Below are 115,343 nucleotides of genomic sequence, written 5' to 3'. Positions count from 1 at the left end.
CCGGCGACCCGGTCCGGGTAGCGGCGCTGGGCGCCGGCGAGTTCCTCGTTGAGCAGCGCCGCGATGTCGCGCGCCTCCGCGAGGTCGAACCCGGCGATCTCGGCCACCATGTTCGGGCTCATGACCGCCATGCCGATTCCGGCGGTGTCGAGCGCGGCGATCTGCTCGTCGAGATCGATGAAGTGCGACGCGATCTCGTATCGCCAGGAGCCGGGACTGTCCCCCATTTCGTAGAGGTAGCGTCCGCCGTCGCGCTTCTCGGCGCGCGGATAGTGATCTGCCGGGCGCCCGCTGACCAGGTCGAAATAGGACTGCGGGTACCAGTGAGCCTGATGGTTGACGATCATGAGCGCGTACTGCCTTTCTGCCAGTCGACGGTCTTCACCGGTGCCCGCCCGCCCGGGCCGTCGGTCCGGGCGGTCCGCCCAGTACGAGATGGCGCTCGGCCCATTCCCCTACGACCGCGTCGAGCTGCTCCAGCTGCGAGGTGATGAAGTACAGCCCCCGGGTCGGCACGGACGCGCCGAGCTCGACCAGCAGGGAACGCAGTGTGGTGTCGACTGCCAGCGCATGGTGCGCGGAGCCGCCGGTCATGACCCCGAACGCCGTCACCCCGCTCAGGCCGTCGTTGCCGTAGCGATCCAGGAACGCCTTCAGCAGACCGGTGTAGGTGGCCTTGTAGGTGGGGGAGGCCACGACCAGCAGATCGCTGGCGGCCACGCGCTCCACCAGCGCGTCGAGCCCTTCGTGCTGCCACGCGAACAGATTCTCCGTGTGGTCGCTCAGATCGATCGTGTCGCCAAGGTGCGCGCCCGCCGCGTCCGCGATACGGCGGGCGACGGCGTCGGCGACGGTGCGCGTACGCGACTTCGCCTTCGGATTCCCGACGAGAACCGTCACTTCCATGGCCGGCTCACAGGTTCCGCAGGTTCTCGCGCAGCGTGGTACCGCTGTACGAGGTGCGCACCACGCCGAGCTCCTGCAGCTCGGGCACCAGCTGGTCGACGACCGACGAGATGAACTGCTCGTTGCCGACGTCGTTGGACAGGAGCATGAGGCCGTCGCCACCAACCTCGTCCATCGCCGCGACGATGTTCGAGGCCACCTGCTTGACGTTGCCGACGAGGCCGAGCTCGTCCGAACCGAGCGCGAGCACCGTCAGCCCCTCGCGCAGCGTCATGCCGTCGCGTCCCCACTGCTTGAGCTGGGTCATCATGCTGGTGTGGCCGAGCGCAGAGGCGTCGTCCGGAACCGGCTGGTCGAGGTCGAACTTTGACAGGTCAAGGTCGAAGAACGTCGACCACCAAGCGAGGATCGCCTCGAACTGGGCGTCGGTGAAGCCGCGTTTCGTCGGCGCGGGCTCATCCGTGATGTTCACGAACGCGGCCCAGAAGATCTTCAGCTCGCGCGGGTCGCGTCCGAAGCGACGGGCCCGCGCGTGCATGTCCTCGCGCAGCGCCTTCATCTCCTCGATACCGTTCCCCGTCAGCGCGAAGACGAGGTCCGCGTGCTTGGCGGCGAAGTCGCGGCCCCGGTCCGAGGCGCCGGCCTGTCCGAGCACCGGATACCCCTGGGGCGAGGGGGCCGTGTTGAGCGGTCCGCGGCTTCGGTGGTACTTGCCGACGTAGTTGATCGGCTTGACCTTCGACGGGTCGGTGTACATGCTGGCCGCCTCGTCCCGGACGACAGCCCCCGCTTCCCACGAGCCCCACAGTGCCTTGGCGAGCTCGACGAACTCGTCGGCCCGGTCATAGCGCTCGACGGGGGGCGGCATGCCCTCCATGCCGAAGTTCAGCGCGGCATCGGTCTCGCTCGAGGTCACCATGTTCCAGCCGGCACGGCCGCCGCTGAGCGAGTCGAGTGTGGAGAAGAGCCGGGCGAGCAGGTAGGGCGGGTAGAACGTCGTCGAGGCCGTCCCGATGAGTCCGAGCCGCTCCGTCGACGCGGCCAGGAACGGCAGCAGCTGCAGCGGATCGTGCTTCGGCGAGTAGATCGCGTGGCGCAGATCGCCGTCCATCGAGTTCTTGTACGTGCGTGACACGTTCAGGGAGTCCTCGAGGAACAGGAAGTCGAAGTACCGCGACTCGAGACGCTTGGCGAGGTCGACGAAATAGCGTCCGTCCCACCAGTCGCCGCCGAAGGTGCGGTCGGAATCAGCGCGCCACGCGGGCGGACCGAACTTCGTGAAGTAGCCGAGGTGGAAGCGTGTGTGCGCCATGGACCTTCACTCCTCGCGTAAAGGTGAACGCTAATTAGCGTTCGCGTTTCGCCGCAACGTACAGTGGCCGGAAAGGCGTGTCAACCAGTTCACGCCCACGTAGAATCGGTGTGGTGGGCATGGGATCGCGGGTCAGAGAACCTCAGCAGGAGCGCAGCCGGGAGTCCCTGGAGCGCGTCCTGGACGCCGGGTTCGAGATCCTCGCCGAGGACGGCTGGCACGACTTCACCCTGGCCAGAGTGTGCGAGCGCGCCGGCGTATCCGTGGGGTTGCTCTACCGCCGCTTCCACGGGCGTGAGGAGCTGCTCGCCGCACTGCAGGACCGCTGGCTGAACGCCGTCGACCGGACGCGCGAGGAACTGGCGAGCCGGCCGATCAGCTGGGCCGAGATCGACGCGAGCGAAGCCGTTCGGGTGGCCATCGGCGGGGTCGTCGACAGCTTCCTGCGCCAGGAGCCCGCGACTCACGTACTCGGTCGCCATGGTGCCTTCGACGAGGCCGGCCTCGAGCGTATGGCGAAAATCAGCCAGGACTACGCGACGTGGTACCGCGACGGCCTGATGCACCACGCCGATGTGATCAACCACCCGGATCCAGCACGCGCCATCGACTTCTCGTACCGACTCGTCCTCGACATCGTCATCCGCCGCACCACCCACGGCGACAGCTACGACACCGGTACCACGATCGGTGACTGGGACGCCTTCAGCGCCGAGCTGTGGTCTGTGTGCTGCGCCTACCTCTTCCGGCCCCAGCCCGCCGAGCGCACAGACAACTGATGCGTCTGGCGAGCTGAAATGCCTCCTGTGCCCCCTGTTGTGTCTTTCGTCGGCCTGCGCCCCGTCAAGATCGGGTCGTAGGCGAGGTCGATCTTCGACACTGACCCGATGCGTGGCGGGCTTGCCACGTCGCCGCCGATTCCGTCGGCGCCATGAGCCAGGCACCCCACAAGGCCGGGCACTGGCTTTCCTCAGGTCGGGCCGTGCGGTCGGCCGTCCCAGGCGGCTTCACCCGCGACGACTTCACGATCCCTCTGCTCAGCCGAGTCCGTCGGCTCCGACTTGCACGGCGGACTCGTCGAGCAGGGCGCTGGCGACAGGCTGTGGGCGCCCGTCGAGGTCAAGGACCGGGCTGGCTTCCTTGTACCAGGACTCGATGACGGCGTTGCCCCAGAAGTCGCGGCGGCGGTCGTCGTGGACGTTCCAGCGGTACGTCTCGTGGTCGGGGTCGCCGGTGTAGTAGTCGGAGGTGTAGATCTCGACGCGGTGGCCGTCGGGGTCGCGGAGGTATAGGTAGAAGGCGTTGGAGACGCCGTGCCGTCCCGGCCCGCGTTCGATGTGGTGCTCCTTGCGCAGCGAGCCGAAGATGTCGGCGCAGCGCAGGACTTGGTGCGACTCGTGGGTGGCGACGCCGAGGTGGTGCAGGCGTGGGCCGGCCCCGCCGGTGAAGGCGACGTCGTGGACGGTCTGTTTGCGGTACATCCAGGCGGCGTACAGCTCGTGCTCGTCGCCCTCGATGGTCTCGGAGCAGCCGAAGCCGAGGGACTTGTAGTGGGCGTAGGCGGCCGGGATGTCCGGGGTGCAGATGTTGAAGTGGTCGAGGCGGGCGACCTCTGCTCCGTGGCGCAGGTCGTAGCGCTGGATGAGGCGCTCGGCGCGGTCGATCTCGTGGAAGAACTCGACGGGGAAGCCGAGCGGGTCGACGACGCGGACGGCGTCACCGACGCCGTGGGTGCCTTCGCCTCTCGGGACGCGCCGGATCGGACGGCCGAGTTCGGTGAAGAACTTCTCCGCCTTGTCGACGTCGTCCGGTGTGCGCACGCGGTAGGCGATGTGGTCGAGGGCGGCGAGGTCTCCCCGCCTCAACACCAGGGAGTGGTGGGTGAGTTCGTCGGTGCCGCGCAGGTAGAGGGAGTCGGTGTCCTCGTACTGGACGTGGAAGCCGAGCATGTCGACCCAGAACCAGCGGGCCGCGCCGAGGTCGGTGACGGCGAGCTGGGCGTAGGCGGAGCGGACGACGTCGGGCCCGCGGGTGTCCCGTGTATGGGGGGTGTTCATGAGGCGGCTCCGAAGCGGGGGGTGTGCACCTCGCCGAGGGCGACGTGGACGATCTTCGATTCGGTGTAGAAGTCGATGCTGTGCGCCCCGCCCTCGCGGCCTACCCCGCTGGCCTTGACGCCGCCGAAGGGGGTGCGAAGGTCGCGGACGTTGTGGGAGTTGATCCAGACCATGCCGGATTCGACCGCGTGCGCGATGCGGTGGCCGCGTTTGAGGCTCGAGGTCCAGATGTAGGCGGCGAGACCGAACTGCGTGGCGTTGGCCAGCTCGACGGCCTCGGACTCGTCGTCGAAGGGCGAGACGGCGACGACCGGGCCGAAGATCTCCTCCTGGAAGATACGGGCGTCGCGCTCGACGTCGGCGAAGACCGTGGGCTGAAGGTAGTTGCCGTCGGGCAGGTGGTCGGGGCGGGTGCCGCCGGCGACCAGTCGGGCCTCCTTCTTGCCGATCTCGACGTAGTTCAGTACGCGTGCGTAGTGCTCGGGGTGCACCAGCGCGCCCACCTCGGTCGCCGGGTCGGAGGGGAGGCCGACGCGGACGTTCTCCGCGCGTTCCGCGAGGCGGCGCGTGAACTCCTCGTACAGCGGACGTTCGACGAGCACGCGTGAACCGGCCGTGCAGCGCTCGCCGTTGAGCGAGAACACCCCGAACACCACCGAGTCCAGGGCGGCTTCGAGGTCGGCGTCGGCGAAGACGACGACCGGGGACTTGCCGCCGAGCTCCATGGACGTGGTCTTCAGGTGCTGGGCGGAGGAGCGGATGATGTGGCGGCCCGTGTCGGTCGATCCGGTGAAGGAGATCAGCGGCACGTCCGGGTGGTCGACGATGGCCTGGCCGGCCTCTTCGCCGATGCCGTGCACGATGTTCACCACCCCGGCCGGTACGCCTGCCTCGGTGAAGATCTCCGGCCAGAGGGAGGCCGACAGCGGAGTCCATTCGGCGGGCTTGAGGATCAGGGTGCAGCCGGAGGCAAGGGCGGGGGCCAGCTTCCAGCTTTCCAGCATGAACGGGGTGTTCCAGGGCGTGATCAGCCCGGCGACCCCTACCGGCTGCCGTACGACGTACGAGAACTGCTCCTTGCCCTGTCGGAACGCCTCCTCGCCCAGCGCGACGATGACGTCCGCGAAGTAGCGGAAGTTCTCGGCGGCCCGCAGGGCCTGACCGCGGGCCTGGGTGATCGGCAGCCCGGAGTCGTACGACTCGAAGGCCGCGAGCTGGTCGTGACGCGCTTCGATGGCGTCGGCCATGCGGCAGAGGGTGTTGGCACGGGTCCGGTTGGACAGCCCGGCCCACTCGGGAAATGCGGCGCGGGCCGCCGCCACCGCTCGGTCGACGTCGGCCGCCGCACCGCGTGCGGCCTGTGCGTAGGCCGTGTTGGAGACCGGGTCGCAGACGTCGAAGGTACGGCTGTCGGCGGCGTCGACGAGTTCGCCGCCTATCCAGTGCCGGATGACTGGGGGAAGGTTCTCGGGGGTCACTTGTCGGCTCCGATCTGTACGGTGAGGTCGCCGCCCTCGGTGAGCAGCGCGCGGATCCTCGCCAGGCCTGCGTCGGTCGGTGACACGAGGGGCGGTCGTACGAACTCCGAAGCGATTCGGCCCTGTTGGGCCAGCACCCATTTGACGGGTGCCGGGTTGGTCTCGACGAACAGCAGGTCGACGAGCGGGTGCAGGCGGTAGTGCAGATCGCGGGCCGCTTCGAAGTCGCCCGCCTCCCACAGCTCGTACATCCGTGCCACCGCGCCGGGCGCGAGATTGGCGACGGCCGACACGAACCCGGCACCGCCCAGCGCCAGCAGCGGCAGACACAGCAACTCGATGCCGGACCACACCAGCAGTGAGCGTCCGCAGGCGTGCAGTACGCGGGAGAAGTGCTCGAAGTCCTTCGTCGTCTCCTTGACGCCGACGAAGTTCTCGAAGTCGGTGAACAGCCGCTTCACGGTCTCCGGCGCGATGTCCACCGCCGTGCGTGAGGGCACGTTGTACGCGACGATCGGCAGGTCCGGGAACACCCGGGCCACCGTGGCGTACCACTGATAGAGGGCCTCTTGGGTGGGGCGCGCGTAGTACGGCGTGATGACGAGCGCGGCGTCGGCGCCCAACTCCGCTGCGGCGGCGGTGAGTTCGAGGGTTTCGTCGAGCTTGTGGGATCCGGTGCCGGGCAGGAACGGGACGCGGTCGCCGATCTCCTCGACCGCCGTCCGCATCCCCGCGATCCGCTCGCCGACGCTCTGCGAGCTGGGCTCGCCGGTGGAGCCGCCCAGCGAGATGCCGTGCGAACCGGACTCCAGCTGGAAGCGGATCAGCGCGCGCAGGCTGTCGTGGTCGACGGAGCCGTCCGCGGTGAACGGCGTGACGACCGGGGCGATGGATCCGCGAATGGTGGACGGGTCGCTGCGGAACTTCATACTGGATCTCCTTGCTGAGACTGCTGCTTTCGCCACTGCTCGAACGACTCCAGCCACGAGGGGCCCAGGGGGTAAAGGCCATCGATGGACTGCCCGGCGTGTACCTGTTCGGTGATGAACCGCTCCTGCGACTCCTGCTCCCGGCAGTCGGCGATCAGCTGCTCGGCAAGGTCGGGCGGTATGACGACCACGCCGTCGGCGTCGCCGACGACCAGGTCGCCGGGCTGGACCAGGGCCCCGCCACAGGCGATCGGCACTCCGGTGTCCCAGGGGACGTGGCGGCGGCCGAGGACGGAGGGGTGGGCGCTCGCCGCATACACCGGCAGACCCAGGTCTGCGACGACGGCACTGTCACGAACGGCACCGTCGGTGACGACCCCCGCCGCGCCGCGCTTCGCGGCCCTCAGCGCGAGGATGTCGCCAAGCGTCCCGGCGGTGGGGTCACGCCGGGCGTCCATCACCAGGACGTGACCGGGGCGGATCTCTTCGATCGCCCTCTTCTGGGCGTTCATGCCGGTGCCGTACTGCTTGAACAGGTCCTCGCGCAGCGGCAGATAGCGCAGGGTGTGGGCGACTCCCACCATTGATCCGGTACCGATCGGCCGCACGCCGTCGATCGACATGTGCGGCAGACCGCGCGAGCGCAACTGGGCGCTGAGCGTCGCGACGGCCACCGATCGCAGGCCGTCTCCGATGCGGCTGTCGAGCACGGGCTCGGGGATGTACGCCGCTCCGTAGGCGGCCTCGCGCTCGGCCGGGTCGGTCCTGGGCATGGCGCCGTACGGTGCCAGCTCCTCGCCTGCGGCGACGGGGTTGCTGAGCTGTCCCGTGGACAGTCCGTTGCCGCTGACCTCGACCTCGACCAGGTCGCCGGGCCGGACGACCGAGGCGCCCGCCGGGGTGCCGGTGAGGATCACGTCCCCCGGTTCCAGGGTGACCAGCCGCGACAGGTCGGCGATCAGCTGCCCGAAGGGAAACAGAAGGGTGTCGGTGGTGTCGTCCTGCACCGGCTCGCCGTTCACCCAGGTCCTCAACCGCAGTGCGGTCGGGTCGAGTCGGCGCGCGTCGAGCAGCCGCGGCCCGAGTGGTGTGAAGCCGTCGGCGCCCTTGGAGCGGAGGTTGGAGCCACGGTCGGCGTACCGCAGGTCGTACACGCCCACGTCGTTGGCGGCAGTGACCCAGCGGACGTACGACCATCCGTCCTCCGGCGCCACGTGTTGTGCGCGTGAGCCGATGACGAGCGCGATCTCGCCCTCGAAGCCGAGGAGTTCGCAGCCTGCGGGCCGGACGATCGTGTCCTGGGTGCCCGCCAGCGACGACGGCGGCTTGAGGAAGTAGGAGGGTTGCTTCGGGATGCGGCCGCGCTCTTTTGCCCGGCTGGGGTAGTTGAGGTGGACCGCGATGATCTTTGTGGGCGGGTTTCCGAGCGGGTGCGTCATCAGGCACGCTCCGGGAACGTCTGCGCCTTGCAGATGTCCCACGCCGGCCGGGACAACTGCGCGCGCCCGTGGCCGGCCAGGGGCAGGGACCGGAGGTGGGCGATGAGGCGGGAGTCGGCGCGGTGTTCGAGGTACTCCTTGCCGGTTCGTGTTGCCATGTGCGTCCTTCTGAAAGGGAGTTGAGGGGCAATTGGGCGAGGTGATCGATGCCGCCCGTGGTTTCGGCGACCGATTCGAAGCGGCTGCAGACGTAGGTCAGGACGTCGCCTTCGTGGTGTCCGAGAACGCTGACCCGGCCGACGGCGAGGGTGTGTTCGCCGCCGTCGTACGAGCGCCGGGGCACGCACTCGATCCAGCAAGCGCAATCGGTGACGGGGACACGCTCTCCGGCCACCCAGTGAGGCTCGGATACGCCTTGAACCCCGGCGAACTACCGGGCCGACGGCTCCTGCTGAAGGCCGAGCAAGTCGGCTGCGTCGGCTTGCTCGGCGCACGCGGGAGACGAACTCGGGAGCGTCGACACCCTCACGAGACTCGTATCGCCCCGCTGGAGAAGTTGGTAACCCACTTGCTCAGCGTCCTGTCCTGACAACGCACCTGACCGAAGCGCTTGATGGGCCGTTCGAGGGGAACTGGTACCCCCGGCATGAGCCGGGCGCTCAGTAGACGATGTTGACGAGCCGTTCCTCGGTGTTCGCGAGGAGGCCGGACAGTCCGAGTTCGCGGCCTACACCACTTGTCTTCATGCCGCCCCAGGGCAGGCCGGGGTCCGGGGCTCCCCAGGAATTGACCCACACTGCTCCTACCTTGAGCCCGCGTGCCGCGGACATGGCAGCGTTGATGTCCCGGGTCCAGATCACAGCCGCCAGGCCGTACTCGGTGGCGTTCGCGAGACGGATCGCCTCCTCCGGGTCGTCGAAGGGGATGATGGTTCCGACCGGGCCGAAGATCTCCTGGCGCGCGATGCGGAGTTCGTTGGTCCCGACGAAGAGCGTGGGTTCGACGAAGTAGCCGGCACGCGCCGGTGCCCGTCCACCCGTCACCACTTCCGCACCTTCCGCCAGACCGGACTCGATGTACCCCATGACTCGGTCGCGCTGACCGGCGTTGATGAGGCTGCCCATCGTCGTGGCGGCGTCGAAGGGGTCTCCCAGCCGCTGCCTGCTCGCCTGCTCCGCCAGCGCCGAGGTCACGTCGTCGACGCGGCTACGGTGAACGAGGATCCTGGTTCCGGCCGCACAGGTCTGCCCGCTGTTCGCGAAGACAGACGTGGCGGCCACAGGAGCGAGGGCCTCCACATCGGCGTCGGCGAAGATGATCTGGGGTGACTTTCCCCCCAGCTCCAGCGTCACGGCCTTGAAGCTGTCCGCCGCCGCGCGCGCGATCAGTCGCCCGACCTCCGGCGAACCCGTGAAGGAGAGTTTGTCCACGCCCGGATGTGCGGTCAGCGCGGCTCCCGTGACGTGGCCGGGGCCGTTCACCACGTTGAGCACGCCCGGAGGGAAGCCGGCCGCATCGACGAGTTCGGCCAGCAGCTGCGAAACCAGGGGAGCGTCCTCAGCGGGTTTGAGAACCACGGTGCAGCCCGCGGCGAGGGCGGAGGCGAGCTTCCAACTAGTGATCATGGTCGGGGCGTTCCAGGGCGTTATGGCGCCGACGACGCCGACCGGTACCCGCTCCGTGTAGGAAAGCCTCGGCCGCCCCATGTGGTCCGGCACGGGAATCGTCGCCCCGTGCACCTTGTCGGCCCAGCCCGCGAAGTGACGGAACGTCTTCACAGCGAGATCGACGTCGACCACCAGGGCGTCCAGGTAGGGCTTTCCCACGTCCAGGGCTTCCAGCGCCGCGAAGCGCTCCGCGTGCTGTTCGACGAGATCGGCGAGGCCGTTGAGCAGCCGGCCGCGCTCCAGTCCGGTCAGCCGCGACCACGGACCGGAGTCGAAGGCCTGACGGGCGGCATCGACGGCGCGGTCGACGTCGGAGGCGTCGGCACTCTCCAACGTCGTGATCGTCGACCCGTCTGTCGGGTTCTCGACGTCGAACGTCCCGCCCTTGGCGGGACACCACTCTCCATTGATGAACAGTTCCGTGCGCGGCAGCTCGATGTGCGTCATACCGAAGTCCGCTCCTCGGGGTTCACGGGTTCAACCGGGATCGTCGGTCACTTGAGTATGCCGACCATACCATTTAAAGTGAACGAGCGTGGGTTCGATCACATGCTCTCCGGAGGTGTTCATGACTCTGCAGAACTGGAAGTCGCCGGACGATCTTCCACTGCTGTCTGTCGGAATCAGTCAGCAGACCCAGTACCGTCCTCCGTTCACCGACGACCTCGCCGGACGCACCATCGTGCTGGTGAACCGACAGGGCGCCTCGATCCGGTACCAGTTCGAGACGGCGCATACGCTGTGGCGTTCGGAGTCGGGTACGACCGGCATCCGCTCGTACGACGCGATGCGGGTCCGTGACGGCATCTACCTGGTCGACATGCTCGCCGACGATGTGGCGCTGAAGGGGAACGTCCCGGGACTGCCCGCCGCGGAGACCTGGGCGCTGGACCTGAACTCGGGCCGGGTCACGCTCGTGACGTCGTTCGTGTTCGAACGCAGCGGTGGCGCCCGCTGGGTCAAGAGCGTCGACCGGCACTGGTGGATGGAGGGGCGCGAGACGGCCGGCTGGCATCGGCGCTCCGACGGCATGGTGGGGTCTCGGGTGCTGTGGCGGTACAGCGACACCGATTGCTACGACCACGTGTACCTGAACGCCCACAATTTCGCCTGGCAGTGCGTGTCCGGCATTGAGGCGGGCCTGACCGAACTCGACCGCACCCGAGTCTATGAAGTGGCCGACCGGCTCTACTTCTTCGGCTGGAGCGAGCACGTCCAGCCTGTGGAGTCGATGCTCCTCGTCGACCTGGCGAAGATGCGCACCTACGGCCGGATGTTCGGCTGGGAGGCGCGGACCAGTGAGGTTCTGCACCACCAGTTCGGCGCCCGCGGAACCCTGCTGAACGTCACGACCTACCCGGCGCACGGCGACGAGGCGTGAAGGCCGATGGGCATCACCAGCGGCGGAACAAATTCGGCTCGATCGCCCGATACACCCCGCTTTTCATCTGAGGGGAATCCCATGACTGATGTGCATACCTCCATGAGCGGCCGGCTTGCCGCAGAAGCGACCCGGGACTTGGAATACCTGTCCGGTTTCGGAAACCAGCATGTCACCGAAGCCGTGCCGGGCGCCCTGCCGAAGGGTCGGAACAGTCCGCAACGGGCGCCGCACGGCCTCTACGCCGAGCAGCTGAGTGGCACCGCCTTCACCGCGCCCCGGCGGGACAACCGGCGCACCTGGGTGTACCGGATCCGTCCCTCGGCGAACCACTCGAAATTCCGCCGGGCCGATCCCGGCGCGATCCTGGCCAGCCCGATCGCGAACCAGCTCCCCGAACCCAACCGGCTGCGCTGGGACCCCCTTCCGTTCGGGGCCGGCAGCAAGACGTTCGTCGAGTCGTTGTTCACGATCGGCGGCACGGGTGATGTCCGGACGCAGGAGGGTGTGGCGATCCACGTCTACCTCGCGACGGCCTCGATGGACCGCGAGTACTTCGTGAACAGCGACGGCGAGCTGCTTCTCGTCCCGCAGGAGGGGCACCTGCGCATCCCGACCGAACTCGGAGTCCTGGAGGTCGGTCCGGGGGAGATAGCGGTGCTCCCGCGTGGCATCCGATTCAAGGTGGAGCTCCCGGACGGCCGCGCGCGCGGATACGTCCTCGAGAACTACGGTCACCTGCTGACACTTCCGGAGCTCGGCCCGATCGGAGCCAACGGCCTGGTCAACCACCGTGACGTGCTCACCCCGGTCGCCGCCTTCGAGGACAGGGAGGAGCACGTGGTCGTCCACCAGAAGTATCTGGGCAACATGTGGACGGCCGACTACGACCACTCGCCACTCGATGTGGTCGGCTGGCACGGCAACTACGCGCCCTACAAGTACGACCTACGCAACTTCATGGTCATCGGCACCATTTCGTTCGACCACCCGGACCCGTCGATCTACACCGTGCTGACCTCGCAGAGCGCCGTGTCCGGCACGGCGAACGCGGACTTCGTGATCTTCCCGCCACGATGGCTGGTGGGTGAGAACACCTTCCGCCCGCCGTGGTACCACCGCAACGTCATGAGCGAGTTCATGGGCCTGGTGTACGGGGTCTACGACGCGAAGGCCGAGGGCTTCGTCCCGGGCGGCGCCAGTCTGCACAACTGCTTCACCTCGCACGGGCCGGACCGCACCACGTACGAGCAGGCCAGCACTGCGGAACTGGCGCCTCGCAAGGTCGACGAGACCCTCGCCTTCATGTTCGAGACCCGCCTGCCCCTCATCGTGTCCGAACAGGCGATGGCCGCGGCCCAGCTCCAGCCGGACTACGACGACGTATGGAACGGGATCGAGCGCCACTTCGGCGGCTGATGTCCTCCCCGAACCCGACCAGCAGAAACGAAAGGGCCCGATGACCACTGAAGGTGAAGCCGACACCCGCTCGGCCGACGACCGCGACGCCGTGGCATCCGGCGTCGACTTTGGACAGCGCACGCTTCCCTACGGCGTCTTCCGGGCGCCCGGCCTCGCACCGAGGGTCGGCGTCGCGGTCGGGGACCTGGTGCTCGACCTCTCCCGGCTCATCGACTCCCCGGAGGAGTTCGAGCAGCCCAGCCTCAACGCCTTCATGGCTACGGGCCACCGCCGTTGGCAGGAAGTGCGGGCCGCGGTGGAGTCAAGGGTCGAGGCGGGAGTGTCGCTCGGCCAGGACGGTGTCCATCGGATCGCGGATGTCGACGTACTGATGCCGATCGAGGTCGCGGACTTCGTGGACTTCTTCTCCGGCATCGAGCACGCGACCAACGCCGGACACGTGCTGCGTCCCGGTGAGGACCCCCTCAAGCCGAACTACCGCCACCTCCCCGTGGGTTACCACGGTCGTGCCGGCACCGTGATCCCCTCCGGAGTGGACGTGGTCCGCCCCCGAGGACAGGTCCGGGCCGGAGACGAGGTCGTCCTGCGGGAGAGCGCCCGCCTCGACTTCGAGGCGGAACTGGGCTATGTCGTCGGAGTGCCATCGACCCAGGGCACTCCCGTCTCCGCGGAGAGATTCCGCGATCACGTGTTCGGGGTCGTCGTCCTCGTCGACTGGAGCGCCCGCGACATCCAGGCGTGGGAGTACCAGCCGTTGGGCCCGTTCCTCGGGAAGTCGTTCGCGACGACGATCAGTCCCTGGGTGCTCCCGCTCGACGCCCTGGACGAAGCCTGGGTGGACGGCCCGGTGCAGGAGCCGCCGGTGCTGCCGTACTTGCGTGCGCCGGAGCCCCGAAACCCCTCGATCGCGCTCGAGATCGAAATCCAGGGGCAACTCCTCAGTCGCGTCGAGGCGGCAGGTCTCTACTGGTCGCCGGCGCAGCAGCTGGCGCACATGACCAGGAACGGCGCCTCCCTGAGGACCGGCGACCTGTACGGCACCGGGACCATCTCGTCGTTCGACGAGTCGGCCATGGGATCGCTGCTGGAACTCTCCTGGGGCGGCAGCCGGAAGGTCCAGCTCGGGGACTCGGGCGCCCGCACCTTTCTTGAGGACGGCGACACGGTCGTCCTCAGAGGCTATGTCGCAGGTGACAGGCGACGTGCGTTCGGCGAAGCACGCGCGACCGTCGTCGGTGCCGGGGAAGAGTAACTGTGACGCTACGGAGATGTGCCCGGTGCCGCTGATCACGGTGTTGTACACGCCCGATCTCGACGGCCTCCTCGACGTCGGAAGACTTGTCGACGTGCTGCATGAGACCGCTCTCGGCCTGGACTGCTTCCCTCCGTACGGAATTCGGACCATGGCCTCCCGGGCCGAGGCCTCGCGGATCGGGGACAGCCCGGGCCGCGCCTATGTGCAGGTGAACGTGCGCTCGGCGCCCGGTCGATCGGACGACGCGAAGGAGCACATCGTGGGCAGTCTGTTCGCCGCACTCACGGCAGAGCTGTCCAAGGTGTCGCACCCCGCTCTGCGCTACCAACTGGAGCTGTCGGAGTTCGACACGCGAACCACACGGGCGGGCGGTGCCGAGTGAGGCCCCCTACCGATCGAGCGGCGGCGCCCGGCAGACGCCTGTACGGGTGCGGGAACACGTCGACCCGGCCAGTCCTGTGAAGACGTGGCTCACCGGGCGTCCGGTCGGTGAGCTCGACGGGCTGTGACGCTCCCGGAATCAGCGGCCGCACACCTTGCGGTACGGGGCGTCGGGCACGTAAGTGTGCCACTGGGCCCGGGTCAGGGCGGTGTCGCCGGTGCGGGCGCAGATGCGGGTGACCGCTTGGGCGGGGTCGACGGTGTACCGCTGGAGCGGGACGTGCGTGCCGGACGCGTGGACCGTGGTGCTGTCGGGGCTGAGGGCCAGGGCGGTGATCGCGTCGCCGGGGGTGGTCAGCGGGCCGCCGAGGGGCTGTTGGGTGGCGATGTCCCACAGCTGGAGTGTGCCGGCGTCGCCGCCGACCGCCAGGGTGCGGCCGTCGGGGCTGAAGGCGAGCGCGCTGACTGCCTCGGCGGTGGCGCCGGACGGAGTGGGGAAGATGTTGCGCAGCACGCCCGCGCGGTGTTTCAGGGCGCCGTCCCACAGTGTGACCCGCCCTGTCCGGTCGCCCGCCGCGAGCCGGGAGCCGTCGGGGGCGAAGGCGAGGGCACCGATCTCGTCGTCCTGGACGAGGTCCTGGGCGCGGGCCGTACCGGAGGGCAGGCGCACAGCGCGATCGGTGCCGACGAGCAGCCGTCCGTCGGGGCGGACGGCCAACTCGGGGCCGGGCGCGTCCGGGTACACCGCGATCCGCCGGTGCCGCGCGGTGTCCCACACCTCGTCGCTCAGCTCGCCGATGCCGGATGTGCGCACGGCATACAGGGAGCGGCCACCGGGTCCCAGGGCCAGCGTGGCCACTGCTCCGCCGGACGACGGTGTGGCCAGGTCGAATGTGGTCCGGGCGCGGCTGCGGGCCACGTCCCAGAGGGCGACGCGTTGCGGTACGGCGAGGCGGCCTGGCGCGGAGACGGCGTAGGCGAGCGTGCCGCCCTCGGGGCTGAACGCCATCAGGGCCAGGGTGTCCTGCACGACGACCGGCCGGGCGGAGTCACGCGAGACGGGCAGGGGCACCGGTGGCAGTGTCCGCAGCACGTGTCCGTCGCGGGTGTCCCGCAGTTGGAAGTGATAACTGGCACCGGAGCGTTCGGCGGTGGCGAGGATACGGCCGTCCGGGTTGAGCGCTACCGCCTTCAGGGGGTCGTCGCGCCATGCGGAGGTGACGGAGTCGCCAAGGTCCAGCGTGTGGACGGTGCCGCCTTCGAGGTAGCGCAGCACCGGCCGTTGGGGGTCCCAGGCGAGGCCGCCGCAGAGGCGCTCGTTGTCCAACGGGTGACGGAACACCGGGGCGGGGGTGCTTGTCGTGGCGGACGTGAGGCGCCACGCCCTGATCTCGCGGCCGTCGGCGGTCGCCAGGAAGCTCCCGTCCTCGCTGAAGGCGAGGCTCTGCACGCCCGGGTCCGCGAGGTCGGCGATCAGCCGTCCTGATGCGGCGTCCCAGACGTGGACGCCGTCGGCGGAGACCACGGCGAACCGGTCGGCACCGGCGCCCGGGCCGCCGAACATCAGCATCGAGTTGTCGTCGCAGCGGGCGCCCGCGTTCTCCCAGGCGCCGGGCAGGTGGCGATGGTGGGCGGTGTCCCAGACCTGCGGTGCGCGGTGGGAAGGGCAGACGGTCAGCAGTCGGGCGTCGGCGCTCGGTGCGATATTCGCGAGGCCGGCCGCCCGTGTCTCGAACAGCGGCGTGCCGTCTGCGGCCGAACGCAGTCGCACTCGGTCATCGTCTGGGCTGCTCACCGCGTAACCGCGGCCGTCGGGGCCGAAGTCCACGGTGTCGTCGGCCGGCAGGGCCGCCCCCATCCATTGCCCGGTGGACGTGTCCCACAGCCGTGCGCTGTCGACGGTGACGATCAGGAGCAGTCGCCCGTCGGGGTCGGCCGCGACCACGGTGCCGTCCGGCAGTCGGCCCGAGGAGAGCCGTCGGCGGGTGGCCACGTCCCAGGTACGCCAGATGCCGTGGGCGGCACTGAGCAACGTACGGCCCGAGCGGGTGAGGAAGCGGGCGGGGCTGCTTCCGGGCGCAGGGTCGGTGAAGGTGTCCGTCTCGGGCTGGGCGAGGGCGCCGAGCAGGGCACGACGGGTCTCCGGCAGCTCGGCGACGCGCCAGGCGGCGACGCCCAGCAGTTGGGCGGTGCGCGGGTCGGTGGTGCGCAGGGCGTCCGCGACCTCGGCGACCCGGCGGGCCGCCGCCTCGGTACGCTGCCGCTCGCTGTCCCGATCCAGGTGCCAGGCGGTGAGGCAGGCGAACAGCGCCACGGTCAGTACGGCCGAGAGCGTGGCGAGCAGCGCGCGGGACCGTCGCGCGGAACGGGCGCTCGCGCGAAGCTCCGCATCACGGGCGTCCAGCGCGGCAGTGAGGAAGGCCCGTTCCGCCGCCGTGAGCAGGCCGTCGTCCTCCGCGAACAGTTCCTCCGCGCGGGCCAGCCGGGTGCTGTACAGGGCGCCGGGGTCGTGTTCCAGCCCGGCGCGGGCGGCCTCGGCCAGGGCCCGGTGGTGGCGCAGGCGTTCGCGATTCTCCTCGATCCAGGCGTGCAGCCGGGGCCAGCAGGTGATCAGCGCCTCGTGGGCGAGCTGAACGCCGTCCTCGTCGGTGGTCAGCAGCCGGGCGCGGGTGAACCGGTCGACGACCAACGGCACGTTGGGGTCGGCGCACTCCTCCATTTCGGCCCGGTTGAGCGGGCGCCGGGTGTCGGAGGTGCCTTGGCCGGGCTCGACCATCCGCAGCAGCAGGTTCCGGGCGGTGCGGGCCTGCCCAGGTGACAGCTGTTCGAACACCTCCTCCGCGGTTGCCGCGATCGCGCCCTGCATCTCGCCGGCGGCCTGGTAGGCGGCGAGGGTCAGTATCCGGCCCCGGCGTCGCCGCCAGGTTTCGAGGAGGGCGTGCGAGAGCATCGGCAGGCCGCCCGGCTCGTCGAGCACCTCCTCGACGATCCGCGCGGTCAGTTCCCGCTCGACCAGCAGTCCGACCGCCTGCGCTGGTTTCACGACCGCCTCGCGCAGCTCGTCCGCCGTCATCGGGCCGACCAGGAGGCCCGCGCCGCGCAGGGCGTCCGCGAGATCGCGGTGCTCGGCGCAGCGGGCGTAGAAGTCGGCGCGTACGGCGATCAGCACCCGCACCCGGCTGTCCGGGTCGCGGGCGGCGAGCAGCAGGTCGATGAAGCGGTTCCGCTCCTCCGGGTCCCGGCACAGGGTGAAGACCTCCTCGAACTGGTCCACCACCACCCAGCTGTCCGGCTCGCCCGCGGCCGGGGCCAGCAGGTGACCGTACGCAGTGGCGGGCTGTGGACCAGGGGTGAGGATACGCAGCGCCGCTGGGCAGCCCAAGTCCCGGATTCGCTCCCGCAGTCGGGGGATCAGCCCAGCCCGCAGCAGCGAGGACTTGCCACTGCCGGACGCTCCGAACACGACCGCGAACCGGTGTTCGCACAGCAGCTCCTGCAATTCCTCCGTCAGCCGGTCCCGGCCGAAGAAGAGTTCGCGGTCGCCCGGTTCGAAGCGGGCAAGTCCGCGGTAGGGCGGCGTCGTGTCCTCGGCGCCCTGACGCGCTTCCTCCGACGCGGCGGTCTCGGCCTCCTTCCAACGCGGCTCCCATTCGCCCGGATCGCCTCCGCAGGCGCGTACGTATCCCTGGACGACTGCGAGCGACGGCAGGTGTGTGCCGGACGCTGCCTTGGACAACGTTGCCGTCGAGAAATCCGCAGCGCCCGACATGGTCCGGTACGACGGGCTGCCCGCGGCGCGTCGCAACTCCCGTAGTTCGTGGGCGAGGCGTTGCACCGGGCCGGCCGTCGGATCCAGAGGTCGTTCGGGACGTGCCACGGTCTCGCCCACTTCCGTACAGGTACCGCAGAGCGGTGAAAGCTCTGCCCAAGGCTGACAAACATATGTTTCCTGCCGCTCAGGAGGCACTGTTCTCCTCCGAAATGTGGCGTTGGTGACAGCCGTGGAACGGACCACGCACCGACCCGGCGGCACCGCACGGGATTGTTTCCCCTGATCAAAGGGAGTGAGTAACAACGTGCGCGCTGCCAGCCTCGGTCGCGTCGGCCCGGACCCCCGGAGCCTCGGCACACCAAGTACTTGGAGAACAGCGCATGCTCCCTACCGCCTTCAAGGCGCTCCCCGCAGAGGGGACAGCCCAGCCGCCGCGTCCGCCCGGGCGCCGCACTCGCAGGGTCACCGGCGGATCGATCGTGGCCACGGTCATCCTGTCGATCTTCGCCACCCTGCTCGGCCCGCTGGGCGCACTGCAGAGCGCGAGCGCCGCGACCGGCGCGAACGTCACCTGGCGGATCAGCAGTGAGCCCGCCGACGCCAAGACCGGCTACGTCGGCATGCTCAACGGCATCAGGCAGGCGATCAGCGCCGGCCGGGTCCGCGCAGCGAACGGCGGCCCCGCCGTCGACGTCACCGACGGCAGCGGGGCCAACCAGTTCATCTCCGTCGACCTGCACGCCGAGGACAGGCCCGAGTTCATCCGGGTGTTCTTGCGCCGGTCGGACTCCTACGTCATGGGATGGCGGCCGGGCACCGAGAACGGCCCCGGTGATGTGGACTGGGGCAACTCCCAGTTCTTCACGCTGGACCCCGACGTGAACCTGCCGGATGCCGCCCGGACGGGTGCCGGCGCGAACGTGAACACGCGGTTCGAGGGACTGGCGAACTACAGCGACCTGCAGCAGCAGGGCGCCACCCGCGACGGCATGCAGATCACTCCCGCCAGCCTCAACAACGCCGTGCTGAACCTCTCGGACGCCACCAACGCCGAGACCAGGTCCGCGGCGCAGGCGATCCTCCAGGTGATCGTGGCGGTCGCCGAAGGCTCCCGGTTCCGGAACCAAGCGGGTCAGACCGCGACGGCGTTCGGCAACGGGCAGGCGTTCACCGTCACGCCGCAATTCATGGCGCAGCAGAACAACTGGGCCAACATGAGCAGGGCGCTCCTGGTCGCGGTCTTCGCGGGCGTCGTCGTCCTCGCGGCTCCCATCGAGGTCGGAGCCGTCACCTTCGGGACCGTCGCGGCCCTCGCGGCCGCGCTCATGACGGCCCACCACTCGGACCAGACCAAGGGCAGGCACCTTACCGAGGAGGCCGATGACGAGTCGCTGTACGTCCAGCCCGACGGCCTCGGCGACTACCCGACCATCCAGGCCGCGATCGACGCCGCTCCCACTGACGGGGTCCAGCGCGTCCTCTACCTCGCGGAGGGCACCTACCACGAGACGATCACCGTCCCGGCGAGCAAGCGCAACCTGATGATCAAGGGGGAGACCGGCGACGCCGACGATGTCGTCATCACCGCCGACCGGGCCCACGGGATGCTCAAGCCCGACGGCACGAAGTACGGCACCGAGGGCAGCGCCGTGGCCACCTTCAAGGCGCCCGGCGTCACGGTCGCGAACGTCACGATCCAGAACACGTTCGACCCCAAGGACCACCCGGACATCAGCTCGTTCGAGACCCAGGCCGTCGCGGTGGCCGCCGAGGGCGACCGGCAGGTCTTCACCCAGGACCGGATCATCAGCCGCCAGGACACCGTCCTCGCCAAGTCGCCGGTCCCCACCGCCGAGAACCGGCAGTATTTCGTCGGCAGCTACATCGAGGGCTCGATCGACTTCATCTTCGGCAACGCCACCGCGGTGATCGACCGTTGCGACATAGCCATGGCCAACTGGGTCGGCGGCACGGTGCTGGCGCCGAACACCGACGAGAGCAAGAAGTACGGGATCCTGATCACCGACAGCACGATCTACACCAACGGTGTGCCGGCGAACACGATGTACCTCGGTCGGCCCTGGCACAACACGGCGACCGCCTCGCCCCAGGCGGTGGTCCGCGACACCGTGGTGAACTCGGGCGTCACCGCCGCGCACCCCTGGACCGACATGACCACCGACTACTCCTGGCAGTCCGCCCGGTTCAAGGAGTACAACAACTCCGGTCCCGGAGCCGGGACTGGGGCGAACGCCCCGCAGATGACGGACTCCGAGGCCGCCGACTACACCGCCCAGAAGTACCTGGCCGGCACCGACGACTGGAACCCGGTCTACTGACCGAAGCCGAGGCGACGGGCGCGCTGCCCACCGGCGGTGTCCCCGTCCTCGCGGCGAGGTGAGAAACCGCAGCGGGCCCAGGACGGCACGACCGTCCTGGGCCCGCCTGTCGTCCACCGACAGTTTCCGTACCCCGCAGCTGCCTCTCACCAACGGCACACCATTGGTGAGAGGCGCGCACATTCGGCTCGTGCGCGCCATTCGTGGTCCCGGTGCCGCACCTCCTTGTTTCTTTGAGGTGTACGGTGGTATACGTAAAAGGAACGCCGTCCTGGACGCCTGGGGCTGGGGGTGACTTTTGGCACCGTGGTAGCCCCGAAGGTGGTCGTCCACGCGAGGCGACGCCACTGCGGCCGTACCAGGACGTGCTCGACGACCCGTTGCACGTCTTCGACACCCCGAGCCTTCCACTGCGACAACCGGCAGGCCATGGGGACGGACGACTGCCCCTGCAGCACTCGGACGCGTCTCGGCTGCCGGCTGAACGTGCTCACCGACCTGATCGTTGTCCGAGACACCCGAGCACCGGAGGCCGATGTGTACGTCTTGGTTGAGAACGGGCTGGCGGAACTCCGCCGGCCCGGCGACGTCAGGTCGTTGAAGGTTGTCATTGCCGCTGACGGCGGCCGAAGCGCGCTCGACGATGCGCTTCGCGCGGCCGGGCTGGGGCGTTACGACGCTTCCGCGGGCGTTGCCTGGTTGTCCATCGAGGCGCTTGGAGCGCGTGCCGTCCGGGCGCGGGGCGGCTGCACTGAGACGGACTTCAGAACCATGATCGACTTCGCCGGACAGCACGGATGGGTGGCGGACACCGACGTCCGCGCACACGTCGAGTCCTCTCTCCCCGACAGCGGCGATCCGGCCGCACCAGAACACTGACAGACGCGATACGAAGGAGGTGGCCCATGGTCACCCAGAAAGCCGGTGCTCAAGCGCCGCAGTCCGGACCGGCCGAATTCCTCAAGGCCGATCCCGAGCAGCAGTCGAAGTGGTGGCGCGCGGTTCTGGGGGGATACCCGACCGGTGTCGCGATCATCTCGGCCGTCGATGAAAGCGGACAGCCGCAAGGGATAGTCGTCGGGACCTTCGGCTCGGTCTCGATGGATCCGCCCTTGGTCAGCTTCATGCCGATGCGCACGTCGCGGGCCTACGGGGCTGTGAGGAACGCCACCCGGTTCCGTGTCAGCGTGCTCGGCGCGGGCCACGAGGAACTGTGCCGGTCCTTCTCCAGCGCGCCTCCCGAGAACCGGTTCGAAGTCGGGAACTGGGAGCTCGACGCCAGGGGTATCCCCTTCCTCAAGGACGCGGTGATCTGGTTCGACTGCATCCGGTCGTCCACGATGCCGGCAGGCGATCACGACATCGTCATCGGCGAGGTCCAGGATCTCGGCTTCGGCGAGGGAGCGGCCGGCATGCCGCTGCTGTTCCTGAAGGGTGGGTACGGGTCCTTCACCATCCCCCGGCTGGAGTTCGACGCCCAGCACCTCGGCTTGCACCTGCGCGTCGCCGACCAGATGCGGGAGGCGGTGCAGAGGCTGGCCGAAGAGCTCGACGTGGTCGTCACCCTCTGCACGCTGGCCCAGGACTCGGTGGTGGTGCTGGCGGCGGCCAATCTGCAGGCGCTGCCCGGACTGCCGCCCAGCGTAGGAGCGACCTGTCCGTTCGCCCCGCCTGTGGGGGCGGTCTTCGTCGCCTGGAACGAGGGCGCCCGCGCGGCCGTGTGGCGCCGGGCGGGGCGTGCCATGGGGTGCGTCGATGACGAGATCCTGACCTCGATGCTGACGCGGGTGCGGGAACGCGGCTACGCCATCAGCGTCGGGCCGACCATGGCCGACAGGTTCGAGTACATCGTGGCCGATCCGGCGAAGGAGGACGCGGCGCTTCAGGCGTTGTGGGACGCCGCCGCGCGCGAGTACGCGCAGCTTGGCGAAGCCGCCGACTGGTCGAATCACGTGAGCTCGATCCAGGTTCCGATCTTCGGGCCGAACGGTGAACCGGACCTCGCGCTCGCGGTCAGCGGGATTCCCCTTGGACTCGGTCCCGCCGAGCTGGAGGCGATGGCGGCGCGCTGCAAGGAGGTTGCTCGCGAGCTCATGGCCTTCATCGACGGGCGTGTACCGATCGGTCACTAGTCGCGCGGCGTTCCGCGAGTCGGCTTTCTCGGGCTCCGGCAGCGTGAATCCCGGAGGGATGTCGAAACGGGCGGTGGCGCCTCCGGATGGTGACGCCACCGCCCGTCGTATTCGCGCTGAGCCTCAGCCGTGCTGTGCGCTCGTCCCGGCCCCGGTGAGCCGCCGCTCGCTCCGTTCCCGTGCCTGGCAGGGGTCCAGGGGAGGGCATTTCCGACCAGGGGCGTCTACTTTACAAATACGAGCGTCGTCACATAAGATTACGCTGATGATGGGCTCCGTGTAGCGCCGCTCCTGCCGTGTGTTCCCTCGGCTGCATGGACCCGTTCGAAGGCGGCGGGCTCGTGCTCTGGACGAGCCCGTTTTCTTGATGGTTCGTCAATTTCCCTGCAGCGATTGACCTTTAGGAAGAGGAGCCATGGACAAGTCTGCTCTGTCCCACTGGTGGCGCAAGATGGAGCTCCGCAACGGCGGCCCGATTCTTCCGCGCGCACCGCTGGACGGCGACCGCGAGGCCGACGTAGTGATCGTCGGCGCGGGCTACACCGGTCTGTGGATCGCGCTGGAACTGTTGCGCGAGGCGCCGGAGACGGATGTTGTCGTCCTGGACGCCAAAGTCGCCGGCTACGGTGCGTCCGGCCGCAACGGCGGTGCCGTCATCGCACAGCTGAACGGCTCCCGTGATTACTGGGTACGACGCGGGGGAGGGCCCGACGGGGCCATTCGCATGGAACGCGCCGTGCAGGGCGCGGTCGAGGAGGTCGGAGCCGCGGTCGAACGCGAAGGCATCGACTGCGGATACGGCAAGAACGGCGTCCTGATGGTGGCGCGTACCCCACTTGAGCAGCACCGGTTCCGTCAGGGCATCGAGGAGGACCGCGCGTACGGATTCGGTCCCGAGGACTCCCGCTACCTGGACCGGGACGAGGTCAACGAGCGAATCAACGTTGCCGGCGCGCTGGGGGCCCGCTTCAGCGCGCACTGTGCCAGCGTCGACGGAGGAGCACTGGCCCGGGGCCTGGCCGAGGCCGTGGAGAAGCACGGCGGTGCCGTCTACGAAGGCACCCCGGTGTTCCGTATCAGCCCGCACAAGGCAGTCACCGCCTCCGGGACCGTGCACGCGAAGTACGTGATCCGGGCCACCGAGGCATACACCGAGTCGATGGATGGACAGCACGGGCAGATCGTGCCCGTCCACACATCCATGCTGGCGACCGAGGTCCTGGACGATGCGATCATCGAGCAGCTCCGGTGGAACGGGCACGAAGCGCTACTGGCCGAACACCCGTTCCTGCACCTCCAGTTCACCGCGGACAACCGCATCACGATCGGCGGCGACGACCCGCAGATTCCCTACCGCTGGCGATCGGCCCCGAATCCCGATGCTCCGGCCTCACCGAAGGCGTACGAGCACTACCGCCGCGAACTGGTCAAGCTGTTCCCCTGCCTCGAAGGCGTACAGATCGCCGACTCCTGGCAAGGCGTCTTCGGTACGAACCGTAACTGGGCGCCGAGCGTCGGCCTGAACGTCGCGACCGGAATGGGTCATGCCGGCGGCTACGTCGGTGAGGGCCTGGCCGCAGCCAACCTCGCCGGCCGGACCATGCGTGACCTGATCCTCGGACGGGACAGCGAACTGACCGGGCTGCCGTGGACCAACGTGACCGCGCGCCGCTGGGAACCCGAGCCGTTGCGCTGGATCGGGGCCGGGCTCATCTGGGCGGCTCGGGCCGTCGGCGATCGCAACGAGGTCCGCACGGGCAAGTCCTCGACGCTCGTCGGTCTGGCCAACCGCGCGGCCGGTTTCACCGGGCACCTCGGATGACGGGGTCCGTCCGGCAGGAACCCGGCGCGCAGCCTCAACGGGATTCACCGACTCGGCCGGCAGGTGAAAGAGGTGGACGGCATGGATGACGTACGAAGCGGAGGCCTCGGGGTGCTGCCGCTGCACGGCAAGGTCGCCGTGGTGACCGGTGGCAGCAGCGGGATCGGGGCTGCCACCGTGCGTCGACTGGCTGAGCACGGCGCATCGGTGGTGGTCGGCTTCCACCGTGGGCGCGATCGCGCCGAGGAACTGGTCGAGAAACTGGCCGGCTCAGGGCACAGTTGCGTTTCCCTGCCGATCGATGACTCGGCCCGGCTGGCCGAGGTCGCCCGGCTCGTCGAGCGTGACTACGGCCGGTGCGACGTCCTCGTCAACTCGGCCGGATGGACGCAGAAGGTGCCGCACGCGGATCTCGGCGCTCTTACGGACACGCTGTTCGATTCCTTGATGCGGGTCAACGTCCGCGGCCCCTTCGCCGCCGTCCGTGCCTTCGCCCCTCTCCTCAGGAACACGGGGGACGGAATCGTGGTCAACGTGTCCTCGATCTCCGGCACCACGGCGTCCGGCAGCAACATCGCCTACTGCGCGGCGAAGGCCGCGCTGGACAACCTCACCCAGTCGCTCGCCCGAGTCCTGGCACCCGAGGTCCGGGTCGTCGGGGTGGCGCCGGCCGCCGTCGACACTGGCTTCGTCCCCGGCCGCGACCGGCAAGCGGTGCTCGACCAGGCGAGCGCCACCCCATTGCGGGTCGTCGTCGACCCGGACGACGTGGCCGTGGCCATCGTGGGCGCCGTGACGTACTTCCGCGTCTCCACGGGCACCACCTTCGTCGTGGACGGGGGGAAGCATCTGTGAACTCACCACGGTGTCGGCGGCTTTCCGGGTCCTTGTCCGTGGGGCCCGCGTAGCCGCGATGCCGTCGGCCGGACGAGCGGTAAGAACGCCACTCCACCTTGTGTCGGCCAGACGGCGGTCTTCGGCGGAACTTGCCCAGGCCACGAAGCGGCCGATACTGGCATCAGGCGCCGCACGCACCTGCACACCCGCATTCGGGGCGACGAACAGTTCGCCCAGTAGAGCTTCGCTCGGCTCAGTTCCGCCCCGGGACAGCGAAATGGCGTTCCCACTGAGGCCGGGCCGTCGCGGCCATCGCCTCGTTGGCCATGTCTCTCCCTCGAAGATCACCGCTCCCGCACCGCTGGCCTGGGCCTCTTTCACGGCGGCTGTCAGCCGTGCGGAGCGGGCGAGTTCGTCGGGGCGGGGGAGAACACATCGCTGATCACGGGGATGTGGGAGGGGTGGATCGCCATCATGCCCGTGCAGCCGAGGGAGCGGTTCTGTTCGGCGAAGGTGCGCAGCCTGTCCAGATCGCCGATGTGTGTCCACAGTCCGGCAACCGGATGGGGCATGCCCGCCGCTCGTACGTCGAGCAGGACACGGGAGCGCAGCGGCATGGGTCTCGGTCTGCTGCGGGCTCCAGCGGTAGCCGACGGCACGCTCGACATCGCCCATTACCTTCTTCGTAGAGCCCGACTTGGGCTCGTGGCCTCCGGGGCCGGTGACTCGTTTGCCCCTGTCCCTGATGATCCGGGGGTGCTGTCGCCGGTTCTGACGGCACTGGATGGCGAGCCCGTTCGATCTGGCAGGCGTCCCCCTGGCTGAAGGTGATCCTGCTCGGTGGTCCGCAGGAGCCGGGCCGCGCCGCAGGCTCCACGCTGCTGGGGCTGATCACCTGGTCCGAGCAGCGGGGCTCCTCTGGATTGTGCACCTCGGAGCCCCGTCGCATCGCTCATGGCGGTGGCCTCGCCGGGCCCGGTGATCACCGGCAGGGGCGGTGACGGTGCGTACCGGTGGGAGGGGACGGGCCGGCGGTACTTCCGGACGCGCGAGTCTCCGTGATCCATGCGAGCATCGGTCCAGGTCAGCGGCCGACGTGCCTTGAGGTGCGCGCCCAGTTCTGTGACCGGTCCCCGACTTCCCCCACGCGAAACGGACGGGTGATTCCTATGAGCCGCAGGTTTCGTATGACGCTGCCGGTCGCTGTGGCGGGGCTTGCCCTCGGCAGTGCGGCCGCTCCCTCCGCGACGGCCGCCGTCGAACCCGCTGGGAAAGCGCCGCGCTCGAGCGGGCTCACAGGCCAGGAGAAGAAGAACGAGAAGTCCGCGATCGCGGTACTGGACGTCGCCTTCAACAAGAAGGACCCGAAACGGGCCACCGAGAAGTACATCAGCGCCAAGACCTACATTCAGCACAACCCGGACTTCGCCGATGGCCGTGATGCCTTCGTCGCCGCAGTCACCTCCTACGTCAAGAAGAACCCGGACAGCTCGTCGAAGGTCGTGCGGACTGTCACTCAGGGAGACCTCGTTCTCGTACACGGCCTGTCCAAGGCCAACAAGAAAGATCGCGGCACGGTCGCGGCCGACATTTTCCGCTTCGACAACAAGGGAAAGATCGTCGAGCACTGGGACGTCCTTCAGCCCGTCGCCAAGACCAGTAAGAACGGCAATCCTCAGGTCTGAGCAGTCACGTGCCTGGCGGTGTGCTCCACGAGGGACTGGTGGTAGCCGCCGTCGACCCAGGCCATGTGGACGGCAGTATGAGACGGCCATGGAGCCGATGATGTGGACGCCGCCCTTCTCCCGTTTCGCGAAGTGCGAACCGTGGGCATGCGCCGCCTCATGGTTGCGCTGGCGGCGCCGCCGGCCTCAAGACCGCGTGCGGCGAGGATCGGGGCGGCATCCCACATCTCTGCAAGGCGGAGTCAGTCGCCCAACGCGAGGTTCTCCGTCTCTTCCCCAGCGAGGTCACTCACCTTGACTGGAACCATGTCCCCCAGCCGACGAGATCACCCCCGGCGAGCGGACCGGTACCTTCCGGACCGGGGGCGTCAGAGGAGATTCGGTCGCCTGCTGGACCTGCTCGAACGTCACGCCGGGGGCGAGTTCGCGCAGGACTAGGCCGTCGTCGGTGACGTCGATGACGGCCAGGTCGGTGATGATCCGGTCGACGACCGCGCGGCCGGTGAGCGGCAGGGTGCATGTCTGGACGATTTTGGGGTCGCCGTCCCGGGTGGTGTGCTCCATGACGACGATGACCCGCCGGGCGCCGTGGACGAGGTCCATGGCACCGCCCATCCCTTTGACCATCCTGCCGGGGACCATCCAGTTGGCCAGGTCGCCGTCGGTGGAGACCTGCATGGCTCCCAGGAGCGCGACGTCGATGTGGCCTCCGCGGATCATGCCGAAACTCAGGGCGGAGTCGAAGAACGTGGCGCCAGGACGGACCGTCACCGTTTCCTTGCCGGCGTTGATCAGGTCGGGGTCCTCTTCTCCCTCGTACGGGTAGGGGCCGACGCCGAGGATGCCGTTCTCGGAGTGGAGGACGACCTCCACGTCGTCGGGCAGGTGGCTGGGCACCAGGGTGGGCAGGCCGATGCCGAGGTTGACGTAGTCGCCGGGGCGTAGTTCCCGGGCGGCACGAGCGGCGAGCTGATCGCGGGTGAGGCTCATGCGGGCACCTCTCCGGGTCGGGGGCGGATGGTGCGGCGCTCGACGCTCTTGGCAGCCGGCCCGTGCAGGGGCAGGACGTGGTCGACGAAGATGCCGGGGGTGTGAATGTGGGCGGGGTCCAGTTCTCCCGGCTCGACCAGCTCTTCGACCTGGGCGATGGTGACCCTGGCCGCCATCGCGCACAGGGGGTTGAAGTTCTGCGCCGAGGACGCGTACACGAGGTTGCCGTGCCGGTCGCCCCGTAGGGCGTGCACCAAGGCGACGTCGGCGGTGATGGCCTCTTCCAGGATGTGGTCCCGGCCTCCGAAGGCGCGCACCTCCTTGGGTGGCGAGGCGATGGCGACCGTGCCGTCGGGGTGGTGGCGCCAGGGCAGGCCGCCGTCGGCGAGCGGGGTGCCCACACCGGCGGGGGTGTAGAAGGCGGGGATGCCGCAGCCACCGGCGCGCAGTTTCTCCGCGAGGGTGCCCTGGGGGATGAGTTCGACCTCCAGCTCGCCGGTGAGGTACTGGCGGGCGAACTCCTTGTTCTCGCCGACGTAGGAGGCGGTGACGCGGGAGATCCGGCGGTCGCGCAGCAGGATGCCCAGGCCCCAGTCGTCCACGCCGCAGTTGTTGGACACCACACGCAGGTCGTCCACGCCCGTGGCGTGCAGGGCCTGGATCAGGGACATGGGGGTGCCGCAGAGGCCGAAGCCGCCGACGGCGAGCGTCGCTCCAGGGCGCATCGCGGCCAGCACCTGTGTGGCGCTGTCGATAGTTTTGTCGAGACGCAAGCTTCCTCCAGAAGTGCGCAGGAACGTGTCGGTCATTGGTCCGAGGCCGTCGCGGCGGTCTGGACGGCGGCGCGGATGCGTTCGGCGCTGTCCACCTCGTGGGCCAGCAGCAGGGTGAGGCGGCTCAGGTAGAGCAGCGCCCCCTCTTCGCCTGCCGCGGTCATCCGGTGGCAGATCTCGGAGTAGATCTCGTCCTGCTCTTCGGCGTTCACCGCGCGTCCCTTCCGAGGCCTCGTCCGGCGGTCATGGCGTCCACCCAGGCCCGGATCTCGCCGGGGCGCGGGTGCTGTCGGCGGGCGTACACGTGCCCGTCCGGCCGGATCAGGTAGACGGTGCCCGGCTGGGCCCCGTAGAGAGGGAACATGCGCCCGGTGTGGTCGTGGGCCGCTGTCCGTGTCGGCGCGGCGGAGACCACGGCCGTGGCCAGCGGCACCGGTCCGGTGGACAGCGCGTCCAGTTCTGCCCGCAGGTCCGGAGCGAGTTCACCGTCGGCGGTGAAGGCGAGCACGGTGATCCGGGGGCCCAGCAGGTCTGTGAGATGTCCCGCCTTGCCACCCGTGAGGGTGAGCGGACACTCGGGCAGCACCTCGCCCGCAGCCGGACCCGGACCGCCGACCGAAGGGTCGGCAGGCCCCGTGAACCCGCAGTCCTCGTACGAGATCGGCTGGGTCTGCCGGGGGTTGATCAGGGAGGAGGCCCAGGTGTGCCCTTCGACGGCCAGGCCGAGTACGGCCGTGCGCATCGTGTCGAACGCGAAGGACGGAGGCGCCATGAACTCGGTGCTCTTGGAGGCGTACCGGATGTTCTCCCGGGCCGCGTGCACGCGCTCCACCGAGTAGGTGTCCAGCAGTTCGACCGGCGACCGGCCGGCGGCGACGAACGCCAGTTTCCAGGCGAGGTTGTGGGTGTCGTCGATGGCGGAGTTCATGCCCCGGACCCCGAAGATCGGGACCAGGTGCGCGGCGTCGCCGGCGAACAGGACGCGGCCGTGCCGGTAGGAGTCCAGCGTGAGGGCGTTGGCTTTGTAGAGCGAGATCCACACCGGTTCGACGTCGTCGGGTTCGCCGATCATCCGCAGGTGGCTGCGCACCCGCGGCATCACGTTCTCCGGCCTGACCGCCTCCTCCGGGTCCTCGCCCGGCAGGAGTTGGTAGTCCAGGCGCCAGATGTCGTCGGGCTGACAGTGCATGAGGAGGGTGGAGCCGGGGTTGGACGGCGGGTCGAACCAGGCGTAGCGCAGCGCGGGCCGGTCGGTCTTCAGCTCGACGTCGACGATGACGTACCGGCCCTCGTACGCGGTGCCTGTAAGGCGCAGGCCGAGCTGCTCGCGCACGGTGCTGCGGGCGCCGTCACAGCCCACCAGCCAGTCGGCGGCCATCGTGTAGGTGTCGCCGTCGTCGGTGCGCACCTCCAGCTCGACCCCGTCCGGGTCCTGCCGCAGGGCCTCGACGCGGCTGCCCCAGCGGATCTCGACCAGGCCGTCGCCGTACCGGTCGATGGCGTCGAGCAGGTACTGCTCGGCGTAGCACTGCTGGAGGTTGATCATCGGCGGGAACTTCTGGTTCTCGTCGTGCGGCATCGCGAACCGCAGCACCTCGGTGTCGCCGTAGTAACTGACGCCACCGTTCCAGGCCAGGCCCTTGGCGAGGTAGGTGTCCACTGCGCCGAGCTGGTCCATGATCTCCAGCGTGCGCCGCGACAGGCACGCGGCCCGGCTGCCGGCGCAGACGGTGCGGTCGGACTCCAGCACCACCGACGGCACTCCGTACCGGGCCAGCCCCAGGGCCAGGGCCAGGCCGGTGGGGCCGCCCCCGGCGATGACGGTGCGGCGGCGCACCGGATCCCACCCGCCGGTCAGGTCCGGGGTGGTGACGGGGTGGGTGACGTAGTCGAAGTACACGGGTGTGGGCCTTTCCTGCGTTCGCCTCGGGACATCGTCGACCGTCCCGTTCGCGCCCGGTGTCGTTGATGGTGCGGTACGGCGGTCATGGCCTCACGTTGTCCAGCCAGGCCAGGAGCGTGTCCACCATGAGGGCGGTGAGCTCCGGCTGGTCGACCAGGTAGTGCTTGCCGCCCTTGATGGGGGTGAGCGCCTTGCGGTCGTGTGGCACCGCGTCGTACAGGGCCCGGGCGTGGGAGGGGAAGCAGCCCTGGTCGGCGGTGCCGTACACGACGTGCACGGGGGCGTCGACGGTGCGCAGCCTGGCCGGGCCGTCGCCGTGGGAACGGCTCAGGGACCATTGGGAGAGCCATGAGCGTAGGGTCGTGTAGTGCCCGAGCGCGGCCGGCTGGAAGTTCGCGTTCCACGCGTCACCCCACAGCGTCCCCGGCTCGCGGTCGGACGGGTCCAGCGACAGGTCCAGGAACCGGGGGTCCGCGCAGACGCCGTGCACCAGGAACGGCATGTCCGCGATCCCGCGCTCGCCCAGTTCGGCCAGCTTCTTCTCGGCCCAGGCGGTGATCGCCTCGCTGCGTGCGACTTGCGCCGCGCGGTAGCGGCGCAGGAACTCCGGTGTGTACGGCGGTCCGTTCCGGGCGTCGAACATGTCCAGGTCGGGATCGCGGTCGAAGGGGTCCTGTTCGCTGCGGACGGCGGGGTCCAGCCACTCGGCGAGCAACTGGGCCCGGCCGGGGTGGGCCATCGCGAGGACGAGCGCGTCGGCGGCGGGCAGGTCGGCCCGAGTCAGGTCGGGTCCTCCGTCGGCCGGCGCGGCAGTGATCGTGGGGTCTTCGGCCTGGTTCTGGTAGAGCGAGGCGAGGCCCCCGCCTCCGGAGTTGCCGAACAGCACGATCCGCTCGTAGCCCTCCTCCCGCAGATGCCGGACGACCGAGCCGACGTCGACGACGCAGTTCTCCAGCAACAGAGCCGTGTCATTGCCGATGTACCGGGTGGTCATGCCGATCGCGTCAACGCCCGCCCGGGCGAAGGCGCCCAGCGCGTAGTGACCGAGGAAGTTGGAAGAGGGGTGGACGGCGATCACCGCGGTGCGGGCGATTCCGCCCGGCCGTGCCCGATGCCGGGTGCACCACAGCACCCCAGCCATCCGGGCCACCCCGGAGTAGATCTCGTTCGCGGAGGCGGGGGTGCGCATCGGCACCGCCAGCAGCTCACGATCGATGCTCATCGCCGGACCCGCCAGGTGCTCAGATAGTCGGCGTCCGCGCAGTCGATGGCGGCCGAGCCCAGACGCAGCGGCCGGTAGGTGTCGAGCATGACCGCGGTCTCCTCGGTCCGCTGGACGCCGAGCCCGGCCTCGACGCTGCCGGGGTGCGGGCCATGGATGAAGCCGGCGGGGTGCAGGGACACCGAACCCTGGGCGATGCCGGTGCCCTTGCGGCTCATGAAGCTGCCCTCGGCGTAGAACAGCACCTCGTCGGAGTCGACATTGGCGTGGAACGGCGGGACGGCCACCGCGTCGGGGTGGTAGTCGAACAGCCGGGGCACGAAGGAACAGATCACGAAACCCGGCCCTTCGAAGGTCTGGTGCACCGGCGGCGGCCGGTGCAGGGAGCCGGTGACCGGCGAGAAGTCGGCGATGTTGAACGCGTACGGATAAAGACAGCCGAACCAGCCCACCACGTCGAACGGATGGGTCGCGTGCACATAGCGCGTGACGCCGTCCCGATTGCGCACCAGGACCTCGACATCGGTGCCCTCGGCGAGCAGCGGACCCTCGGGTCGCCGCAGGTCGATCTCGCAGTAAGGGGCGGTCTCCAGGAACTGGCCGGCCTGCGAGAGGTAGCGCTTGGGCGGCCCGACGTGTCCGGACGCTTCGAAGACCACGGCGTGCAGTGTGTCGCCGTCGGCCGGCACCCAGCGATGGGTGGTGCCGGTGGGCACGATCACGTAGTCGCCCTTGCCGACCTCCAGGGTGCCGAACACCGACTCGAGCCGTCCCGATCCCGCCTCGATGTAGACCAGCTCGGCGCCGGTGGCATTGCGGTAGAGCGGCGAGGGCGCGTCGGCGACGGCGTACGCCATGACCACGTCGTCATTGCCCAGCAGCACATGCCGGTCGCGGACCAGGTCACCCTTGCCCGCGAGGCCGTGCGGGCGCAGGTGCCACGGCTTGAGGGGGAAGTTCGTCGCCAGCTGAGGCCGGGCGCCCTCGACCGCCTCCACCGTGACCACGTCGGTCGGCGCCTCCCGGTGGTACAGGAGCGAGGAATCCGAAACGAAGCCCTCCTCGCCCATCAGCTCCTCGCGGTAGAGGACCCCGTCGGGCCGGTGGAACCGGGTGTGGCGGGTGCGGGGCGTCTCGCCCAGGCGCATGAAGTAAGGCACGTGATCCAACTCTCGGCTCTGGTTCGTTAAACGAACGCATGAGTTCGATTATTCGCCCGTAATCGTGCGTTCGTCGCGAACGTTTTGTCAACAAGTGAGGATTCACTGGAAGGTCGGCCGCAGCGTGCCGACTGTCGTCCGGGCTATGGTTCGTTTTACGACACGCCATGTTCGAAAGGGCAGCGATGGAGATCTCCAAGACCGCGGATCAGGCGCTGGTCCTGCTGCTTCGGATCGCCGATCTGGGTGCGCAGACTCCTGTCGAACTCGCCCGGGCCACCGGTATGAACCGCACGGTCGTGCACCGGCTGCTGGCTACGCTGCAAGGGCGCGGGTTCGTCCTCAAGCGCGGTGACCGGTACGCGCTCGGTGCTGCGCTCATGAGGATGGCCGGCCAGTTCGAACCGGAACTGCGGTCGGTCGCCAGGGGGGTGATGGCCGATCTCTCGGACAGGCTGCGCGAGACGCTCGTGCTCGCGGTCCGCGAGGACGACCAGGTGGTGATCGTCGAGCAGGTGGCCGGCTCGCAGCACCTCGTCCGTGTCCAGTACGAGCTGGGCTACCGCCACCCGATCACCCTCGGTGCCAGCGGCCTGGCGCTGCTGGCCTTCCTCGGCGAGCCGGAGCGCGAGGCCCTCGTCGCACGTGCTGAGGAACCGGAGCGGATCGCTCGGCGCCTGGCGGAGGTGCGTGCGCTGGGCTATGCGGTCACCCACGACGAACTGCGCGTCGGCGCCTACGGTTTGGCGGTGCCGGTGCGCGACGGCGACGGCTCGGTGGTCGCCAGCCTGGCGGTCATCGTGCCGACCACCCGCACGCCGGGCTTCACCGATCATGCGCATCCCCTGGCGGAGTCCGCCGAGCGGATCACCAAGCTGCTCGTGGGGGCAGTGGGGGTGTAGTCGTCTGCTGAACCTGAACCGTTGACGCACCGATTGGTCGGTCAGGGGTTCTTCTGTCGGCCGACCGTTTTCACCGACATGCGCGTCGCCCGCGAGGAGATCTTGGCGTCGGTCCTCGCCCAGCCCCCCTCGACGATGAGGCCGACGCCATCGCTCGCGTCAACGGCAGCGAGTACGGCCTTGCGGACTCCGTGTGGACACCTGGCATCGTCAGTGCTTGTCGGACGGCCCGCGCCGTCCGGTCTGGCACGGTGTTCATCAACATGTCCACCCTCGTGGACGCCACGGCACCGTGGGCGTGGGATCCGGCCGGATCCCACCTACCCGCCTTGTCCCGACGGCTGGCATTCCGGGCACCCGAAGCCTGAGCGGTGTCTGTCGATGGAGGGCGGCCCGCTGTGCAGAGGCCGAGGGGCCGCCCGGTTCGGTGGACCCCAGCGCGTAGAGGCGCGCGTGTCAGGTCTCGTTGAAGGTGGCCGCACGCGGATAGATCGCCATGATCCAGATCGACGCGTCCCCGTCCACGGCATGCCACCGGTGCGGCTGGTCGGCCAGAAACGTCGCGTAATCTCCCTCGTCGAGTACGACTTCCTTGTCGACCGGACCGATCTCGATCCTTCCACTGTGGACGAGGACGTGTTCGCGGACTCCTGGCCCGTGGCTGGGGGAAACCTCCAGTTTGCCTTTGAGGAAACGCTGGGCGTGGATCTCCAGGGTTCCGGCCCCGATGACCTGCTGACGCAGCACGCTTCCCACGGATGCGTCGTCCGAAATGTCCTTGCCCTCGCCGGCGCGGATCACTTCGATGGTCGCCGCTTCGGCCGGGGTGAGCAATTCCGTCAACGGGACATCGAAGGTGTCGGCGATGGCGACCATGGTCTCGAGCGTCGGATTGGTCCGCTCCTGCTCGATCTTGAAGAGCGTCGCCTTCGCGATACCGGCCTGTTCGCCGAGCTGAGCCAGTGAGAGGCCGCGTGTCTCCCGCAGCCTGCGCACGTTGATGGCCAGTGCGGCGAGGTGATCAGTCATGCAGTCATCATTCCATGTGCTCTCGCGAGTTGAGTGCTCTGGTTTGCTCGGCTCCTCGCCGTGCCGACTCGGACGGCCATGGCGTCCGCTGCTTCAGGCGCGTGCGGGGTGCAACGATCTGAGGAAGCGGCTGTGATCGTTGTCAAACCGCGCAGCACTGTTTCTTTTCCGCGTACATTGATACTCTTATAGTCAACGCTCCTGAGGGTGATCGCCACTCTCGCGGACACAGGGGAGGACAGGGAGTCGTAGTGGCCAACGGAGTGGTAGGGGTCATCCGTGTATGCGGAGGCGGCGCCGTGTGTGGCGAACTGACCGAAGCCGCTGGGCTGGTCGCCAGTGACGAGATCATCGTGGATGAGACGCGACGCACAGCCGCCGACCGGATCGATGCGACCGGCGACTGTGCTCGTTTGCCGAGCACGCACACAAGGGCCCGACAGTGCCTGAAGTCGATACAGAACGTTACGGGCCAAGCCGATCACGTGGGGCGTGACATCGTCGACGGTGCACGAGGCGCCTACCCGGCACTGCCCTGGTTCTGGAGAGGCCAGAAGACGCTCCGGCCGCGGACTGCGGGTCTGGCACACGCCCACGAAGTCACCGTGACGCTTGGTGATCCGGACGCCGGCCGGTTCGATGTCGCAGTGTTCCGGGCCGAGCGACTGGCGGCGGTCGAGTCCGTCGACCGGCCGGCTGACTACCGGACCGCCCCAGGCTGCTAAGCGTCCACGCTCTCCTCGCTCACGCCGAGGCCGCGGCCCCTGAGCTCCAGCTCAAGGCCGTTGCCGCCTGACAGGTCGAAAGACCGGCTGCGGTCCTCGCAGCCGTGAGACACAACGATTTTCTGCCATCCGACCGCATTCCTTGAGGCTGTTAGCGACAGGGAGAACCACAATGGAAAGTCCCGCAGAAGCGTTCTCCGGGCGCACTTGGAAGTACTGGACTCAGCCCACCGTCGTTGACGTCCAGGGTGTCCCGACCGCGTACCGACGAGCAGGGGAGGGTGAAACCCTCGTCTATCTGCACGGAGGGGGCAATACCCGCTCCTGGCTCCCGTTCCACCAGGAACTCGCAAAGCATTTCGACGTCGTCGCCCCCGAGCACCCCGGTTTCGGGGACACCCCGCGCGGGCCCGAGATGGACAGGTGGGAAGACTGGGTCCTGCACTACGACGCCTTCTTCTCACAGCTCGGCCTCACGGACTTCCACCTGGTCGGGAACTCCCTGGGCGGCTGGCTCGCCGCCAACCTGGCCGTCTACTACCCGCAGCGCTTCAAGTCGCTCACCCTGGTCACTCCGACCGGACTCAGGCTGCTCGGCGCTCCGTTGATCGATGTTTTCCGGTGGACCCCTGAGGAGGCTGCGTCGGCCCTGTTCAACGGTCGCGCCGAACGCTACCTGGACCAGCTCGTGCAGCAGGGCGAGCCCGAAGACGGGATCCAGGCCTACCAGGAGGAGTCCACTGGCGCACTCCTCATGTGGAACCCCCGCTACGACCTCAAGCTCGACACCCGGCTCTCCCGGATCGCCGCGCCCACCTTGTGCGTCGGCGTGGACGACGACCGCGTCGTCGGCACAGGAATGTCCGCCCGGTACGCGGACCTGATCCCGGGTGCCAAGCACCTGCGGATTTCCGGTCCCTCGGGGGAGCCGTCCGGCCACATGGTTTTCATGGAGCAGCCCGGTGACACCGTGGCCGCGATCACCGAGCACGTGAACCGCAACGCCCGTCTGGAGGCCTGATCATGAGCGAGGTCGAGTTCCTCGGATTCGTCGACAACACGTATCCGAACGTTCCGTACGCGGGCAAGCGCAAGTCGAACTACATCGACCTGCCCAACTCGCACTACGACCCCATTGAGGGCCAGCGCGTCATGGAGACGCAGCTGGAGCTGCTCGCGTCACTCGAACGCTACGGCCTGGACGGCGCGGTCTTCAGCGAGCAGCACAACGGTCCCATCGGTCTGCTGGGCAACCCGATGCTTGCAGGTGCGTGGCTGGCAGCGCGCACAGAGCGGATCAAGATCGTTGTCAACGGACCGCTGCTGAACGCCTATCAGAACCCGGTGCGCCTGGCGGAGGAGATCGCCATGGTCGACACGATGTCGAAGGGCCGGCTGATGGTCGGCTTTCCGATGGGACACGGCATGCAGCACCACTCCACCGGCATCAACCCGGCGACCGCGCGGGAACGCCACAGGGAGGCACACGACCTGCTGGTCAAGGCGTTGCGCGATCCCGGGCCCTTCGAATGGCAGGGGAAATACTTCAACATCCCCTACGTCAACCTGTGGCCGAGGCCGATGCACGACCTCGAGTTCATCATGCCGGGGGGCGGGTCGCTGGAGACCCTGAAGCTGGCCGCTGAGCGGAGGTACACATACCAGAACGCGCTCGCACCCTGGCCTTCGATGGTCAAGACGCTGGAGCGCTTCCGCGAGCTGTGCCGGGAGGCCGGGTACGAGCCCGACCCGCGCCAGAGCGCGGCGGTGATCAGCGTCCACGTCGCCGAGACCGACAAGACCGCGCGACGCGAGGTGGAGGCACTGGAACTGTGGAACTACCAGAACTACTTCCGCTCGGTCTCGCACGACAACTTCCCCCCGGGATATGTCTCGGTGGCTTCTCTTCGGGCAGCGCGCAGCGGCGGCTACCGGTCCACTCCGATCACGGAGATGACGTATGACGACCTCCTGGAGAACCGTTGGCTGATCTCCGGGTCGCCGGAGACGGTCACGGCGAGGCTCTCCGAGGCCGTCGAGGAGCTCGGAGCCGGCCGGATCATCATGAGCGTGTCCAACGGGATCAAGCCCCGCTGGATGGTGGACAAGTCGCTCGGCCTCTTCGCCGAGCAGGTCCTCCCGCACTTCCGTCCGAGCGGCAAACCGCTGTCGGCCGGCACCGAACTCCCCGGATACACCACGAACCTGGAGTACGCGGTGAAGCGCCGCAAGGACGCGCCGGCCCCGACCGCGGCGCGTGACGGCTACCTGATCGACGTCACCAAGGCAGACCTGGACGGCGTCGACGCCCGAGTCGAGCCCTGGCCGCCGGCTCAGACCGGCTGACCCCACAGGAGGAACTCAATGACCGTCTGGTACACGAACCGCACTCCCGAACCTCCGCATCCGTTCTCGCACTCCGTCACCGACGGAGACTGGGTGCTCATCAGCGGCATCGGTGGGCACGACGCCGCAGGTGCGATCTCGGACGACCTGGAGACACAGGTGCGCACCGCGATCGGCACGCTGTCCGAACTCCTGGCTCAGGCCGGCAGCAGCCTGTCGGAGATCGTCTACTTCCGCCCGTACGTCTCGGAGCGCGAGCACATGGAGGGGATGGACAAGTTGCTCCACGAACTCCTGCCGAGACCGCGGCCGGCCGGCGGCGCCCTGACTATAGGGGGTCTGGCCGACCCGAGGATGAAGGTCGAGTTCGAGGCCTGGGCGCGCCGCGGCGCCATCCTTGTCGAGCGGCACCCGGAAACTGGTCGGTGAGCTTCAGCACGCCCTCAACCACCTGAATCCTCGGGCTGTTCCAGTGGCTTGAGGGGACTGCGGTGGTTGAGGGCGTCGTGCCCACCGGGGGAGCGACACGGCATACGTCCGTGAAGGCCGGGCACCTTGTCCCCGCTGTGGCACGGTCCCCGGACGGATGATCGACGGGCACCGGCGGCAGATGGCAGGCCGGGCCGTGGGCGGTCGTCCGGTGACACTCCGCCTCACCTTGCGCCGTTCTCGCTGTGAGAACGCGGTATGTGGTCGCCGTACGTTCGCCGAGTGCTTCCGCGTCGCTCGGTCATCCACACCGCGATCTGGGCGCGGGAAGAGAAGTCCAGCTTGGCGAGGATGTGCTGCACGTGGCCTTCGGCGGTCCGTGCGGAGATCACGAGGGAGGCGGCGATGTCCTTGTTGGTGCGTCCCTGAGCGATCAGGTCCGCGACTTCCCATTCACGCCTCGACAGCGCTTCCGTGCGATCCGCGACCGGGGAGATCTCCCCTGCCGTGGGCCGTTCCAGGATGAGGCCGATCGCCTGCTCCAGTGAAAACCCTTGCCCTTGCGCGGTCAGTTCGTCGAACAGCCGGGACCCGAGGGCGTCTTCGACGGTGGCGGCGCACTGGGCACGGTAGCTGTCCATGATCGGAGTCCTGAAGACCGAGTGGGAGGCCTGGGCGCCCAGGAGAAGTGCCGCCTCATGGTGGCGACCGTCGGAGGCGAGGATCAGCGGAGCGCTCTGCAGGCACAGCGCCATGCCGAACTGATCGTCCAAGCTCCGCAGGAGGGTCGCGCAGGTACGCTGCGCGGCAAGTGCCCTGGCCGGGGCACCGTTTTGTGCTTCGTTGAGCGCCACGGTCCAGTCGATGAAGGCACGACCCCAGGTGTCGCCCTCCGTGGTCTGCAGGTACTCGTCGGCATGAGCCTGTGCGTCGGCGGTGTCACCGCTCCACACGCAGACGAGCGAGAGCATGCCCAGGGCGCTCGACGCGCCCATTGGATCATGCGTACTCCGGGTCTTCTCCAGGGCCGTCTCCAGGCGGACCCGTGCGGTGGTGAGGTCGCCGTGCTGCAGGGCGATCAGGCTGTCGACGAAGTCGAGGTCCCCGCCGAGTACCGGGTCGGCCAGCAGCTCTTCGATGGCGCGGGCGGCGCTCAGCATCTCTCTGCCTTCGCGATAGCCGTCGATGACCGCCAGGTAGGCGGCCGTCCCCAGTGCGGCGGCGCGTTCTGAAGTGGGGGCAGTATGGACGCGCAGACCGCGATCAAGCCAGGCTCGGCCCTCGCCGACCCGACCCGCGATGATCCAGTAGTACCTCAGGACAGCGGCCAGTCGGAGTGCCATCGGGGGGTCGCACTCCGGTCCGAGGCAGAACTCCAGAGCGCTACGGATGTTCGCGTGGTTGCCGCGGACCTGATCCACCCAGTTACCGATTCCCGGCGTGAGCAGCCGTACAGCCGTCTGTTCCCCCATCGAGAGGCACCACTGGGCATGCCGCTGCCGCAACCGGCTCCACTCCTGCGGCTCGATGAGCTGCTCGCGCGCGTAGTCGCGCAGCAAATGGGGCAGTCGGTACCAGGATCCACCAGGGTGCTCGTCGCGGGTGAGGACCGACTTGTCGACGAGCCCGGCGACGAGATCCAGCACCGAGTCCGCGTCGATGGGGCCGCCCGCGCAGACCGCGGTCACGGCGTCCAGGTCGAACCGGCCGGTGAACACGGCGGAGCGCGCCCACAGCAGCTGTTCATCGGCCGAGCACAGCTCGTAACTCGAGTCCACCAACGCCCGCAACGTCCGCTGCCGCGGCGGAGCACCACGCTTGGCACTGACCAACAGCCCGTACGCGTCCTCGATCCGCTCGGCAAGCACTTCCACGGACAGCACGTCGACCCGGTTGGCCGCGAGCTCGATCGCCATCGGCAGCCCGTCGAGGCGGTGGCAGATCCGCGCCACGGCTGCGGCACGGGCTTCCGTCAGGGTGAAGTCGGAGCGGACCGCGACGGCACGGTCGACGAACAGCGCAACCGCGTCGAAGCGAGCGAGCTCGGTCGTACGCCGATCACCGGACACACTGTCCGGGGTCGCCAAGGACTGGACGGGCAGGACGACCTCTGCCGCGATGCGCAGCGGCCGGCGGCTGGTGGTCAGGACGCGCAGTCCAGGTGCTGAGTGCAAGAGTCGGTTGACCAGGTACGCGCACGCCTCGACGACCCTGTCGCAGCCATCGAGCAGCAGGAGCGCCTGCCTGCGCCGGAAGTACTCGACGAGCCGGATCTCCACGGGCGTCGGGTCGTCGTCGCGCAGCCCCACCCCGGCAAGCACCGTGGAGGGCAGCAGCGCCTCGTCGGACACATCGTCCAGCTCGACGAACCACACGCCGTCGGGGAACGCGCGGCTGGTCTGATGCGCCACATGCAAGGCCAGCTTGGACTTGCCGACACCGCCCGTGCCGGTCAACGTCACCGCCCGGTGCTCCTCCAGTGACCGCTTCAACCGGCCGAGGGCGTCCCGGCGGCCAACGAAGCTGGTGAGCTCAACCGGGAGGTTGCCAGGTCGCGAATGCGCCACGACCGCAGCGTATGTCGACTCGGTCAGCCCCACAAGCAGCGGATTCGCTCCGTGCCCGGCTCGGCGCCGCCCATCGAGTACGTAGCGGAACACGTAGTTTCACGCTGGGCACTGCCGGCCGTCGAGCGGACACTCAGTCCGCCCCAAGTGTTCCAGCGAGGGTGGGGCAGTGACCATCGAAGAGCAGGAGCCGCTGATGTCTCACAACTACGACCCAGAACTCACCGCCGGGCTGGCCATCATCCCCGTGCTGAACGTCAGTGACCTCGCCGACAGCCGTGCGAAGGCCGTCGCGGCCGAGGAGATGCTGGCCCGGCAGATCGACCGGAGCGGCGTCATCACACGCGATGTGCACGTGCCGACCACTCACTCGGGCGCTCACGACCTGTGGCTGCGGATTCATTCCCCCGAGTCCGGCACCGGTCCCTTCCCACTGATCTACAGCATGCACGGTGGTGGGTTCTGCATGGGCTCGCTGGCGGTGAGCGACGCACGCTCTGTCGAACTCGTGCGCGAGGTGCAGGCGGTTGTTGTATCGGTGGACTACCGACTGGCCCCCGAACATCCCTATCCAACTGGTCTCGAAGACAGCTACAGCGGTCTGGTGTGGGTGACCGAAAATGCCGCCGAACTGGGCATCGACGCCACCCGGGTAGCCGTTCACGGCCAGTCGGCCGGAGGCAATCTGGCGACGGCGCTGAGCCTGCTGGCGCGTGACCGCGGCGGCCCGGATATCAGCTTCCAGTACCTGGGCGTGCCGGTGCTCGACCATCACATGAACACTCCCAGTGTGACCGCCTACGTCGACACCCCCTTCTGGGATCTGCCCAACAACGTCGCCGCCTGGACGTACTACCTCGGAGGTCTCCACAGCGGCGACGACGTCCCGATCCATGCCGCGCCCGCACAGGCCGAGGCCAAGGACCTGGAAGGACTCCCGCCGGCGTATGTCGCCGTCATGCAGTTCGATCCACTGCGCGACGAAGGCATCGCCTACGCGGCCAAGCTCGCGCAAGCCGGCGTTGCCACTGAACTTCACCTGTATCCCGGAGCGTTTCACGGCTCCAGCTTCATCCAGTCGGCACACGTCTCCCAGAGGGAAAGGGCCGAAGAGGTCGCTGTTCTGCGTCGCGCACTCCATGAATGAGGCAGGAAATGCACGTGTGAGGCCTGGCAGCGGAAGGCGAGGGGGTGTCGGGGGACGAGGGAACACCGCGCGTGGTCATTCAAGGCAACTGGGCGAGTGCCGACTTCGTAGGCCGGATCACCCTGGGTGACGATGGTTGACTCGAGGCTCGCAGGTCAGAAACAAGTGGCTGGAATACGCGCTTCACGAGACCCTGGATATAACGATTCGGCAATGCCTGGGGCTGTGTGCACGCTATCGTTCGCCTTGGAAAACGTCGTCCGTTGCCTTGCCTTCCGTCGCGCGATCCACGACCTGACTCATCCCTTGCGTCAGCCCGTGCGCCGGTCCTGGTAGTGCGTGTATCGCTCCGTCTCCTGTGAAAGCGGGAAACTACTTTGAGCAACCACACTTCCGGGTACGAGAGTTCGCTCGTCGTCGCGGAACGGGCCGTAGCAGCTGATGGTGTCGCCGTCCTGACGCTTCGTCATCCGGACGGCGAACCGCTCCCGGAGTGGCAGCCCGGCGCACATGTCGAGCTGCTGCTCGGCAACGGCCTGGTCCGCCGCTACTCACTGTGCGGCTTACCAGGCGACCGTTCGGCCTGGCGCATCGGTGTGCTGCGTGTGCCGGAGGGCCGCGGCGGCTCGGCGTTCGTGCACCGCGAGCTGCACGCCGGTGCATCGGTGCGGACGGGGGCGCCGCGCAACAGCTTCGTCCTCAAGCCGGCCCGACGCTACCTGTTCGTGGCGGGCGGTATCGGCATCACACCGGTGCTGCCGATGATTGCCGCGGTGCAGGCTGCCGGGGCGGACTGGCGGCTGTTATTTGGGCCGCACCCGTTCCTCGATGGCTTTTGTGGACGAACTGTCCGTTTACGGCGACTCGGTGACGGTCCGTCCGCACGATGAGCACGGTCTGCTCGACCTCGGCGGTTTCCTCGGCGAGCCGGACGCCGACACCCTGGTCTACTGCTGCGGCCCCGAGCCGTTGCTGGCCGCGGTCGAGGAGCGGTGCCGCGCATGGCCGCCGGGGGCTCTTCGTGTGGAGCGGTTCCACGCCAAGGAACAGGAAGCGGCGGCGAGCGCCACCGCGTTCGAGGTGACCCTCTCCCGGTCCGGGCGCACCCTCCAAGTGCCTGCCGGGAAAAGCGTGTTGGAGACAGTGCGAGAGGCTGGGGTCTCCGTGTTCTACTCCTGCGCCGAGGGCATCTGCGGCACCTGCGAGACCGAGGTGCTGGAGGGTGAGCCCGACCACCGTGACTCTGTGCTCGGCGAGGAGGACCGGGAGTCCGGCGAGACGATGATGATCTGCGTCTCGCGCTCCCTCGGGCCCCGGCTGGTCCTCGATCTGTGACAGATCGCCTACCGAGCTTCTCAATGCTTCGGAGTTCCTCCGAGCGCTTCCCATCCGAAGCGATCCCTTGTGCCACGGGAGGATTTCGTGTCCGTTCCTGTTCTTCGAGCTGTCGATCTGGGTTGTGTCGGTGCTCTGGCTGGTGGTTCTGGGCGGTTGGCGGGGTACCTTGCGCGTCCCGAGGGGCGGGGGCCCTGGCCGGGTGTGGCGACCATGCGTGCGGCGCTGCCCGGGTGTATCAGGACATCGAGGCGCTCCTTCCTGAACGACGCGGAGATCGGCCCACACCCACTGACCCGCTCCTCCGCGTGACCGGCACGGGCCCCACCCCACGCATGGCAGTGCATCGAAACCTTCTTCAACACCATCTCAACCGGTCGGCGACTGCCGGGTGACGTACGGCATGGGCCCGTACCCCCGAAGTCCTCGGTGACACCGGATCGATCGCCCGATCGCCGGGCGTTCCCCTCACAGGAGAGTGGAGTTCATGAGCACCACCCGAGCGGAAACCGAAGCCCAGGCGGCGGACGCGGGAGACGGCTGGTTCGTCGACGACCGTTGCTTGAACTGCAACATCGCCCGTCAGATCGCCCCCGGCATGATCGGCTTCAAGGAGGGTGGCGAGTACGGCGGTCTGTCGACCGTCATCCGTCAGCCCGAGACCGAGGCCGACATCGAGAAGCTGTACATGGCGGCGCACGCCTGCCCGACCCGTTCCGTCCACCCGCCGGCCGGCCGGCCGACCAGTGGGACGCAGACTCGGACCCGTACCCGAAACCGCTGGACGAGGACGAGGTCGTCTGGCTCTGCGGGCACGCCTCCCCGCAGACCTACGGCGCCACCTCCTACCTCGTGCGCCGCCCCGACGGCACCGCGATGATGATCGACACCCCGCGCTGGCGGCCCGCACTCGCCCGTCGCTACGAGGAGAAGGTCGGTAAGGTCACCGACGTACTCGTCACCCACCTCGACCATGTCGCCCACGCCCGCAAGTACGCCGACGCCTTCGGCGCCCGGCTGTGGATCCACGAGGGCGACCTGCACTCGCTGCCCTCCGCCGACCACATCATCCGCGGCACCGAGCCGGTCGAGATCGGGCCGGGCGTCATCGCCCACCCTTTCCCCGGGCACACCCAGGGCAGCACGCTCTTCATCGCGGACGAGAAGTACTGCTTCACCGGCGACGCGTTCTTCTGGTCGAACGGCCAGCAGACCCTCGAAGTCGCCCACAGCGTCGTCTACGACTCGATCAAAACGCTTGCTGAGTCGGTGTCCCGCGGGGCCGAGGAGCTGACGTTCGAGTGGGTCCTGCCGGGCCACGGCGACCTGCACCACCTCCCCGCCGACGAGATGCGCGAACGCATGAGGGGCCTCGGCCGCCGCGCCGCGACGTACCCCGCCGAGCCGATCGACTACGGGGCGGTCCGCTACTGACGGGCTGAAACGCGGACCATCCCGCACCGGGTCCAAGGGCGAACCCGAGCCTCGCGTTCGCCCCTGGACCCGCCGCGGCCCGACCGGACCCACCACACATGAGGCCGACTACGCGATGAGTGACATATCCACGAGCGGACGTACGGCCCGCTCCACCAACCCCTGGGCCGCGCTGGCCGCCCTCTCCCTCGGCCTGTTCATGATCGTGGTGGACACCTCGATCGTGTCCGTGGCCGTGCCGACCATGGTCCGTAGCCTGAACACCGGCCTCAACTCCGTGGTCTGGGTGACCAGCGCTTACCTGCTCACCTACGCGGTCCTCATGCTCTTCACCAGCCGGCTCGGTGACCGCTACGGCCCCAAACGGGTGTTCGTCGCGGGACTCACGGTTTTCACCGCCGCCTCCCTGGCCGCAGCCCTCTCCGTCACTGTCGAAACGCTGATCACGGCCCGCGCCGCGCAGGGCCTGGGTGCTGCGCTGCTGACCCCGCAGACCCTCACCCTCATCACGCATCTCTTCCCGGACAACAACCGCGGCCGGGCGATGGGCATCCTGGGCGGGGTCTCCGGCCTGGCCACCGTCACCGGGCCACTGCTCGGCGGCGTGCTGTTGGACGGCCTCGGCTGGGAGTGGATCTTCTATGTCAACGTCGTGGTCGGCGTCGCGGCCCTGGCCCTGAGCCTGCGCGTGGTGCCGGACGTGCGTCCCGGCCACGCGCACCGCTTCGACGCGCCGGGTATCGCACTGTCCGGTGCCGGTCTGTTCCTGATCGTGTTCGGAGTGCAGAACGGCAAGCAGTACGACTGGGGCGAACTCCTCGGCCCGATCACCGTGTTCGAGGTCATCGCCGCGGGAGTGGCCCTGCTCGTCGCCTTCGTGATCTGGCAGCGGTTCAACCGCGACGAGCCCCTGGTGCCCCTGCGCCTCTTCGAGGACCGGAACTTCTCCGCGAGCAGCCTCACCACAGCGGCGATCGGCTTCGCGATGACCGGCATGTTCCTGCCTCTGGTCATCTACACGCAGTCCGCGCTCGGTCTGTCTCCTACCGACGCCGGACTGCTCACCGCGCCGATGGCGCTGTTGTCCGGACTGCTGGGACCGTTCGTCGGCCGCCTTTCGGACCGGGTTAACGGCAAGTACCTGGTGATCTCAGGCCTGTTCGGCATGGCACTCGGCCTGGGCGTCGTCGCACTGCAGGCATCCGCCGACCTCCCGCCCTGGCAGCTCGTCCCCGGGCTGCTGCTGACCGGACTCGGCATGGGTTTCGTCCTCGTTCCCGTGAACAGCATCGCGATGGGCTCGGTCCGCCCGGAGCTCCGCGGTGCCGCCTCCGGCGTCTTCTTCACCGCCCGCCAGATGGGAGCGGTCGTGGGCAGCGCGACCATCGGCGTCCTGCTGCAGGCGCGCATCGCCACGTCCGTGGACGACGCGGCGAGGACTGCGGCCGAACGGCTGCCGCCCGGCTACAGACAGGTCTTCCTGGAAGGCATGCGCCGGGCCGCCGAAGACAGCCAGGCGGGCGGCGGCGGCACCGCCGAGATCCCCTTGAATCTGCCCCAGCCCCTGGCCCACCAAGGGCAGCAACTCGCCGAACAGGCCCTTCGCGGCGGACTCACCCAGGCGGCGAAGGAAACCCTGATCCCACTGATCGCGGTTCTGCTACTGGCCACCCTGGCGGCTGCCGCGATGCGACGCACCAGGTCAGGTACGGGCCTCCCGAAACGTGAGGGCGACCGGACCGTGATGCCGGCGGACCAGAATTCCTCCGCAGCTCCGGTTCCTCACTTTCGACACCGGCAGATGTGCCCGGTCAACCCCCTGCAGGTTCCGGGAAGCATGCTGGATGTGGCACACGTCAGGAGCCGAGCGGAAGCCGGCGGACCATCGGTCGACGGGGCTCTTCAGCGGACTAGAAAGTTGACAACTCGGCTGCTGCGGGCGGGAATCGATGCAACGCCAGGTTGGGCCTGTGGTTCTCGCGTGCATGGGACTCCCTGTGTTGGCATCGGAAGGCGGAGCGGTCCGCCCGTCGCGAGGTTGGTATCACCCGCGACAGGTCACCAATGGGGCGCGGAACGTTTCATGAGTACCGCTATTCCCCGAACTTGCCAATGACCATCTCGATGGAGAGAACAGTATTTCCGCCACCGGACGTCTACTGCGATCGCAGTAGACGCAAGTGTCTGCGTTCGGCCAACGACGAGAGATCTCGCGGCCGGAAGCATGGAGGCACGCCGGGGACCGCCGGCGTGATCGTGTGACGCACCTCCGAAAGGCTCGTCGATGTCATCTCTTGCCTACTGGTGCCATCGGCACCGGCTCCTCGTCGTCTTGGTCTGGGTGGGCGCACTGCTCGTCCTGGGGGCTGGGATCGGGGTGGCCGGTGCGAAGTTCGGCAACAGTTCCACCGCGCAGGACACCGACTCGGCGAAGGCGATCGCCCTCCTGCAGAGGTCCGCGAGCAGTGCCGCAGGGGAGAGCGGCCGGGTCGTCTGGCAGGTCGACGGCGGCAAGGTCAGCGACGCCGCGGTCGAGAAGGAGATGGCCGACGCGCTCGACGGGATCGCGGACGCGCCGGGCGTGGCCTCCGTGGTCAGCCCCTACACAGGCGCAGGTGCGACGCAGATCAGCAAGGACGGCGCGACGGCGTACGCCACCGTCACTTTCGACCAAGGCAGCACTGACGCACAGGCCGATCACGTACAGGATCTCGCGACGGCCCCGGAGTCCGCAACAGTGCACATCGCACTGAACGGGCAGGCCTTCTCGGTCACCCCGTCCTCGAACCCGGCCACCGAGGGCCTCGGTATCGTGCTGGCCTTCGTCATCCTGCTGCTGGTCTTCCGGGCGGTGTGGGTGGCGGTGCTGCCCATCATCACGGCCTTGGCCGGTGTCGGCACCGGCGCGCTCACCGTGATGCTGCTGACTCATGTCGTCACCCTGCCCGACACCACCCTCACCCTGGGGTCGCTCATCGGCCTGGGCGTCGGCATCGACTACGCGCTGTTCATCGTCCACCGCCACCGCGGCAACCTGATGGCGGGAATGAGCGTCGGCGACTCGACGGCGAAGGCCCTCAACACCTCCGGTCGTGCGGTCGTCTTCGCCGGGCTGACGGTCGTCATCGCCCTGCTTGGCATGCTCACGCTGGGCCTCGGCATCCTGAACGGCATGGCCCTCGGCGCCGCCATCACCGTCGTTCTGACCGTCCTGTCCGCCATCACCCTGCTGCCGGCCCTGCTCGGCTTCATCGGAGTGAAGATCCTTAGCCGTAAGCAGCGCCGGCAGCTCGCCGACGACGATCGACCGGCCTCGGACGCGGGCGGCCCGTGGGGCCGATGGGCCGAGCGGGTGCAGGCTCGTCCCAAGGTCTTCGGGCTGATCGCCCTCGCGGCGCTGGCGGCCGTCGCGCTGCCGACGCTCACCCTGCGCCTGGGCTCGTCCGACGACGGCAACCTGCCGACATCGTCGACCAACCGGCAGGCGTACGACATGCTCGCGGACGGTTTCGGCCCCGGCCACAACGGGCCCCTTGTTCTGGCTGTTGAGGCCCCCACCGCCGCCGACAGGACGGCCGTGACCAAGCTGGTCACGGCCCTGGAGAAGACCGACGGCGTGGCGAGCGTGGCCGCGGCCCCGATGAGCGACGGGCAGACCGTCGGAGTGATCAGCGTCGTGCCGACCACCTCCCCACAGTCCGAGGCGACCTCCGAGCTCATCGACCACCTGCGCTCGGACGTGATCCCGCCGGTGGAGCAGGGCACGTCGATGAAGGTCTACGTCGGCGGTACCACCGCGAGCAGCGACGACTTCGCGTCAGTGCTGATGGGCAAGCTGCCGGTGTTCCTGCTGGTGATCGCCATTCTCGGCTTCGTGCTGCTGACCGTGGCCTTCCGCAGCCTGCTGATCCCCGCGATCGGCGCACTGCTGAACGTGCTGAGCATCGGCGTCGCCTTCGGCACGATCATCCTGGTTTTCCAGTACGGCTTCGGTGTCGGCCTGCTCGGGCTAGGATCGGGCGGTCCCATCGAGTCGTTCGTGCCGATCCTGGTCATCGGTGTGATGTTCGGGCTGTCCATGGACTACCAGGTCTTCCTGGTCAGCAGGATGCGTGAGGAATGGGCCCGCACCGGAGACAACCGGCGTGCCGTGCGGGTCGGGCAGGGCGAGACGGGGCAGGTGATCGCAGTCGCCGCCGCCATTATGTTCTGCGTCTTCGGCTCCTTCGTTTTCGGTGGGATGCGGGTGATCTCGGAGTTCGGGCTGAGCCTGGCGGTGGCCGTCGCCCTGGACGCGCTGCTGATCCGCATGGTCGTCGTCCCCGCGCTCATGCATCTGTGCGGGCGGGCCAACTGGTGGTTGCCGCGCGGCCTGGAACGGGCGCTGCCTCGGGTGTCGGTGGAGGGCCCGGAGGAGGACGAACCGGTTCCGGCGCAGCGCGTGCTGCGGGAGCCTGAGTGGGCCGGGATCCGCGACTGAGGCTGGTCGACAGACTGAACGGGCCGGTCGGTGGGGCGCAGCCGCCGCCGGCCCGCGCTGCGTACGGTGAAGGAGCGAAGGTGAGAGACGTGGCTCGGCGTTGGTGGGATCGCCATGACCGGGTCCGGGACGTGCTACCGGCGCTGGTGCTGGTTCTGGTCGGTGCTGCGGCGACCGCCGTCGATATGTCGGGCTGGCACTGGCCTCGGCTCGCGGGAAGCCTGTGGACGGCTCTGTCGTGCGCGCCCCTGATCGTGCGCAGCAGGTGGCCGTTCGCGGTCGTCCTGGTCACTCTCGGGATCGACCTCGTCCATATGGCCAACACACCGGACTTCTCCCTGGCCCCGGCGGCGAGCCTGGTCGCGCTCTACACCCTCGCCACCCGGGGCACTCGGCGCACCGCTTGGATCACCGGGCTCGCCGCGACCGTCGCCATCACTGTGGTCTACGCAATCGTCCATTCCGTGCCGCTCTCGTCCGGTGACGCTCTGGTGCGGTTCGATCTTGCGATCGCGGCCACCGCGTTCGGCGATGCCGTGCGCAGCCGCCGTCTCCGCCTCGCCGAGGTCGAGGCCCGCGCCGAACGCGCCGAACGCACCCGGGAGGAGGAGGCCCGCCATCGGGTCACCCAGGAGCGCATCCGCATCGCCCGTGAGCTGCATGACGTCGTCGCCCACCACATCACCCTGGTCAACGCCCAGGCGGGTGTCGCCCACCACCTCATGCGCACTGATCCGGACCGGGCGTACCAGGCGCTCGCGCACATCAAGGAGACCAGCCGCTGCGCGCTCGACGAACTGCGGGCCACCGTCGGTCTGCTGCGCCAGCCGGACGACGCCCCTGACTCGCTAGGGCCCATTCCGGGCCTCGCAGATCTGGGCGCGCTGGTCAGCTCCTTCCGTACGGGCGGCCTGCCCGTAGGGCTGGTGTGCACCGGTCGGGCGACACCAGTGGCGCCCACCATCGACCTGGCTGCCTATCGCATCATCCAGGAAGCGCTCACCAACGCGCACAAGCATGCGGCGGCGACCCAGGTCCGTGTGGCCCTGGACTACCGTGCGGAGGCGCTGCGGATCACGGTGACAGACGACGGCCGCCCCCGTGGCAGCCGGGGCCCCGGCACCGGCCACGGCCTGATCGGCATGCGTGAGCGTGCCACCGCGATCGGAGGCACGCTCACCGCCGGACCCAGGGCCGACGGCGGCTTTCGCGTGCTGGCCGAACTTCCCCTCACCCTTGCTCCGAGCGGCTCCTGAAGGCCCCTTGCCCCGAAAGGCCTCCGATGAAGATTCGCGTCCTGCTCGCCGACGACCAGGCCCTGCTGCGCGGCACCTTCCGGCTGCTCATCGAAGCCCAGCCGGACATGGAGGTCGTCGCGGAGGCGGCCAACGGCCGGGAAGCGGTGGAACTGGCCCGCAGCGAGCGGGCGGACGTGGTGCTGATGGACATCCGGATGCCGGAGGTCGACGGCATCGAGGCCACCCGGCTCATCGGACAGGACGAGGACCTCGCCGGAGTGAAGGTGGTCGTCCTGACCACCTACGAGGTCGACGAGCTCGTCGTCGAGGCGTTGCGCGCCGGAGCCAGTGGCTTCCTCGGCAAGGGCATCGAACCCGCCCAACTCCTCGACGCCCTCCGCGTGGTAGCCGCCGGAGAGGCCCTCCTCTCCCCGGTCGCGACCAAGGGTCTAATCGCCCGCTTCCTCGCCTCTCCGACCTCCGGCGGCCTTACCGACCCGGACCGACTGGCCACGCTGACGCCCAGGGAGCGCGAGGTGGTGACGTGGATCGGCTCGGGCCTGTCCAACGACGAGATCGCCCGACGGCTCTTCGTCGCTCCGGTCACGGTGAAGACACACGCCAACCGGGCCATGGCCAAACTCGGGGCCCGCGACCGCGCCCAGCTCGTGGTGATCGCCTACGAGACCGGCCTGGTCCGGCCAGGCACGAAGTAGGGAGCGCGGAACGGAACCGGACCGCACCCTGGCGGTACTGCGCCGTACGGCTGACCGACCCCCGGTCCTTCTGAGGCTCTATCTCTGGGGAAGGAGCCTGCGCTGAATGTCGAGCAGATCTCGTCCGCGCCCTAGATCTGTGCCGAAAGCCAGGCGTTCGGACTCCAGGTCGCCGACGAAGTCGATGCCGCGTCTCGGCAGCTGTGATCCGGTCTGGGACGCTCCCGTGATCCCCGCGGTCAGCGAGCGTGGCGCGATGTCGGTGATGTCCAAGGCGTAGTTCTGGTCGGTGGTGACGTTGATCCCCCAGTGCACGGTCCGCGCGCCGAAGAAGGGGCCCGCGTCCATCGCGCCGCCGACCACGGAGTTCTTGTTGACCAGGGTGATGTCCGTGCGGAGGTTCTCGAAGGGCAGCGCGCGGTGCGAGTCGAACGTGCCGGTGTGCAGGGTGCCGCGGCGCCACACGTTGCCGCTGGAGAGGGCCTCGACACTGATGCCGTGCAGATAGGCCCCTGGGACCGCGGGAACGGTGAAGTCCTGGAGGACGAAGTCCTCGATCAGGTTGTCGTGAGACTCGTCCCTGGTGATGGTGAAGTGGTGCAGTGACCGCCCTCCGGCGGAGATGCCGGACAGGGTGCACGACTTGGCAGCCGTCATCCCGAACGCCACATCCGCGTTGAGAACGTGGACATCCCGGGCCCAGCAGTCATGAACCGCTTGGAAGCAGACCCCGTTGGAGCCGGGGTTGATGTTGTGGACGGTCTGGGGCAGCAGCTTGTTCTCGATGGTCAGTCCCTCCACGCCGCTGTCGTGGATGGTCGGCCCGAGGTCGCGCAGGCGGGCCGGCGTTCCGCGGTGGATGGTGAGTCGCAGTGGCTGCTCGATCCGCACGGTGCGTGACGAGAGCACCTTGGTGATCACGACGGGCCAGGCCCAGGTGCTGCCGTTCAATCTGGGTGACCTGGTCGCCCAGTCGTAGTCGCCGGCTCCGACGACGTCGCCCGCGATCTCGCGAAGCAGCCGGTTGTCAGGGCTCGGCGGGTCGTCCACCTCCAGGAGCACCATGCTTCCCGGCGTGATCCCCTTCGTGTCGTCGACGAGGAGGACCTCCGCGCCCCGGGAGGCCGGAGCGACGGTGCACAAGGTCTCACCGGGCAGCCATCCCTCCGAGCCCTGCCAGTTCCCGGCTCTGGAGGCAGCGAGGCGCTCCCGTCCGGCGATGAACACCTGGCCGCCGGTCCACGACCAGACGCTCTGGTTGCCCAAGTAGGCACGTCCGATGGTCTCCTCGAGTGGCCGAGAGAAGAACAGGGTGGTCCGGTGCCTGCCGGCTCCCGACAGGAGGATCTTCGAATCGCGGATGAACAACGGATTGTCGAGCACATAGCGGCCGGGACGGAGTTTCAGCACCCCGCCGCCCGAAGCCCCCAGATCATCCAGCGCGGCCTGGAGTCGACCGCTCACGTCCCGGGCGCGGTCCGGCGCGATACCGAGGGCATCCGCCTGGACGACGCGCCCCGGTGCCCGAGGCCCGGACTGTCCACGACGGTAGCCCGCCCGGCGCCAGTCACCAAGGAGCGGATGTGTCGAAGGCGCCTTGGCCCACGCGGTCAGAACAGAGGCGAGGGGATCGGGCAGGTCGTCCCGACCTCCGGCCGTACCGCTGCCGCCCGACCCGCGCGCCGTGTCTGCGGCCTGCGCCGACGACGCGTACGCGGTGGCGGCTCCGGCGAGCCCGAGTGCCGCACCGGCAAGCACGGCGCGTCGCTGCGGCCCAGTCGGGACTTGTCCGTCGGTACGGCCTCGTGCTGTGCTCTCACATCTCGATTCGTCCTTGCGCATGAAGCGGATTCCCCTCTCACCAAGCTCTGGGTGGTCGGATGTCGTGACTGCCCGTTCGCCCCAGGACAGAGGTCAGGCGATACGGTCCAGGTCCGTACGGCGGACGGGATGGGCGAGCGGCAGACCCTTCGTGATCCGCACCGCTTCGTCGACCACCCCCTGGCCGAGCCGCCGCAACTCGTTGCCCCCCGAGCCGGAGATGTGAGGGGTGAGGAACACGTTCGGCAGTTGGTGCAGCGGCGAGTCCGTGGGAAGCGGCTCCGGTTCGGTGACGTCCAGCACCGCTCTGAGACGCCCGGAGACCAGCTCTTCCGTCAGCGCCTCGGGGTCGACCAGCGTTCCGCGGGCCGTGTTGATCAGCACACCTCCGTCGGGAATGAGGGCCAGTCGGCGCCTGTCCAACATCCGATAGGTGCTCGGCAGATCAGGGGCGTGCATCGTGACGACGTCACTGTCACGCAGCAGTTCGTCCAGGGGCAGGAGAGTGGCGCCGAGTTCGGAGGCTTCTGCGGCCGTGACATACGGGTCGTACAGGGTTACGGCCAAGTCGAACGGGCGGAGCAGATCCAGCAAGCGCCGCCCGATGCGCGAAGCGCCGATGACACCGACTCGGCGGCCGTTGTTGCCCAGTTCGGGCAGCGCCATCACGCCGCGGATCGGTTCCGTGCGGTAGCGCTCGCGCAGGCCGAACGCGTCCTTGCCGGTGAAGAGGATCGCGGCAAGGGTGTATTCCGCGACTGGCAGGGCATTCGGCTCGGCCGCGCTCGACACCTGAACGCCGCGCTCCCAGCAGGCGTCGGTCACCAGGCCGCGGATACTGCCTGCCGTGTGCAGCACCGTCTTCAGCTTGGGCGACGCGGCAAGAGCTGTCTCATCCAGAGGAGGGCATCCCCACCCGGTGATCAGTATCTCCGCCCCCGCCAGGGCGTCTGCTGTCGCCGGGTCGGTGAAGCTCGACACCGTGAGTTCGGGGTTAACACGGACCACTTCTCGCAGGTGGTTCAGCACCTGCGGTGGGAAAAGTGCCGACAGGAACTGCGGAGCTAGAGCGAACACCGCGGTGGGCATGGCGACTCCTGATCCGTGCTGATGATGGCTGGGAGCAGTCGGGACAGGCGGTCCGGGCCTGCTCCGTATGCCGTCAGGCATGTGTGCGACGACAGGCAGTAGGCGTTGCTCGTCGCGACGCACTGGGTCGGCTGGTGGGCGCGTCTGTACCGCCCCGGTCTCCACTACGGCGGTCTCCCGAAGCCCTGGGAGGAAGGCTGCGGGGCGTGGTGGTCCGTCAGGTTGGATTACGGGAGGAGCTGTTCTGAAGTGTGAACACTGCTTGCATTCATGAACAACAAACGCACCGTAAGGGGCGCCGCGTTCATCGTCAACACCCCCGTATCAGGTTTGAACGCCCAGTGTCACGCCTGGCGTCCACGGGAAGGTAACGGTCCGATAACGAGCCGTGCACGCCTCTAGCCACCTCTTCTCCGCCGCCCGTACGTTCCACCACGAAAACAGACCGAGTGTTAAACATTAACGCTCCTTGCGTGGGCTGCACAGGCTGCGGCAGTGAGCGTGATGCGTATGAGCCGCCTGGCCGACGTGCCTGGCCATTCGGTCGTCATCGGTGCGCCAACTCCAGCCTGTATGGGACAAGGGGGTCCATGTGACGCACATTCGATCTGCCCGCTCACGGCCGTGGCCGCATGCGCTGGCCTGCACGGCAGCGACGGCGATGCTGTCGGCGTCGGCAGCATGTTCCGGCGGGACGACGGACAGCTCGTCCCCGTCGCACGCGACATCGCTCTCCATCGCTGTCCAGACCCCTCCGAAGTCCCTGGACCCGGCGCAGTTGTCGGAAGGCCAGCAGGGCTACATCTGGAACTCTCTTTTCGACACGCTGCTGGCCATCGACAACAAGGGCGCGCTGCGGCCCAACGCCGCGCAGACTTGGCAGTACTCGGACGCCGGGCGGACGCTCACGCTGAAGCTGCGCGAGGGCATGGAGTTCAGCACCGGGGCACCGGTGAACGCGGCCGCGGTGAAGGCGTCCCTCGACCGCACCCGGGAAACGCCGGGCCAGCAGCAGGGCAAGCTGGCGTCCATCGAGTCCATCGAGGGTCCCGCCGACCTCACCGTCGTGCTGAGGTTGCGGACGCCGGATGCCTCACTGCTCTCCTCGCTCGCGCAGGCGGCCGGCGTCATCGGGGATCCGGCCACGCTGGACCAGAAGCGCACCACGTTGAACCCGGTCGGCTCGGGGCCGTACGTGCTGGACAAGTCGACCGTCAACGGATCGACTTACGTACTGAAGAAGCGGTCGGACTACTGGAACGCCAAGGCCTACCCGTTCCAGACGCTCAGGATCCGCGTGCTGGCCGACCCCACTGCCTCGCTCAACGCCCTGCAGACCCACGAGGTCGACGCCGCCACCGTGCCGGCGCAGCAGGCCGGCAAGGTCAAGGCGGCGGGCTTCCAGATCAAGCGCGTCAACGCCACCGCGATCGGGAACCTGGTCCTGGCCGACCGGGAGGGCAAACTCCTCAAGCCGCTCGCGGAGCCCAAGGTGCGGCAAGCGATCAACATGGCCTTCGACCGCGAAAAGATCGTCAAGCAGATCCTGCAGGGGGCCGGACAGCCTTCCGCGCAACTCTTCAACCCCAAGGGCGACGCCTACGACGCCGGGCTGGAGCAGACCTACCCCTACGACCCGGCCGAAGCCAAGCGGCTGATGGCCGAGGCCGGATACCCGAACGGGTTCTCCGTGACGATGCCGAGCCTGGCGTTCGCCAAGCCCTTCGAACCGACCATCAGCCAGTCCCTGGCCGACATCGGTATCAAGGTGAAGTGGGAGCCCGTTCCGCCGCAGAACACCATCTCGGCGGTGACCTCGAAGCAGTACCCGATGTTCTTCTTCATCGACGGACTCAACACCACTGCGCGCGCGGCCTCCGACAACTTCTCCGAGCTCGGTTTCCTCAACCCGTTCGGCAGCAAGGACGCTCAGCTCACCCAGCTCATGGGTGAGGCCGGCAGCGAATCGGACCCGGCACGGGCGGCCGCGCGGTTCAAGGCGGTCAACGCTTTCGCGGTGGAGAACGCGTGGGACGCGCCGATCTTCTACGTCGGGACCACGTGGGCCACCAAGAAGGGCGTCACTTACCTCGGTGACGGGTCCAACACCGTGAACTCCGTCAGGGTGTTCGGTCTCTCCGGCTAGTTCGCGTGGCTGCGGGTGGCCTCGGTGCCGCCCGCGGAACCCGCTGTCCGTCTGTCCCCGGCCTGAAGGAATCCACCGCATGATCCTTTATGTGCTGCGCCGGCTGAGTGCCGGTCTGGTGCTCGCGGTCCTGGTGACGCTGATTACGTTCCTGTTGCTCAGCACCTCCTTCGACGACGTGGTCCGCGCGATCCTCGGCAGCGCGGCCACTGACGACTCGGTCCACGCGATGAAGTCCGACCTGGGGCTCGACCGGCCGGTGCTGGTCCAGTACGCCGACTGGTTGGCGGGAGTCGCGCACGGCGACCTGGGGGTCTCGTACTTCACCAGCGAACCGGTCCGTCCCGCCGTGACCTCTCACCTCGGTGTCACGCTGTCCGTGGTGGTCTCGGCCCTGATGATCACTGTGGCCGTCAGCGTCACCCTCGGCGTCCTGGCGGCCTCGCGCGGCGGCGCGGTCGACCGTGTCGCCCAGGCCCTGGCCCTCGTCGGCTACATCCTGCCGGGCCTGCTCATCGCGATCGTCCTGGTGGTGGTGCTCGCCGTCCGACTCGAGTGGCTTCCCGCCACCGGCTACACACCACTGTCGGAGGACCCGGTCCACTGGCTGAAGACGATCACCATCCCGGTGATCGCCCTCTCGATGGCCGGGATCGCCAACCTGGCCTCGCAGATCCGCGGCACGATGATCGGCGAACTGCGCAAGGACTACGTCCGCACCCTGCGCACTCGCGGTATCCCGACCCGGTCGATCGTGCTGCGCCACGCGCTGCGCAACGCCGCGGGGCCGGCGCTGACCGTGCTGTCTCTCGAATTCATCGCCATGCTCGGCGGCGCCCTCATCATCGAGAAGGTCTTCGCCCTGCCCGGCTTCGGTTCCTACGCCTTCAACGCAGCCCTCCAAGGCGACGTCCCCGTCGTCATGGGGATCACGCTCTTCAGCGTCGCGCTCGTCGTCTGCGTCAACCTCGGCGTGGACATCGCGAACGGGTGGCTCAACCCGAAAGCGAGGGTGCGGTGACTGCCGAAGACCGCACCGTCCCGCAGGATGCGGCAGTGCCCGGACGCCGGTCGCCGCTGCGCAGGTTGCTGCGCGACCCGCAGGCCGTGATCACCGTCGGCCTGTTGCTGATCATCGTGCTGCTGGGCCTCCTCACTCCCCTGCTCACCGAGCGAGGTCCGAACACCGCCTCCCTCGACGCGGTCAACGCCGACGTCGGAACTGACGGGTACCTGCTCGGCGGCGACCAGAGCGGCCGCGACATCTACGCCAGGCTGCTCAACTCCATCAACACCAGCGTGGTCTCCGCCCTCATCGGCACGAGCATCGCCCTGGTCATCGGCGTGACCTTCGGCCTCATCGGCGGATACTTCGGCCGCCGGATCCGGGACGTCACCGAGTGGGTGTTCAGCCTGCTGATGACCTTCCCCGGTCTGGTGCTGCTGATCGTGTTGATGCCGGTCACCAAGGGCGACTACCACGTCACCATGGCCCTGTTCGGAGTGCTGCTCTCACCCGGCGTCTACCGCATCGTGCGCAACCTCGTCGTCGGGGTGAAGCACGAACTGTTCGTGGACGCCGCGCGCGTCAGCGGCCTGACGAACCGGCGGATCCTCGGTCGGCACGTGCTGTTCGTGGTACGCGGGCCCATCGTCATCGCCAGCGCGTTCCTCGCCGGGACCTCGATATCCCTCCAGTCGGGTCTGGCGTTTCTCGGTATCGGCTCGAACACGGTACCCAGCTTCGGCGCCATGATCGCCGAGGGCTTCGACAACCTCTACACCGAGCCGATGCAGTTCGTCTGGCCCAGTCTCGTGCTCGGAGTGATGACTTCCTGTCTCGTGTTGTTCGGCAACTCCTTGCGCGACGCGCTGGAGGGTGCGAAGCCCAAGCCGACCCGCACGGCGGCGCCTGTCGGTGTCCGTACTCGTGCCGGGGCCGATGAGACCAGGTCCGGGGACGCGGTCCACCAGGCTTCCACCCGGAACCGGCTGTCGGTCGAGGACCTCACCATCGCCTACCCGACACCGTCCGGCGAGCTCAAGGAGGTGGTGCGCGGCGTCACACTTAGCCTGGACGCGGGGGAGACGCTCGGCCTCGTCGGCGAATCGGGCTCAGGCAAGACCCAGACGGCGTTCGCGATACTCGGCGTACTGCCCGCCGAGGCGGTCGTCATCCGTGGCTCGGTGCGGCTCGACGGCCGGGAGCTGCTGGGCCTGGGCGAGCAGCAGTTGCGCGATCTGCGCGGCACATCGGTGGCGTACGTGCCGCAGGAGCCCATGTCCAACCTCGACCCCTCGTTCACCGTAGGGGCGCAGCTGACCGAGGGGCTGCGCGCGGCACAGCGGATGACGCGGCGGCAGGCGCGCGAGCGGGTGCTGAACCTGCTGGCCCGCGTGGGCATCCCGGATCCGCAGCGCACCTTCTCCTCCTATCCGCACCAGATCTCCGGTGGCATGGCCCAACGGGTGCTCATCGCGGGCGCCGTCGCCGGCAGACCGACGCTCCTCATCGCTGACGAACCGACCACCGCACTGGACGTGACCGTGCAGGCGGAGATCCTCGACCTGCTCCGCGATCTGCAACAGGAGCTGGACATGGCGGTGTTGTTGGTGACCCATGACTTCGGGGTGGTCGCGGACATCTGCGACCGGGTCGCGGTCATGCGGGACGGCGAGGTCGTCGAGGTCGCTCCGGTGCAGGAGATGTTCGACGAAGCGTGGCACCCGTACACGCGGATGCTGCTGGATGCCAACCTCGACGACGGAGCTGCGCGGAACGGCCCGCAGGTCACCGCTGGGGATGCTGTGCCGAAGGAGGCATGGTGACCGCGCATCTGCTCGAAGTCAGTGACCTGCGCGTGGCCTATCCCGGCCGCGGCTTCCGGGCCCGTCCGTTGGAGGTGCTCCACGGAGTCTCCCTGCATGTCGACCAGGGCGAGACGCTCGGCATCGTGGGGGAGTCCGGTTCCGGCAAGACCACGATCGGCCGTGCGGTGCTCGGCCTGGTCAGGCCGAGCGCTGGACGGATCTCGCTGCGCGGCCAGGACATCACGGCCGCCTCGGCGAAAGAACGCCGAATCCTGGCACGCGAGATCCAGGTGGTGTTCCAGGACCCGTACAGCTCGCTCAATCCGTCGATGACCATCGGCGACATTCTCAGCGAGCCGCTCGTGGTGCATGGGGCGACAGCACGGGAGGCCCGGGCGCGGGTGCGTCATCTGCTGGACGGAGTGCGGCTGCCGGTGGACTCCGCCGAGCGGCTGCCGCGCGAGTTCAGCGGCGGGCAGCGTCAGCGCATCGCCATCGCCCGCGCCCTGGCTCCGAAGCCGAAACTGATCGTCTGCGACGAGCCGGTGTCCGCGCTCGACCTGTCGACCCAGGCCCAGGTACTGGACCTGTTCACCCAGATCCAGCGGCTCAGCGGCGTGGCGTATCTCTTCGTCTCGCACGACCTGGCAGTGGTACGGCATGTCAGCCACCGAGTGAGTGCGGTGTACCAGGGCGACATCGTCGAGACCGGTCCGGCGGAACAGGTCACCTCCACGCCGGAACACCCCTACACCCGGCGCCTGCTGCTGGCCGCTCCCGTCGCCGATCCGGTCGAGCAGCGCCGACGTCGTGCCGAACGGCAGCGCCTGGCCCGCGAGGCCGAGGCCGAGGACGTTCCTTCCGAACCGGGGGCGTACCGCCGCCGAGTTCAAGGAGGCCAGAGGTGATCCGCTGGGGCGTGGTGGGGCCAGGAGCGATCGCAACCGGCTTCGCGGAGGCGATGCGGCTGGTCGACGAGGGGAGAATCGTTGCGGTGGCTCCGAGTTCGGAGGACCGGGTCACGGCGTTCGGCGACCGGTTCGGCATCCCCGGACGATACGGCGACCACTCGGCATTGGCCGCCGGCCTCGGCGTCGATGCCGTATACGTGGAGACCCCGCAGGCCCGGCACGAGAAGGACACCGGCGCCCTGCTGGAGGCCGACGAGCACGTCCTGTGCGAGAGGCCGTTCGCCATGGAACAGCGGCCGCGTCGGAGAACCCTTACCGGTGGAGGCGGACTTCGGCCACCGTGTGCCCTCCAACCCGAACACCGACTGTCCCGTTCGGACCTCGGCGGCGGTGCCCTGCTCGACCCGGATGTCCACCCGGTCCAGTTGTGCTCGCTGGTGCTCGGCACCCGCAACGGGGTCGCCACCCTCGGGTGCATCGGTGTCGACGACCACCTCACCGTCACCATGAGATCCGACGGCGCGGAGCGCGTCGACGGCTCGTCCGAGGGCAACGGACTGCCCTTCGACATCGCCGAAGCGCATCGGTGCCTGGCCCAGGGGCACACCGAGAGCCCGGTGATGCCGCGCTCGACGAGACGATCACCATCGCCGCCACCCTCGACGCCGTGCGGCCGGAGTCCTGTCCGGCGGCGCTGATCCGAGAGCGGCCACCACCCCCTGTTCCGCCAACCTCCCAACGAGGACTGAGCCCATGGCCCAATCACCCCCCGGCTTCCTCTGGGGCGCCGCCACCGCCCCCCATCAAGTGGAGGGCAACAACGTCAACAGTGACTGGTGGGCGCGCGAACAGAAGGCCCCCGGGATGGAGCGCAGCGGTGACGCCTGCGACAGCTACCACCGATACCCCGAGGACATGCGCCTGCTCGCCGAGGCAGGGCTCAACGCCTACCGCTTCGGCGTCGAATGGGCGCGCATCGAGCCGAGCCCCGGGCACTTCTCCGCCGCAGGACTCGCCCACTACCGTCGCATGATCGACACCGCGAGGGACTTCGGCCTCGCGCCGGTGGTCACCGTCCACCACTTCACCCACCCCCGATGGTTCGCAGAAGCAGGGGGCTGGCTCGCGGACGACGCGATCGACCGCTTCCGTTCCTACGCGGAGGCGGTCGCCGGCATCCTCGACGGCGTCGGGTGGGTGTGCACGATGAACGAGCCGAACATGCTGGCCCTCATGGTCGGCCTGCGCCGCGCAGCCCAGGTCGGCGATACGAAGAAGTGGATGAGCCCGACCGTCGAAGGGGCCGCGCGACCCGTGCTGCCGGACCCCGACCCGGCGATCGGCCGACGCCTGGCCGAGGCGCACCACGCGGCCCGAGCGGTCCTCAGACAGCGCACGGGCGCCCGCGTCGGCTGGACCGTGGCCTGTCAGGCGCTCACCTCGACGCCCGGCAACGAGGACAGGCTCCACGAACTCCAGGCCATCCGCGAGGACCTCTACCTGGAGTCGGCGCGCGAGGACGACTTCATCGGCGTCCAGGCCTACTCCAGCCAGACCGTCGACGAGAACGGCGTCGTCCCTCACCCGCCGGGCCCCGACAGCACGCTCACCGGCAACGCCTACCGGCCGGACGCTCTCGGTATCGCCGTTCGTCACGCCTGGGACGTCACCGGTGGCAGGCCGATCCTCGTCACCGAGAATGGCATCGCCACCGCCGACGACACCCGCCGTGTCGCCTACACCGGTGAGGCCCTAAAATACCTGTTCGCGGCCATGGAAGACGGTATCGACGTACGCGGCTACCTCCACTGGAGCGCCTTGGACAACTTCGAATGGGGCCATTGGAAGCCGACGTTCGGCTTGATCGCGGTGGACCGCGCGAACTTCGAGCGCCGTCCCAAGCCCAGCCTCGCCTGGCTGGGCGACGTGGCCCGCCGCGGTCACCTGTGAGCCCGGAAGCCGGCGAGCCGAGGATGACGAGACACACGACGACCGTCGGCCCCGGACTGGTTCGCGGAGACCTCGCAGCCGGAGGACCTGATCGTGCGCCTCATGGTGGCCGGTGGTTCCGCTGTCGACGGGACATGCCTGCAAATCGGCTTCTGGCGGGTGCGGACCGAGGGCTGCGATCTGTTGGCCAACGGCCACCGTGGAGCCAGGACCGCGCCCCTGAGCTCGCACCCCGTGCCGCCGGCGAGGAACGACGACCGCCCGGGGATCCCTCCGAGTCGCAGTCCCTTACGCCCTCCAAGGAGGCAGTCGCATGTTGAAGCCCCGTTCCACCGCCACCCGTGAGCTGGTGAATCTCGACGGACTCTGGCGCTTCGCCACCTCCGCCGCAACCGGCGAGCAGCCGTGGACGGGCCCACTGCCTGATCGGTTGGAGGCCGCAGTGCCGGCCAGCTACAACGATCTGTTCACCGACAGCGCGATCCGTGACCACGTGGGCTGGGTGTGGTACCAGCGCCTTGTTCGCGTGCCGCGCGGCTGGGTGGACGAGCGCATCGTGCTGCGCCTCGACGCGGCCACCCACCAGGGAAAGGTGTATGTCAACGATGTCCTGGTCGCCGAACACAGCGGCGGCTACACGCCCTTCGAGGCGGACATCACCGAACACGTCAGCGTAGGAGGGGAGTTCCGGCTCACCGTCGGTGTCGACAACGAGCTGACCAACGTCACGGTCCCGCCGGGCACGATCACGGTGACCGAGGACGGGCGGCGTCAGCAGAGGTACTTGCACGACTTCTACAACTACGGGGGCCTCGCCCGCTCGGTGTGGCTCTACAGCGTGCCTCCTGTCCATGTGGACGACATCGTCATCACCACGGGGACCGACGGGGCCGCCGGAATCGTGGAGTACTCGGTCGAGACCACGCAGCCCGCTCCGGTCCGGGTACGCGTGTTGGACGCTTCCGGCGCCGAGGCCGCGACCTCCGAAGGAGCGAGTGGCACGCTGCGCATCGACGACGTGGTCCTGTGGCAGCCCGGCGTCGCCCACCTGTACGACCTCGTCGTGGAGATACGCGATGGCGACCAGATCGTCGACACCTACACAGAGCCGTTCGGGGTGCGGACCGTCGAGGTGCGGGGCACCGAATTCCTCATCAACGGGGAGCCGTTCTACTTCACCGGCTTCGGCAAGCACGAGGACTCGCCCGTACGCGGCAAGGGCCACGACAACGCGTACTTGGTACACGACTTCCAGCTCATGGAGTGGACCGGTGCCAACTCCTTTCGTACCTCCCACTACCCGTACGCGGAGGAGGTCCTCGAGTTCGCAGACCGCCACGGCATCGTCGTCATCGACGAGACGGCGGCGGTCGGGATCAACCTCGCGGTGGCGGGAGGCCTGACAGGCCGACCCGCACAACCCACGTACTCTCCGGACACGATCAATGACACGACCCGTACGGCGCACGCCCAGGCCATCCGCGAGCTCATCGGCCGGGACAAGAACCATCCGAGCGTGGTGATGTGGTGCGTCGCCAACGAACCCTCCACCCACGAGCCGGGGGCACGCGAGTATTTCGAACCACTGGTGGAGCTCACCCGCCACCTGGACCCCACACGCCCTGTGAGCTACGCGAACGTCATGTTCTCGACCTGCCAGAACGACCGCATCGCAGACCTGTTCGACGTCGTCTGCCTCAACCGCTACTACGGCTGGTATCTCGCGACCGGCGATCTCGCCACGGCGGAGGCCCAACTCGAGACCGAACTGCGCGGCTGGGCGGAGAAGTACGGCAAGCCGATCCTGATGACCGAGTACGGGGCGGATGCCATGCCCGGACTGCACTCGGTCTGGGACAGCCCGTGGACCGAGGAGTACCAGCAGGCCTACCTGGAGATGAACCACCGCGTGTTCGACCGGATCGAGGCCTTTGTCGGCGAGCACGTGTGGAACTTCGCGGACTTCCAGACCTCCAACGGCATCCACCGGGTCGGCGGCAACAAGAAGGGCGTGTTCACCCGCGACCGACAGCCCAAGGCGGCCGCCCATGCGCTGCGCGCTCGCTGGCGTGGCTTTGACGGCCGCAAGCGGGACTGGGTGACAGAGGCGGCGAGCACTCCACTCATGGTGCGTGAGACACCGTGAGGCGTCGGCCCCCGCTCCGACCAGCGCAACGCTCGTGAATCGAGGTGTCTCAGTGGCGGGATCTCCGTCTTCGTTCCGCGCCGGCCTCTGCTCGGTCACCTACAGGGCTCTGTCGGCGGAGCGCGTGGCAGCGATGAGCGGCAAGGCAGGGCTGGACGTCATCGAGTGGGGTGCCGACGCGCACGCTCCTCCGTCCGACGAGTCGGCCCTGCGGCGAGTGCGGCAGATCACCGGCGAGGCCGGTATGACCACCTGCTCCTACGGCTCGTACTGGTGCGCGGGACGCGATGACCTGGACGCCTTCGCCGCAGTGGCCGCGGCGGCCGTCACCCTCGGAGCGCCGCGGATCCGAGTCTGGGCGGGCACTGAGGGTTCGGCTCATACCCCGGACAGGTCCCGTGTCATCGGCGCGCTACGCGACGCGGCGGCCATCGCCGCCGGGCGCGGGCTGGATGTAGCACTGGAGTTCCACGCGGGAACTCTCGCGGACACGCCCTCGTCAACGGTGCGTCTGCTCGACGAAGTTGGGCACGACGCAGTGTCCACGTACTGGCAGCCTCCACTCGACGAACCCGACGACGCGGCCCTGGCCGGGCTGCGGACCATGAGCGAGCGGGTCCGCGCAGTACATGCGTTCTCTTGGTGGCCAGGGGTGCACCGCCTGGCACTGAGCGAGCGCGAGGCATTGTGGCGAGGCGCGCTCGACCTGCTGTCGCCCGTCGACGTGCTCTTGGAGTTCGTGCCGGAGGACGACCCCTCATTGCTCGAGCGTGAAGCCCGCACTCTGCTGTCGTGGCTCACCTGATGGGCACAGGGGCTGTCACCCAGCCCCGGCATCCCCGTGGGCGAGAACGACCTCCCAGCAGATACTTAACATATGGTAGATGTTCGACTCGGGGGCGCCTTGCCGTATCGCCTCTTGTCACCGTCTCGTGATGGCCCTCACTGTGGCGTTCCAAGAGCGGAAGGAGTTCCTCCGTGGCCCCGAGCAAGGCGCGAGGGCAGTATGCGAAGACAGCCGCCCGGCGGGCTCAGATCGTGCAGGCGGCCCGCGAGAGCTTCGCCGAGCGCGGGTACACAGCGGCGTCCCTCCGCGACATCGCGGAGCGGGCCGGGATCTCACACGTCGGGCTGTTGCACCACTTCCGGACCAAGGACGAACTGCTTACCGCGGTACTGGCGCAACGCGACGCTGAAGAGTGGCAGCGAGGACAGGCGGAGGTCGACAGGCTGGACGAACTTGCTCCCTACATCGGAGACATGCTGGCCGAGCACCAGAAGTCGCCGGAACTCATGCGCCTGTGGCTGGAGCTGGCTGCTGGGGCGTCCCGCCCGGACGATCCCGCCCACGAGCACTTCGTCGAGCGCTTCGAGCGGGCGCGCAGCCATTTCGCGATGGGACTGCGGGAACTGGCGGCGGAGGGCGAACTACGCGACGGCGTCGACCCGGACACTGCCTCGACGCTCTTCCAGGCCGTTCTCAACGGCTTGCAGCTTCAGTGGCTGCTGAACCCCGGACTCGACATCATTGCGCCGGTCGAGCACTTCGTGCAGCACTTCCTTGCCCCGGGTGGCTCGATGAACCATTCCGAGGGGGAAGCTCCTGTGGATCGTTAAGCGGTGTGTGCAGGTTCCGGGTGGTAGCTGGCTGTAGGCCGTATGCCCAGGTGGTGTACACGCCTTGTGCAAGAAAAGCGTAAGGTTTCGTGCTCCGCTGCGCCGTGGCTGGCAAGCACACGCAGGCGGCTGGCCCCGGGACCACTCCGGCCGGACTCTGTGTACAGGGAGCCGTGTGGCGACATCCGCGACCTGATCTGCTCGTCACGATTGCCAAGGTCACCGACCGGGACGCTGCTGCCGAGTCTGAGAATCTATTCCTGCGTGTGAGCGAGTGGTTCGGCCAGGTAGGGGTGCGGCGCCGGATGCGGGACTACGTGGCCGAGCGGCTCGACGCCCCGGACGGCGTTCTGATCGTTTACGACACGGGTTCATCAAGAAGGGCATCGTCCCCGCCGGGGTGCAGTGGCAGCACTGCGGTACGGCAGGACGCACCGAACACGACTACATCGGTGTCTTCGCTGCCTACACATCCAGTTGCGGGCGTGCCGTGGTGGACAGGTAATTGCACGTTCGAGCGGAGGAACTGGCCTATCGACTCACCACACCTCGGTGAGTCGATCGTCGACGCGCGATTTCGATGAGGCGGGTCAGCGAGTGCTTAGTGACTTCTGGCGCAATCGATCGGGTATGGCGGCAGGTGTGCCTCGGCCCAGACTGCGAGTGAGGCGAGGGGGATGAGGAAGGCGTTGCCGTGCGGCGTGAGGGCGTAACGGGAACGCTGCGGCGGGCCGTGGTGCACGGCTCGGGTGAGGAGCCCGGCCTCGGCCAGTTCGTGGAAGCGGTCGGCGAGCATGCGGTCGTTGATGCCGGGCACCCGCTCGCGCACCTCGCTGAAACCGGCGGGGCCCTTGGCCAGCGCGGCGAGGACCAGGCCGTTCCAGGGATTGCCGAGCAGGGCGAAGGCGCGGGTCAGCGCGAGGATGATCGGGGAGAGTTCGGGGTACTGCGGGTCCACCGCGGTGTGCTGATTCGTCATGTCGGGCTCCAGCGGCGCCGAGAGCAGACACACCCGCGGTGCCCAGCAGCACGTTGCTGCGGGGCACCGCGGGCGCGGTCTTCGCGCCGGTTCGTCGTGGTAAAGCCTGGGTGGGGTCAGCCCATGTGGACCGGGGCGGCGCCTTCGGTGTGCTGCTGCTTGCCGGCGTTCATGGCCAATGCGGTGACAGCGACACCGGCCACGAACACGACCCCGGCGCCGACGAAGGCCATCGTGTAGCCGTGCGTGAGCGCATCCCCCGCCTTCGACACGAGGGCGAAGTCCTTGGTGGCCAGGCCCCGGTAGAGAGAGGAGGCCGCCTCGGGCAGCTTGTCGTTGGCCGCGGAGGTCGAGATCGTCGACAGGACGGCGAGGCCCAGGGCACCGCCGACCTGCTGGGCGGTGTTCAGCAGTGCGGAGGCGACGCCGGTGTCCTGGTGGTCGACGCCGCTGACCGCTCCCAGGGTCATCGGGACGAAGCTCATGCCCAGGCCGAGGGACGTGACGAACATCGCCGGCATGAGGTGCCCGGCGTAGGAAGAGTCCGGTTGGAGGGCGGCGAACCAGAACATGCCCGCGCCCGCGACCAGCAGGCCCGGTCCGGCGATCAGCCGGGGCGCGAAGTGCGTGACGAGCTTGGAGCTGATACCTGCCGAGGCGGCCATGCCGAAGCTGAAGGGCAGGTAGGCGAAGCCGGTCTTGATGGGGCTGTAGCCGAGGATCAGCTGCATGTAGAGGGTCAGGAAGTAGAAGAACGCGAACATGCCGACGCCGATGAACAGCATGGTGGCGTAACTGCCCCACCGGTTGCGGTCCTTGAACAGGCGCAGCGGCATCATCGGGTCCGCGGTGCGGGCCTGCAGGAGCAGGAAGGCGACCAGGAGTACGGCCGCAGCGGCGAAGGAGACCAGGGTGAGGCTGTTCGTCCAGCCGTGCTCACCGCCGCGGGTGATGCCGTAGACCAGCGCGATCAGGCCGCCGGTGCCGGTGATCGCGCCGGGGACGTCCAGGCGGCCGGGGTGACGCTCGGCCTCGACCAGGGTCTTCGTGCCGGCCAGGACGGCCAGGCCGATCGGGATGTTGACGAAGAACACCCAACGCCAGTTCAGGACGTCGGTGAGGACGCCGCCGAGCAGCAGGCCGACCGTGGCACCGAGACCGCCCATCGCGGCGTACACACCCATCGCCGTGTTGCGCGACTTGCCTGCCGGGAACGTCGTGGTGATCAGTGCCAGGGCGCTGGGCGCGGCGAACGCGGCACCGACACCCTGCAGGATGCGCGCGCCGATCAGCAGGCCCTCGTTCGGGGCGAGTCCGCCGAGCAGGGAGGCGAGTGTGAAGACGGCGATGCCTACCTGGAACATCTTCCGTCGGCCGAACAGGTCACCGGCCTTGCCACCGAGCAGCAGCAGGCCGCCGAAGGCCAGAGCGTAGGAGTTGACGATCCACGCCAGGTTCGCGTCGGAGACGCCCAGGTCGGTCTGGATGGCGGGCAGAGCGATGTTGGTGATCGTGGCGTCGAGGATGACCATCAATTGGGCCGCTGCGATCACACAAAGGGCCAGGCCGAGATGCCGGCCTTGGGGTGAGGTGCCGGACGTGTCCGATCCCGCGGAGGCGACAGCTGTCGCGCTCTCAGCAGACATGGTTCAAGAGCTCCAAGGAGTGGGCTGAAAACGGTACCCCCGGATCACGAAACAGGCATGAAACACCGATGTCGCGATCCGGGGAAAACGAGAGTGAACGGAATCCGAGGAGAAGCGGAACACTCGCTGTGCAATCCGAGGCCAGGGTGCCGATACGGCACGTCCATCCGAACTCGGGACGAGGCTTCACTTTAGCAGCTTGTCGGCGGCGTCCGGAGCGAGGCCGCTGAATTGCCGGTGTTGTCAATCTCGCGCTTGACGGGTCCGCCTGGACTGTGCGCACGGCTCCTGGGGGGCCATTTGCATTTTCCGTCGAAGTGTGGGCAATCCGAACTGAGGAAAGGTTATTGCGCACAGTGCTCAAGAAAATGCAAATCGGTATTTCAGAGATGATGTAGTGAGCCCTTCACCGGTCTGGACTGGCTATCGGCCGGCCAGGAGAGGTTGCAGGAATTTCCCTGTGTAGGACTGAGGGTGGACCGCGACCTCCTCTGGAGTGCCTTCGACGATGATGCTGCCGCCACGCAGGCCGCCTTCGGGGCCCATGTCGATGAGCCAGTCGGCGGTCTTGATGACGTCGAGGTTGTGCTCGATGACGACGACCGTATTGCCGTTGTCGACGAGCCTGTTGAGTACGGTCAGCAGTTGACGGACGTCGTCGACGTGCAGCCCGGTGGTTGGTTCGTCGAGTACGTAGAGGGTGCGCCCTCGGGTGCGCCGCTGCAGTTCGGTGGCGAGTTTGACGCGTTGTGCCTCGCCGCCCGACAGGGTGGTGGCGGGCTGGCCGAGTTTCACATAGCCGAGCCCGACGTCGTTCAGCAGACGGAGGTGCCGGGAGATGACGGCATGTCCGTCGAAGAAGTCGAGGCCTTCCTCGATGGTCATGGCGAGGACGTCGGCTATGGACTTGCCCTTGTAGTGGACTTCGAGGGTCTCGCGGTTGTACTGGGCGCCGTGACAGATCTCGCAGGGCACGTAGACGTCCGGAAGGAAGTTCATCTCGACCTTGATGGTGCCGTCGCCGTAGCAGTGCTCGCAGCGGCCGCCCTTGATGTTGAAGGAGAACCGGCCTGGCTGGTAGCCACGGACCTTGGCTTCCGGGGTCCGGGCGAACAGCTTGCGCAGGTGGTCGAAGGCCCCGGTGTAGGTGGCGGGGTTGGAGCGGGGGCTGCGCCCGATGGGGGACTGGTCGACCTGGACGACCTTGTCGATCTCTTCGATGCCGGTGATCGTGCGGTGACGGCCCGGCACCTTGTGGGCCCGGTAGATGTGTTTGGCCAGCGCCGTGTGCAGGATGTCGTTGACCAGGGTGGATTTGCCAGAGCCCGAGACGCCGGTGACCGCGACGAACTGGCCCAACGGAAACGACACGGTGACGTTCTTCAGATTGTGCTCGACGGCGTCGTGCACGGTGAGTTCGCGGCCCTCGGTCTGTGGGCGCCGCCGGTCGGGCACCGGAATCTTCCGACGGCCTGACAGGTACGCCCCGGTGAGAGAGGTCGGGTGCTCCAGGAGTTCCTGAATCGTGCCGGAGTGCACGACATGTCCGCCGTGCTCGCCGGCGCCGGGCCCGATGTCCGCGACCCAGTCGGCCGCCTTCATGGTGTCCTCGTCGTGTTCGACCACGATGACGGTGTTGCCGCGGTCACGCAGCCGCAGCAGCGTCTCGATCAGACGCTGGTTGTCGCGCTGGTGCAGTCCGATGCTCGGCTCGTCCAGCACGTACAGGACGCCGACCAGTCCCGCGCCGATCTGTGTGGCGAGGCGGATGCGCTGCGCCTCTCCGCCGGACAGGCTGGCGGCGGGTCGGTTCAGGGACAGGTAGTCCAGGCCGACGTCGAGGAGGAGCCGCATCCGCTCGTTGATCTCCGCGGTGACCGCTTCCGCGATTCGGCGCTCTCCGCCCTCGAGCTCCAACTGCTGGACGAACGCCGCCATTTCGTCGAGCGGCATGGCCGTCAGCTCCGCGATGCCGCGTCCACCGACGGTCACTGCCAGTACGCCCGGCTTGAGCCGCGCGCCCGCACAGGCCGGGCAGGCCACCTCGCGCATGTAGCCCGCGAACCGCTCGTTGGCACCCTCGGCCGCGTCGTAGCGCCGCCTGACGTGCGGAATGACGCCCTCGAATTTGGTGAGGTGAGAACGATCGCGGCCGAACCGGTTCTCATAGGAGATGTGGAGCTGCTTCGGTGTCCCGTGCAGCACCGCCTTCCTGACCGCGGCGGGCAGCTCGCGCCAGGGCGCGGCGGTGCTGAAACCGAGCTCCGCCGCCAGCGCCTCAAGCAGCCGGGTGAAGTACTCGGCGCCGCTGGTGTTGGTCCAGGGGGCGATGGCACCCCCGGCCAGCGACTTCTCCTCGTCGGGGACGATGAGCTCGGGGTCGACTTCCATGCGCAAGCCGAGCCCCGCGCACTCGGGGCAGGCGCCCCAGGGAGCGTTGAAGGAGAACAGCCGTGGCTCCAGCGACTCCAGGCCGATGTCGTGGGCCCGCGGACAGGCCATCTTCTCCGAGAACCGCAATTCGCGTGCGGGGTCGGTGGCGTCGAGATCCGGGAATTCGACATATACGACCCCGCCCGCGAGGCCGAGTGCGGTCTCGACGGAATCGGTCAGGCGCTGCCGGGTGCTCTGCTTGATCGCCAGCCGGTCCACGACGACGTCGATGACGTGTTTCTTGCGCTTGTCCAGCGCCGGCGCCTTCGTCAGCGCGAATACCTGGCCGTCCACCCGGACCCGGCTGAAGCCGTCGGTGTTCAACTGACTGAAGACCTCTGCATGCTCGCCGCTGCGGTCACGCACGACCGGGGCCAGCACCTGGATGCGTGCTCCCTCGTTCTCGACGAGGAGCCGGTCCACGATGCGCTGGGGTGTCTGGCGGCTGACCGCCTCACCGCACACTGGGCAGTGAGGGCGACCGACGCGGGCGTACAGCAGCCGCAGATAGTCGTAGATCTCCGTGACGGTACCGACTGTGGAGCGCGGGTTGCGGCCCGTCGTCTTCTGGTCGATCGCGATAGCGGGGGACAGGCCCTCGATGACGTCGACGTCAGGCTTTTCCAGCTGACCGAGAAACTGCCTGGCATAGGCCGAAAGCGATTCGACATAACGCCGCTGACCCTCGGCGAAAATAGTGTCGAAAGCCAGACTTGATTTCCCTGATCCCGATACGCCCGTGAATACGATGAGCGTGTCCCTGGGTAGATCCACAGAAACGTCACGGAGATTGTGCTGGCGTGCGCCCTTGATGACCAGACGGTTTTTCACGCGTGAAACCTTGTCAGGCGATGAGCGGGCGGCTTCGGACTGCCTCCGATGGGGACTCGCCAGACATTCATCTTTTTTCCTTTACGTGCCTGTGGATGAGCCATGTATGCAAGGGCGCAAACAGCCTCCCGGTCTCTCCGGCAACCGGAGAGACCGGGAGGCGCTAGGCCGCCGGGGTCGTCGTCACCAGGGCAGGTCCAGGGCTTCTCCGGAGATGCTGGAGCTTGTGAAGGTACCCGTCGGGCCGCCGTCGGGGAGGGTTGCCATCCGAACCGGCATCACGGCGCCCTGTGCCAGAGTCAGGTTGCCGGTGTTGTAATTGGCGTCGGTCGGTACCCAGTTCGGGGAGACGGCGTTGACCAGAATGCCCTCGTCGCGCAGTTCGTTGGCGTACATGAGCGTCAGAGAGTTCACTGCGGCCTTGGACACGCTGTGGCAGAGGATGACCGGGAACTTGCCGTCCGGGAAGTCTTCGGACCCTTCGAGGTCGGTGGACGAGGCGGCGGTGAGCGAGCCGATCACGCTGCTGATGTTCACGATGCGGGCGGCGTCCGAGAGGCGGAGCAGCGGCAACGTCGCGTTGGTGACCGTGATGTAGCCGAAGACGTTGGTCTCGAAGGTGCTGCGTACCTCGTCGAGCGGGGTCTGGCTGGGAGTCCGCCAAGGGGTGCTGATGCCGGCGTTGTTGACCAGGATGTCGAGCCGGCCGTGCTCCTCCTCGATGTGCTTGGCGGCGAGGCGGACAGAGGCCTCGTCGGTGACATCGAGCTTCACGAACCGCGCGTCGAGGCCCGCCTCGCGCAACTCGGCCTCGGCGGCCTTGCCGCGCTCCTCGTCCCGGGCGCCGAGGTAGACCGTGTTGCCGAGTTCGGCGAGCGCCTGGGCGATGGCCCGGCCGACGCCCTTGTTGGCGCCGGTGACGAGCGCGATCCGCGGGGCGGTGGGGGAAGTGGTGCTGGAGGTCATGCGTGTCGCCTTACGTGCTGGTGGTCCGGGTGGATGGCAGGAGATCGGAGAGCTCGTCGCCGCCGGGCGGCGGGTGGTAGGCCGGGCCAGGCACAGTGGCTCCGGCCCGGCGGACCGGTGAGGACGATGAGCTCTGGGTTATTCGGCTGAGGGGGTGATGTTCGCGTTGTGACGCAGCAGGTTGTGCGGGTCCCAGGCCGCCTTGACCTGCTGGAGTCGGTCGAATTTGACCGTATTGCCCCATACACCTTGGCGCCACTCGTCGCCCAGGTCGCTGGTGAAGTTGATGTAGCCGTTGGAGCGCGTGTGCGGGGACAGCGCTTCCCAGGTCTGGGCCGCCCATTCGTCGTAGGTGCCGTCCTGCTCGGCCACGTCCCAGAGAGCGCTGGCTTCCCAAGCCCAGGCGGCACCCTCGCGCGAGAAGGCGGTCGCGTCCTCGGCGAAGTCCTCGGAGATGGCGCCGCCCAAGCACATCAGAGTGATGGCGGTGCCTCCGCGCTGGTACCGCGGTGCGGCGGCCACCTGGCCGAGCAGGGCGGACACGGCCTCGCCACCGAGGGCGGAGAGATACCCGCCGCGCGAAACGCTGCGCAGACCGGCCGGAGCTGCGGCGTCGCTCATGCTGTTGGTCCGCAGCCAGGGGCTCGTGCCGACCAGGTTGGCCAGCGGGCTGCCCAGCGCGGCGAGCGGGGCGATGGCCTTCTCGCCGTCCGCCGGGTCGCCGCTGTAGACCGGCAGGAGCAGCAGCACCGGGTGCCCGTGCGCTTCCGGGGGCAGCATGGGCAGCGGCGGGGCAGGCGTGATCGCGACCGTCAGTCCAAGTTCGCGCGGGGCACTTGCCATGGTGTCGTCCAGCGCGGTCAGGACGTCCGCGGCCTGGTCGAGGGAGTAGACGAGCATTCCGCTGACGACGTCCGGGCCCACCTGGTGCGCCTGGAACTCGAAGGCGGTGACGACGCCGAAGTTGCCGCCGCCACCTCGTAGCGCCCAGAACAGGTCGGCGTTGGTGTCCTTGTCCGCGCGCACCCGGCGCCCGTCGGCGGTGACCAGTTCGCAGGCCAGCAGGTTGTCGACGGTCGCTCCGAACCGGCGCATGAGGCTTCCCAGACCGCCGCCCAGGGTCAGCCCGCCCACCCCGATCGTGGAGTTCGAACCCGCGGGCACGACCAGCCCGTACTCCTGCGTGGCCTGGTCCAGATCAGCCAGAAGGGCGCCGCCCTGGGCCCGCACGATCCGGGTTTCCGGGTCGACCGTGACCTTCCGCAGCGCGGACAGGTCGACGATCAGCGCGCCGCCGGGCATCGCCTGGCCGTCCGCCCCGTTGCCGCCGCCGCGCACCGCGACAGCGATACTCTTCTCGGCGGCGAACCAGAGGACGGTCGCCACGTCGTCCTCGTCCGCGCACTGGGCGATCAGCGCGGGGCCGGCGTCGGCGGCGCGGGCGTTGCGAATGGCCCGGGCCCCGTCGTAACCGGCATCACCGGGGCGCAGGACGGTCCCCTTGAAGTCGGCCGGAAAATCCGGAAAAGACTGGTCAGGGGCAGTGGGGGTGGGCATGGTCGTGCTCCCTCAAGCAGGGGGTTTCAGTTGCGAGCCCACTCTCTCCCACCAAATATGACAACAAGCGTCTTATTTTCTGGGTGATTCTTGGGAACATGAAATCTGACCGGTTGCTGTCGATCCTGCTGCTGTTGCAGACGCACGGGCAGCTGCCCGCCGTCGAGCTGGCCGCGCGCCTGGAGGTGTCGGCCCGCACGATTATGCGCGACGTCGAGGCCCTTTCCGCCGCCGGAGTGCCGGTCTACACCGAGCGCGGCCGTGGCGGTGGGATCGCGCTCATGCCCGGCTACCGCACCGATGTGACCGGCCTGACCGCCGACGAGGCGAAGGCTCTGTTCGTGCTGGTCACCGACCGGGCACACACCGATCTGGGTCTGGGTCCGGCCATAGGCTCGGCGCTGCGCAAGGTCATGGCCGCGCTGCCGGCTCCGCACCGTGACGCCGCCGACCTGGTCAGCCGACGCATCCTGGTCGACCCGGTCCGCTGGCGCAGCGACCCTCCGCCGCCCACTGACCTGGGCGTGCTCCAGGAGGCCGTGTTCACCGACCGGCGCCTGCGACTGCGTTACCGCCGAGGCCGCGACGGCCAGGAACGCTCCTACACCCTCGACCCCTACGGCCTGGTGAACAAGGCAGGCGTCTGGTACCTCGTCGCCGACCACAACGGCCAGGCTCGTCTGTTCCGGGCCGATCGCATCCTCTCCACAAGCCTCGCCGACGAACCCGTACAGCGACGTAAAGGTGTCGAACTGGCCGACGTGTGGGACGAATTGCGCCGTAACGTCGACGAGATGCCTGACGGAATCCCCGTTGTCGTCAGGGTCCGCCGGACGGCCTTGCAATGGTTCCTGCCCCTCTACCGGAGCGACATGACCGCGCCGCCGCCCACCGTCGGCCTCGTGTCGGAAGGCGATGAGGAGTGGGTGGAGTTCCAACTGCGCTTCACCACCCTCGGCTCGGCCCAGCCGCTCCTTGCCTTCGCCAACGACCTCGAAGTCGTCTCACCTCCCGAGCTCCGCGACGACCTGGCACGCAAGGCAACCGCGACAGCCGCCCTCTACACCTGAGGCGAAGCGGTTCTGGCGGACGGGCGAAGCGGGCGCGATCATCGCCGTCCCGGGATACGCGGTCGCCGAAACCGTCAACGACACCAGCTGAACCGCCGTCATTTCGCCTGGCCCGCAGCATGGAGATCGGCCGTGAGTAGAGTTCTGAGGCCGTTGTGCCGCACGCCGCGCCGAACAGCACGGCGGTCGAGGAGTCGGGCTCGTGAACTCGCGGTCGCGCTTCTTGGCGCCCTGCACGGGGTCCTTAGGGCTTGCGCAAGCACTCTGTAAGATGGGCAACATGACAGCGGGTGACAGAAACCATCCTCTTCGCCGCGACGAGGAGGCGGTGATCAGGGCGCTACTCCCGGCGGTGGCGGCGATGATGCGAGCCTTTGATGCCGACCTGAACCGCGCGGAGCGCGTGACGCACACCGAGTACCTGGTGCTGATGTTTCTCTCCGAGGCGCCCGAGTGCACGTTGCGTCTCGCCGATCTGGCCGCTCACTGTCACAAGTCGCCGAGTGCCATCAGCCGCGCGGTGGGACGGCTGGAGGTCGACGGGCTGGTGCGGCGCATGCAGGCCAGTGACGACGGCCGTGGCGCCAACGCCATCCTCACCGACGAGGGGCGCGCCAGGCTGGAACAGGCCCGGCATGCCCATGTCTTGAGCATTCGCCGTCACTTGCTCGATCATCTGGAGGGTGTCGACCTGGACGCTCTGGCGCGGGCGTTGGAAAGCATTGCAAATCCCGGTAGCTCCGTGAAGGGCCCGACGCGAGCGGCGTCCGATCGTTAGCGACCAGCGTCCCATTTAGCGACGACGGCGCGCGCGGGCTGCGCTTCGTACGGGTGGTCTGCCTGGCGTGAGATATCAGTGTGTGCGCACGGGGCAGGACATCGGCCGCAGCCTCGTCGGCTGCGCAATTCGCGGTACCGGCCCCAGCCCTGATGCGGCCTCGGCCGGATTAGGTGCCTCCGTGCCGACCTCCCTGACCACCGCGGGTCCCTGTCCTCGCGACGTGGCTGTCACCTCAGGGAACCCGGTGCACCCCCGGTTTGGCAACGGTATCGGCCGTACATCGTTGGCGTCGAACGCTCGGAGCAGTGCCCTGTGTGCGAGCCGCATTTACTCATGATCATCAGATTCCTCTGGCTAAATACGTGCATGCGCACGCATGTAGGAGTATTGTTTGCGATGTTCAACCAGTTGGTCTCTGTGCTGCGGCACGTATGCAGGTGTCGGAGGCGGAGCCCTCGGTAAGCATGTCCTGACGAGGAGGCACATGATGAGAGTCAGCAAGCAGGCGGGCAACGGCATGACAAGACGCGGTGTGTTGCAAGGAGCTGCGCTTGGGGGTGCGGGGGTCGCCGCTGCGTCACTGGTTCTCGCCCCGACCGCGTCGGCTGCTGGTACGAGCAGTGGGTTTGTGTTCCCCGGTGTCGACGTCGTCATCGACGGTTCTCATGCCACCACAGATGTGACCCTGCTGGTCCGGAAATACCTCGCCCGCAAGAGTGAGGCCGACCCGGACGGGACGATGACCTTCTTCTCGCGCAACCCTGTCACCTACATCGACGCCGTTCTGGGGTGGTCCTGGTACGACTGGGATTCCTTGCGGACGGCGCTGGGCCAGTTCATGCCGAACTGGCCCAAGGACGGTAAGTCCTACCCCACCCGGATACTGGGTAACTCGACCGGCGCCATGGTGTTCTTCACTGACACAGCAGGCCTGTTCGGTTCCTCCGAGATCCGTGCGGTGGGTGTCATCAACTTCAGTGATCGGAAAATCACTCGGCAGATCGACTACTGGGACGGCAGGCACTTCGGCATCTCCGACACAGCGAAGCTGAGAGTGCCTGCGGACACGTTCCCGGCAGACTTCCGAGAATCCACGGTCGGCGAGACCGCAGCGCACACCATGAAAAACGTCTCCTACAAACTCGCTCGGGCTCTGCGGGGAGGCGACGGGGCGAGCGCAGCGGACCTTTTCGCGCCCGGCGCCGTTTTCGAGGACATTCCGGCGCACGTGCAGATCGTCGGCCCCAGAAGTATCGGGTCCTACCTCGCCGGCGCTGCTTCCCTTCTGCCATACGCCGGTGGGAGTACGGCAGTTCGACACGTCGTCGGCAGCGCGGTGGGTGGCGGTTACGAATGGACCGCTACGGACGGCCCCGTTCCCCGGGGCGTCATCGCCCTGGAACTGGACGGTTGGGGCAAGATCACCCGCCTTACCGCCATGTGGGACGGATCGCAGGTGGACGACTCCACGCTGGTCTCTCTGTCCCAGACTGCGATCGAGCGATAGCTGAACACGGGTGCCCGGTCGGGTGGTCTTCCGGTGTCCTGGGCGTAGAGACAGGGCCTCCAGCACAGCTCATGGGTGTCAAATCCAACCGGGCGGCAGGAGGCCCTGTTCTCGCAGTTGTACGCTGCGGGGAGGCCGGTTCGCTGAGGATCGAGGCGAGCCCGGCGGAGTACCGGCGGCTCCTGGCCTGGGGCCGCCGCTGGCCGCAACGCGAGTGGGCGGTCGAGAACGCCAACGGACTCGGCCGCCACCTGGTCCAGTGGCTCGTCGCCCGCGGCAAGACCGTTGTCGACGTTCCGGCCTCGGCGACCAGCCGCGTCCGTCAGCTCACCCGCGGCGGCGGCCGCAAGAACGACCGGATCGACGCCGCCGCCGCGGTCACGGCCCACATCCACGGAGACGGGCGCGAGGTGAACAGGGACGACCACACCACGGCCCTGGCCCTGCTCGACGAACGACGCGTCAACCCCGCCCAGGCCCAGGCCCGGGCCCGCACCGTCAATCAGCTACACGCGGTACTGCGTGATCTGCTGCCCGGCGGGGCTCCGCCGCAGCTGTCGGCGGACCAGGCCACCGCGCTGCTGCGCACGGTCCGCCCCGCCGGCGACGTCGAAAAGGTCCGCAAAGACCTTGCCCGCGACCTGGTCACGGAGATCCGGGTGCTGGACAAGCGGCTCACGGAGAACGCCGTACACATGGAGGAACTCGTCGAGTCCTCGGGCAGCTCGCTGATGAACACGCCCGGCGTCGGGCCGGTACTTGCGGCACGGCTCGTCGGCCGCGTCGGACGCGCCGGCAGGTTCGCCACCGCTGCCGCGTTTGCGAACTACGCCGGCACCGCCCCGATCGAGATCGTCAGCGCGGACAAGGCCCGCCACCGGCTCTCACGCTCCGGCGACCGTCAGCTCAACTCCGTCCTCCACACCATTGCCGTCACCCAGATCCGTATGCCGAGCGCCCCTGGACACGCCTACTACCAGCGGAGACTCTCCGAAGGAAAGACACCAAGGGAAGCCAAGCGCTGCCTGAAGCGCCGTCTTGCGGACCATGTGTGGCGCGTCATGATCGCCGACGAGCGCAGGTCCAAACACCGGCTGCCTCAAGCGACTTGACGAGACACAGAGGCACCGGTTGCCACCGAAGGTGGTTTCGGTGGTTCGTACCCAGCAGATGTTCCACACTGGGGAGGTGGCAGTGGTCGCCAACCATCGCCGGATCACCGGTACAACCCCGCCGTCCACGAATCCGGCTGCGCCTCTGCCAAAGACTGTTGCCCAACACCTCGCACTGACCGAAAGATCACCAACAGCACCGCTTATGTGATCCAGAGTCGGTATTCAGGGATCAGTGACGTGAGCGATCTGCGATGCAGTGCGGGGCCGGCACCCGCCTGGGCGCCGTTCGACCGCCAGGCGAGCCACTCGGTGAACAACGGCTTCTGGCGCTCACGTGCTCCTGCGCAAGCATGTGGCGCAGGAGCACCTGAGCCGGGCGGTTACACCAGTATGCCCTGCAGGTTCCGGCGTTTCGGCGGTGGTGTCCGGCCCTGCGATGTGGAGAGGACGTACTGCGCGTACAGGATGGCCGTGGTGAGCACGATCTGCACGGCGCGGCCCAGGGTGTCTCGTCTGTAAGCAGACAAAGGGTGGGGGTCCCGGTAGCCCTGGGGATGACGGAGGAGCTCGTTGAAGCGGTCGCTCAGGGAGCCCCAGTAGTTCTCCATCCCGGCGTAATGTGCAGGCATGTTGAAGGTGGTGCCATAGGGGCCGATGGCCAGGGCGATGGAATCCCGGATGGGACGGAATCGAGCTGCTTCCGAGATGAGCTGGGTCATTCTCAGGGCTCCGCGCGCCCTGTCCTGGTTGTTGAAGTTCGGGTTCTGGCTGTAGAGCATCATGGCGCCCGCGTTCATGGTTTGGTAGTTGATCGCCATGTCCGCACGGTTTTCACCGGCAGCGGTTTGGAGCGAGGAGTAGTTCTCGCTGGCAACTTGCTGCCATTCCTTGGCGCCTAGCCGCTCGGGGTTGCCATCGGAATTGGTCACCATTCGTGAGCGCTCGCCGAAATCGGGCGTGTTGTTCGGGCGGTTGCCGAGGTAGTAGTACGTGTTGTTGTGGGACCACCAGCCGAGGAGGTACAGGTTCCTCCGGTCCAACTGCAGGCGCACAAACCCTCCGGTGTACATGTGGATGTCCACCTGGAGGAACCGCGCCGGGTTGTTCGGGTTGGTGTGCTGCACCTGATAGGCGTTCCCGGCACCTGGCACGATGCTGGATTGGCCGTCGTTCATGACGATGCGGATGCTGTTGATGAAGTTGACGTACGCTGAGCCGGAGTCTTCCCCGAGACGGAAGGTGGGGTTGCCGTCCTCGGCATGCGCGCTCTGCACCGCGCCGCGCGGGCCGACCAGGCCCAGGAGCAGCGCTAGCAGTACGGTGACGGCGACGTAGATGGTCAGCCTCGCGCGGCTGCGCGGTGGCGTAGGGGCGATGATGTCAGTACTCACGTTCTTCCTTCGTGGGTGAGTGACAGGTGACCGCGTCAGGTGCGTCTGACGGGGTCCGCGTGGGGCTGAGGCGGTAAGGGGCGCTGCGCCGCGTCGACAACGTTCGGGTCGTCGTTCATGCGGTAGCCGGCACGAGCCCCTCGGTCAGAGGCTCGGGCGCCGCCTGTGCGCGGAACCCGGAGCCGCCGTGGCGGGCTTCCTGCATCTCGATGCGTGTCATGGCCACGCCGATGACGGCGTGGATGGTGTCGTAGGTGCTCTTGCTTCGGCCGTAGACCGGCTGTCCGACGCTTGTTCGCCGCCAGTGGGGTCGGCCTACGGTGCCGTGTACGCCTCGACCACGAGCTTGCCGGGGTAGGCGGCGAGCAGCGGGTCGGTGACCGATGCGGGAGCGTCGGTCTCCGCCACAATCCGGTCGCGCATCCCGTCGTAGTAGACGGCCAGGTTGTAGGTCTCGTCGCCGCCCGGCTGTATCTCGGCGATGACCGTGTCCTGGATGTCTTGGATCTCGGCGAGCGTGAACAGTGGACTCTTGGCGGTGGTGGGGGATGGCCAGTCGGTGGGGATGTCGCCGTATTCGCTCGTCCACCCCGGTGGCTTCTGCAGGTCGTCGATGTTCCCGGCGTAGTCCGAGGGGAAGATGATGACCGGCCCGATGCTGGGGTCCTGGAATGCCGTCAGCGCGCAGTTGTAGTCGGCGAGGGCCTGCAGCTGCTCCCACTGCAGTTTCGTCAGGGCGTCGTTGACACCCCCCGTTGCGGGCCCGGCGGGTGCGGTCACCATTTTGCCCGCGGTCGCCTGCGAGGGAGTGCACTCGGCCGGGGGAGGGTTGTCGCCGGTGTACGCCTCGACCACGAGCTTGCCGGGGTAGGCGGCGAGCAGCGGGTCGGTGACCGATGCGGGAGCGTCGGTCTCCGCCACAATCCGGTCGCGCATCGCGTCGTAGTAGACGGCCAGGTTGTAGGTGGTGTCGCTGCCCGGCTGTACCTCGGCGAAGACCGCGTCCTGGATCTCAAGTCTCTGGGCAGCCGTGAACAGCGGACTCTTGGCGGTGGTGGGGGAGGGCCAATCGGTGGGGGTGTTCCCGAATTCGTCGACCCAGTCCGGTGGGGCCTGCAGGTTGTCGATGTCGCCGGTGTAGTCCGACGGGAAGATCATCACCGGCCCGATGTCGGGGTCGTCGAAGAGCGCGAGCGCGCCGTTGTACGAGGCGAGGGCCTGCAGCTGCTCCCACTGCTGCTCGGCACCGGTGGCCACGGCCTGCACCTCGGAGGAGGACAGGGCCCGGTCGTAGACGCGGAAGTCCCGCATCCGGCCCTTGAAGTACAGGTCGCTGGAGTACAGTGACCGGCCGATGTAGTCCGCGGTGGTCGCCCCGCCGCCGATCGCGCCAGGGGTGATCGTCACGTTGGTCTTGCGGGCTTTCTCGACCCCGTTCTCGTACAGGATGCCGGTGTTGCCGGTCTGGGTGTACGTCACGTGCTTCCACATGCCGCGGTCGAGTTGGTAAGAGTTGCCCGACGGTTGGATGTCCTGCTTGGCGGTGTAGTTGGTCATCGACAGCGAAGTCCGGAAGGTGTTGCCGGTGGTGAACAGATATCCGTTTCCGCTGCTGCCGCTGGTGTTGCCGAACCCGTAGAAGAAGTACGGCTTGCCCATGGTCGGGTCGATCCACACATCGAACGCGACGGTGATCGAGCTGAGCCCGGCCATGATGTTGTCCGGCGCCTTGATGTAGGTGTTGGAGCCGTTGAAGCCCATCCCCGCGCCGTCCCAGCCGGTGGTGCCGTTGACCGTGCCGTCACGGCCGTGGCCCGAGGAGTCGTGTGCGACCGTGCCGGACGTCTCGTCCAGCTTGTACCGCAGCACCAGGCCGTTGGTGATCTCGGCCTGCGCCGGGGCGGCGGTGGCCAGCGCGCCGGTGGCCAGCGCGAGGGAGAGGACGGCGACGGTGCCGGCGGACATCCGCCGGCACAGCGCGGCCCCCGCGCGGGCCGGACCGGAGACGGCCGGGGCGGCGGCGCCGCGACGCAGCGCGGCCACGGCTGCGGTGGCACTCGCGAATGGCACCCCGATGAGGCGCTTCGGTCTCATGGTTGATCTCACTTTTCACCTTTCTGACGCGGAGCGGATCGAGAACCGCTCTGATCTCCCGCCAAAGGGAGAGGTTTTCGGCCGGACTTCCAGACTTTTCCTGTTCCACCGTCTGTGCTTCCCGACGGGGAGGATGTCGAGGCCGACAGGAATTGGTATGCATTGCGTTCCTCGGGTCCAAAGGGGCAGACGGCAGTGGGAGGGCTCCCACGCCTGGCTCGAGGTATTCCAACTTGGTATTCCTGGGTTCAGAGGGTGTATCAAGGGAGGCGGACTGCGCCGTGTAACGAGCGGGCCGTGCTCACGGCGGCGTGTACGTGCTGACCGGCGGGTGTGCCTGGCGGCAGCTGCCGGAGGCGTTCGGGGTGTTGCCCGCGACTGCGCACCGCCGGTTAACCGCATGGACCGAGGCGGGGCACCGGACACCGCGACGGCCGACGGGATGCCCTGGGCCTCGGACAGTCACATGCAGGCGAACACCCACGACAGCGAGTGGCTCGGTCGACACCGCTGGAAGATCGAACGGTCGATTGCCTGGCTGTTCGGTTACTGCCGGGCTCACCGTCCGGTACGAGCGAAAGGGATCCCACTTCCTTGCTCTCTTTCGCCGCGCTGCCGCCCTGGCCTGCTACAAGAAGCTCGCGAAACTCACCACATGAAACACCCTCTTAAGGGAAATAATTCAACCGGGGGAGGTGAAGCTCTTCCTTTGTATACGCGGCCCGTTCGCGGAATCGGAAGCCGTTGTAGTGGGCTTCCGTCGCGATGGGCGTCACATGAGAAGGATCGGTGCGGGGTCCGCCCCGGACCATCCCTGGTTCTAGGGAGTTTTACGGGGTAGGAGCCTGCTTCGCTGTCCACCAGGCCGCGATCTGGGTACGGGAGCCGAAGCCGAGCTTGGCCAGGATGTTCTTGACGTGACTGTCCACCGTCAACGGGGAGAGCACCAGCTCGGCGGCGATCTGGCGGTTGCTCTTGCCCTGGGCCACCAGCGCGGCCACCTCCCGCTCCCGACGGGTCAGCGGGCTCGGAGTGGTGGCCAGGGCAGCCGGTTCAGTGTCGGCGCCCAGGGCATAGTCGATGGCCCGTCCAGGGCCGTCGTGGCCGTCGCCGTCCGCGAGCGCCCTCTCGTACGCTGCCGGACCCAGGGCGTGTATGACCGTTTCCTCACAGTGCGCGTGGTACTCGGCCAGGGGCGGGCCGAACGCGGAGATGGTGGTGCTGGTGTCCCGCCACAGGGCACGCACAGTACCCAGTAGCCGCCCCGCCCGCTCGTGGTCGCCGCCGGAGGCGGTGATCCAGGCGAGCAGGTCCAGCATCAGTGCCGCCCCGATGTAGTCGTGGAAACCCCGCTCGATCTCCAGCCCGGCCCGGGTCAGCGCCATGGCCTCCTCCCAGTGGCCGCGTACCCAGGCGTCAAGGCCCAGCATCCACAGTGCGTGCGCGTGGCACCACCGCTCTCCGTGCGCCTGTGCGATGGAGGCCGCCTGCCTGCCGGTCTCCGCCGCGCGCGGGTCTCCCAGCTGGAACTGGGCAGCGGCCAGCTGGAACAGTGAGAAGACCGCTTCGGGTCCCTCGACCATCTCTGCATGGGTGGCCACCGCGCCCTCGAGCAGGGACACGGCCTCTTCCAACTTCCCCCGAAACACCGCCGACGTGCCGCGCAAGCTCTGGACGTTCGCACGCACCGCGGGATCGTCCAGCTGTTCGCCGAGCTGCCCGGCTTCGGTCAGCCACCGGTCGGCAACAGGGTGATCGCCCTGTAGCAGCGCCACCCAGGCGGCGGCCCACAGCGCCCGGGCCCGGGCCCGGGTGGGTTCGGGCGCCGCCGCGAGTGCCCGGTCGAGCCGGCGGCGTCCCTCGCCGAGGAATCCGCCGACGCACCAATGGAAGCGCAGCGCCGCGGCCAGCGCCAGAGTGGCCTGCGGGTCGCCGCTGTGGTCCAACGCCACCTGCAGATTGCTGTGTTCGGCGCGCAGCCGGGCCAGAGCCTCCTCCTGGCCGGGGCCGTACCAGCTGTTGGCCACGCGTTCGGCGAGGGCGAGGTAGAAGTCGTGGTGGCGCCTCAGCAGCCGTTGCTCCTCGCCGGATTCGGCGAGCCGTCGTCGACCGTAGTGGCGGATGGTCTCCAGCAGCCGGTAGCGCGGCAGCCCCTCGTGCTCGGTGGCCAGGACGACGGACTGGGCCACCAGCCGGTCGAGGACATCCACCACGTCGTGCCGGGTGATGCCCTGCCCCGCGCAGATGCCCTCGGCCGCGCCCAGAGCGAACCCGCCGGCGAAGACCGACAGCCGGTTCCACAACAGCCGCTCGGCGGGGGAGCACAGCTCGTAACTCCAGTCGATCAGCGCGCGCAGCGTGCGCTGGCGGGGGCGCGCGGTCCGGCTGCCGCCCGTGAGCAGCGCGAAACGGTCCTCAAGCCGGTCGACCGTCTGCTCGACGGTGAGCGTACGCAGCCGGGACGCGGCCAGCTCGATCGCCAGCGGCAGCCCGTCCAGGTCGGCACAGAGTCGGGAGGCCCCGGCCCGGTTCCGGTCGGTGATCCGGAACTCCGGCCGGACGGCGGTGGCCCGGTCCCGCAAGAGTTCGACCGCCTCGTCCGGCACCGACAGCGGCGGCACGGTGAGGACGTGCTCGCCCGCGATGCCCAGCGTCTGTCGGCTCGTCGCCAGAATGTGCAGCTCCGGAGCGGACGACAGCAGCGTCTGAGCCAGCTCGGCGCAGGCGTCGACCAGATGCTCGCAGTTGTCCAGCACGATCAGTGCCCGGCGCCCGGCCAGATACCCCGCGAGCCGGTCGAGGGCGGGCCTGGCACCCAGATCCGGCATCCCCAGCGCCGCCGCGGCTGCGTCTGCCACCGCCGACGGCTCATGCACCGCGGCCAGGTCGACCAGCCACACCCCGTCCGCGAAGGCCCTTCGCGACGCGGTGGCCGCCTCCAGCGCCAGTCGCGTCTTGCCCACGCCGCCCATTCCGGTGAGCGTCAGCAGCCGTGCCGGGCCGAGCAGGCGGCGGATCTCGGCGATGTCGCGCCGCCGGCCCACGAAGGAGGTGAAGGCCGCGGGTAGGTTCCCCGCGGCCGGGGTCACGTTGGGCAGAGGGCTTCGCCTCCCAGCGTCACGCAATCATGCCTGGAACATCCAAGAGAACGTGGCGGCCGACGACACCGCCGCATGCCGCCGGTGCGGGCACGCCGTGGGCAACCATCGCCACGGCGCACGCCCAGCCGCCGCAGACGCGCCTGAGGCCGACCCGGCGGGGCCAACGGCCCGGCATCCTCGATCCGCACCGCCCAAGCAGGGCCGGGCACCGAGCGAAGCAAGAGCACTCCCCTGCCTGGATGGCCCGCCCCAAAGGCGCGCAAACCAGTTCACAGTGCCACCTTAGCCTTTGGGTGCCGCTGCGCAGCCCGCCCTCGGGGCCGGGTCATCTACCGCCCGCCATGTCCGTGGCGATCTCCCGCAGCGGCGCGGGCACGATCGCCGGACTGACCGCTCTGGGCAGCCTGCCGTCGTGGTCTCCTGGCGTCGGCTGCGGACAATGAGCAAGAGCACAACGCGCTCCACCTGGAGAAGACCGGGGCTGCCGTCGCGCTGGTGAAGGAGCGGGGCAACGACGGGGACCTGGAGCCTTCCTTACGTTGCCCAACAACAGGTGAAGATGGCCCAGGCAACTGCCTCCCTCCGCAGCCCCGACATGGCGAGGCACCTCGGCGATGGTCTCCTGCGCGTCAGCCTGGGCAGCTCATACTCCTGGGACGCCGTGCGGCGCATGCTCCTTCTCGCGCGTAGCCCAGCCGGTGAAGTCGGCTCGGGCGTGCTTTCGGTCTTTCGACCGGTGCGTGTCCCCCGAGCCGCTTCTTGAACCGAAGGCATCCGGCTTGGCATCGCACCCGGCTCTCAACAAGTCCCGGGGCTTTGTGTTGTTGTCTCAACCTGTGGTCGGCCAGGGCCAGGGCCTGCCCCTTTGGTCGTGCGAGGCGGATACCCCGGCGCGGTACGGCCGCGGGTGCTGGCCCGGGCACGCGGGCAGGACGGGGTGCTACCGGGTGGGGAGCGCTTTGTTGAGCCAGGTCAGCAGGTCGCTGACGACTTCCTGGCTGTTGGTCTCGTTGAACAGCTCGTGGCGGGCTTCGGGGTAGGTACGGTAGGTGACGTCCCTGAGGCCGGCCTGTCGGTAGCGTTCGACCAGCAGGTCGCTCAGTGCAAGGTTTGCGTTCAGTGGGTCGTGGTCACCGACCAGGACACAGACGGGCAGGCCCGCCGGGATGTCCCGGGGCTTGGCGAGCCGTGCAGAGGCTATTGCGACATCGCCCATGCCTTGGGGGTCAAGGCTGAAGCCGCACATGGGATCGGCGAGGAAGGCGTCGACGGCGTCGTTGTCGCGGCTGAGCCAGTCGTACGGCGTCCGGGCGGGTTCGAAGGCCTGGTTGAGGGCGGCCACCGGGTCTCCTTCCGCGTTCACCTGGGCCGCGAGCATCACGTCGACGGCGGTCGTGCCGGCGAGGACAAGTGCGTCGATCAGGTGTGCGTGGTCCAGCACGTACTGCTGTGACGCGAACGAGCCGAGGCTGTGGCCGAGCAGGACCAGGGGAAGCCCGGGGTGCTTGTCGCGAGCGATGCCGGAAAGGGTTACCAGGTCTTCGACCAGCCTGTTCCAGCCGTTGTCACCGAGATGTCCGGGGGCAGCGTGCCTGCTGAGGCCGTGCCCCCGGTGGTCGTCCGCGTACACGGCGAAGCCCTGTGCGGTCAGCGCCGCCGCGAGCGGCGCGTAGCGGCCGGCGTGTTCACCCATGCCGTGGGCGATCTGCACGATGGCGCGCGGCGGTGTGCCGGGCAGCCATTCGTGCACGTGGATCCGTACGCCGTCCTTGCTGTCGAAGGTGAACATCGAGGAACTCCTGAAGATAGGGATGTGGGCAGGCGGGAATGACCCGGCCGGGTCGTCAAGTGTTTGAGAGGTGTGATTGCGTCGACGCGCAGGTGCGGCCTCTACGCAGGCCGCAGCGGGTTCAGGGGTGCTGTTCGCCCAGGTAGCCGGCCACGATCCGGGACTGGTCGGCGCTGAGCTCCTGAGCCGTCGCGTGCGTGGTGATCTCGCCGTGCGAGAGGACGTAGCCGCGGTCCGCCACCTCAAGGGCGAGGCCCACGTGTTGCTCGACGAGCAGGACACCGCACCCGGTGTCGTCCGCGAAGCGCCTGACGATGGGCAGCAGTTCCTCGACGATGATCGGGGCGAGCCCCAGGCTGAGTTCGTCGAGCAGGAGCAGTTTCGGGCGGCGGGCCAGCGCCCGTCCCATGGCGAGCATCTGCTGTTCTCCGCCGGAGAGAAGCCCGGCCTTGCGGTCCTTGATACGGGACAGGACGGGGAAGTAGGCGTAGGCCGCAGCCTCGTCCAGCCGTTCGCCGCGGTGGCCGAGGCGCAGGTGTTCCGCCACGGTCAGTCCGGAGAAGATCCCGCGGCCTTCCGGCACATGGGCGATACCGAGCCGGGCGCGGACAGCGGCTGGGATCTTGTCGAGGGACGTTCCGTGGAAGGCGATGGTGCCGGCCGAGGGGCGCAGCAGCGCGGAGATCGCCTTGAGAGTGGTGGTCTTCCCGGCTCCGTTGGCCCCCAGGAGGGCGACAACCTCTGCTTCGGCGACGGTGATGTCGAGGTCACGGACGACGGGGGCTCCGTCGTATCCGGCGGTGAGTCCCGTTATCTCCAGGACGGGTGCGCTCATGACGTCTCCGGTGTGCTGCTCGGCTGGACGGCGGATGCGCCTAGGTAGGCGGTGATGACGGCCGGGTCATTGCGGACCTGTGCCGGTGGTCCGGAGGCGATCACCTTGCCGAACTCCAAGACCACCACGTGGTCGCAGATGCCCATCACCAGGCCCATGTCGTGGTCGATGAGGAGCAGCGCGGTGCCGGCGTCCGCGACGGCCCGCAGGCGGAGCCCGAGCTCGGAGCTCTCAGTGGTGTCCAGGCCCGCCGCGGGTTCGTCGAGACAGATGAGGCGAGGCCGGGCTGCCAGGGCTCGGGCCACGCCGACGAGCTTGCGCTGTCCCTGGGACAGTTCGTGGGCCGAGGAGTCCGCGAGATCGTGGAGCCCCAGGGCTGCGAGAGAGTCGGAGACCGCGGAAGCCGGGGGTGTGCGGCGGCCGAAGGTCTCGCCGAGTGCGGTCCACCACGGCGGGCGCTCCGCCGTCACCTGGAGATTCTCCGCCACCGTGAGGTCCTCGAAGAGTTCGCTGCTCTGGAAGGTGCGGGCGAGGCCGCGCCGGGCCCGGGCGTGAGGTGGCAGCGGGGTGAGGTCCTGACCGTCCAGTTCCACTCGTCCGCGGGCGTTGACCAGGCCGCTGACGGCGTCGACGAAGGTGGTCTTGCCGGCACCGTTGGGGCCTATCAGCCCTACGAGCTGGCCTTCCTCGACCTGGAGGGTCACATCGCTCAGTGCGTGGACGCCGCCGTAACTGACGCCTACCGATTGGACCGAGAAGAGTGTCACGGCGCGACCTCCTTGGCGTCGAGCGTGGTACGGCCGGGGCCTTCCCCGGCGGAGCCTGTGCCGACCGCAGTGGCGGTCCGTCCGGTGGATGGCGCCGTGGCTGCCGCGCGGGCGGCCCGTCTGGCTGTCTTGCGGCGGTGGTTGGCGCCCGCGATGCCGTCCGGGTTCGTGATCAGTGTCACGATCAGGGAGACCCCGCCGAAGAGCAGAGCCCAAGTCCCCTTGATGCCGAACCACTTGTCCAGCGCGTGCGGGATCAGTGCCTCGGTGGACAGCAGCCCGGCGATCACGGCTCCCGACACCATGGTGATGCCGCCGATGTAGGCGAATCCGATCAGGCCGAGTGCGGCCAGCGCGGTGAATCGGGCCGCGCTGACGGAGCCGAAGTTGTAGCCGTACAGGGTGCCGGCGGCGCTGGCGATGAACGAGCTGATGGCGAAGGCGGCGATCTTCACGGCCCGTACGTCGACTCCCGCCGCGGCGGCGGCCCGTTCGTTGGAGCGTACGGCGAGCATCCGCCGACCGAGTCCGGTGCGCCGCAAGTTGGCCACGTACAGCCCGAGTACGACGGTGACGGCCAGGGCGAGGAAGCCGAACATGGGGCTGGGCTCGTTGCCGTCCAGGCCGCGGAAGTCCGCTCCCGGGCCGAGGTCCACCCCCAGCAGTCGCGGCGGGGGGACCGACACGCCCGCGGTGCCGCCGAACGAGGTGTTGGTGAACAGGGCTTGTTCCATTGCCAGGGCGGCGGCCAGGGTGACGACGGCCAGGCTCACGCCGCGCACCCTTAGCGCGGAGATGCCCGCGACCACTCCGAGCAGGGTGGCCAGCAGCGTCGCGCCGAGGGCGGAGAAGGGGAAGGGGATGTGCAGCCGGATCGCCAGGTGGGACAGGACGAAGCCCGCGGTGCCGGAGAGTGCGAGCTGCATCACGGAGATCTGTCCCACGTAGCCGGTGATGACGACGTACGACAGGACGATGACCATGCCGATCATCGAGTTCGTCAGCGCCTGGCGGAAGTCGAAGGGCAACACGATCAGGGCGATGGCAGCCGCAGTCGCGGCCAGGACAGCGGGGCGCAGCAGCCGTTCGGGCAGCGGGACGGCCGGAAGGCGTTGTTCGACGAGTTCGCCGCGGCGTGGCAGGCCGGCGCCGCGGACGTACAGGGCGACGATCATGAGGATGAAGATCAGGAGCTGCTGGAGACCGGGCATGGCGTTGCCGTTGTCGGTCGGGAACCAGCTCTGCGTGGACAGGTAGTACAGGATCGACTGCATGACGCCGATGAGGATGCCCGCGGAGCAGGCGATCCACAGTGAGGTGAATCCGGCGAAGAGCGCCGCCGCCAGGGCAGGGACCACCTGTAGGGGGAGCGTGACGGAGTCGATCTGGATGATGGGCGCGGCGAGGACCCCGAGCATTCCGGCGGTGAGGGCGGCCAGGAGGGTGTTGGCCATGGAGACGCTGTTGGGTGACAGGCCCGCCAACAGGGCTGCTTGTTCGTTCTCCGAGGCCGCGCGGGTGGCGAGTCCGAAGCGGCTCCACCGGTACGTGGCTCCGAGAGCCAGTGCGACGGTGATGACCAGGGCGGTCAGGAGGAACCGGTCGACCGGAGTGGTGACGCCCAGGACGGTGACCGGGTCGGCGGGCAGGATGCTCGGTGCCTGCTGTGGCTGGGTGCCGAAGATGAGCAGCACGGTGGCCTGCAGGGTGAGCAGAATGCCGAGCGATGCCGCGAGCTTGGCCAGTGGCGAGACGGTGCGTAGCGGCTTGAACACCGCGATCTCGGTGAGCACCCCGACTGCGAGCGCGGACCCCAGTGCCCCGGCCACAGCCGGGACGGTCGGCACGGAGAATCCGAAGAAGCCGGTGCGCAGGGCCCAGAAGACGTAGCCGGAGACCATGGCGACGGCGCCGGTGGAGAGGTTGATGATGCCCGAGCCCCGGTAGGTCACCACGACCCCGAGCGCGATGCCCGCGATCAGCGCCCCCTGGCCGAGGCCGAGCACGGCGAAGAGCAGGATCTGTTCCATTCATGACTCCTGAGATGCCGCGCCTGTGAGACCGGCCGGGGGAGGCGGACGGCCTCACAGGCGGCGGTGAGGCCCGACGGACCGAGTGGCCGGCCCGTCGGGGCGGGCTCACTGGGGCGGGCGGATCCAGTCGGTCAGGGGCTTGAACTGGCCCTTGCCCTGGTACTGGTAGAACCTCGACTGGTCGTTGCAGACCGCTGGGGCGTCCTGGTACTTGCCGCACTCGACCTCGGAAGCGCCCATGATGACCGGGCCGGTGAACTTCTTCAGCTGCTCGGTGACCGTCGCCGGGGTGATCTTGTCGGCGCCGATGGCGTTGAAGACCTTGGCGTAGGTCAGGACCGTGCTCCACCCCAGCGGTGCGAAGACCTGGGACGCCGTCTTCGGGCTCAGCCCCGCCTTCGCCGATTCGGTCAGGAACGCCTTGGAGTCGGCAGCGGTGGAATCGGTGGGAAGCGTCTGGGCGATGCCATAGGTCCAGGTGGGCAGGTCGCCGCCGAGTCCCTGGGCGACGTCCGGAGACATGCACAGCGGGGTGGAGACAACCGGCTTGTTGACGCCGAGCTGCTTGAGGGCCTTGGCGATTCCCACGCACCCGGACCCGATCGAGATCGGCACGATGACGTCGGCGGACACTGCCCCGGCCGCGGTCACCGGGCCGATGAGATCGGTGGCCTGTGCGTCGAATCCGACGGACTTCACGGTGAGTCCGGCGGCCTTCAGACCCATGACCGCCGCGCTGGAGGCGATCTTGTCGCCGGGGGTGTTGGTGTGGATCACGGCCGCCGTCTTCGCGTGCAGGACGTCACGGGAGTACGTGCCCCACGTACCGAAGATGTGCGGCAGATCGCCGAAGGTGCTGTAGGTGTTCTTTGCCGTGGCTATGGAAGGGCCCGTCGCCACGCCGACCAGCACCGGCTTCTTGCCCGCGACCACGGAGTTGAAGGAGGCGTCGCCGAGGTAGAGGTTGCCGATGCCGATGCCGGAGACGTTCTTGTCGCCCAGCATCTGCTGGCCGCACTTCTGCCCCTCCTCCTCGGCGGAGACCACCGTGCAGACGCTCAGCTCCAGCGGGTGCCCGCCGATCCCGCCGAGCTGCTCGTTGACGTACTTCACGGCGGCCTTGGCACCCAGGGTCGCTTCGGGGCTGCCGCCGGGGGCGCCTTCCACGTTCACCCAGCCCAGGCCGACCGGCGACAGGCTCGAATCCGCCTTCCCCGTCTTACCGCCGACGTAGCTCAGATAGTCGGTGACGACGGCACTTGCCGGGCGGGAGTCCGCGCTGGCGGAGGACGTCGCCCCCTGGGTGCCGGACGAGGTTGAGGCGTTGTCCCCTGAGCCGCCGCACGCGGCGACGCCCAGCAGGGGTGCCAGCACGGCGGAGACAAGTCCCAGTCTCCGAGAACGCGGGGTTGCAGGCATGAGTGATCCTCCTTGATCACAAGCGGCGAGGGTGCGCCGAAGGGCATGCAGGGGGAGGTGTGGGAACGGTGCGAGGTTGGCCGGCATCCAGTGGGAAGGAAGGGGTAACCGGCGAATCAGGCCAGGTCAGAGCGGCCGGAAGGTAAAGGCTGCGAGGCCTTCTGGGTTCCGTAACTTTCTTACGAAACGGGAATCTAGGTGTACGCTTGCGCCCTGTCAACGCTTCGGTCGTACCGAATTAACCAGCAGGAAACGGACAGGGAGAACGGCATGACGGTGGACGCCAGAAGGCGCAGGCTCCCGAGGCGCTCGATCGAAGAGACCCGGGGTCTCATGCTGGAAGCGGCCACGGAACTCGTCTGCGCCGGCACCGCCGACACCAGTGAGGCGGCGATCTCCGCCGCACTCGCCCACGTGCGGGTCAAGCAGGTCACCGAGGAAGCCACCCGCATCATCCGAGCCCGGCTCGGTGATGAGACGGCACCGGCGGTCACGACCGGATCGATCTACCAGATCTGGCCGGCGCAGGCGGATTTTCAGGCGGAACTCCTGTTCCACCTCACCACCCGGCAGGCGGAACTCGTCCCCACCCTGCCGGACAGCATCCGACGCTTCAAAGAGGCGGTCGAACGGGGCATCACCTGGCAGGAGATCCTGAACGAGGTCCTGAACGACAACCACCAGCACCACCGGATGGATCCGATCTACCGGGTGCTGCTCGGCTTCTATGCCAGTGCCGCCAACCCGCGCGTCCGCGAAGCTCTGGGGCACTACGGTGAATCGTTCACCCAGGTGGCCTGCCAGGCATATCAGGGACTGCTCGACGCGTACGGACTGCGTATGCGCACGCCCTACCGGATCGAGCATCTCGCCACCACCATCGCGGCTCTTCTCGACGGCTTTCACATGCGATGGATCGCCGGACACGGCAACCTCGAAGACCCGGAGGGTGAGGAGGGCTGGTCCCTGGCGAGCCGCGCGGCGGTCATGGTGTTCGACCAGTTCACCGAAGCCGCGCAGCCTGGTGGTTGAGTGCGTTTCGCGGGAACCCGGCCACCCTCAACTAAGCAGCGTCACTCGACGGTTCGTCCCAGCCATCGACGAGTGGATGTCCTGGTCAGGTACGGTGCGCACCGTTACTGGTGGGGGCGCGGTCCGGGCCCCATGTGCAGCAGCGGTGCGGCTGTAGGAGCATTCCTGGTTGTAGCGGCCGTGGCAGTAGCGCAGGCGCCGACACCGGTTGGTGAAGACGGCCTTGACCCGCCAGGCGTCGAACGGGCCGGCGGGCCATGATTTGGGGTCCGGTCCGTGATGCCCGGCTCGTCGCCGCGAGGCCCTACGGTCGATGGGGCTGAACCTGAAGAATCTGGGTGTAGGCCGCCATGAGCAGTCGAACGCCCTCGGACTGCTTGAGGGTGGTCGGGGTGTGTGCCTCTCCGTGCATGACGTATCCGTAGGCCATTCCCTCCGCGGTCGCCAGGAGAGCTTCGACGACGGGCTCGTCCGGTTCGAGTGAGAGCGCGGCGAAGCTCTCGCGCACGCGCACGCGGAACAGGTCGCGGAAGCGGTCGGCGATCTCCAGCAAGTGGGGCTGGCGTCGCGCTTCGAGAAAGATCTCGAACATGAACGCCGAGACCTCCGGGTGCTCCCGTACGGAGTCGAGGAGGTTCTCCAGGATGTTCTCCGCCGAGTCCGGTGCGACGAAGTACGACAGTGAGGTGTCGACGCAGAGCTTGAGGGCGTCCTCGAGGACGTCCTGGACCCGGCTGAAGTGGTGCTGGACGCTGCCGACGCTCACTCCCGCCTCGGCCGACAGGGCTCGGTAGGTGAGCTTGCCGAGTCCTTCGCGCGCGACGAGCCGCACGGCGGCCGCGACGATGGCGGGCCTGCCTTCCCCGAAGGGGACAATGCGCTGCTCCGTGCTCCCCGCACCCATGAACGATCTCCTCTCGATCCCTGTGAGCGTATCTGTCGGCCGGGCGGCCTCTCTTCTGGGCGGCCGCATCGACGAGACCGCGGGGGTCGTGTTTCCGCCAAGTTGACAGTGGGTTAAAGCCAGAGCAATACACTTGTATTGCCTTTGTGATGGTCCCAATCTAGACGCATGACCAATAAATTTGTATTGCTCTATCCGCCGTCCTCGGCGTCGATGGAGCTCATCGGTGCCCACCTGGACGCGCATCTGGCGCACTTCGCGGCGTTCCAGGCCGCGGGAGAGGTGGTCGGTTTCGGGCCGTTCAGCGAGCGGGAGCGGTACGGGTCGATGGCCTTGTTCCCGTCGCGGGAGGCCGTGGAGCGGTTCGTGGCAACCGACCCGTTCGTCGTGCACGGCGTCGTCGAGGCACACGAGATCCGCGAATGGCAGGACGTGACCGGCTAGAGCCCGCCCACGTCGACGCCGTCCGTCCCGTACCGGCGCATCCGTGCTTCCGAGATCGAGCAGCCGAGCGCAGGCCCTCCCTGGACCAGCTCTCCCCGGATCGCCTCGAGTCCTTCACCCTTCTTCCTGGAGCAGATCATGTCTCACACCCCCTTCCACCTCGGCTTCTTCGCCTCCTTCGGGCCGCCCTCCTGGCAGGCGGTCGATGACCGGCTCAACGGCGACGGCTGGTGGACCGGTGACTTCTACGACGACCTCGCACGTCGGCTCGAGGAGGCGAAGGTCGAGTACCTCTTCTTCGAGGACAACTCCGCAGTGTCGAACGCCGTCGGCGGCGTGATGGACGCCGACCTCAGATTCACGATCTACTCGCCCAAGCACGACCCGGTTGCCCTGCTGTCGCGTCTCTCCGGTTCGACCGAGCGCATCGGGCTGATCGCGACCGCCTCGACGACGTTCTACCCTCCGTTCATCCTGGCCCGTCAGTTCTCGACCATCGACAGCCTCTCGGGCGGGCGGGCCGGCTGGAACATCGTCACCTCCACCGAGACCGCCGCGGCGCAGAACTTCGGCATGGACGACATGCCCGCCCATGGCCTCCGCTACGAGATGGCCGACGAGTTCGTGGGCGTGGCCAAGAAGCTCTGGGCCGCATGGGAACCCGACGCCCTCGTCCGTGACGTCGAGGCGAACACGTACGTCGATCCGTCGAAGGTGAACCCGATCGACCACAAGGGCACGCACTACTCCGTGCGGGGCCCGCTCAACACCCTGCCCTCTCCTCAGGGTCGACCGCTCCTGGTGCAGGCGGGCTCCTCCGACAGCGGTCGCGACTTCGCCGCCAAGCACGCCGACCTCGTCTTCCAGACCGCGGAGCTCGGCGTCGCGGGGATGAAGGCGTTCCGCGAGGACATCCGGGCGAGGGCGGAGAAGTTCGGCCGCGACCCCGACGAGATCAAGGTGACCTTCGCGGCGTTCGTGAACTTCGCCCCCGACGGGCAGGAGGACTGGACACCGCCGTCACTCACCGACGCACAGCTCGACTATGCGCTCGCCTTCTGGTCGACGATGGTCAACTTCGACCTCTCGACATTCCCCCTGGACGAGCCGTTCCCCGCGGACCTCGAACCGACCGGCCACACCGGCATGTTCATGGAACTCCAGGAACTCGGCAAGCGTGGCGTGCCGCTGGGCGAGGCCATCGGTTCCCTGTACGCGGGCAAGGGCACCGACTTCAACGGGACCCCGGAGCAGATCGCCGAGAAGATGATCGCGGCCATGGACGAGATCGGCGGCGACGGGCTGATGATCGTCGGTTCCAAGCTGTCCACGGCCGCGTTCCTCGAAAACGTCACCGACAAGCTCATCCCCGAGTTGCAGCGCCGCGGAGCCATCCGTTCCGAGTACGCCCCGGGCACGCTGCGCGAACGGCTCCTGGCGAGCTGACGCCCTCCCCGAGCGGCACCCGCACCCGCGCCCACCACACCATCTCTCCCGGCTCCGCCTCGGCACGGTCCCTGCCGGAGGCGGAGCCGTGCCGGGGAACGAAATGGAAGGCCCCGACATGACCAACGCCCCACCTCAGCCTGATGCCTTGACGCTTCGCCAGGCTTTCGCCCACTACCCCTCCGGTGTTGCGGCTCTCGCCGCGACCGTCGACGGGGAGGACCACGTTCTGGTCGCCTCCTCGTTCACCGTCGGCGTCTCGCTCGACCCCGCGCTGGTCCTGTTCGCCGTCCAGCGCACCTCGACCACCTGGCCGCTGCTGCGGCGCGCATCGCGCATCGGCATCTCGGTGCTGTCCCAGGAACAGGGCGAGCTGTGCCGACGACTCGCGGACAAGAACCGTTCGACGCGCTGGAACGGCGTCGCGGTCGACCGGCGCGAGTCCGGCGCGCTCATCGTCGAGGCGTCGTCCTTGAGCTTCGAATGCACCATCCACGCCGAGCACCCGGCCGGCGACCACGAGGTCGTCGTACTTGAGATCGCGTCCTTCGCGGCCGACAGCCGGCTCGACCCGCTCGTGTTCCACGGCTCCCGTTTCCGGGCCATCGCCTGACTCAGGCACACCCTCCATCGGCATATCTCAGGAGTGAACCATGCGCAGAATCGTCACCGGTCACGACCAGGACGGAAAATCCGTCGTCCTCAGTGACGGACCGCCTCCCCGCGTCAGTGAGTTCGAGAGTCTTCCCGGCTGGCGCTCGGTCCTGCACTGGGCGACCGGGCCGGACCTCACCGGTGCGGAAAGCGGTCAGGATTCCACCCCGGACGTGAAGTCGTTCCTGCCCGAACCGGGCGGTACCCGCTTCGTTGTCCTCACCTTCCCCCCGGACTCGGCCATGGCCTCGCCGGACTTCGACCCCGTCGCCTTCGGCCGCGAGCAGCTGGAGAAGGCCCCCGGAATCGCCGAGCACATGGAACCGGACAGCCCCGGCATGCACAGGACACCCACGCTCGACTACGCGATCGTCCTGGACGGGGAGGTCACGCTGGAGCTGGACGACGGAGCGCTCACCCCCCTCACGGCGGGCGACGTCGTCATCCAGAGCGGCACCCGCCACGGCTGGCGCAACCCCGGCCACCGCCCGGCGACGCTCGCTTTCGTCATGATCGGTACTGAACAGGCCGACACCGCATGCTGAACGCGTAGGCTCGCCCGGCCCGAGACCACTCTCGTCGGCCCGGGCGGGCCCACGCGTTGCACACCGACAGAATCGTCCGGGCCCACGAGCACGGGACAGTGTTTCGTGCCGAACCGACCGACAGACAGATACCGCGAGGCCCAGGGCGAACTCCTCGTGTTCGCCCTGGGCCTGGGGGAGGGGAACGGTCCGCGTTTCAGGCCGTCACCAGCGGACTTTCCCGTAGTCGACCTCCATCGCGGGATACGTGGCTGCGCGCTGCCCCAGTGCCCGCATGCGCTCCCTGATCTCGTCGGCGGGCAGGTGGCGGAGGTCGCCATGGCCCGGCAGCACCCACTCGAAGCGCAGCTCCTCCGCCGCTCGGGCCACGGAGGCGGCCCACGTCTCAATGGAGTCGAAAACGACGCTCTCGAACACGTCCAAGTCGTTCGCGGTGTGCGACCAGTAGAAGGCGTCGCCGGAGAAGCAGTACTTGTCGTCCGCGATGTACAGGACACTCCCCGGAGAATGTCCGGGGAACGGATGGGCGATCACGCCTGGCCCGATCTCCACCGGGTCGAGGCCGCGGATGACGGAGTCGGCATCGGGGCGGGAGTGCAGGTCCCCCTCGTGGATCCACAGCCGGGCGCCGTAGTGATCGGCGTACTGACGGCCGTGCGCTACGTGGTCGAGGTGAGTGAGCAGGACATCGGTGATCTTGCCGAGCCTTTGCTCGTAGCGCCGGGCGAGCGCGGGCCGCCAGCGCGGGGTGTCGATCATCATCGCGGTGCCGTCGGGACGGCGCAGGACGTAGGAGGTCCCTCCGAAATTCTTGAGAGAGGTGTGCCCGCAGAGGTAGACGTTCTCGTCCAGAGCCTTCGGGTACGGGTCCGAGTCGGCGTCCCACTCGTCGGCCGGCGGGTGGACGGAACGGGTCGGGCAGGCGTGTGCCGCCAAGTACATCTTCGCGACCTCGGCCTCGGTCTCCGGCTGGCGTAAAACGACCGAGCGGGGTCCGTATTCGCCCATCTCTCCGAGACCGATGAGGCCGGGAGCGGTGTGACGTGCGATGTTGCAGTTGATGCAGCGGCTGTCGACGAACCAGCCGTTTCCCGCGTCCGCTGTCTGGGTCTCCGTTTCCGAGTGAGTCGTGCTCATGACTCCCCTTTCCTGGGGTTGAGATGGGTGTTGAGGAAGGTGTCGATGCGTTGCCACGCGTCGGTGGCGGCTTGAGGGTCGGGGCCCATGCCGCTCACCCGCAGGAGCGGGCGCAGCAGGCGGGGGCCGACCTCCGCGTCGTTGAGGAAGGCGTGTCCGGCCGTCGGGTACTCCTTGACGTCGTGGACGACGCCGGCCCGATCGAGAGCCGAGTCCAGCCGTGCCGCGGCGCCCTTGAGCATCCGGTCCCGGCCGCCGTAACTCGCGACGACAGGGCAGGCAGCGGCCAGCACGGCGTCCAACTCCTTCGGGAGCACCCCGTAGTTCACGCACGCAGCGTCGAAACCCCCGCTGCCGGCGGACACCAGGGCGAAGGCACCGCCCATGCAGAAGCCGATGACGCCCACCCTGCCGGTGCACTCGGGACTGTCCGCCAGGAAGGTGCGGGCCGCCTCGATGTCCTGATACGCCCGGCCACGGCCCGACAGTGCCGCCCGCATGGTCGCCACCAGACACCGCGCGACCCCGCCCCGCGTGAACAGGTCAGGCATCAGAGCCAGAAACCCGGCACGGGCAAGACGGACCGCCTGACGGCGCATCACCTCATCGACACCGAGCGCCTCGTGCACGACCACCACACCCGGCCACGGCCCCCGCCCCACAGGACGCGCAAGATACCCCGTCAACCGCCCAGAACCACCAGCCAGAACACTGGCACGACCCAGATCGACAGCTCGCAGAACAGGAACGGACACGAAATCCTCCGACGGGTGGGCGGTGTACGTTTCGCTTGCGCCACAGCAGACGAGGGCGACGGGGCGTCACCGGTGCAGGATCAGCCGGGGCCTACGAGAACGCAGAACGCACGGTCAGGTCGCCTTCGCCGTAGGCCCACGGGCTTGTCGTGCCCACCAACGTGGGCTGGTGTCGCCTTGCTCACCAGGGCAGGGGGAGTCCGTTCGGGGTGCCGTCCGAGCCGGTGAAGGTGCCGGTTGGTCCGCCGTCCCGGAGCGTCGCCAGACGTACGGGGACCAGTGCGCCCTGTTCCGGAGTGAGCGCGCCATGGCCGTGGCTCCGGTCGGTGGCCACGTAGCCCGGACAGACGGCGTTGACCAGGATGCCGCTCTCGCGGAGCTCGTTGGCGTACATGAGGGTCACGGCGTTCAGCGCGGCCTTCGACGCGGGGTAGTCAAGGATCACGGGGAAGGCGCCGGGCGGGAAGAAGTTGCCGGGGTCACGGTTCTCCGCTGCCGCGGTGAGCGATCCGAACGTACTGCTGAGGTTGACGATCCGGCCCGCCTCCGAGCGGCGCAGCAGTGGCAGCATCGCGTTGGTGACCGTGACGACGCCGAGGACGTTGGTCTCCAGGGCGCTGCGCACCTCGTCGGTCGACGTCTGACTGGGAGGCTTCCAGGGGCTGCTGGTCCCGGCGTTGTTCACCAGGACATCGAGCCTGCCGCTCACCTCCTCGACCTGCTTGGCCGCCAGGGCGACGGTGGCCTCGTCGGTGACGTCGAGGTGTACGAACCGCACGTCCAGGCCTGCCGCGCACAGTTCGGCCTCCGCCGCCCGGCCGCGTTCCTCGTCACGGGCGCCCAGATGGACCGTCATACCGAGCTCCGCGAGCTGCCGCGCGATGGCGAATCCGATGCCCTTGTTGGCCCCGGTGACGACCGCGACGCGAGTCGTGCCGGTGTTCGTACCGGTGATGGTGCTGGGAATCACGCAAAACCTCTCCTCGGGAATGTGCAGGGCCCGTACTGCCATTGTCCAACGCGACAGTATTCGAGTTCCCCTGCCGCATGCGGGGGACTGGAGTGGAAATGAACCGTAGCACTCGGTCTCCGCCCGTCAGGGCAGCAAGACAACCTGTATCCACTGTGGGATATCTCGCGCTTGACAGGCCAGTTCAATTTGTGAGCACAGAGAAAAACTTGACGCAAAACTTGACTTGCGTATCGACGTCGAGCGTGAACATCCGGGGAGCCTTGAATCTGAGATGCCGACGGGCGGAGATCCGCCCCCAGAGTGGCCTCGGCCGATCCGCCTGGAGTCGCGGAGAGGTGACATAACGGTGTCACGAAGAATTCGGTGTCCACACAATCGATGAGTTCGCAAGCGCGACGTTTCACACACTCGGAGGGGGCTTGGTTCGTCGCATTCGCTGCCTTGATCAAGTGTTAGCGTTCAGCTCGGCGGCAGTGATCCGTGCCCGTTATCGGCCCGACCTCCGTCATTCCAGGGCACGCAAGACAAAATCCTTTGATGTGTCCGAAAACTTCCCTTAGAGAACGACACCTAGCGCGAGCGGTGGTCTGTTATGGCTCAATCCAGGCAAGAAAAGACAACGGTCGTGGTCGTGGGCGCGGGCGCGGCCGGGCTGACGGTCGCCAATATGCTGCAACGCAGCGGCATCGACTGTGTGGTGCTGGAGCGGCGTGACCGCGCCTACATCGAGCAGCGGCAGCGGGCCGGGTCCATCGAGCCGCGCGCCGTCAAGATGTTCGAGCGGTGGGGGCTGGCCGACCAGGTGGTCAGCGGCCCCGCCTACAACGGCGTCATCGAGATCCGGGTGGACGGCGAGAGCCGGCTGCTCAAGGAGTCGCTGGAAGGCACCATGGGGCCGACCTCACGCATCTGCCCGCAGAAGGTATTGGTCCAGAACCTGATCGCCACGTTCCTGGAGGGCGGCGGTGATCTGCGCTTCGAGGTGGACGACGTCACCTTCGACAACCTGACCGGTGCTCAGCCCACCGTCGGCTACCGGGACAAGGAAGGTGTCGCCCACGAGATCGCGTGCTACGTCGTCGCGGGCTGCGACGGCGACCGGGGGGTGAGTCGCGCGGCAATCCCCGAGGGCGTACTCACGGCGTACGCCCAGGACTACGGCATCTCCTGGCTGACTGTGTACGCGGACGTGCCGCTGGCCGGGCACCTCCTGATGGGGATCAGCCCCGACGGCTTCGCGGCGCAGTTCCCGCGCGGCCTCCTCGCCAGCCGCTTCTACCTGCAGTGCACGCCTGGAGACCAGGCGGAGGACTGGCCCGACGAGCGCGTCTGGGAACAGCTGCGCATCCGCTTGGGCGACAAGGACCTGCCCACGGGCCCGATCCTCGAGAAGGAGACCTTCCCGCTGCGCAGCGTCGTCTACGAGCCCATGAGCCACGGCAAACTGTTCCTGGTCGGCGACGTGGCCCACATCATGTCTCCCGTGAGCGGCAAGGGCATGAACCTCGCACTGCACGACGCCGAGGTGTTCGCCACCGCTGTACGGGACCTGGTCAAGGACGGCGACCAGGAAGGGCTGCGCTCGTACTCCGACACCTGTCTGCGGCACGTCTGGAACTACCAGGAGTTCTCCGGATGGATGACGGAGATGCTGCACGACGCCACAGCCACGGACGACGACTCCGGCACGGGCTCCTTCCGCAGCAAGATCGCACGCGCGCGCCTGGAGCGCGTCACCACCTCACCGGCAGCCGCACGCGCCTATGGCGAACTCATGTCAGGTCTCTCCTGAGAATCCGCGCCTCTGCCGTCGAGGTCGTTCAGGTTGTGTCCTGACGAGATGCCGGCCCGTATCCGGCTGGAGTCCTACTAGCGCAGGCGCTGGGCTGCTGCTTGCGGTAGCCGTTGGACACGTAGACGTTGTGGGCCCCACCGCGGAAGTCGAGCGGTGGGGCCCATGTGCTGGTTAGCGCGATAGCGGGTTGGGGTTCCGTACGCCCGGTGGCTGTGATGCCGCGGGTGCGGGCCGGGCGCAGCTGGGAACCGATGCCTTGGTCATCGTGAGATCGTGTGAGTTGCCCCTGGTCCGAAGGTCCAGCTGCCGCTGGGAACGGTGAACGTCGCGAACTCGGCGCCCGCCACCTTGCTGCGGCCCTGGTAGGCGGCGGCTGAGGGATGGGCGGGGACGAACCCCTTGGGGGTGTCGGCGTCGAGCGGCACGTACACCGTTGCCGTCGTGTTGCCAGGAATCTGGACGGCGAGTCTGATCCTGCCGCGGTCGTCGTGGGTGAACGACGAGGCGATGGGGCCCTTCACGGTGGGCACCGTGATCGAGGCGTGGTCAAGTCCGCCAGGCCGCACCAGTACCCGGAACCGGGAGTAGCCGGCCTGGGTGGGGCTGATGCCGAAGATGTCCCGGGCGGTGGAGATCACCGGGGCGGAGGCCCACAGGTGGCTGAACGATGTGTTGCTCTTCAGGGAGGGGTCCCACGCCTCCATGGTGGCGCCCGCACCCAGGTCCATCATGTGCTTCCAACTGCGCATACCGTCGTCCGTCATCAGTTCCACGGCGCGCTGCGTGTGGCCGGTGTCTGCCAGCGCCTTGAGCAGGAAGTTGGCACAGAAGACGCTGCAGGCCATGGGGCGGGAGGCGAGGTAGTCGCCCGCCGCTGCGGCGTCGGTGTCGTCGTTGACTCCGAAGGCGACGGCGTAGGCGGTGGCTTGGACGGCTGTGTGGGTGCTGCCCAGACCGTCGACGAACGCCCCCTTGTCGGCGTCCCAGAGCTTGCTGTTGATCGCGGCCCGCATCCTGGTGGCGATGGTCCGGTACTTCTCGGCGTCGGCCCTGTTGCCGAGGGCCGACGCGATCTGCGACATGGCGTCGAACGCGGCGTACGACCATGCGTTGACCGTGGTGTTCACCCGGGTGAACTCGTATCCCTCGCGGTCGGCCTGGGGCCAGTCGACGAGGTCGCGCCAGTTGCCGGTGTTGTTGGCGCCGCCGAAGACGGTGACGTCCTTCTCGACGAGGCCGTCGGCGTTGAGGAACTGTTCGGGAAGGTTCGACTTCAGCGTGTCGTAGGAGCGCCGCATCGATCGCTCGTCGCCGGTCTGGAGCCAGTGGTCGCGGGAGGCGAGGACTGTGGCCAGCCGCCACTCGGTGATGGGGCTGGGGTTGTCGAGGGACCATTCGTGGCCCAGGCGGTCCCAGGACCGGTCGCTGGTCAGAACGTCGCTCGCGGACGTGATGTTGTAGGTGTCACCGGCGTTGTCGGCGGTCCGCTCGCGCGTCGCGGAGTCGTAGGGAAGGTCGAAGCGGAGTCCCTGCACGGAGTTCCTGACGAAGCCCCACACCTGGTCCAGATCGGCGTTGGACGAGCTGAAGCTCGCCTCGGTCTCGTCGTACGGGTAGACCAGGGCCGCAGCACGGATGTCCGCCGTGGTGAGGTCGTCCGGCGCGCCGATCAGCTCGGCGTACCGGAAGACCCGGTATCCCCAGTGGGTGAGCCTCTGGGGTCCGTCCTTCAGAGTCCACACGTCACGGTAGGCGTTGGTCGTGCGCAGGTTGTAGCGCACCGCGTCCGGGCCGTCCGTCTCCTCGCCGAGGCGTACGTCGACCTGCTGCCCCGCCGTTCCGTTCAAGGTCAGGTCGAGCCCGCCGATCCAGGACCGGCCGAAGTCGATGATGTAATGCCCCGTCCCGATCTTGCGGACGCTCTGCGGAGCCTTGTCCTGGACCTGGATGTTCTGGGACTGCTGCGCTATCGGGGCCGGTGAGGCCAGGGCGGGCTTCACGTCGGCCCTCTGCCAGGACGCGTCGTCGAAGCCCGGCTCGTCGAAGCCCCAGGGATACTCGGACGCCTGGAGGTCCTCGCGCGGTGACCCGTAGTACCAGCTTCCCGTGCCACGGGCCGGCGGATAGACCCCCACGCCGTCGAGTGCGCGCCAGCCCCGGCCGGTGCCGAACACCTGCTTCTGTCCATCGGAGTACGTCACTACCAGCTGCGCCAGGAAACGCTGATCCTGCGTGGTGTACGCCTGGGCTGCCACCGTATTGACCGCCCCTTCGCGCATCAGCCCGGTGACATCCCACGCGCCGTAGAAGTTGTCGGAGTGGAACTGCGGGACCGGTCCGACGCCGACCTGCCGGCCGTTCACGTAGGCGCGGAAGACGTACTGTCGGCTCGGGACCGTCGACCGGCCGCTGGCGTAGAGAGTGGCTGCCACGATGGGCTTGTTCGCGAGTCGTACGTCACCACGGAGGAAGGCCCAGTCGGCGGCGACACCGGTGACGAGACAGCGGTTGTCCTTCTGGACCCAGAAGATGCCCGTCATCTGCGTTCCGCACGAGAACACCTGCTTGTCACCGGTGAACCCGGTGGTCAGCGTGGTGCCGTCAGTGTCGACGACCGAGATGTCGCGCAGGAATCCCCATTCCCCGGAGCCGGTCGCGACCCCGACGACCCCCGTGGGGAAGGCGGAGTCGGTGAGCTGGGAGACCACGTCATCGTTGATCTTCGTGGTGATGGAAGGCCCGGACACAGTGATCTCGACGTCGATCTGCTTGTTCGTCCGGATCGTGCCGGCCGGCAGGTCGACGGGCGTCAGCTGTACGTCCCTGCCACGGACCCGCTTCACCGGGACGAGACGGTTGTCGGCCTGGAACCGCCAGACGTAGGAGTTGTCGACGTCCTCGGCGCGGAAGACGAGGCCGACGGCCCTTTCGATCAGGAAGATCTTGGTCTTGACGGTGTAGTCCGCCCAGGCGGGCGTTTCATGCCCGGGTGCCCAGATGGGTTCGGCCTTCCAACTGTCCTTGACCGCTGTGCCGAACTCCGCCACTTTCGACCACGGCCCGGGCCTGCTGCCGGACCACGTCCGCACGGCCCACCAGTACCGGGTCTGCGGAGCGAGCCGGGGACCCGCGTAGGCAACGCTCGTCGACCTGCCTGAGTCGACCCTGCCCGAGTCCCAGACAAGCGATCCACCGGCGAGCGAGACCTGCTTGCCTACCTTCACCTGATACGCCTTCTGCGGCGCCCCGGACGCAGCGACCCAGGACAACCGCGGAGCCCGCAACTCCTCGATCGCCATCGGGGCGGGCTGGAGTTCGATGGTCAAGTGCGTCGGAGCCGAGTTCGCCGCAGGTGTGCCACTTGCCGCGGAAGCGTTCGTGGCACCCACCGGGGTCGGCGGCGAGGCTGCCACACCGGCCAGTGCCAGCCCCGTTGCCAGAAGGGCGATGAGGAGTCTTCGCATGCTGCGAACCTTTCGACAGAACAAAAGCTCTGGTGTGTAAATCGTTTCAGTCGCTACCGGGTGTGCGGTGTCGGGAAACGTGGATGAGGTGAGGGTGCATGGGGTGTGCGAGGAGCCGGGCAGCCATGCCGGGAAACGGTATGGCTGCCCGTGATGCGCCGGCGGCGGGCCGGATGTTCGCCGGACCCTTATGCCGCAGTCAGTCAGGAGTCGTTGAACGTGTGCGTTCCCGCCGTGACCGTATAGACGGCGAACTCCTCTCCGGCGTACTCGCACTTCCGCTCGAACCCGGCGCCGCGGGCAGCGGTGACGGTCTTCCCGAACGTGGGCACCCAAACCTCGGCCTCGGTGTTGTACGGGACGGTCACCGTCAGCCGGATCCTGCCGTCCGCGCGCCGGTGCCAGCGCGAGGCGACCGTGCCGCGCACCGTGTCGATGCGCCCCTCGACATGGTCCAGGGCGGACTGCACATCGGCGGCCGGCGGGACGCTGCTGGTGCCCTGCACCGTCGGCACGTACGGGCGGATGCGGATGGCCCGGTAGCCGTCCTCGGTCGGGCTGATGCCGGCGAGGCCTTGGTAGTACCAGGTCAGGATGGTGCTGGAGTAGTGGTGGTCCTTCGAGAGGTAGAGGGTGTCCCAGGTCTCCCACAGCGAAGTGGCGCCGCGCCCGATCTGCCAGCCCCAGCTCGGGGACGTGGTCCGGGTGGCGACCTTGTAGAGCACATCCTTGTAGCCGTGCTCGCTGAGCGCCATCCACAGGTACTTCATGCCGTAGATGCCCGCGCCGATGTGGTAGTCGCGGGCGACGATACTGTCGGCGGCGGCCTTGGCCGCGCTCGCCTCCCCGCCCTTCGGCACCATGCCGAACGCGATCGCCATGACGTTCACCGACTCGGTGTTGCCCCCGATGAAGTAGGCGCCGTTCCAGTACTCGCGTACGAAGGTGGCCAGGACGTCGTCGGCGAGGGCACGGTAGTGCTTGGCGTCTGCCGTCCTGCCGAGTAGCTTCGCCGATCGCGCCATGGAGTCGGCGAAGAAGTAGTAGTACTGCATGTTGATGACGGCCGTACTGCCACTGTTCGCGACTGCGGCGTATTCACCGAGCTTCGTCTCGTACGTGTACTTGTTCGCGGCGTTCCAAAAACCGGTGTAGTAGTCCATCAGTTTGCGCTGCGCGTCGTAGAGCGAGCTGAAGACGGTGTCGTTGCCGTAGTACTTGTGCAGCTCCCAGGGGATGACGAAGAGCGCGGCCTCCCAGGCAGGGGTCGGGCCCTCCACGGACGCCCAGCCCGGGGTGTGGTCGTAGCCGAAGCCGCCCTTGGCGGCCGGGACGATCTCGGGGATCTCGCCCGTCGAGATCTGCGCGTCGGGCAGATGCTCCAGCCACTTGGGGAAGAAGCGGGCCAGGTTGTTGCCGAGGATCATCGGCTCCGATCCGCCCTGCGCGTCCCCGGTCCAGCCGTTCTTCTCCCTGCTCGGTGTGTCGGTCACCTTCTGCACAGTGTTGTTCCACTCGGCCCAACGGCAGTTGCGCGCAATCCTGTTGAGCAGCGCGTTGGACGTCTCGACCGTGCCCGCGACCGGGTATGCGGACCGCTGCACGAGCGCGACCACGGTGTCCTTGTCCGGGGCGGAGGGCAGCCCGCTCACCTGGGCGAACCGGAAGCCCTTGTTGGTGAACGACGGTGTCCACCGCTCTACCCCGCGTCCGGCGAGTGTGTAGTAGTCGGCCTGTGAATCCCCGGCGATCTGGTAGTCGTTGGTGAACAGGAAGCCTTCGGTCCGTAGTTCGTCGTCGACCTGGACGCGGACGGTGGTACCCCTCTTCCCCTGGACGGTGAGCCGCGTGACACCGCTCATGATCTGCCCGAAGTCGACGATGTACGTTCCCGGAGTCCCCGCGAGTTCGGTGATGGCAATCGGCTTGACGGTGGCGAGCGTCTTGACGGGCTCCTGTTCCTGCGCGCGCAGGGTTCCCCGAGGCGCGCTGACGACAGGGGCCGGGATCCAGTCCCGGGCGTCGTAACCAGGCTTGTCGTAGCCCGGTTCGGCGCGGCGGGCGTCGTACTTCTCGCCGGCGTACACGGAGTCGAAGGTGGTGGGCCCGTCGGTCGTCCGCCAACTGCCGTTGCTGATCACCGTCCTGCGGCTGCCGTCGCGCAGCACGACCTCCAGCTGGAGCAGCAGCTTGGGACTGTCGTGGAACGGCGCCATGTGGTGGTACCACTCGTTCGGCGTTGTCAGCCCGTACCAGCCGCGCCCCAGCTCGGCACCGATCGCGTTGGACCCGCGACGCAGCAACTCGGTGACGTCGTACGTCGTGTAGAGCACGCGCTGGTCGTAGTCGGTCTGGTCGGGAACCAGGAGTCCGTCCGTCACCGGCTTCCCGTTGACGGTCACCACCGGCCAGCCGCCCGCCGCTACGTAGATCCGCGCCGAGGTCACTTCCTGCGGCAGCTGGAACTCCTTGCGCACCAGCGGCGCCGGGTTGGCGCTGGGTAGAATCGCGTCCTTCGTCGACGCGGCCCGCGGCCCGATGGGCAGCCCGTCGGCGGCGGGCGTGCCGTGTTCGAGGGGGTTGACGCCCCCGGCGAAGTCGGTGGTGAAGCCCCGGCCGCGGTCGGCCCTGACGGTCAGTTTCTTGACGACGGCCCTGGTACCGAGCGAGACGCCGATGGTGCCGTGCGTCTGGAGATGCTCGGCGGGCGGGGTCCAGGTGTCGATCTCGATGCCATCGACGGCGGTGATGATGGTGTCACCGCGCGTGATGACCGTCAGCGAATGCGGCGCCGTGGTGAGGTTCCCGGCCGTGACTTTCCCGCCGAGCTGGTCTCCGGTGAGGGTACGCAGCGTCGTCGTGGTGTTGGTGTTCCTGGTCGGATTGGTCTCGCTGTGCGCGTCGTACGGCGCTCCGTCGTAGTGCCGCACCTGCTGCCGCAACGTCACCACACCGCCGACATCCGACAGCTTCCAGATATAGGACTCCCCGTACTTCTTGCCGACGGGCAGCGCGTGGAACATCAGTCCGAAGCCGCTCGCGGCGTCGGTGATCCGGAACTCGGCGGTGACGGTGTGATCGGTCCAGTCGTGGTCCTGCTCCTGGCGGCCGCCGATCCACAGCGCGCTCCAGTCGGACGCCGTGAGCAGGCCGGTCTCCCACCAGGCCGGCTCGCTCCAGCCGGATACCCGACCATGCCCGTCCCAGACCCGAACCTGCCAGTGGTAGCGCGTACGGGACTTCAAGTCCGGCCCCTGATAGGCGACTTGCAGATCGAGCGCCGACCGCACCCGACCACTGCTCCACAAGGGGCGCGAGGCATTGAGCCCGCCGGCAGAGGTGGCGACACGCACCTCGTACGCGGTTTGCCGGGCGACTCCCGAACTCCAGCCGAACCGCGGTGCGGACTCGATGCCCAGTGGATTGTGTGCGTAGTTGACCGTCAACCGGTCGGGGGCTCTGCCCCCGGTCGTTGACGACCGGTCGCCCGCGAATGCGGGCGTGGGCGCCGCCGCGGAGCCGGCGATGGCCAGCGCGGCGGCGGTGCCGCCGGCCTGCTTGAGGACGCTTCGGCGTCCGGGCCCGTTCGTGGACCTGTCCTGTGCGTCTGACGGATTCAAGGAATTTTCTCCTAAGCGATGTGCTGTCGGACAAGACGGACCTGAGCGTTACGGGCGGGCGAGGTGCCGGCAGGGTCAGCTCAGGGTGCTGGTGAGGTGGTAGCTGCCCGAGGGGAGTCGATAGGTGGCGACGCCGTCCTCGAAGCCGAGTAACTTCACCCCGTCCGCCCGCGCGAGCGGTGCCCGTCCCTCGCGGACCGAGGAAGCGGCCCGGGCCGGTATGCGCAGGGTCGCCGTACTGTTCGCGGGCACCTGGGTTCGATAGACCAGGACCTCGCCCCGCACCGCCCACTCACTGGTGATCTCGCCGTACGGCGAGACGTGCGAACCGGCGACGTGCGTGATCTTCCCGGTGGGGTCGATGTGCGGCTGGAGGAAGAAGTGCTTGAAGCCGGGGTGGTCCGGGTCCTTCGCGATGCCGGCCATGTCCGTGTACATCCACTCGACGACGGCGCCGTAGGAGTAGTGGTTGAACGAGTTCATGTCGACGGGGCCGAATCCGTCGTCCTTCGAGTACGAGTTCCAGCGCTCCCAGATCGTGGTGGCACCGTTTCTCACCGAGTACAGCCATGACGGCATGGCGTCCTGGTGAAGCAGCGTGTACGCGAGGTCCGCTCGGCCCTGGTCGGTGAGGACCGGGGCGAGGACGTTGACCCCGAGGAACCCCACGGACAGCGTGTACCCCGGGTACGGCACGCGGGCGCTGTCGGGATGGGCCCGCTTGTAGGCGGCGGAGTTCTCGATGTTCTCGGCGAGCAGTTCCAGCAGTCCGCGCCGCTGGGCGTCCGTGTCGTACAGGCCGAGCTTCAGTGCCCACAGCAGCGCGGTCTGGGAGTTGTCTTCCGAGGTCGCGGCGCCGGGCAGGCTTGAGGCTTTGCCGAGACTGGAGCGGAGTACGAGGCTGCCGGAGGTGCCGGTGCTGAGGTATTTGGCGATGAACGCCCGCTTGATGTTCGAGGACAGTGCGTCGTAGTCGACGGCTGCGGTCTCGCGGCCGGTGGCGCGCGCCATGTCGGCCATGAGGCGGGTGGAGTAGGCGTAGTAGGCGTCGCTCATCAGCTGCGCACTGGTGGGCTGGAAGGCCAGCCAGTCACCGAAGACCGAGCCCTGACCCGCGTAGGTCTCTCCCGTGCTCTGGCGGATCCAGTCCACGTACCGGGTCATGGCTGCCCAGCTGCGCTCGATCACGGTGGTGTCGCCCGACATCTGCCAGACGGTCCATGGCACGATCACACCCGCGTCGTCCCAACCACTCGCCGGCGCAGGCAGGTTGTACCGGGAGCCGGGCGCGACCATGGTGAACTGAGCGTCGTCGCGTCCGTAGGTCTTCTGCGAGTCGAGCAGGTTGTCCTGAAAGTGGCTGAGGAAGTTGACGGCGTCGGCGTTGTAGAGGCCCGTGTTGGAGAACACCTGGGTGTCGCCCGTCCAGCCGAGCCGCTCGTCGCGCTGGGGACAGTCGGTCGGCACCCACAGGTAGTTGCCGCGCTGGCCCCAACGCACGTTGTTGATCAGCTGGTTGACCTGGGCGTCGTCGGTCGTGACAGTGCCGATGTCACGGATCGCGGAGGTGGCGACCCGGCCGGTCAGGCCAGAGACCGTGACCCTCGTGTCCGGCGTGGTAACGGCGACTGAGACGTAGCGGAAGCCGTAGAAGGTCAGCGAGTCCTGGTGGGTCTCGCCGCGGGTATCGCCCTTGAGGGTGTACGTGCTGGTGGCTTTGGCGGTGCGAAGGTTGGCCCGGTACACCGAACCCTCCGGCCCGTCGGATCCCTCACTGCCGTCGTTGAGTATCTCCCCGAACCTGAAGGTGACTTCGGCGCCCGCGGGGCCGCGCACGGTGTAGCAGGGCACGCCGACCATGTTCTGCCCGAGGTCGAAGACCGCGGTATCGCCATCGCCGATCGTCACAGAGGCAGTGGCGGCTTTGGCGGGGTCGATCACCGTCCGGGAGGGATCGACGACGATACGGCCCTTGCCGTTGGCGCTGCCCGCCTCGCCGGCCACCCCGGTGTAAAGGGTGAGTGACTGCGGCTTGCGGTCCCACTCGGACATCAGCCGGGCCGTCTCGCCAGGGTAGGCAACCAGTTTCGAGTCGGGGAAGCGCATGGCGAAGTCGTGCTCCTCGACGTCCGACCAGGAGGCGTCGTCGGAGCCACCCGCTGTCCAGCCCGGCATCTCCTTGCGGGCGTCGTAGGCCTGCCCGTCGTAGATGTCGTCGGCGCGGTAGGGGCCCGTGTCGGTCGCCTTCCACCCGCCGCCAGGCCTGGTGACCACGCTCTGCGTCGTACCGTCGGCGTACCGGATCAGCAATTTGGCCTTGAGAGCGAGGCGGTTGCCGTCCTTCGAGTAGTACTTGCTGCTGGGAGCGAGCGAATAGGTGGTCTCGCTGATCCGGGAGTTGTACCAGCCGTTGCCGAGCACCGCCGCGAGCGTCACCGTGCGCTGTCCCGCGAGCAGATCCGTGACGTCGTAGCTCATGTAGTTGACGGTGCTGTCGTAGTTCGTCCAGCCGGGGGTCAGGAGTTCCTGAGTCGTGGCCCGGCCCTGGGACACCGAGACGCGGCGGCCGTTGACGTAGCCGTCGTACACGCCGAGGGCCGACACGTACAGCCGGGCCTCGCGCACTCGCCCCTTGAGCGCGGTCTGTCGTCGGAGCAGCGGTGCCCCGGGGCTGTTCGGCGTTTTGCCTGCCATGCTGATCCACTTCGCGCCGTCCCAGCCCGACACGCCGTCGGTGCTGAGCAGGCCGGTCTCGAAGACGGCCGTAGGCGCACCGGCAACCGCACGACCGTCCTCGTCCCACACCCGTACAGTCCAGAAGTAGCGCGTCGAGGCGCGTAGTTGGCTGCCTGCGCAGCGCACTGCCACGGAGTCCGCCGACTTGATGCGGCCGCTGTCCCAGATGTCCGCGTGGCTCCGCGTCAGGCGGTCGGGCGACGTGGCCACCAGGATCTGATACGCCGTCTGGCGCCGCCCACGTGCGGAGGACTCCATGCGCCAGCCGAACCGAGGCTTGTCGGCGTCGACGCCGAGCGGGTTCACCCGGCGCTCCACCGTCAGCCCCGACACCGAGGTCCGGTCCGAGGCGGGTGCGGCCCACGCGGTGCCCCCGCCGGCCCCGATGGCGATCTGTCCGGCCGAGACCACAGGCACGGCACCGAGAGCCGTGGTGAGCACCGTTCGGCGGCGCACCTCGGTGTGGCCCTCCGACTGGGCGTCCTCGCGGTTCCCTGCCGGTTCCTCGGCTCCGTGCATGTCGCTCGCTCCTTGGCTCACACCGTCATCCCTTCGGCCTTCGGAGTGACCGTCCAAGGGGGTTGCCGACGATCGCCAGACCTGTTGGTTGTATCGATTCACTCCAGTCGGCGGTGAACTTAACCGCCCGTGTGACGGCTGTCCATCACTCCGGCAACACAAGTTTCGAAAGAAGGCGATCAGAACTTCCCAGGAAGAGGCAGGTTGCTTGTGTCGGCGGTGCTGCTGAGAGGGGATGTCGGCCTGGTGGGCGCCGGAGTTGAGACCGAGGTGGTGCAGGCTGCCCTTCACGGGGTTTTGAAACATTTCAAATCACCCCGTCGGCTCCAGTGGCAAGCGTCGACGGGCAGGTCGGGGTGACGCCGAAGCGGCCCATGTCCCGCCCGTGCCGGGCGGCGGTGTGGCAAGTCCTCGGCCGTGCGCGGTATGGCGACGGACTTGAGGATCTGGTCGGTCCCGGTGGGCGCGGTGCTGGTCTGGTCTCAGCCGTACAGAGCGGTCGGGTGTCCGGAGTCGGCCTCTTCCCCGATGGCTGACCGGACCAGCGCGGGCGGCCCGGAGGCCGGCGCGATCGCGGCCATGCCGTTCATGTCCGAATCCTTCACATAGGGGTTGTTCGTGCACATTCAGATCGACGACAGCCCCCATGTCGGCCGTGAGACCCGCTCTGCGGATTTCCGACTTCCAACCCGTTGCAATCATGTTCTGGCTATGTGAATATGCGATTCTGCAGTGACGGTAACGGTCATTCCGATCAGCTCGTACGTGCTCAGGTACGGCTTTCGTCGGGGGAACTGGTCCGCGGAGCCAGGACACGCGACTCACTCAAGGCCCAGACCCACCCAGGACGAAAGGTGAAGTGCTGACTGTGTCTACGACGCCTGGATCCGGAGGTTTCGTACCCTCGAGAAGGCAGGTGATGGTGGTCGGCGCGGCGGTTCCCCTCGGTGCTGTGACGCGGGTGGCCGCGACGCATCCGGCTGCCGCCGCGTCCGAGGTGTGCCGTGCGCCCGCCGCCGGAGTTCCCATGCTGGTAACCGCCGACTGCGACGACCCGAGATTCAACCAGCCTTACGTCGATATCGACGAGTGGCGGGACACACCGGTGCCTCATCGCTATGTGCACGGCGGGTTCACGGGCACGGACGCGAGGTTCTCGTTCTGCTTCCCGCCGCCGAAGCGCTACCGGGGAAGATTCTTCCAGATGACCTACCCGATCTTCACCAGCGAGAACGCTGCGCCGGACGACATCGGCTTCGGCGTCGCGAGCGGAGCCTATGTCGTGCAGACCAACATGGGCGGGGCGGAGGCCACCGGACCGGGCGGGGGCGGGGCGAGTGCCCAGAAGGATCCTTCCATCGGGGGTTACAGGGTCAACGCGGCGGCGGCGAAGTTCTCGCGGCTCGAAGCGGCCCGTATGTACGGCAAACACCGTTGCTACGGCTATCTCTACGGCGGCAGCGGCGGCGCGTACCAGACGATCAGCGCCATGGAGAACACCACCGGTGTGTGGGACGGCGGGGTGCCGCTCGTCATGGGATCGCCGAACGCGATCCCCAGCATGTTCACCGTGCGGGTCCATGCGCTGCGCGTACTGAGGACGCGCAACAAGCTCCCTGGGATCCTGGATGCGGTCGACCCCGGAGGCAGTGGCGACCCGTACGCCGACTTGAACGAGGAGGAGCGAGGGGCGCTACGAGAAGCGACGCGGCTGGGATTCCCGCCGCTTGGTTGGTGGAACCACGCGACGCTGACCGGAGGGGCTCTGAGCCTGGTCGCCGGCTCTGTGCCCACTTCGGACCCGACCTACGTCGACGATTTCTGGACGAAGCCTGGCTATCTCGGCACCGATCCGACGTCATCGGTCTCGGCCGCACGGATCCGGCACGACACGACCGTCATCAGCGTGATAGCCGGAACTCCGGGGCGGCTCTTGCTGTCGAGTGTGCCCACAGGGAGTCCGGAAGGTCTCGACCTGGTCGTCATGAGCGGCGCTGCCACAGGTCGGCGGCTCTCCCTGGGCGCGGTCGTCGGCAACATGGTCGTCTTTGGATACGGCGCGGACCCTGCGGTAGTGAGCGCCATTCAGGCGGGCGACCGGGTACGGATCGACAACTCGTGGTACCTCGCCCTCCAGACCTATCACCGCCACCAGGTTCCGACACCCGACATGTACGGCTGGAACCAGTTCCGGGGCCCCGACGGCACCCCCGTCTACCCGCAGCGCGACGTCCTGGTCGGACCGTCGGCCGCCTTCAACGCGGGTGGTTCCCACCAGACCGGCCGGTTCCACGGCAAGGTGATCGTGCTGGAGTCATTGACGGATATCGACGCCTTCCCGTGGCAGGCCGACTGGTACCGGACGAAAGCGCAACAAGCTCTGGGGCGGCCTCTCGACGACAACTTCCGTCTCTGGTACACGGACCATGCCCAGCACACCGCACCGGACAGTGCAGCGGGCGAAGCCCGCATCGTCGGCTATCAGGGAGTGCTCCAACAGGCGCTTCGCGACCTGAGCGCGTGGGTCGAGAAGGGCGTACGGCCTCCTGCCAGCACCAGCTACAAGGTGGTTGACGCTCAAGTGAAGGTGGCGAAGACCGCCGGGCGGCGAAAGGGAATCCAGCCGGTGGTCACCTTGACTGTCAACGGCGGCGAGCACGCCGGCGTCGCGGTCGACCAGCCCGTCGAATTCTCCGCAACGGTCCAGGTCCCACCCAATGCGGGCAAGGTGGTCGGGGCGGAATGGGACTTCGAGGGTATCGGCACCTATCCAGTCCCCGCGCAGCTCGGCCGGATCGGATCGACGGTAACCCTGCACGCCACTCATTCCTTCCCGATACCCGGCACCTATTTCCCCGTACTGCGAGCTACGTCGCAGCGGGAGGGCGATCCTCGGACTCCCTACGCGCGGATCCAGAATCTTGACCGTGTACGGGTCGTGGTCACGTAGGTGGAATCGCCCTGGGTTCATCGGAGACTCCGGGCTGTGTTTGTGACCTGGGGTTTCTGGGTTGTATGCGCGACAAACGCACGGTCCTGGTCGAGGCACTGACCGGCCGGTTCGGCGACCACCACGCCTTCCTCGCCCGGACCATGCTCGACCGGATCGATGCCGGCACCGCCACCGAGTCCCGGCTGACCGAACGGATCGGGGAACAGGTGGCACCCTTTCGTCGTCAGCTCGACCTCCTGGCTACGCTCCCCGGCGTTAGTGCTGGGTTCCTCAAACGGTGTATACATACCGGCGCCGCAGTCGGCGGGTCGGCGGTGCGGGTCTGCCCCAGATCCAGGGGTTGGCAAGGGC

At 68.1% G+C, this 115,343-nt stretch carries 84 protein-coding genes and 4 pseudogenes (1 of these 88 running past the window's edge); 47 read left to right on the top strand and 41 right to left on the bottom strand.

What is annotated here, in order from left to right:
* The 3 genes in view from ABZ725_RS37630 to ABZ725_RS37620 are tightly spaced (at most 34 nt apart) and all read right to left on the bottom strand, a layout consistent with a single transcriptional unit that may run on beyond the window.
* Window positions 1–347, bottom strand: partial view of an amidohydrolase family protein gene (locus tag ABZ725_RS37630; RefSeq protein ID WP_358806898.1) — the 5' portion only. 640 nt of this gene lie to the left of the window's left edge; the window shows 347 of its 987 coding nt (coding positions 1–347); the start codon lies at window positions 345–347; the stop codon falls past the left edge of the window.
* A gap of 34 nt (window positions 348–381) precedes the next feature.
* Window positions 382–906, bottom strand: coding sequence for an NAD(P)H-dependent oxidoreductase (locus tag ABZ725_RS37625; RefSeq protein ID WP_358806897.1), 525 nt, complete (start codon window positions 904–906; stop codon window positions 382–384).
* A gap of 7 nt (window positions 907–913) precedes the next feature.
* The gene (locus ABZ725_RS37620) at window positions 914–2,218 is read right to left on the bottom strand and encodes an NtaA/DmoA family FMN-dependent monooxygenase (RefSeq protein WP_358806896.1); all 1,305 of its coding nucleotides are present in this window, start codon (window positions 2,216–2,218) and stop codon (window positions 914–916) included.
* Window positions 2,219–2,337: 119 nt separating this feature from the next.
* On the opposite strand from ABZ725_RS37620, the gene ABZ725_RS37615 reads away from it, so the two are divergent.
* Window positions 2,338–2,997, top strand: a complete 660-nt coding sequence (locus tag ABZ725_RS37615) for a TetR/AcrR family transcriptional regulator (protein WP_358807038.1) — start codon at window positions 2,338–2,340, stop codon at window positions 2,995–2,997.
* A 258-nt stretch (window positions 2,998–3,255) separates the two neighbouring features.
* On the opposite strand, the gene hpaD is transcribed toward ABZ725_RS37615, so the two are convergent.
* Genes hpaD through ABZ725_RS37590 form a run of 5 tightly spaced genes read right to left on the bottom strand, consistent with a single transcriptional unit; the run spans window position 3,256 to window position 8,279 of the window.
* A complete protein-coding gene (gene hpaD, locus ABZ725_RS37610; protein ID WP_358806895.1) occupies window positions 3,256–4,275 on the bottom strand; it encodes a 3,4-dihydroxyphenylacetate 2,3-dioxygenase in 1,020 nt (339 codons plus the stop codon).
* A complete protein-coding gene (hpaE, locus tag ABZ725_RS37605; protein ID WP_358806894.1) occupies window positions 4,272–5,753 on the bottom strand; it encodes a 5-carboxymethyl-2-hydroxymuconate semialdehyde dehydrogenase in 1,482 nt (493 codons plus the stop codon). Before hpaE ends, hpaD begins: the two co-directional genes overlap by 4 nt.
* Window positions 5,750–6,682: a 4-hydroxy-tetrahydrodipicolinate synthase gene (dapA, locus tag ABZ725_RS37600; RefSeq protein WP_358806893.1), complete on the bottom strand. Its 933-nt coding sequence runs from the start codon at window positions 6,680–6,682 to the stop codon at window positions 5,750–5,752. The genes hpaE and dapA overlap by 4 nt, the downstream gene beginning before the upstream one ends.
* Window positions 6,679–8,121: a fumarylacetoacetate hydrolase family protein gene (locus tag ABZ725_RS37595; RefSeq protein ID WP_358806892.1), complete on the bottom strand. Its 1,443-nt coding sequence runs from the start codon at window positions 8,119–8,121 to the stop codon at window positions 6,679–6,681. Before ABZ725_RS37595 ends, dapA begins: the two co-directional genes overlap by 4 nt.
* Window positions 8,121–8,279 (bottom strand): hypothetical protein, encoded by a 159-nt coding sequence (locus ABZ725_RS37590; protein ID WP_358806891.1) that lies wholly within the window; start codon window positions 8,277–8,279, stop codon window positions 8,121–8,123. Before ABZ725_RS37590 ends, ABZ725_RS37595 begins: the two co-directional genes overlap by 1 nt.
* A 32-nt stretch (window positions 8,280–8,311) precedes the next feature.
* Between ABZ725_RS37590 and ABZ725_RS37585 the strand changes: the two genes are divergently transcribed.
* Window positions 8,312–8,710, top strand: coding sequence for a hypothetical protein (locus ABZ725_RS37585; protein ID WP_358806890.1), 399 nt, complete (start codon window positions 8,312–8,314; stop codon window positions 8,708–8,710).
* A 70-nt stretch (window positions 8,711–8,780) separates the two neighbouring features.
* Here the strand turns inward: ABZ725_RS37585 and ABZ725_RS37580 are convergent, their stop codons facing one another.
* Entirely contained in the window at window positions 8,781–10,235 is a 1,455-nt protein-coding gene (locus ABZ725_RS37580) for an aldehyde dehydrogenase family protein (RefSeq protein WP_358806889.1), read from the bottom strand.
* 121 nt (window positions 10,236–10,356) lie between these two features.
* Here ABZ725_RS37580 and ABZ725_RS37575 point away from each other — a divergent pair, with 121 nt between their 5' ends.
* From ABZ725_RS37575 to ABZ725_RS37560, 4 genes are all read left to right on the top strand, one after another.
* Entirely contained in the window at window positions 10,357–11,169 is an 813-nt protein-coding gene (locus ABZ725_RS37575) for a MoaF C-terminal domain-containing protein (RefSeq protein ID WP_358806888.1), read from the top strand.
* Between the two features lie 102 nt (window positions 11,170–11,271).
* The gene (gene hmgA, locus ABZ725_RS37570) at window positions 11,272–12,588 is read left to right on the top strand and encodes a homogentisate 1,2-dioxygenase (RefSeq protein ID WP_358807037.1); all 1,317 of its coding nucleotides are present in this window, start codon (window positions 11,272–11,274) and stop codon (window positions 12,586–12,588) included.
* 40 nt (window positions 12,589–12,628) lie between these two features.
* Complete coding sequence (locus ABZ725_RS37565; RefSeq protein ID WP_358806887.1) at window positions 12,629–13,843, top strand: fumarylacetoacetate hydrolase family protein; 1,215 nt, start codon at window positions 12,629–12,631, stop codon at window positions 13,841–13,843.
* Between the two features lie 25 nt (window positions 13,844–13,868).
* On the top strand, window positions 13,869–14,228 hold the full coding sequence (locus ABZ725_RS37560) for a hypothetical protein (RefSeq protein ID WP_358806886.1): 360 nt from the start codon (window positions 13,869–13,871) through the stop codon (window positions 14,226–14,228).
* A 138-nt stretch (window positions 14,229–14,366) separates the two neighbouring features.
* On the opposite strand, the gene ABZ725_RS37555 is transcribed toward ABZ725_RS37560, so the two are convergent.
* On the bottom strand, window positions 14,367–18,104 hold the full coding sequence (locus ABZ725_RS37555; protein ID WP_358806885.1) for a hypothetical protein: 3,738 nt from the start codon (window positions 18,102–18,104) through the stop codon (window positions 14,367–14,369).
* A 374-nt stretch (window positions 18,105–18,478) separates the two neighbouring features.
* Between ABZ725_RS37555 and ABZ725_RS37550 the strand changes: the two genes are divergently transcribed.
* The 5 genes from ABZ725_RS37550 (at window position 18,479) to ABZ725_RS37530 (ending at window position 25,147) form a co-directional block, all read left to right on the top strand.
* The gene (locus ABZ725_RS37550) at window positions 18,479–20,338 is read left to right on the top strand and encodes a pectinesterase family protein (RefSeq protein WP_358806884.1); all 1,860 of its coding nucleotides are present in this window, start codon (window positions 18,479–18,481) and stop codon (window positions 20,336–20,338) included.
* 486 nt (window positions 20,339–20,824) lie between these two features.
* A complete protein-coding gene (locus ABZ725_RS37545) occupies window positions 20,825–21,217 on the top strand; it encodes a hypothetical protein (protein WP_358806883.1) in 393 nt (130 codons plus the stop codon).
* A gap of 26 nt (window positions 21,218–21,243) precedes the next feature.
* Window positions 21,244–22,470, top strand: a complete 1,227-nt coding sequence (locus tag ABZ725_RS37540) for a flavin reductase (protein ID WP_358806882.1) — start codon at window positions 21,244–21,246, stop codon at window positions 22,468–22,470.
* A 415-nt stretch (window positions 22,471–22,885) separates the two neighbouring features.
* Window positions 22,886–24,292, top strand: coding sequence for an FAD-dependent oxidoreductase (locus tag ABZ725_RS37535; RefSeq protein WP_358806881.1), 1,407 nt, complete (start codon window positions 22,886–22,888; stop codon window positions 24,290–24,292).
* A gap of 81 nt (window positions 24,293–24,373) precedes the next feature.
* Entirely contained in the window at window positions 24,374–25,147 is a 774-nt protein-coding gene (locus ABZ725_RS37530; protein ID WP_358806880.1) for an SDR family oxidoreductase, read from the top strand.
* A gap of 371 nt (window positions 25,148–25,518) precedes the next feature.
* Here the strand turns inward: ABZ725_RS37530 and ABZ725_RS37525 are convergent, their stop codons facing one another.
* Entirely contained in the window at window positions 25,519–25,746 is a 228-nt protein-coding gene (locus ABZ725_RS37525; RefSeq protein ID WP_358806879.1) for a hypothetical protein, read from the bottom strand.
* A 570-nt stretch (window positions 25,747–26,316) separates the two neighbouring features.
* Between ABZ725_RS37525 and ABZ725_RS37520 the strand changes: the two genes are divergently transcribed.
* Window positions 26,317–26,814 carry a nuclear transport factor 2 family protein gene (locus tag ABZ725_RS37520; RefSeq protein WP_358806878.1) on the top strand — a complete coding sequence of 166 codons (498 nt, stop codon included), beginning with the start codon at window positions 26,317–26,319 and terminating at the stop codon, window positions 26,812–26,814.
* A 285-nt stretch (window positions 26,815–27,099) separates the two neighbouring features.
* Here ABZ725_RS37520 and ABZ725_RS37515 read toward each other — a convergent pair whose 3' ends face one another.
* From ABZ725_RS37515 to ABZ725_RS37490, 6 genes are all read right to left on the bottom strand, one after another.
* Complete coding sequence (locus ABZ725_RS37515; RefSeq protein ID WP_358806877.1) at window positions 27,100–27,804, bottom strand: CoA transferase subunit B; 705 nt, start codon at window positions 27,802–27,804, stop codon at window positions 27,100–27,102.
* A complete protein-coding gene (locus tag ABZ725_RS37510) occupies window positions 27,801–28,577 on the bottom strand; it encodes a CoA transferase subunit A (protein WP_358806876.1) in 777 nt (258 codons plus the stop codon). The genes ABZ725_RS37515 and ABZ725_RS37510 overlap by 4 nt, the downstream gene beginning before the upstream one ends.
* A 32-nt stretch (window positions 28,578–28,609) precedes the next feature.
* Window positions 28,610–28,789 (bottom strand): hypothetical protein, encoded by a 180-nt coding sequence (locus ABZ725_RS37505; RefSeq protein WP_358806875.1) that lies wholly within the window; start codon window positions 28,787–28,789, stop codon window positions 28,610–28,612.
* Window positions 28,786–30,477: an FAD-dependent monooxygenase gene (locus tag ABZ725_RS37500; RefSeq protein WP_358806874.1), complete on the bottom strand. Its 1,692-nt coding sequence runs from the start codon at window positions 30,475–30,477 to the stop codon at window positions 28,786–28,788. The genes ABZ725_RS37505 and ABZ725_RS37500 overlap by 4 nt, the downstream gene beginning before the upstream one ends.
* A gap of 85 nt (window positions 30,478–30,562) precedes the next feature.
* Window positions 30,563–31,702 (bottom strand): alpha/beta hydrolase, encoded by a 1,140-nt coding sequence (locus ABZ725_RS37495; RefSeq protein ID WP_358806873.1) that lies wholly within the window; start codon window positions 31,700–31,702, stop codon window positions 30,563–30,565.
* Complete coding sequence (locus ABZ725_RS37490; RefSeq protein WP_358806872.1) at window positions 31,699–32,862, bottom strand: homogentisate 1,2-dioxygenase; 1,164 nt, start codon at window positions 32,860–32,862, stop codon at window positions 31,699–31,701. Before ABZ725_RS37490 ends, ABZ725_RS37495 begins: the two co-directional genes overlap by 4 nt.
* Window positions 32,863–33,047: 185 nt before the next feature.
* Between ABZ725_RS37490 and ABZ725_RS37485 the strand changes: the two genes are divergently transcribed.
* On the top strand, window positions 33,048–33,764 hold the full coding sequence (locus ABZ725_RS37485; RefSeq protein ID WP_358806871.1) for an IclR family transcriptional regulator: 717 nt from the start codon (window positions 33,048–33,050) through the stop codon (window positions 33,762–33,764).
* 32 nt (window positions 33,765–33,796) lie between these two features.
* The gene (locus ABZ725_RS37480) at window positions 33,797–34,132 is read left to right on the top strand and encodes an aldehyde dehydrogenase family protein (RefSeq protein ID WP_358807036.1); all 336 of its coding nucleotides are present in this window, start codon (window positions 33,797–33,799) and stop codon (window positions 34,130–34,132) included.
* A gap of 88 nt (window positions 34,133–34,220) precedes the next feature.
* Here the strand turns inward: ABZ725_RS37480 and ABZ725_RS37475 are convergent, their stop codons facing one another.
* The gene (locus ABZ725_RS37475; protein ID WP_358806870.1) at window positions 34,221–34,793 is read right to left on the bottom strand and encodes an XRE family transcriptional regulator; all 573 of its coding nucleotides are present in this window, start codon (window positions 34,791–34,793) and stop codon (window positions 34,221–34,223) included.
* 251 nt (window positions 34,794–35,044) lie between these two features.
* Between ABZ725_RS37475 and ABZ725_RS37470 the strand changes: the two genes are divergently transcribed.
* From ABZ725_RS37470 to ABZ725_RS37455, 4 genes are all read left to right on the top strand, one after another.
* Entirely contained in the window at window positions 35,045–35,518 is a 474-nt protein-coding gene (locus ABZ725_RS37470; RefSeq protein WP_358806869.1) for an oxidoreductase C-terminal domain-containing protein, read from the top strand.
* Between the two features lie 172 nt (window positions 35,519–35,690).
* The gene (locus tag ABZ725_RS37465; RefSeq protein ID WP_358806868.1) at window positions 35,691–36,539 is read left to right on the top strand and encodes an alpha/beta hydrolase; all 849 of its coding nucleotides are present in this window, start codon (window positions 35,691–35,693) and stop codon (window positions 36,537–36,539) included.
* Window positions 36,540–36,541: 2 nt separating this feature from the next.
* Window positions 36,542–37,864, top strand: coding sequence for an LLM class flavin-dependent oxidoreductase (locus ABZ725_RS37460; protein WP_358806867.1), 1,323 nt, complete (start codon window positions 36,542–36,544; stop codon window positions 37,862–37,864).
* A gap of 18 nt (window positions 37,865–37,882) precedes the next feature.
* A complete protein-coding gene (locus ABZ725_RS37455) occupies window positions 37,883–38,293 on the top strand; it encodes a Rid family hydrolase (RefSeq protein WP_358806866.1) in 411 nt (136 codons plus the stop codon).
* A 224-nt stretch (window positions 38,294–38,517) separates the two neighbouring features.
* Here the strand turns inward: ABZ725_RS37455 and ABZ725_RS37450 are convergent, their stop codons facing one another.
* A complete protein-coding gene (locus ABZ725_RS37450; RefSeq protein ID WP_358806865.1) occupies window positions 38,518–40,860 on the bottom strand; it encodes a LuxR C-terminal-related transcriptional regulator in 2,343 nt (780 codons plus the stop codon).
* Window positions 40,861–41,029: 169 nt separating this feature from the next.
* Between ABZ725_RS37450 and ABZ725_RS37445 the strand changes: the two genes are divergently transcribed.
* From ABZ725_RS37445 to ABZ725_RS37415, 7 genes and pseudogenes are all read left to right on the top strand, one after another.
* The gene (locus ABZ725_RS37445; protein ID WP_358806864.1) at window positions 41,030–42,007 is read left to right on the top strand and encodes an alpha/beta hydrolase; all 978 of its coding nucleotides are present in this window, start codon (window positions 41,030–41,032) and stop codon (window positions 42,005–42,007) included.
* Between the two features lie 377 nt (window positions 42,008–42,384).
* A pseudogene (locus ABZ725_RS37440) lies at window positions 42,385–43,342 on the top strand (PDR/VanB family oxidoreductase).
* Window positions 43,343–43,829: 487 nt separating this feature from the next.
* Window positions 43,830–44,776: pseudogene (locus tag ABZ725_RS37435) on the top strand (MBL fold metallo-hydrolase).
* Between the two features lie 115 nt (window positions 44,777–44,891).
* Window positions 44,892–46,892, top strand: a complete 2,001-nt coding sequence (locus ABZ725_RS37430) for a DHA2 family efflux MFS transporter permease subunit (RefSeq protein WP_358806863.1) — start codon at window positions 44,892–44,894, stop codon at window positions 46,890–46,892.
* A gap of 168 nt (window positions 46,893–47,060) precedes the next feature.
* Entirely contained in the window at window positions 47,061–49,256 is a 2,196-nt protein-coding gene (locus ABZ725_RS37425; RefSeq protein WP_358806862.1) for an MMPL family transporter, read from the top strand.
* A gap of 80 nt (window positions 49,257–49,336) precedes the next feature.
* Window positions 49,337–50,512 (top strand): sensor histidine kinase, encoded by a 1,176-nt coding sequence (locus ABZ725_RS37420; protein ID WP_358806861.1) that lies wholly within the window; start codon window positions 49,337–49,339, stop codon window positions 50,510–50,512.
* A 26-nt stretch (window positions 50,513–50,538) separates the two neighbouring features.
* Window positions 50,539–51,210: a response regulator transcription factor gene (locus tag ABZ725_RS37415; protein WP_358806860.1), complete on the top strand. Its 672-nt coding sequence runs from the start codon at window positions 50,539–50,541 to the stop codon at window positions 51,208–51,210.
* Between the two features lie 78 nt (window positions 51,211–51,288).
* Here the strand turns inward: ABZ725_RS37415 and ABZ725_RS37410 are convergent, their stop codons facing one another.
* Together ABZ725_RS37410 and ABZ725_RS37405 are read right to left on the bottom strand one after the other, a co-directional pair.
* Window positions 51,289–52,674, bottom strand: a complete 1,386-nt coding sequence (locus ABZ725_RS37410; protein WP_358806859.1) for a hypothetical protein — start codon at window positions 52,672–52,674, stop codon at window positions 51,289–51,291.
* 450 nt (window positions 52,675–53,124) lie between these two features.
* On the bottom strand, window positions 53,125–54,120 hold the full coding sequence (locus tag ABZ725_RS37405) for a hydroxyacid dehydrogenase (RefSeq protein ID WP_358806858.1): 996 nt from the start codon (window positions 54,118–54,120) through the stop codon (window positions 53,125–53,127).
* Window positions 54,121–54,898: 778 nt separating this feature from the next.
* Between ABZ725_RS37405 and ABZ725_RS37400 the strand changes: the two genes are divergently transcribed.
* The 10 genes and pseudogenes from ABZ725_RS37400 to ABZ725_RS37355 form a co-directional block, all read left to right on the top strand.
* Window positions 54,899–56,266: an ABC transporter substrate-binding protein gene (locus ABZ725_RS37400; protein WP_358806857.1), complete on the top strand. Its 1,368-nt coding sequence runs from the start codon at window positions 54,899–54,901 to the stop codon at window positions 56,264–56,266.
* A 79-nt stretch (window positions 56,267–56,345) separates the two neighbouring features.
* The gene (locus tag ABZ725_RS37395; RefSeq protein ID WP_358806856.1) at window positions 56,346–57,287 is read left to right on the top strand and encodes an ABC transporter permease; all 942 of its coding nucleotides are present in this window, start codon (window positions 56,346–56,348) and stop codon (window positions 57,285–57,287) included.
* Window positions 57,284–59,095 (top strand): dipeptide/oligopeptide/nickel ABC transporter permease/ATP-binding protein, encoded by a 1,812-nt coding sequence (locus ABZ725_RS37390; protein WP_358806855.1) that lies wholly within the window; start codon window positions 57,284–57,286, stop codon window positions 59,093–59,095. Before ABZ725_RS37395 ends, ABZ725_RS37390 begins: the two co-directional genes overlap by 4 nt.
* Complete coding sequence (locus tag ABZ725_RS37385; protein WP_358806854.1) at window positions 59,089–59,985, top strand: ATP-binding cassette domain-containing protein; 897 nt, start codon at window positions 59,089–59,091, stop codon at window positions 59,983–59,985. Before ABZ725_RS37390 ends, ABZ725_RS37385 begins: the two co-directional genes overlap by 7 nt.
* Complete coding sequence (locus tag ABZ725_RS37380; RefSeq protein ID WP_358806853.1) at window positions 59,982–60,686, top strand: Gfo/Idh/MocA family oxidoreductase; 705 nt, start codon at window positions 59,982–59,984, stop codon at window positions 60,684–60,686. The genes ABZ725_RS37385 and ABZ725_RS37380 overlap by 4 nt, the downstream gene beginning before the upstream one ends.
* A 55-nt stretch (window positions 60,687–60,741) precedes the next feature.
* Window positions 60,742–61,938, top strand: a complete 1,197-nt coding sequence (locus ABZ725_RS37375; RefSeq protein WP_358806852.1) for a family 1 glycosylhydrolase — start codon at window positions 60,742–60,744, stop codon at window positions 61,936–61,938.
* Between the two features lie 313 nt (window positions 61,939–62,251).
* Window positions 62,252–64,084, top strand: a complete 1,833-nt coding sequence (gene uidA, locus ABZ725_RS37370) for a beta-glucuronidase (protein WP_358806851.1) — start codon at window positions 62,252–62,254, stop codon at window positions 64,082–64,084.
* A 133-nt stretch (window positions 64,085–64,217) separates the two neighbouring features.
* On the top strand, window positions 64,218–64,889 hold the full coding sequence (locus ABZ725_RS37365) for a TIM barrel protein (protein ID WP_358806850.1): 672 nt from the start codon (window positions 64,218–64,220) through the stop codon (window positions 64,887–64,889).
* A gap of 173 nt (window positions 64,890–65,062) precedes the next feature.
* Window positions 65,063–65,701, top strand: coding sequence for a TetR/AcrR family transcriptional regulator (locus ABZ725_RS37360; protein WP_358806849.1), 639 nt, complete (start codon window positions 65,063–65,065; stop codon window positions 65,699–65,701).
* 260 nt (window positions 65,702–65,961) lie between these two features.
* Window positions 65,962–66,203: pseudogene (locus ABZ725_RS37355) on the top strand (transposase); the annotation flags it as partial.
* Window positions 66,204–66,302: 99 nt separating this feature from the next.
* Here the strand turns inward: ABZ725_RS37355 and ABZ725_RS37350 are convergent.
* The 5 genes from ABZ725_RS37350 to ABZ725_RS37330 all read right to left on the bottom strand — a co-directional run bounded on the left by ABZ725_RS37350 (window position 66,303) and on the right by ABZ725_RS37330 (window position 74,113).
* Complete coding sequence (locus tag ABZ725_RS37350) at window positions 66,303–66,680, bottom strand: helix-turn-helix domain-containing protein (protein ID WP_358806848.1); 378 nt, start codon at window positions 66,678–66,680, stop codon at window positions 66,303–66,305.
* Window positions 66,681–66,796: 116 nt separating this feature from the next.
* Window positions 66,797–68,326: an MFS transporter gene (locus ABZ725_RS37345; protein ID WP_358806847.1), complete on the bottom strand. Its 1,530-nt coding sequence runs from the start codon at window positions 68,324–68,326 to the stop codon at window positions 66,797–66,799.
* A 423-nt stretch (window positions 68,327–68,749) separates the two neighbouring features.
* Complete coding sequence (gene uvrA, locus ABZ725_RS37340) at window positions 68,750–71,590, bottom strand: excinuclease ABC subunit UvrA (RefSeq protein ID WP_358806846.1); 2,841 nt, start codon at window positions 71,588–71,590, stop codon at window positions 68,750–68,752.
* A 183-nt stretch (window positions 71,591–71,773) separates the two neighbouring features.
* A complete protein-coding gene (locus ABZ725_RS37335) occupies window positions 71,774–72,556 on the bottom strand; it encodes an SDR family oxidoreductase (protein ID WP_358806845.1) in 783 nt (260 codons plus the stop codon).
* 138 nt (window positions 72,557–72,694) lie between these two features.
* A complete protein-coding gene (locus ABZ725_RS37330) occupies window positions 72,695–74,113 on the bottom strand; it encodes an FAD-binding oxidoreductase (protein WP_358806844.1) in 1,419 nt (472 codons plus the stop codon).
* A gap of 98 nt (window positions 74,114–74,211) precedes the next feature.
* Between ABZ725_RS37330 and ABZ725_RS37325 the strand changes: the two genes are divergently transcribed.
* The 4 genes from ABZ725_RS37325 (at window position 74,212) to ABZ725_RS37310 (ending at window position 78,583) form a co-directional block, all read left to right on the top strand.
* A complete protein-coding gene (locus tag ABZ725_RS37325) occupies window positions 74,212–75,183 on the top strand; it encodes a WYL domain-containing protein (RefSeq protein ID WP_358806843.1) in 972 nt (323 codons plus the stop codon).
* A 280-nt stretch (window positions 75,184–75,463) separates the two neighbouring features.
* A complete protein-coding gene (locus tag ABZ725_RS37320; RefSeq protein WP_358806842.1) occupies window positions 75,464–75,961 on the top strand; it encodes a MarR family transcriptional regulator in 498 nt (165 codons plus the stop codon).
* 490 nt (window positions 75,962–76,451) lie between these two features.
* Window positions 76,452–77,471 carry a hypothetical protein gene (locus tag ABZ725_RS37315; protein ID WP_358806841.1) on the top strand — a complete coding sequence of 340 codons (1,020 nt, stop codon included), beginning with the start codon at window positions 76,452–76,454 and terminating at the stop codon, window positions 77,469–77,471.
* 71 nt (window positions 77,472–77,542) lie between these two features.
* The gene (locus ABZ725_RS37310; protein WP_358806840.1) at window positions 77,543–78,583 is read left to right on the top strand and encodes an IS110 family transposase; all 1,041 of its coding nucleotides are present in this window, start codon (window positions 77,543–77,545) and stop codon (window positions 78,581–78,583) included.
* 383 nt (window positions 78,584–78,966) lie between these two features.
* On the opposite strand, the gene ABZ725_RS37305 is transcribed toward ABZ725_RS37310, so the two are convergent.
* From ABZ725_RS37305 to ABZ725_RS37270, 8 genes are all read right to left on the bottom strand, one after another.
* On the bottom strand, window positions 78,967–79,977 hold the full coding sequence (locus tag ABZ725_RS37305) for a ribosome-inactivating family protein (RefSeq protein ID WP_358806839.1): 1,011 nt from the start codon (window positions 79,975–79,977) through the stop codon (window positions 78,967–78,969).
* 315 nt (window positions 79,978–80,292) lie between these two features.
* Window positions 80,293–82,071 (bottom strand): LamG domain-containing protein, encoded by a 1,779-nt coding sequence (locus tag ABZ725_RS37300; RefSeq protein ID WP_358806838.1) that lies wholly within the window; start codon window positions 82,069–82,071, stop codon window positions 80,293–80,295.
* Window positions 82,072–82,901: 830 nt separating this feature from the next.
* The gene (locus ABZ725_RS37295) at window positions 82,902–85,160 is read right to left on the bottom strand and encodes a LuxR C-terminal-related transcriptional regulator (protein WP_358806837.1); all 2,259 of its coding nucleotides are present in this window, start codon (window positions 85,158–85,160) and stop codon (window positions 82,902–82,904) included.
* Between the two features lie 952 nt (window positions 85,161–86,112).
* Window positions 86,113–86,961: an alpha/beta hydrolase gene (locus tag ABZ725_RS37290; RefSeq protein WP_358806836.1), complete on the bottom strand. Its 849-nt coding sequence runs from the start codon at window positions 86,959–86,961 to the stop codon at window positions 86,113–86,115.
* 121 nt (window positions 86,962–87,082) lie between these two features.
* Window positions 87,083–87,796: an ABC transporter ATP-binding protein gene (locus tag ABZ725_RS37285; RefSeq protein WP_358806835.1), complete on the bottom strand. Its 714-nt coding sequence runs from the start codon at window positions 87,794–87,796 to the stop codon at window positions 87,083–87,085.
* Window positions 87,793–88,563, bottom strand: coding sequence for an ABC transporter ATP-binding protein (locus tag ABZ725_RS37280; protein WP_358806834.1), 771 nt, complete (start codon window positions 88,561–88,563; stop codon window positions 87,793–87,795). The genes ABZ725_RS37285 and ABZ725_RS37280 overlap by 4 nt, the downstream gene beginning before the upstream one ends.
* Complete coding sequence (locus tag ABZ725_RS37275; RefSeq protein ID WP_358806833.1) at window positions 88,560–90,593, bottom strand: ABC transporter permease; 2,034 nt, start codon at window positions 90,591–90,593, stop codon at window positions 88,560–88,562. The genes ABZ725_RS37280 and ABZ725_RS37275 overlap by 4 nt, the downstream gene beginning before the upstream one ends.
* A gap of 108 nt (window positions 90,594–90,701) precedes the next feature.
* Window positions 90,702–92,015 carry an ABC transporter substrate-binding protein gene (locus ABZ725_RS37270; RefSeq protein ID WP_358806832.1) on the bottom strand — a complete coding sequence of 438 codons (1,314 nt, stop codon included), beginning with the start codon at window positions 92,013–92,015 and terminating at the stop codon, window positions 90,702–90,704.
* A 198-nt stretch (window positions 92,016–92,213) separates the two neighbouring features.
* Between ABZ725_RS37270 and ABZ725_RS37265 the strand changes: the two genes are divergently transcribed.
* Window positions 92,214–93,047, top strand: coding sequence for a hypothetical protein (locus tag ABZ725_RS37265; protein WP_358806831.1), 834 nt, complete (start codon window positions 92,214–92,216; stop codon window positions 93,045–93,047).
* Between the two features lie 304 nt (window positions 93,048–93,351).
* Here the strand turns inward: ABZ725_RS37265 and ABZ725_RS37260 are convergent, their stop codons facing one another.
* Window positions 93,352–93,951, bottom strand: coding sequence for a TetR family transcriptional regulator (locus ABZ725_RS37260; protein ID WP_358806830.1), 600 nt, complete (start codon window positions 93,949–93,951; stop codon window positions 93,352–93,354).
* Between the two features lie 168 nt (window positions 93,952–94,119).
* On the opposite strand from ABZ725_RS37260, the gene ABZ725_RS37255 reads away from it, so the two are divergent.
* The 4 genes from ABZ725_RS37255 to ABZ725_RS37240 all read left to right on the top strand — a co-directional run bounded on the left by ABZ725_RS37255 (window position 94,120) and on the right by ABZ725_RS37240 (window position 97,040).
* On the top strand, window positions 94,120–94,395 hold the full coding sequence (locus tag ABZ725_RS37255; protein WP_358806829.1) for a YciI family protein: 276 nt from the start codon (window positions 94,120–94,122) through the stop codon (window positions 94,393–94,395).
* A gap of 138 nt (window positions 94,396–94,533) precedes the next feature.
* Window positions 94,534–95,841, top strand: coding sequence for an NtaA/DmoA family FMN-dependent monooxygenase (locus tag ABZ725_RS37250; protein ID WP_358806828.1), 1,308 nt, complete (start codon window positions 94,534–94,536; stop codon window positions 95,839–95,841).
* Window positions 95,842–95,989: 148 nt separating this feature from the next.
* Window positions 95,990–96,454 carry a flavin reductase family protein gene (locus tag ABZ725_RS37245; RefSeq protein ID WP_358806827.1) on the top strand — a complete coding sequence of 155 codons (465 nt, stop codon included), beginning with the start codon at window positions 95,990–95,992 and terminating at the stop codon, window positions 96,452–96,454.
* A 40-nt stretch (window positions 96,455–96,494) separates the two neighbouring features.
* On the top strand, window positions 96,495–97,040 hold the full coding sequence (locus ABZ725_RS37240) for a cupin domain-containing protein (RefSeq protein ID WP_358806826.1): 546 nt from the start codon (window positions 96,495–96,497) through the stop codon (window positions 97,038–97,040).
* Between the two features lie 204 nt (window positions 97,041–97,244).
* Here the strand turns inward: ABZ725_RS37240 and ABZ725_RS37235 are convergent, their stop codons facing one another.
* The 3 genes from ABZ725_RS37235 to ABZ725_RS37225 all read right to left on the bottom strand — a co-directional run bounded on the left by ABZ725_RS37235 (window position 97,245) and on the right by ABZ725_RS37225 (window position 99,902).
* Complete coding sequence (locus tag ABZ725_RS37235) at window positions 97,245–98,177, bottom strand: MBL fold metallo-hydrolase (protein WP_358806825.1); 933 nt, start codon at window positions 98,175–98,177, stop codon at window positions 97,245–97,247.
* On the bottom strand, window positions 98,174–98,932 hold the full coding sequence (locus ABZ725_RS37230; protein WP_358806824.1) for a dienelactone hydrolase family protein: 759 nt from the start codon (window positions 98,930–98,932) through the stop codon (window positions 98,174–98,176). The genes ABZ725_RS37235 and ABZ725_RS37230 overlap by 4 nt, the downstream gene beginning before the upstream one ends.
* A gap of 181 nt (window positions 98,933–99,113) precedes the next feature.
* Window positions 99,114–99,902, bottom strand: coding sequence for an SDR family oxidoreductase (locus ABZ725_RS37225; RefSeq protein ID WP_358806823.1), 789 nt, complete (start codon window positions 99,900–99,902; stop codon window positions 99,114–99,116).
* 595 nt (window positions 99,903–100,497) lie between these two features.
* Between ABZ725_RS37225 and ABZ725_RS37220 the strand changes: the two genes are divergently transcribed.
* Window positions 100,498–101,697, top strand: coding sequence for a 4-hydroxybenzoate 3-monooxygenase (locus ABZ725_RS37220; RefSeq protein ID WP_358806822.1), 1,200 nt, complete (start codon window positions 100,498–100,500; stop codon window positions 101,695–101,697).
* Between the two features lie 263 nt (window positions 101,698–101,960).
* Here the strand turns inward: ABZ725_RS37220 and ABZ725_RS37215 are convergent, their stop codons facing one another.
* From ABZ725_RS37215 to ABZ725_RS37205, 3 genes are all read right to left on the bottom strand, one after another.
* Window positions 101,961–105,026, bottom strand: coding sequence for a family 78 glycoside hydrolase catalytic domain (locus tag ABZ725_RS37215; protein ID WP_358806821.1), 3,066 nt, complete (start codon window positions 105,024–105,026; stop codon window positions 101,961–101,963).
* Between the two features lie 341 nt (window positions 105,027–105,367).
* A complete protein-coding gene (locus ABZ725_RS37210) occupies window positions 105,368–108,784 on the bottom strand; it encodes a family 78 glycoside hydrolase catalytic domain (RefSeq protein ID WP_358806820.1) in 3,417 nt (1,138 codons plus the stop codon).
* Window positions 108,785–108,859: 75 nt separating this feature from the next.
* Window positions 108,860–112,039, bottom strand: coding sequence for a family 78 glycoside hydrolase catalytic domain (locus ABZ725_RS37205; protein WP_358806819.1), 3,180 nt, complete (start codon window positions 112,037–112,039; stop codon window positions 108,860–108,862).
* 919 nt (window positions 112,040–112,958) lie between these two features.
* Here ABZ725_RS37205 and ABZ725_RS37200 point away from each other — a divergent pair.
* The gene (locus tag ABZ725_RS37200) at window positions 112,959–114,989 is read left to right on the top strand and encodes a Tat pathway signal sequence domain protein (RefSeq protein ID WP_358806818.1); all 2,031 of its coding nucleotides are present in this window, start codon (window positions 112,959–112,961) and stop codon (window positions 114,987–114,989) included.
* A 65-nt stretch (window positions 114,990–115,054) separates the two neighbouring features.
* A pseudogene (locus ABZ725_RS37195) lies at window positions 115,055–115,343 on the top strand (hypothetical protein); the annotation flags it as partial.

This window comes from Streptomyces sp. NPDC006872, assembly GCF_040635845.1.
Taxonomy (GTDB): Bacteria; Actinomycetota; Actinomycetes; order Streptomycetales; family Streptomycetaceae; genus Streptomyces.
This window is presented reverse-complemented; position numbering and strand designations above follow the sequence as displayed.

What these genes read in the sequence shown, in the direction of transcription:
- ABZ725_RS37530 (WP_358806880.1), top strand. Translation starts at nt 24,374, where the DNA reads ATGGATGACGTACGAAGCGGAGGCCTCGGGGTGCTGCCGCTGCACGGC.
- ABZ725_RS37385 (WP_358806854.1), top strand. Translation starts at nt 59,089, where the DNA reads ATGGTGACCGCGCATCTGCTCGAAGTCAGTGACCTGCGCGTGGCCTAT.
- ABZ725_RS37580 (WP_358806889.1), bottom strand. Translation starts at nt 10,235, where the DNA reads ATGACGCACATCGAGCTGCCGCGCACGGAACTGTTCATCAATGGAGAG.
- ABZ725_RS37430 (WP_358806863.1), top strand. Translation starts at nt 44,892, where the DNA reads ATGAGTGACATATCCACGAGCGGACGTACGGCCCGCTCCACCAACCCC.
- ABZ725_RS37620 (WP_358806896.1), bottom strand. Translation starts at nt 2,218, where the DNA reads ATGGCGCACACACGCTTCCACCTCGGCTACTTCACGAAGTTCGGTCCG.
- ABZ725_RS37290 (WP_358806836.1), bottom strand. Translation starts at nt 86,961, where the DNA reads ATGTTCACCTTCGACAGCAAGGACGGCGTACGGATCCACGTGCACGAA.
- ABZ725_RS37495 (WP_358806873.1), bottom strand. Translation starts at nt 31,702, where the DNA reads ATGAGCATCGATCGTGAGCTGCTGGCGGTGCCGATGCGCACCCCCGCC.
- ABZ725_RS37270 (WP_358806832.1), bottom strand. Translation starts at nt 92,015, where the DNA reads ATGCCTGCAACCCCGCGTTCTCGGAGACTGGGACTTGTCTCCGCCGTG.
- ABZ725_RS37455 (WP_358806866.1), top strand. Translation starts at nt 37,883, where the DNA reads ATGACCGTCTGGTACACGAACCGCACTCCCGAACCTCCGCATCCGTTC.
- ABZ725_RS37460 (WP_358806867.1), top strand. Translation starts at nt 36,542, where the DNA reads ATGAGCGAGGTCGAGTTCCTCGGATTCGTCGACAACACGTATCCGAAC.
- ABZ725_RS37240 (WP_358806826.1), top strand. Translation starts at nt 96,495, where the DNA reads ATGCGCAGAATCGTCACCGGTCACGACCAGGACGGAAAATCCGTCGTC.
- hmgA (WP_358807037.1), top strand. Translation starts at nt 11,272, where the DNA reads ATGAGCGGCCGGCTTGCCGCAGAAGCGACCCGGGACTTGGAATACCTG.
- ABZ725_RS37540 (WP_358806882.1), top strand. Translation starts at nt 21,244, where the DNA reads ATGGTCACCCAGAAAGCCGGTGCTCAAGCGCCGCAGTCCGGACCGGCC.
- ABZ725_RS37475 (WP_358806870.1), bottom strand. Translation starts at nt 34,793, where the DNA reads ATGACTGATCACCTCGCCGCACTGGCCATCAACGTGCGCAGGCTGCGG.
- ABZ725_RS37250 (WP_358806828.1), top strand. Translation starts at nt 94,534, where the DNA reads ATGTCTCACACCCCCTTCCACCTCGGCTTCTTCGCCTCCTTCGGGCCG.
- ABZ725_RS37335 (WP_358806845.1), bottom strand. Translation starts at nt 72,556, where the DNA reads ATGACCTCCAGCACCACTTCCCCCACCGCCCCGCGGATCGCGCTCGTC.
- ABZ725_RS37515 (WP_358806877.1), bottom strand. Translation starts at nt 27,804, where the DNA reads ATGAGCCTCACCCGCGATCAGCTCGCCGCTCGTGCCGCCCGGGAACTA.
- ABZ725_RS37345 (WP_358806847.1), bottom strand. Translation starts at nt 68,326, where the DNA reads ATGTCTGCTGAGAGCGCGACAGCTGTCGCCTCCGCGGGATCGGACACG.
- ABZ725_RS37330 (WP_358806844.1), bottom strand. Translation starts at nt 74,113, where the DNA reads ATGCCCACCCCCACTGCCCCTGACCAGTCTTTTCCGGATTTTCCGGCC.
- ABZ725_RS37200 (WP_358806818.1), top strand. Translation starts at nt 112,959, where the DNA reads ATGGTGGTCGGCGCGGCGGTTCCCCTCGGTGCTGTGACGCGGGTGGCC.
- ABZ725_RS37615 (WP_358807038.1), top strand. Translation starts at nt 2,338, where the DNA reads ATGGGATCGCGGGTCAGAGAACCTCAGCAGGAGCGCAGCCGGGAGTCC.
- ABZ725_RS37520 (WP_358806878.1), top strand. Translation starts at nt 26,317, where the DNA reads ATGACGCTGCCGGTCGCTGTGGCGGGGCTTGCCCTCGGCAGTGCGGCC.
- ABZ725_RS37320 (WP_358806842.1), top strand. Translation starts at nt 75,464, where the DNA reads ATGACAGCGGGTGACAGAAACCATCCTCTTCGCCGCGACGAGGAGGCG.
- ABZ725_RS37235 (WP_358806825.1), bottom strand. Translation starts at nt 98,177, where the DNA reads ATGAGCACGACTCACTCGGAAACGGAGACCCAGACAGCGGACGCGGGA.
- ABZ725_RS37350 (WP_358806848.1), bottom strand. Translation starts at nt 66,680, where the DNA reads ATGACGAATCAGCACACCGCGGTGGACCCGCAGTACCCCGAACTCTCC.
- uidA (WP_358806851.1), top strand. Translation starts at nt 62,252, where the DNA reads ATGTTGAAGCCCCGTTCCACCGCCACCCGTGAGCTGGTGAATCTCGAC.
- ABZ725_RS37325 (WP_358806843.1), top strand. Translation starts at nt 74,212, where the DNA reads ATGAAATCTGACCGGTTGCTGTCGATCCTGCTGCTGTTGCAGACGCAC.
- ABZ725_RS37255 (WP_358806829.1), top strand. Translation starts at nt 94,120, where the DNA reads ATGACCAATAAATTTGTATTGCTCTATCCGCCGTCCTCGGCGTCGATG.
- ABZ725_RS37525 (WP_358806879.1), bottom strand. Translation starts at nt 25,746, where the DNA reads ATGCCGCTGCGCTCCCGTGTCCTGCTCGACGTACGAGCGGCGGGCATG.
- ABZ725_RS37310 (WP_358806840.1), top strand. Translation starts at nt 77,543, where the DNA reads ATGGGTGTCAAATCCAACCGGGCGGCAGGAGGCCCTGTTCTCGCAGTT.
- ABZ725_RS37375 (WP_358806852.1), top strand. Translation starts at nt 60,742, where the DNA reads ATGGCCCAATCACCCCCCGGCTTCCTCTGGGGCGCCGCCACCGCCCCC.
- dapA (WP_358806893.1), bottom strand. Translation starts at nt 6,682, where the DNA reads ATGAAGTTCCGCAGCGACCCGTCCACCATTCGCGGATCCATCGCCCCG.
- ABZ725_RS37625 (WP_358806897.1), bottom strand. Translation starts at nt 906, where the DNA reads ATGGAAGTGACGGTTCTCGTCGGGAATCCGAAGGCGAAGTCGCGTACG.
- ABZ725_RS37300 (WP_358806838.1), bottom strand. Translation starts at nt 82,071, where the DNA reads ATGAGACCGAAGCGCCTCATCGGGGTGCCATTCGCGAGTGCCACCGCA.
- ABZ725_RS37575 (WP_358806888.1), top strand. Translation starts at nt 10,357, where the DNA reads ATGACTCTGCAGAACTGGAAGTCGCCGGACGATCTTCCACTGCTGTCT.
- ABZ725_RS37395 (WP_358806856.1), top strand. Translation starts at nt 56,346, where the DNA reads ATGATCCTTTATGTGCTGCGCCGGCTGAGTGCCGGTCTGGTGCTCGCG.
- ABZ725_RS37205 (WP_358806819.1), bottom strand. Translation starts at nt 112,039, where the DNA reads ATGCACGGAGCCGAGGAACCGGCAGGGAACCGCGAGGACGCCCAGTCG.
- ABZ725_RS37365 (WP_358806850.1), top strand. Translation starts at nt 64,218, where the DNA reads ATGAGCGGCAAGGCAGGGCTGGACGTCATCGAGTGGGGTGCCGACGCG.
- ABZ725_RS37415 (WP_358806860.1), top strand. Translation starts at nt 50,539, where the DNA reads ATGAAGATTCGCGTCCTGCTCGCCGACGACCAGGCCCTGCTGCGCGGC.
- ABZ725_RS37425 (WP_358806862.1), top strand. Translation starts at nt 47,061, where the DNA reads ATGTCATCTCTTGCCTACTGGTGCCATCGGCACCGGCTCCTCGTCGTC.
- ABZ725_RS37285 (WP_358806835.1), bottom strand. Translation starts at nt 87,796, where the DNA reads ATGAGCGCACCCGTCCTGGAGATAACGGGACTCACCGCCGGATACGAC.
- ABZ725_RS37315 (WP_358806841.1), top strand. Translation starts at nt 76,452, where the DNA reads ATGAGAGTCAGCAAGCAGGCGGGCAACGGCATGACAAGACGCGGTGTG.
- ABZ725_RS37595 (WP_358806892.1), bottom strand. Translation starts at nt 8,121, where the DNA reads ATGACGCACCCGCTCGGAAACCCGCCCACAAAGATCATCGCGGTCCAC.
- ABZ725_RS37485 (WP_358806871.1), top strand. Translation starts at nt 33,048, where the DNA reads ATGGAGATCTCCAAGACCGCGGATCAGGCGCTGGTCCTGCTGCTTCGG.
- ABZ725_RS37260 (WP_358806830.1), bottom strand. Translation starts at nt 93,951, where the DNA reads ATGGGTGCGGGGAGCACGGAGCAGCGCATTGTCCCCTTCGGGGAAGGC.
- ABZ725_RS37405 (WP_358806858.1), bottom strand. Translation starts at nt 54,120, where the DNA reads ATGCCCACCGCGGTGTTCGCTCTAGCTCCGCAGTTCCTGTCGGCACTT.
- ABZ725_RS37535 (WP_358806881.1), top strand. Translation starts at nt 22,886, where the DNA reads ATGGACAAGTCTGCTCTGTCCCACTGGTGGCGCAAGATGGAGCTCCGC.
- ABZ725_RS37590 (WP_358806891.1), bottom strand. Translation starts at nt 8,279, where the DNA reads ATGGCAACACGAACCGGCAAGGAGTACCTCGAACACCGCGCCGACTCC.
- ABZ725_RS37275 (WP_358806833.1), bottom strand. Translation starts at nt 90,593, where the DNA reads ATGGAACAGATCCTGCTCTTCGCCGTGCTCGGCCTCGGCCAGGGGGCG.
- ABZ725_RS37465 (WP_358806868.1), top strand. Translation starts at nt 35,691, where the DNA reads ATGGAAAGTCCCGCAGAAGCGTTCTCCGGGCGCACTTGGAAGTACTGG.
- hpaD (WP_358806895.1), bottom strand. Translation starts at nt 4,275, where the DNA reads ATGAACACCCCCCATACACGGGACACCCGCGGGCCCGACGTCGTCCGC.
- ABZ725_RS37220 (WP_358806822.1), top strand. Translation starts at nt 100,498, where the DNA reads ATGGCTCAATCCAGGCAAGAAAAGACAACGGTCGTGGTCGTGGGCGCG.
- ABZ725_RS37565 (WP_358806887.1), top strand. Translation starts at nt 12,629, where the DNA reads ATGACCACTGAAGGTGAAGCCGACACCCGCTCGGCCGACGACCGCGAC.